The 112545-nt window shown below is 60.0% G+C and carries 118 protein-coding genes (2 of these 118 only partly in view); 70 read left to right on the plus strand and 48 right to left on the minus strand.

Annotation, left to right across the window (positions count from 1 at the left end; genetic code table 11):
- A protein-coding gene (locus tag RB216_RS07330) for an NAD(P)-dependent oxidoreductase (protein ID WP_068934912.1) crosses the window boundary here: on the minus strand, positions 1-471 show its 5' portion. It extends 144 nt beyond the left edge of the window; the window shows 471 of its 615 coding nt (coding positions 1-471); its start codon is at positions 469-471; its stop codon lies off the left edge, out of view.
- A 33-nt stretch (positions 472-504) separates the two neighbouring features.
- Positions 505-1371: an MBL fold metallo-hydrolase gene (locus RB216_RS07335; RefSeq protein WP_308908473.1), complete on the minus strand. Its 867-nt coding sequence runs from the start codon at positions 1369-1371 to the stop codon at positions 505-507.
- 104 nt (positions 1372-1475) lie between these two features.
- On the opposite strand from RB216_RS07335, the gene RB216_RS07340 reads away from it, so the two are divergent.
- Together RB216_RS07340 and RB216_RS07345 are read left to right on the plus strand one after the other, a co-directional pair.
- Positions 1476-2381 (plus strand): LysR family transcriptional regulator, encoded by a 906-nt coding sequence (locus tag RB216_RS07340; RefSeq protein ID WP_236318533.1) that lies wholly within the window; start codon positions 1476-1478, stop codon positions 2379-2381.
- Positions 2382-2479: 98 nt separating this feature from the next.
- Positions 2480-2656, plus strand: a complete 177-nt coding sequence (locus RB216_RS07345; protein ID WP_012722801.1) for a hypothetical protein — start codon at positions 2480-2482, stop codon at positions 2654-2656.
- Here RB216_RS07345 and RB216_RS07350 read toward each other — a convergent pair.
- Positions 2649-3527, minus strand: coding sequence for a helix-turn-helix domain-containing protein (locus RB216_RS07350; RefSeq protein ID WP_028619378.1), 879 nt, complete (start codon positions 3525-3527; stop codon positions 2649-2651). The two genes, RB216_RS07345 and RB216_RS07350, sit on opposite strands and share 8 nt — an antisense overlap.
- Before the next feature lie 189 nt (positions 3528-3716).
- Here RB216_RS07350 and pobA point away from each other — a divergent pair, with 189 nt between their 5' ends.
- Both pobA and RB216_RS07360 read left to right on the plus strand, forming a co-directional pair.
- Positions 3717-4901 (plus strand): 4-hydroxybenzoate 3-monooxygenase, encoded by a 1185-nt coding sequence (gene pobA, locus RB216_RS07355; RefSeq protein WP_308908876.1) that lies wholly within the window; start codon positions 3717-3719, stop codon positions 4899-4901.
- A 66-nt stretch (positions 4902-4967) separates the two neighbouring features.
- Positions 4968-6485 carry an MDR family MFS transporter gene (locus RB216_RS07360; RefSeq protein WP_050587938.1) on the plus strand — a complete coding sequence of 506 codons (1518 nt, stop codon included), beginning with the start codon at positions 4968-4970 and terminating at the stop codon, positions 6483-6485.
- A 115-nt stretch (positions 6486-6600) separates the two neighbouring features.
- Here RB216_RS07360 and RB216_RS07365 read toward each other — a convergent pair whose 3' ends face one another.
- The 3 genes from RB216_RS07365 to RB216_RS07375 are packed head-to-tail and all read right to left on the minus strand — an operon-like array spanning position 6601 to position 8622.
- Positions 6601-7440 (minus strand): cache domain-containing protein, encoded by an 840-nt coding sequence (locus tag RB216_RS07365; protein WP_236318534.1) that lies wholly within the window; start codon positions 7438-7440, stop codon positions 6601-6603.
- A gap of 54 nt (positions 7441-7494) precedes the next feature.
- Positions 7495-7965, minus strand: coding sequence for a cyanase (gene cynS, locus RB216_RS07370; RefSeq protein WP_028619382.1), 471 nt, complete (start codon positions 7963-7965; stop codon positions 7495-7497).
- A 27-nt stretch (positions 7966-7992) separates the two neighbouring features.
- Entirely contained in the window at positions 7993-8622 is a 630-nt protein-coding gene (locus tag RB216_RS07375) for a carbonic anhydrase (protein ID WP_028619383.1), read from the minus strand.
- Positions 8623-8733: 111 nt separating this feature from the next.
- On the opposite strand from RB216_RS07375, the gene cynR reads away from it, so the two are divergent.
- The gene (gene cynR, locus RB216_RS07380; RefSeq protein ID WP_308908474.1) at positions 8734-9600 is read left to right on the plus strand and encodes a transcriptional regulator CynR; all 867 of its coding nucleotides are present in this window, start codon (positions 8734-8736) and stop codon (positions 9598-9600) included.
- Here the strand turns inward: cynR and RB216_RS07385 are convergent.
- Positions 9575-10348: a transporter substrate-binding domain-containing protein gene (locus RB216_RS07385; protein ID WP_016975222.1), complete on the minus strand. Its 774-nt coding sequence runs from the start codon at positions 10346-10348 to the stop codon at positions 9575-9577. The two genes, cynR and RB216_RS07385, sit on opposite strands and share 26 nt — an antisense overlap.
- 344 nt (positions 10349-10692) lie before the next feature.
- On the opposite strand from RB216_RS07385, the gene RB216_RS07390 reads away from it, so the two are divergent.
- From RB216_RS07390 to RB216_RS07410, 5 genes are all read left to right on the plus strand, one after another.
- Entirely contained in the window at positions 10693-12063 is a 1371-nt protein-coding gene (locus RB216_RS07390; protein WP_308908475.1) for a glutamine synthetase family protein, read from the plus strand.
- Between the two features lie 100 nt (positions 12064-12163).
- The gene (locus RB216_RS07395) at positions 12164-12763 is read left to right on the plus strand and encodes a class I SAM-dependent methyltransferase (protein WP_028619387.1); all 600 of its coding nucleotides are present in this window, start codon (positions 12164-12166) and stop codon (positions 12761-12763) included.
- A 122-nt stretch (positions 12764-12885) separates the two neighbouring features.
- Positions 12886-14019 (plus strand): ribonuclease D, encoded by a 1134-nt coding sequence (rnd, locus tag RB216_RS07400; RefSeq protein ID WP_028619388.1) that lies wholly within the window; start codon positions 12886-12888, stop codon positions 14017-14019.
- On the plus strand, positions 14016-14309 hold the full coding sequence (locus RB216_RS07405) for a YcgL domain-containing protein (RefSeq protein ID WP_028619389.1): 294 nt from the start codon (positions 14016-14018) through the stop codon (positions 14307-14309). Before rnd ends, RB216_RS07405 begins: the two co-directional genes overlap by 4 nt.
- A 107-nt stretch (positions 14310-14416) precedes the next feature.
- Positions 14417-15349 (plus strand): D-2-hydroxyacid dehydrogenase, encoded by a 933-nt coding sequence (locus RB216_RS07410; RefSeq protein ID WP_068934905.1) that lies wholly within the window; start codon positions 14417-14419, stop codon positions 15347-15349.
- Positions 15350-15384: 35 nt separating this feature from the next.
- Here RB216_RS07410 and RB216_RS07415 read toward each other — a convergent pair whose 3' ends face one another.
- Positions 15385-15972, minus strand: a complete 588-nt coding sequence (locus tag RB216_RS07415) for a nitroreductase family protein (RefSeq protein WP_308908476.1) — start codon at positions 15970-15972, stop codon at positions 15385-15387.
- A 154-nt stretch (positions 15973-16126) separates the two neighbouring features.
- Here RB216_RS07415 and RB216_RS07420 point away from each other — a divergent pair, with 154 nt between their 5' ends.
- Entirely contained in the window at positions 16127-16576 is a 450-nt protein-coding gene (locus RB216_RS07420; protein ID WP_003172524.1) for a YcgN family cysteine cluster protein, read from the plus strand.
- Between the two features lie 12 nt (positions 16577-16588).
- On the plus strand, positions 16589-17809 hold the full coding sequence (locus RB216_RS07425) for a hypothetical protein (RefSeq protein ID WP_122686473.1): 1221 nt from the start codon (positions 16589-16591) through the stop codon (positions 17807-17809).
- A 106-nt stretch (positions 17810-17915) separates the two neighbouring features.
- Here the strand turns inward: RB216_RS07425 and RB216_RS07430 are convergent, their stop codons facing one another.
- The 3 genes from RB216_RS07430 to RB216_RS07440 all read right to left on the minus strand — a co-directional run bounded on the left by RB216_RS07430 (position 17916) and on the right by RB216_RS07440 (position 19337).
- Complete coding sequence (locus RB216_RS07430) at positions 17916-18266, minus strand: YgaP family membrane protein (protein ID WP_308908477.1); 351 nt, start codon at positions 18264-18266, stop codon at positions 17916-17918.
- A 68-nt stretch (positions 18267-18334) separates the two neighbouring features.
- Entirely contained in the window at positions 18335-18802 is a 468-nt protein-coding gene (locus tag RB216_RS07435; protein WP_003189607.1) for an RNA methyltransferase, read from the minus strand.
- Positions 18803-18962: 160 nt separating this feature from the next.
- A complete protein-coding gene (locus tag RB216_RS07440; RefSeq protein WP_003210675.1) occupies positions 18963-19337 on the minus strand; it encodes a YajD family HNH nuclease in 375 nt (124 codons plus the stop codon).
- Between the two features lie 98 nt (positions 19338-19435).
- Here RB216_RS07440 and RB216_RS07445 point away from each other — a divergent pair, with 98 nt between their 5' ends.
- On the plus strand, positions 19436-20356 hold the full coding sequence (locus RB216_RS07445; protein ID WP_308908478.1) for a ParB/Srx family N-terminal domain-containing protein: 921 nt from the start codon (positions 19436-19438) through the stop codon (positions 20354-20356).
- 4 nt (positions 20357-20360) lie between these two features.
- Here RB216_RS07445 and RB216_RS07450 read toward each other — a convergent pair whose 3' ends face one another.
- Positions 20361-21041 carry a spermidine synthase gene (locus tag RB216_RS07450; protein ID WP_028619395.1) on the minus strand — a complete coding sequence of 227 codons (681 nt, stop codon included), beginning with the start codon at positions 21039-21041 and terminating at the stop codon, positions 20361-20363.
- 78 nt (positions 21042-21119) lie between these two features.
- Here RB216_RS07450 and RB216_RS07455 point away from each other — a divergent pair, with 78 nt between their 5' ends.
- Positions 21120-21398, plus strand: a complete 279-nt coding sequence (locus RB216_RS07455) for a hypothetical protein (RefSeq protein WP_068934897.1) — start codon at positions 21120-21122, stop codon at positions 21396-21398.
- Here RB216_RS07455 and RB216_RS07460 read toward each other — a convergent pair.
- Together RB216_RS07460 and RB216_RS07465 are read right to left on the minus strand one after the other, a co-directional pair.
- A complete protein-coding gene (locus RB216_RS07460; protein WP_068934895.1) occupies positions 21395-21868 on the minus strand; it encodes a cyclic nucleotide-binding domain-containing protein in 474 nt (157 codons plus the stop codon). The two genes, RB216_RS07455 and RB216_RS07460, sit on opposite strands and share 4 nt — an antisense overlap.
- Positions 21869-21949: 81 nt before the next feature.
- The gene (locus RB216_RS07465) at positions 21950-23992 is read right to left on the minus strand and encodes a S9 family peptidase (RefSeq protein WP_305384150.1); all 2043 of its coding nucleotides are present in this window, start codon (positions 23990-23992) and stop codon (positions 21950-21952) included.
- 25 nt (positions 23993-24017) lie between these two features.
- Between RB216_RS07465 and RB216_RS07470 the strand changes: the two genes are divergently transcribed.
- Genes RB216_RS07470 through RB216_RS07480 form a run of 3 tightly spaced genes read left to right on the plus strand, consistent with a single transcriptional unit; the run spans position 24018 to position 25915 of the window.
- The gene (locus RB216_RS07470) at positions 24018-24554 is read left to right on the plus strand and encodes a hypothetical protein (protein WP_028619398.1); all 537 of its coding nucleotides are present in this window, start codon (positions 24018-24020) and stop codon (positions 24552-24554) included.
- A 30-nt stretch (positions 24555-24584) separates the two neighbouring features.
- Entirely contained in the window at positions 24585-25361 is a 777-nt protein-coding gene (locus tag RB216_RS07475; protein ID WP_016975237.1) for a class II glutamine amidotransferase, read from the plus strand.
- An 11-nt stretch (positions 25362-25372) separates the two neighbouring features.
- Positions 25373-25915 carry a DUF2937 family protein gene (locus tag RB216_RS07480; RefSeq protein ID WP_028619399.1) on the plus strand — a complete coding sequence of 181 codons (543 nt, stop codon included), beginning with the start codon at positions 25373-25375 and terminating at the stop codon, positions 25913-25915.
- 141 nt (positions 25916-26056) lie between these two features.
- On the opposite strand, the gene RB216_RS07485 is transcribed toward RB216_RS07480, so the two are convergent.
- A complete protein-coding gene (locus RB216_RS07485; RefSeq protein ID WP_068934891.1) occupies positions 26057-26977 on the minus strand; it encodes a LysR family transcriptional regulator in 921 nt (306 codons plus the stop codon).
- Positions 26978-27152: 175 nt separating this feature from the next.
- On the opposite strand from RB216_RS07485, the gene RB216_RS07490 reads away from it, so the two are divergent.
- The 3 genes from RB216_RS07490 to RB216_RS07500 are packed head-to-tail and all read left to right on the plus strand — an operon-like array spanning position 27153 to position 29499.
- Positions 27153-27893 carry a 5-oxoprolinase subunit PxpA gene (locus RB216_RS07490; RefSeq protein WP_068934889.1) on the plus strand — a complete coding sequence of 247 codons (741 nt, stop codon included), beginning with the start codon at positions 27153-27155 and terminating at the stop codon, positions 27891-27893.
- Positions 27890-28594 (plus strand): 5-oxoprolinase subunit B family protein, encoded by a 705-nt coding sequence (locus RB216_RS07495; RefSeq protein WP_122686481.1) that lies wholly within the window; start codon positions 27890-27892, stop codon positions 28592-28594. Before RB216_RS07490 ends, RB216_RS07495 begins: the two co-directional genes overlap by 4 nt.
- Complete coding sequence (locus tag RB216_RS07500) at positions 28591-29499, plus strand: 5-oxoprolinase subunit C family protein (protein WP_122686483.1); 909 nt, start codon at positions 28591-28593, stop codon at positions 29497-29499. The genes RB216_RS07495 and RB216_RS07500 overlap by 4 nt, the downstream gene beginning before the upstream one ends.
- 102 nt (positions 29500-29601) lie before the next feature.
- On the opposite strand, the gene RB216_RS07505 is transcribed toward RB216_RS07500, so the two are convergent.
- From RB216_RS07505 to RB216_RS07515, 3 genes are all read right to left on the minus strand, one after another.
- Complete coding sequence (locus RB216_RS07505) at positions 29602-30780, minus strand: vWA domain-containing protein (protein ID WP_016975243.1); 1179 nt, start codon at positions 30778-30780, stop codon at positions 29602-29604.
- Positions 30780-31625 (minus strand): AAA family ATPase, encoded by an 846-nt coding sequence (locus RB216_RS07510; protein WP_003210690.1) that lies wholly within the window; start codon positions 31623-31625, stop codon positions 30780-30782. The genes RB216_RS07505 and RB216_RS07510 overlap by 1 nt, the downstream gene beginning before the upstream one ends.
- A 99-nt stretch (positions 31626-31724) precedes the next feature.
- On the minus strand, positions 31725-32801 hold the full coding sequence (locus RB216_RS07515; RefSeq protein WP_122686485.1) for a DUF748 domain-containing protein: 1077 nt from the start codon (positions 32799-32801) through the stop codon (positions 31725-31727).
- Positions 32802-32928: 127 nt separating this feature from the next.
- Here RB216_RS07515 and cysK point away from each other — a divergent pair, with 127 nt between their 5' ends.
- Together cysK and RB216_RS07525 are read left to right on the plus strand one after the other, a co-directional pair.
- The gene (cysK, locus tag RB216_RS07520) at positions 32929-33903 is read left to right on the plus strand and encodes a cysteine synthase A (RefSeq protein ID WP_010212098.1); all 975 of its coding nucleotides are present in this window, start codon (positions 32929-32931) and stop codon (positions 33901-33903) included.
- A 109-nt stretch (positions 33904-34012) separates the two neighbouring features.
- A complete protein-coding gene (locus tag RB216_RS07525) occupies positions 34013-34951 on the plus strand; it encodes an aspartyl/asparaginyl beta-hydroxylase domain-containing protein (RefSeq protein ID WP_028619405.1) in 939 nt (312 codons plus the stop codon).
- 147 nt (positions 34952-35098) lie between these two features.
- On the opposite strand, the gene acnA is transcribed toward RB216_RS07525, so the two are convergent.
- The gene (gene acnA / locus RB216_RS07530) at positions 35099-37840 is read right to left on the minus strand and encodes an aconitate hydratase AcnA (RefSeq protein ID WP_308908479.1); all 2742 of its coding nucleotides are present in this window, start codon (positions 37838-37840) and stop codon (positions 35099-35101) included.
- 196 nt (positions 37841-38036) lie between these two features.
- On the opposite strand from acnA, the gene rlmM reads away from it, so the two are divergent.
- Both rlmM and tusA read left to right on the plus strand, forming a co-directional pair.
- Positions 38037-39113, plus strand: a complete 1077-nt coding sequence (gene rlmM, locus RB216_RS07535; protein ID WP_016975248.1) for a 23S rRNA (cytidine(2498)-2'-O)-methyltransferase RlmM — start codon at positions 38037-38039, stop codon at positions 39111-39113.
- Between the two features lie 27 nt (positions 39114-39140).
- A complete protein-coding gene (tusA, locus tag RB216_RS07540) occupies positions 39141-39392 on the plus strand; it encodes a sulfurtransferase TusA (RefSeq protein WP_236321204.1) in 252 nt (83 codons plus the stop codon).
- A 108-nt stretch (positions 39393-39500) separates the two neighbouring features.
- Here tusA and RB216_RS07545 read toward each other — a convergent pair whose 3' ends face one another.
- Complete coding sequence (locus tag RB216_RS07545) at positions 39501-40895, minus strand: MATE family efflux transporter (RefSeq protein WP_068934879.1); 1395 nt, start codon at positions 40893-40895, stop codon at positions 39501-39503.
- 140 nt (positions 40896-41035) lie between these two features.
- On the opposite strand from RB216_RS07545, the gene pdxB reads away from it, so the two are divergent.
- Entirely contained in the window at positions 41036-42178 is a 1143-nt protein-coding gene (gene pdxB, locus RB216_RS07550; RefSeq protein ID WP_236321208.1) for a 4-phosphoerythronate dehydrogenase PdxB, read from the plus strand.
- 53 nt (positions 42179-42231) lie between these two features.
- Here pdxB and RB216_RS07555 read toward each other — a convergent pair whose 3' ends face one another.
- Entirely contained in the window at positions 42232-42405 is a 174-nt protein-coding gene (locus tag RB216_RS07555; RefSeq protein WP_028619410.1) for a PA1571 family protein, read from the minus strand.
- A 248-nt stretch (positions 42406-42653) separates the two neighbouring features.
- On the opposite strand from RB216_RS07555, the gene RB216_RS07560 reads away from it, so the two are divergent.
- Complete coding sequence (locus tag RB216_RS07560) at positions 42654-44441, plus strand: ABC transporter transmembrane domain-containing protein (RefSeq protein WP_161634134.1); 1788 nt, start codon at positions 42654-42656, stop codon at positions 44439-44441.
- Between the two features lie 260 nt (positions 44442-44701).
- On the opposite strand, the gene RB216_RS07565 is transcribed toward RB216_RS07560, so the two are convergent.
- Complete coding sequence (locus RB216_RS07565; RefSeq protein WP_308908481.1) at positions 44702-46630, minus strand: transglycosylase SLT domain-containing protein; 1929 nt, start codon at positions 46628-46630, stop codon at positions 44702-44704.
- A gap of 213 nt (positions 46631-46843) precedes the next feature.
- On the opposite strand from RB216_RS07565, the gene RB216_RS07570 reads away from it, so the two are divergent.
- Entirely contained in the window at positions 46844-48763 is a 1920-nt protein-coding gene (locus RB216_RS07570) for an ATP-binding cassette domain-containing protein (protein ID WP_028619413.1), read from the plus strand.
- 159 nt (positions 48764-48922) lie between these two features.
- Here the strand turns inward: RB216_RS07570 and RB216_RS07575 are convergent, their stop codons facing one another.
- Complete coding sequence (locus tag RB216_RS07575; RefSeq protein WP_068934870.1) at positions 48923-49363, minus strand: universal stress protein; 441 nt, start codon at positions 49361-49363, stop codon at positions 48923-48925.
- A 105-nt stretch (positions 49364-49468) separates the two neighbouring features.
- Between RB216_RS07575 and RB216_RS07580 the strand changes: the two genes are divergently transcribed.
- From RB216_RS07580 to RB216_RS07610, 7 genes are all read left to right on the plus strand, one after another.
- Positions 49469-49906 carry a hypothetical protein gene (locus tag RB216_RS07580; RefSeq protein ID WP_028619415.1) on the plus strand — a complete coding sequence of 146 codons (438 nt, stop codon included), beginning with the start codon at positions 49469-49471 and terminating at the stop codon, positions 49904-49906.
- Positions 49907-50461: 555 nt separating this feature from the next.
- Entirely contained in the window at positions 50462-52609 is a 2148-nt protein-coding gene (gene fadB, locus RB216_RS07585) for a fatty acid oxidation complex subunit alpha FadB (protein WP_028619416.1), read from the plus strand.
- A gap of 29 nt (positions 52610-52638) precedes the next feature.
- On the plus strand, positions 52639-53814 hold the full coding sequence (fadA, locus tag RB216_RS07590) for an acetyl-CoA C-acyltransferase FadA (RefSeq protein ID WP_308908482.1): 1176 nt from the start codon (positions 52639-52641) through the stop codon (positions 53812-53814).
- A 98-nt stretch (positions 53815-53912) separates the two neighbouring features.
- A complete protein-coding gene (locus tag RB216_RS07595; RefSeq protein ID WP_028619417.1) occupies positions 53913-54149 on the plus strand; it encodes a DUF1653 domain-containing protein in 237 nt (78 codons plus the stop codon).
- Positions 54150-54263: 114 nt separating this feature from the next.
- Positions 54264-56885: a type I DNA topoisomerase gene (topA, locus tag RB216_RS07600; protein WP_236320156.1), complete on the plus strand. Its 2622-nt coding sequence runs from the start codon at positions 54264-54266 to the stop codon at positions 56883-56885.
- Positions 56886-57091: 206 nt separating this feature from the next.
- Positions 57092-57613 (plus strand): DUF6586 family protein, encoded by a 522-nt coding sequence (locus tag RB216_RS07605; protein ID WP_016975263.1) that lies wholly within the window; start codon positions 57092-57094, stop codon positions 57611-57613.
- Positions 57614-57791: 178 nt separating this feature from the next.
- Positions 57792-58025, plus strand: a complete 234-nt coding sequence (locus RB216_RS07610; RefSeq protein WP_016975264.1) for a hypothetical protein — start codon at positions 57792-57794, stop codon at positions 58023-58025.
- 318 nt (positions 58026-58343) lie between these two features.
- Here RB216_RS07610 and sulA read toward each other — a convergent pair whose 3' ends face one another.
- Complete coding sequence (sulA, locus tag RB216_RS07615) at positions 58344-58817, minus strand: SOS-induced cell division inhibitor SulA (RefSeq protein WP_028619419.1); 474 nt, start codon at positions 58815-58817, stop codon at positions 58344-58346.
- Between the two features lie 10 nt (positions 58818-58827).
- On the minus strand, positions 58828-59436 hold the full coding sequence (gene lexA / locus RB216_RS07620; protein ID WP_028619420.1) for a transcriptional repressor LexA: 609 nt from the start codon (positions 59434-59436) through the stop codon (positions 58828-58830).
- A 263-nt stretch (positions 59437-59699) separates the two neighbouring features.
- Between lexA and psrA the strand changes: the two genes are divergently transcribed.
- Positions 59700-60407: a transcriptional regulator PsrA gene (psrA, locus tag RB216_RS07625; protein WP_016975266.1), complete on the plus strand. Its 708-nt coding sequence runs from the start codon at positions 59700-59702 to the stop codon at positions 60405-60407.
- Between the two features lie 136 nt (positions 60408-60543).
- On the plus strand, positions 60544-61554 hold the full coding sequence (nagZ, locus tag RB216_RS07630; protein WP_028619421.1) for a beta-N-acetylhexosaminidase: 1011 nt from the start codon (positions 60544-60546) through the stop codon (positions 61552-61554).
- A 111-nt stretch (positions 61555-61665) separates the two neighbouring features.
- Here nagZ and RB216_RS07635 read toward each other — a convergent pair whose 3' ends face one another.
- Genes RB216_RS07635 through mfd form a run of 3 tightly spaced genes read right to left on the minus strand, consistent with a single transcriptional unit; the run spans position 61666 to position 68393 of the window.
- A complete protein-coding gene (locus RB216_RS07635; protein ID WP_028619422.1) occupies positions 61666-64356 on the minus strand; it encodes a DEAD/DEAH box helicase in 2691 nt (896 codons plus the stop codon).
- Between the two features lie 9 nt (positions 64357-64365).
- Entirely contained in the window at positions 64366-64932 is a 567-nt protein-coding gene (locus RB216_RS07640) for a CsiV family protein (RefSeq protein ID WP_068936135.1), read from the minus strand.
- Positions 64933-64943: 11 nt separating this feature from the next.
- Complete coding sequence (gene mfd, locus RB216_RS07645) at positions 64944-68393, minus strand: transcription-repair coupling factor (RefSeq protein ID WP_068936133.1); 3450 nt, start codon at positions 68391-68393, stop codon at positions 64944-64946.
- A gap of 340 nt (positions 68394-68733) precedes the next feature.
- On the opposite strand from mfd, the gene RB216_RS07650 reads away from it, so the two are divergent.
- Entirely contained in the window at positions 68734-70197 is a 1464-nt protein-coding gene (locus RB216_RS07650) for a glyceraldehyde-3-phosphate dehydrogenase (RefSeq protein WP_028619425.1), read from the plus strand.
- A 172-nt stretch (positions 70198-70369) separates the two neighbouring features.
- On the opposite strand, the gene RB216_RS07655 is transcribed toward RB216_RS07650, so the two are convergent.
- Positions 70370-70903 (minus strand): chalcone isomerase family protein, encoded by a 534-nt coding sequence (locus tag RB216_RS07655; protein ID WP_078047435.1) that lies wholly within the window; start codon positions 70901-70903, stop codon positions 70370-70372.
- 234 nt (positions 70904-71137) lie between these two features.
- Between RB216_RS07655 and sthA the strand changes: the two genes are divergently transcribed.
- A complete protein-coding gene (gene sthA, locus RB216_RS07660) occupies positions 71138-72532 on the plus strand; it encodes a Si-specific NAD(P)(+) transhydrogenase (protein WP_010212052.1) in 1395 nt (464 codons plus the stop codon).
- Positions 72533-72574: 42 nt separating this feature from the next.
- On the opposite strand, the gene RB216_RS07665 is transcribed toward sthA, so the two are convergent.
- Positions 72575-73297, minus strand: a complete 723-nt coding sequence (locus RB216_RS07665) for a glycerophosphodiester phosphodiesterase (RefSeq protein WP_016975274.1) — start codon at positions 73295-73297, stop codon at positions 72575-72577.
- A gap of 44 nt (positions 73298-73341) precedes the next feature.
- On the minus strand, positions 73342-73920 hold the full coding sequence (locus RB216_RS07670; protein ID WP_016975275.1) for a PilZ domain-containing protein: 579 nt from the start codon (positions 73918-73920) through the stop codon (positions 73342-73344).
- Positions 73921-74014: 94 nt separating this feature from the next.
- On the opposite strand from RB216_RS07670, the gene RB216_RS07675 reads away from it, so the two are divergent.
- The 3 genes from RB216_RS07675 to RB216_RS07685 are packed head-to-tail and all read left to right on the plus strand — an operon-like array spanning position 74015 to position 77261.
- Positions 74015-75265 carry a lipoprotein-releasing ABC transporter permease subunit gene (locus RB216_RS07675; protein WP_308908483.1) on the plus strand — a complete coding sequence of 417 codons (1251 nt, stop codon included), beginning with the start codon at positions 74015-74017 and terminating at the stop codon, positions 75263-75265.
- Positions 75266-75272: 7 nt separating this feature from the next.
- Positions 75273-75956: a lipoprotein-releasing ABC transporter ATP-binding protein LolD gene (gene lolD, locus RB216_RS07680; RefSeq protein WP_167351254.1), complete on the plus strand. Its 684-nt coding sequence runs from the start codon at positions 75273-75275 to the stop codon at positions 75954-75956.
- Positions 75957-76016: 60 nt separating this feature from the next.
- Positions 76017-77261: a lipoprotein-releasing ABC transporter permease subunit gene (locus tag RB216_RS07685; RefSeq protein ID WP_016975278.1), complete on the plus strand. Its 1245-nt coding sequence runs from the start codon at positions 76017-76019 to the stop codon at positions 77259-77261.
- A gap of 105 nt (positions 77262-77366) precedes the next feature.
- Here RB216_RS07685 and RB216_RS07690 read toward each other — a convergent pair whose 3' ends face one another.
- Entirely contained in the window at positions 77367-78713 is a 1347-nt protein-coding gene (locus RB216_RS07690; RefSeq protein WP_308908484.1) for a heavy metal sensor histidine kinase, read from the minus strand.
- Complete coding sequence (locus RB216_RS07695; RefSeq protein ID WP_028619430.1) at positions 78710-79390, minus strand: heavy metal response regulator transcription factor; 681 nt, start codon at positions 79388-79390, stop codon at positions 78710-78712. The genes RB216_RS07690 and RB216_RS07695 overlap by 4 nt, the downstream gene beginning before the upstream one ends.
- A gap of 155 nt (positions 79391-79545) precedes the next feature.
- On the opposite strand from RB216_RS07695, the gene copI reads away from it, so the two are divergent.
- Both copI and queF read left to right on the plus strand, forming a co-directional pair.
- Positions 79546-80058, plus strand: a complete 513-nt coding sequence (gene copI / locus RB216_RS07700) for a copper-resistant cuproprotein CopI (RefSeq protein WP_028619431.1) — start codon at positions 79546-79548, stop codon at positions 80056-80058.
- A gap of 69 nt (positions 80059-80127) precedes the next feature.
- Complete coding sequence (gene queF, locus RB216_RS07705) at positions 80128-80958, plus strand: NADPH-dependent 7-cyano-7-deazaguanine reductase QueF (protein WP_177060023.1); 831 nt, start codon at positions 80128-80130, stop codon at positions 80956-80958.
- Between the two features lie 136 nt (positions 80959-81094).
- Here queF and RB216_RS07710 read toward each other — a convergent pair whose 3' ends face one another.
- Complete coding sequence (locus tag RB216_RS07710) at positions 81095-81361, minus strand: DUF4404 family protein (protein ID WP_028619433.1); 267 nt, start codon at positions 81359-81361, stop codon at positions 81095-81097.
- 110 nt (positions 81362-81471) lie between these two features.
- Complete coding sequence (pcrP, locus tag RB216_RS07715) at positions 81472-82080, minus strand: HAD superfamily inactivated hydrolase PcrP (protein WP_028619434.1); 609 nt, start codon at positions 82078-82080, stop codon at positions 81472-81474.
- A 195-nt stretch (positions 82081-82275) separates the two neighbouring features.
- Between pcrP and RB216_RS07720 the strand changes: the two genes are divergently transcribed.
- A complete protein-coding gene (locus RB216_RS07720) occupies positions 82276-82965 on the plus strand; it encodes an MlaA family lipoprotein (protein ID WP_068936084.1) in 690 nt (229 codons plus the stop codon).
- Positions 82966-83025: 60 nt separating this feature from the next.
- Here RB216_RS07720 and RB216_RS07725 read toward each other — a convergent pair whose 3' ends face one another.
- Positions 83026-83322 carry a PilZ domain-containing protein gene (locus RB216_RS07725; RefSeq protein WP_308908485.1) on the minus strand — a complete coding sequence of 99 codons (297 nt, stop codon included), beginning with the start codon at positions 83320-83322 and terminating at the stop codon, positions 83026-83028.
- Positions 83323-83598: 276 nt separating this feature from the next.
- On the opposite strand from RB216_RS07725, the gene rssB reads away from it, so the two are divergent.
- Positions 83599-84780: a two-component system response regulator RssB gene (gene rssB / locus RB216_RS07730; protein ID WP_028619437.1), complete on the plus strand. Its 1182-nt coding sequence runs from the start codon at positions 83599-83601 to the stop codon at positions 84778-84780.
- Positions 84780-85262 carry an anti-sigma factor antagonist RssC gene (gene rssC / locus RB216_RS07735; protein WP_003172602.1) on the plus strand — a complete coding sequence of 161 codons (483 nt, stop codon included), beginning with the start codon at positions 84780-84782 and terminating at the stop codon, positions 85260-85262. The genes rssB and rssC overlap by 1 nt, the downstream gene beginning before the upstream one ends.
- Before the next feature lie 111 nt (positions 85263-85373).
- Here rssC and tal read toward each other — a convergent pair whose 3' ends face one another.
- Both tal and dusA read right to left on the minus strand, forming a co-directional pair.
- On the minus strand, positions 85374-86300 hold the full coding sequence (tal, locus tag RB216_RS07740; protein ID WP_016975287.1) for a transaldolase: 927 nt from the start codon (positions 86298-86300) through the stop codon (positions 85374-85376).
- 249 nt (positions 86301-86549) lie between these two features.
- Positions 86550-87569, minus strand: coding sequence for a tRNA dihydrouridine(20/20a) synthase DusA (gene dusA / locus RB216_RS07745; protein ID WP_308908486.1), 1020 nt, complete (start codon positions 87567-87569; stop codon positions 86550-86552).
- A 102-nt stretch (positions 87570-87671) separates the two neighbouring features.
- Here dusA and RB216_RS07750 point away from each other — a divergent pair, with 102 nt between their 5' ends.
- Complete coding sequence (locus RB216_RS07750; protein WP_308908487.1) at positions 87672-88814, plus strand: site-specific integrase; 1143 nt, start codon at positions 87672-87674, stop codon at positions 88812-88814.
- 41 nt (positions 88815-88855) lie between these two features.
- The gene (locus RB216_RS07755; protein ID WP_308908488.1) at positions 88856-89167 is read left to right on the plus strand and encodes a DUF3892 domain-containing protein; all 312 of its coding nucleotides are present in this window, start codon (positions 88856-88858) and stop codon (positions 89165-89167) included.
- A gap of 46 nt (positions 89168-89213) precedes the next feature.
- On the opposite strand, the gene RB216_RS07760 is transcribed toward RB216_RS07755, so the two are convergent.
- Both RB216_RS07760 and RB216_RS07765 read right to left on the minus strand, forming a co-directional pair.
- On the minus strand, positions 89214-89483 hold the full coding sequence (locus tag RB216_RS07760) for a pyocin activator PrtN family protein (RefSeq protein WP_308908489.1): 270 nt from the start codon (positions 89481-89483) through the stop codon (positions 89214-89216).
- Positions 89480-91222, minus strand: coding sequence for a DNA cytosine methyltransferase (locus tag RB216_RS07765; protein WP_308908490.1), 1743 nt, complete (start codon positions 91220-91222; stop codon positions 89480-89482). Before RB216_RS07765 ends, RB216_RS07760 begins: the two co-directional genes overlap by 4 nt.
- A 71-nt stretch (positions 91223-91293) precedes the next feature.
- On the opposite strand from RB216_RS07765, the gene RB216_RS07770 reads away from it, so the two are divergent.
- Positions 91294-91968 (plus strand): hypothetical protein, encoded by a 675-nt coding sequence (locus RB216_RS07770; RefSeq protein WP_308908491.1) that lies wholly within the window; start codon positions 91294-91296, stop codon positions 91966-91968.
- Between the two features lie 233 nt (positions 91969-92201).
- On the opposite strand, the gene RB216_RS07775 is transcribed toward RB216_RS07770, so the two are convergent.
- The 7 genes from RB216_RS07775 to RB216_RS07805 are packed head-to-tail and all read right to left on the minus strand — an operon-like array spanning position 92202 to position 94763.
- Positions 92202-92744, minus strand: coding sequence for a phosphohydrolase (locus RB216_RS07775; RefSeq protein ID WP_308908492.1), 543 nt, complete (start codon positions 92742-92744; stop codon positions 92202-92204).
- Positions 92741-92962, minus strand: a complete 222-nt coding sequence (locus RB216_RS07780; RefSeq protein WP_308908493.1) for a hypothetical protein — start codon at positions 92960-92962, stop codon at positions 92741-92743. The genes RB216_RS07775 and RB216_RS07780 overlap by 4 nt, the downstream gene beginning before the upstream one ends.
- Entirely contained in the window at positions 92959-93357 is a 399-nt protein-coding gene (locus RB216_RS07785; RefSeq protein WP_308908494.1) for a FliH/SctL family protein, read from the minus strand. The genes RB216_RS07780 and RB216_RS07785 overlap by 4 nt, the downstream gene beginning before the upstream one ends.
- A gap of 48 nt (positions 93358-93405) precedes the next feature.
- Positions 93406-93732: a pyocin activator PrtN family protein gene (locus RB216_RS07790; protein ID WP_308908495.1), complete on the minus strand. Its 327-nt coding sequence runs from the start codon at positions 93730-93732 to the stop codon at positions 93406-93408.
- Positions 93683-93862 carry a hypothetical protein gene (locus RB216_RS07795; RefSeq protein WP_308908496.1) on the minus strand — a complete coding sequence of 60 codons (180 nt, stop codon included), beginning with the start codon at positions 93860-93862 and terminating at the stop codon, positions 93683-93685. The genes RB216_RS07790 and RB216_RS07795 overlap by 50 nt, the downstream gene beginning before the upstream one ends.
- 25 nt (positions 93863-93887) lie before the next feature.
- Positions 93888-94172: a phage antirepressor KilAC domain-containing protein gene (locus RB216_RS07800; protein WP_308908497.1), complete on the minus strand. Its 285-nt coding sequence runs from the start codon at positions 94170-94172 to the stop codon at positions 93888-93890.
- A 9-nt stretch (positions 94173-94181) separates the two neighbouring features.
- Positions 94182-94763 carry a hypothetical protein gene (locus RB216_RS07805; RefSeq protein ID WP_308908498.1) on the minus strand — a complete coding sequence of 194 codons (582 nt, stop codon included), beginning with the start codon at positions 94761-94763 and terminating at the stop codon, positions 94182-94184.
- Positions 94764-95102: 339 nt separating this feature from the next.
- Here RB216_RS07805 and RB216_RS07810 point away from each other — a divergent pair, with 339 nt between their 5' ends.
- Positions 95103-96884 (plus strand): hypothetical protein, encoded by a 1782-nt coding sequence (locus tag RB216_RS07810; protein ID WP_308908499.1) that lies wholly within the window; start codon positions 95103-95105, stop codon positions 96882-96884.
- On the opposite strand, the gene RB216_RS07815 is transcribed toward RB216_RS07810, so the two are convergent.
- Entirely contained in the window at positions 96871-97596 is a 726-nt protein-coding gene (locus RB216_RS07815) for a LexA family protein (protein ID WP_308908500.1), read from the minus strand. The genes RB216_RS07810 and RB216_RS07815 overlap by 14 nt on opposite strands.
- Positions 97597-97674: 78 nt before the next feature.
- Here RB216_RS07815 and RB216_RS07820 point away from each other — a divergent pair, with 78 nt between their 5' ends.
- From RB216_RS07820 to RB216_RS07915, 20 genes are all read left to right on the plus strand, one after another.
- Positions 97675-97935: a hypothetical protein gene (locus tag RB216_RS07820; RefSeq protein WP_069673285.1), complete on the plus strand. Its 261-nt coding sequence runs from the start codon at positions 97675-97677 to the stop codon at positions 97933-97935.
- Between the two features lie 328 nt (positions 97936-98263).
- Complete coding sequence (locus RB216_RS07825; RefSeq protein WP_262131571.1) at positions 98264-98782, plus strand: phage regulatory CII family protein; 519 nt, start codon at positions 98264-98266, stop codon at positions 98780-98782.
- A complete protein-coding gene (locus RB216_RS07830) occupies positions 98775-99002 on the plus strand; it encodes a TraR/DksA C4-type zinc finger protein (RefSeq protein ID WP_308908501.1) in 228 nt (75 codons plus the stop codon). The genes RB216_RS07825 and RB216_RS07830 overlap by 8 nt, the downstream gene beginning before the upstream one ends.
- A complete protein-coding gene (locus RB216_RS07835; protein WP_308908502.1) occupies positions 98992-101208 on the plus strand; it encodes a VapE domain-containing protein in 2217 nt (738 codons plus the stop codon). The genes RB216_RS07830 and RB216_RS07835 overlap by 11 nt, the downstream gene beginning before the upstream one ends.
- Entirely contained in the window at positions 101201-101566 is a 366-nt protein-coding gene (locus RB216_RS07840; RefSeq protein WP_308908503.1) for a PA0613 family protein, read from the plus strand. The genes RB216_RS07835 and RB216_RS07840 overlap by 8 nt, the downstream gene beginning before the upstream one ends.
- 527 nt (positions 101567-102093) lie before the next feature.
- Positions 102094-102438, plus strand: coding sequence for a phage holin family protein (locus RB216_RS07845; protein ID WP_003172128.1), 345 nt, complete (start codon positions 102094-102096; stop codon positions 102436-102438).
- 199 nt (positions 102439-102637) lie between these two features.
- A complete protein-coding gene (locus RB216_RS07850) occupies positions 102638-103201 on the plus strand; it encodes a terminase small subunit (RefSeq protein WP_308908504.1) in 564 nt (187 codons plus the stop codon).
- Between the two features lie 5 nt (positions 103202-103206).
- The gene (locus RB216_RS07855; RefSeq protein ID WP_308908505.1) at positions 103207-105219 is read left to right on the plus strand and encodes a phage terminase large subunit family protein; all 2013 of its coding nucleotides are present in this window, start codon (positions 103207-103209) and stop codon (positions 105217-105219) included.
- A gap of 1 nt (position 105220) precedes the next feature.
- Positions 105221-105427 carry a phage head-tail joining protein gene (locus RB216_RS07860; RefSeq protein ID WP_308908506.1) on the plus strand — a complete coding sequence of 69 codons (207 nt, stop codon included), beginning with the start codon at positions 105221-105223 and terminating at the stop codon, positions 105425-105427.
- Positions 105427-106908, plus strand: coding sequence for a phage portal protein (locus tag RB216_RS07865; RefSeq protein WP_308908507.1), 1482 nt, complete (start codon positions 105427-105429; stop codon positions 106906-106908). Before RB216_RS07860 ends, RB216_RS07865 begins: the two co-directional genes overlap by 1 nt.
- A complete protein-coding gene (locus RB216_RS07870; protein ID WP_308908508.1) occupies positions 106905-108047 on the plus strand; it encodes a head maturation protease, ClpP-related in 1143 nt (380 codons plus the stop codon). The genes RB216_RS07865 and RB216_RS07870 overlap by 4 nt, the downstream gene beginning before the upstream one ends.
- Complete coding sequence (locus RB216_RS07875) at positions 108044-108382, plus strand: head decoration protein (protein ID WP_308908509.1); 339 nt, start codon at positions 108044-108046, stop codon at positions 108380-108382. The genes RB216_RS07870 and RB216_RS07875 overlap by 4 nt, the downstream gene beginning before the upstream one ends.
- Before the next feature lie 64 nt (positions 108383-108446).
- Positions 108447-109442, plus strand: coding sequence for a major capsid protein (locus tag RB216_RS07880; RefSeq protein ID WP_308908510.1), 996 nt, complete (start codon positions 108447-108449; stop codon positions 109440-109442).
- 2 nt (positions 109443-109444) lie between these two features.
- Positions 109445-109765, plus strand: coding sequence for a head-tail joining protein (locus tag RB216_RS07885; protein WP_308908511.1), 321 nt, complete (start codon positions 109445-109447; stop codon positions 109763-109765).
- Positions 109762-110418: a hypothetical protein gene (locus RB216_RS07890; RefSeq protein ID WP_069673273.1), complete on the plus strand. Its 657-nt coding sequence runs from the start codon at positions 109762-109764 to the stop codon at positions 110416-110418. Before RB216_RS07885 ends, RB216_RS07890 begins: the two co-directional genes overlap by 4 nt.
- Positions 110411-110929, plus strand: coding sequence for a hypothetical protein (locus tag RB216_RS07895; RefSeq protein WP_308908512.1), 519 nt, complete (start codon positions 110411-110413; stop codon positions 110927-110929). The genes RB216_RS07890 and RB216_RS07895 overlap by 8 nt, the downstream gene beginning before the upstream one ends.
- On the plus strand, positions 110926-111501 hold the full coding sequence (locus RB216_RS07900; RefSeq protein ID WP_308908513.1) for a phage baseplate assembly protein V: 576 nt from the start codon (positions 110926-110928) through the stop codon (positions 111499-111501). Before RB216_RS07895 ends, RB216_RS07900 begins: the two co-directional genes overlap by 4 nt.
- Positions 111502-111547: 46 nt before the next feature.
- On the plus strand, positions 111548-111739 hold the full coding sequence (locus tag RB216_RS07905) for a hypothetical protein (protein ID WP_044286799.1): 192 nt from the start codon (positions 111548-111550) through the stop codon (positions 111737-111739).
- Positions 111740-111744: 5 nt separating this feature from the next.
- Positions 111745-112071 carry a GPW/gp25 family protein gene (locus RB216_RS07910; protein ID WP_044286800.1) on the plus strand — a complete coding sequence of 109 codons (327 nt, stop codon included), beginning with the start codon at positions 111745-111747 and terminating at the stop codon, positions 112069-112071.
- A protein-coding gene (locus RB216_RS07915) for a baseplate assembly protein (protein ID WP_308908514.1) crosses the window boundary here: on the plus strand, positions 112068-112545 show its 5' portion. It continues 410 nt past the right edge of the window; the window shows 478 of its 888 coding nt (coding positions 1-478); its start codon is at positions 112068-112070; the stop codon falls past the right edge of the window. The genes RB216_RS07910 and RB216_RS07915 overlap by 4 nt, the downstream gene beginning before the upstream one ends.

Genomic DNA, 112545 nt, shown 5'->3' on the forward strand with positions numbered 1-112545 from the left:
GGTGCGCTCGGTTTCGACGAATTCGGCCGATGGCGACAGGAAGGTCCAATCCAGCTCTTTTTCCTGACGCAGCGTGTCGAGAAACGCAGCCCCTGCGCTGGCTTCGGCTTTGTATTCAGCCGGGAAACCTTCGCTGTCGATCACCCGACCGCCACCCGGCAGCAGCAGTGAACCGGCACCGCCCACCACCAGCAGGCGTTTCGCCCCGGCTTTCTTCACTGGCCCGATCACGGCGCTGGCGGGCAGGGTGGCGAAGTGCGCCGCGCTGATCACCACGTCGCTACCACTCACCGCCTGCTCCAGGGCGTTGGCATCCAGGGCGTCGACTTGTTTGACGGTGACGCCAGGGCGCACGGCCAGCTTGTCGGTATTGCGTGCGATGGCGGTGACGGTGTGACCACGACGCAGCGCTTCTTCCAGCAGTTGGCTACCGGCACGGCCAGTGGCACCAATGATTGCAATCTTGCTCATGACGTTCTCCAGTACGTTAGGGTTTGAAACGGTTCACCACTTCATTTCGCCCTTGGCGACTTTGGCGCTCAGTTCCAGCGAGCTTTCGTCGGCGAGGGTGGGGTAACGCTTTTTCATGGCCGCGATCAGGGCGGTGGAATCCTTGGCCTTGGCGGTCTCGGCGTCGAAGGCCTTGATGTAGTCGGCGGTAAAGGCCACGGATTTCAGGGATGGCGTGCCCAGGTAGTGGCCAGGCACCACGGTGCGCGGCTTCAGTTGTTCAATGCGTTGCAGGGTGGCGAGCCAATCCTTGTGGGACTGCGCGCTCTGGGTATCGGCCATCCATAGATGGATGTTTTCGGAGACGACTACGCCACCGACCACGGCCTTGATCGACGGGATCCACACAAAGCTGCGATCCGGCTGTGGGCCGTCCAGGCCGATCACCTCCAGTTGCTGGCCTTCCAGGCTCAAGCTGTGGCCTTCGAGGACCTGCGGCACGATAGTTTTGGCCGGCTTGTCAGCACCCATTTTCGGGCCCCAGAACTCAAGCTTGCTGGCGACGGTGGCCTTGATGTGGTCGACCACCGGTTGTGGCGCCAGCACCTTGGCGTCGGGGAAGGCGGTGGTGAGGGTGTCGAGGCCGAAGTAATAGTCCGGGTCGCCATGGCTGATGTAGATGGTGGTCAGGTGTTTGCCGCTGGCACGGATCTTCTGCACCAATTGTTCGGCCTGGCCTTTGCCGAATTGGGCGTCGACCAGGATCGCGTCCTTGGCGCCGCTGACCAGCACCGAGCTGACCGGGAAGATCGCGGCTTCGCCTGGGTTGTAGACATCCAGCTTGAGGTCGGCCGCGGCCGCATGGGCGGCGAAGGCCAGGGCGGCGGTGGCCAGGGTCAAGCGCTTGAAGGTTGAGAACATCGGGCAGCTCCAGCATCGGTAAAGGATGCACAGAGCTTAGTTGCACAAAACCAGACTAAAAATGCGATGCTGGGACATAGTTTGTTTCTGAAAGTGGACAGATCATGGATCGTCTTCAAGCAATGCGCGTGTTTGTCACGGTGGTGGACCTGGGCAGCCAGTCCGCTGCCGCCGATCATCTGGACCTGTCGCGCCCGGTGGTGTCGCGTTACCTGGCGGAGCTGGAAGACTGGGTGGGGGCGCGTTTGCTGCACCGCACCACGCGCAAGCTCAGCCTGACGGCGGCGGGCAGTGAAACCCTGCCACGCTGTCGGCAATTGCTGGAATTGTGTGGCGACATGCAAGCCGCCGTCAGCGAGCCCGATGACGCGCCTCGTGGTTTGCTGCGCCTGAGCGTCAGCACCTCGTTCGGCCAAGCGCAACTGGCCCAGGCCATTGCCGAGTACGTCAAGCGCTACCCGCTGGTGACGGTCGACCTGCAGATGCTTGATCGCACGGTGAACCTGGTGGATGAGCGCATCGACCTGGCTATCCGCACCAGCAGCGACCTGGACCCCAATCTCATTGCCAGACGCCTGACGGTGTGCCGCTCGGTGGTGTGTGCTTCGCCGGCTTATCTTTTGGAGCATCCGTCCCCTCGGACAGTCGAGGATCTGGCCGGGCACAATTGCCTCACCCATTCCTATTTCGGCAAAAGCCTGTGGCATTTCGAGGAGCGTGGGGAGCCTGTCTCGGTGCCGATCAACGGCAATATCACCTCCAACGAGGCCAGCACGTTGTTACGCGTAACGTTGGCCGGTGCAGGGGTGTCGATGTTGCCCACTTACCAGGCCGGCGATTACATCCGGCGCGGCGAACTGGTGCGCCTGCTGCCCGACGCCGAGCCGCGGCAGATGAACATCTACGCGGTGTACGCCTCGCGCAAGCACATGCCGTCGGCATTGCGCAGTCTGTTGGATTTCCTGGTGCTGCGGTTCCCGGAAGAGCCGTCGTGGGATGTCGGTCTCTAGGCCGGGATCAACCTGTTGAATGTCGTCCGATAATGGCAACTTGGCCGGGTTGACCTATGCTTTAGACAGCACCCTGTAGATCCGCAGAGGTCTGTGCCATGAGCATTAAAACCAGAAAGTACCTGATGATTTTCAGCCTGTGCGCCATTGCCAGCGCACTCTACGGGACTGCCGCCTACCGCGTGGAGCAAACCCGTATGCAGCCGACCTTTGCGATCAGCTGCCATCAGGATCAATGTGTTCCCCACACCGGTAGTTTCAGCGCGCTCAGGTAGCCGGTTGTTCGGCCTTCAACTGCTCGCGAAACGCCTTGGGTGAGAACCCGACCCGTCGGCGAAACAGTCGAGAGAAGTTGGTAGGGTCGGAAAAACCCAACACCTCCGACATCTCATTGATGGTCATGCTGGTGTAAGTCAGCAGGCGCTTGGCTTCCAGCAATTGGCGGTCATGCATGATCTGTAGCGCAGGTTGCCCACCCAACTCCCGACACGTCCCGTTCAGGTGTGAGACCGAGATACCCAGCTTGTGGGCAAGATCCTCGATCTTCGGGTGTTCGCGGTAATGCTGCTCGACCAACTGGGTAAAGCGCCGAAAGTATTCACGCCCCCGTGGCGCGCGAGGGTGACGGCGCTGGATGGCCTGGCGGCTGATCCACACCAGCAACACGCTGACCAACGCGTGCAGCATCATGTCCCGTGCCGGTTGTTCGTCGGCGTATTCTTCCTGCAAGCGCGCGAACTGGCTGTTCAGGTAATCACTGTCTTTGCCCGCCGGGTAACTGCCGAGTGTCTGCAAACCGTCCACCGTTGTACCCAGTTGGGTTTGCAGGTGGCTGACCAACGGCGCCGATAACGTCACCACGTAACCTTCAACGTCCTCGGGAAAGCGGAACCCATGCACGCACAAGGGTGGCAGTACTTGCAGGGTCGCTTCGTTCAGCGTGGTGCGCTGGCCTTCGATCTCCAACTGTGCCTGACCTTTGTGCACGTACAGCAACTGGCACAGATCCGCGTGCCGGTGGGGTTGGATTTCCCACTGGTATTCCCGACTGCGCCGGGAAATGGTTTCGCAGTGCAACAAATCGGGGGTGGGCCATTGCTGGTGTTCCCCGTAAAGCTTGAAGACCGGAATTGCGGTTTTGGTCATGGTTTCAACCCGATACTCGAAAGAGTGGTGCGGTAATCGCCCCGATTGGCAAAAAGCGCAGGCTTTGGCTCAGTTTTCACCTTCTTATGCCGCTCACTCAAGTGAAAAATGTCAGCAACAAGATCAATGACAACTCTTTCACCCGATCCGTTCGAGTGGAAATTGCGGACCATAAAAATAATGAAAACGCTGAAAACCCAAGTCGCTATTATCGGCGCCGGTCCTTCTGGACTGCTGCTTGGTCAACTGCTGCATCAGGCAGGGATCGAGACCCTTATCCTAGAGCGTCAGAGCGCCGATTACGTGCAGGGCCGCATCCGTGCCGGGGTGCTGGAACAAGGCATGGTCGACCTGCTGAGGCAGGCGGGTGTCAGTCAGCGAATGGACAGCGAAGGCCTGGTGCATGATGGTTTCGAGTTGGCGCTGAACGGTCAACTCACCCATATCGACCTCAGGGGCCTGACAGGCGGTCAATCGGTGATGATCTACGGACAGACCGAAGTCACCCGCGACCTGATGGCCGCCCGTGCCGCCGCCGGTGCCACCACCCTGTATGAAGCGCGCAATGTGCAGCCTCACGATCTCAAAAGTGATCGACCCTGGCTGACCTTTGAACATCAGGGCGAATCCTTTCGCCTGGAGTGCGATTACATCGCCGGTTGCGACGGTTATCACGGTATTGCACGCCAATCGATTCCGGCTGAATCGCTCAAGGTCTTCGAGCGGGTCTACCCCTTTGGTTGGCTGGGCATCCTCGCCGATACGCCGCCGGTACACGCTGAATTGGTGTACGCCAAGCACGCGCGCGGCTTTGCGCTGTGCAGCATGCGTTCGCCGACGCGCAGCCGTTACTACCTGCAGGTGCCGGTGGAGGAACCGATTGACGAATGGTCCGATGCACGCTTCTGGGACGAACTGAAAACCCGCCTGCCCAGCCACCTCGCCGATCAGTTGGTGACCGGCCCGTCGATTGAAAAAAGCATCGCACCGCTGCGCAGTTTTGTGGTGGAGCCCATGCAGTACGGGCGCCTGTTCCTGCTCGGCGATGCGGCGCATATCGTGCCGCCCACCGGCGCCAAGGGCTTGAACCTGGCGGCCAGTGATGTGAGCACCCTGTACCGGATCTTGCTCAAGGTTTACGGCGAAGGGCGGGTGGATCTGCTGGAGCGCTATTCCGCCATCTGCCTGCGGCGGGTGTGGAAGGCCGAGCGGTTTTCCTGGTGGATGACCTCGATGTTGCATCAGTTTCCCGAGGCCGACGGTTTCAGCCAGCGCATCGCCGAGAGTGAGCTTGAGTACTTCATCCACTCCGAGGCGGGGCGCAAGACCATCGCAGAAAATTACGTCGGACTTCCATACGAAGCTATCGAATAGCCTGCTATCGTATTGAGCATTCCCGTGGGCCGCCTTTTCCCGCGGGCCCTGCTCGAAGGTCCTGCCGTGACGCACCTCAATCAGCCTGTTCCGCCACTGCCCGCTGTGCGCAGCATTCTCGCCTCACTGATGATGGCGATCTTCCTGGGGGCGTTGGACCAGACCATTGTCGCCGTGTCCATGCCTGCGATCTCCGCCCAGTTCCATGACGTCAACCTGCTGGCCTGGGTCATCTCCGGCTACATGGTGGCGATGACCGTGGCGGTGCCGATCTACGGCAAGCTCGGTGACCTGTACGGGCGGCGGCCGATGATGCTGATCGGCATGGGCCTGTTCACCCTGGCCTCGCTGTTCTGCGGCATGGCGCAAAGCATGGAGCAACTGGTGCTGGCGCGGATCCTCCAGGGTATCGGCGCTGGCGGCATGATTTCGGTGAGCCAGGCGATCATCGGCGACATCATCCCGCCCCGTGAACGTGGCCGCTACCAGGGCTATTTCAGCAGCATGTACGCGGTGGCCAGCGTGGCCGGGCCGGTACTGGGCGGCTACATGACCGAGTACCTGTCGTGGCGCTGGGTGTTCCTGATCAACCTGCCCCTGGGCGCCGGCGCCTGGTATGTGGCTCATCGCACGCTAGTGGGTTTGCCGGTGCCGCAGCGCAAGCCGATCATCGATTACCTCGGCACTGTGCTGATGATCATCGGCCTGACGGCCTTGTTGCTGGGCATCACCGAAATTGGCCAGGGTCATCATTGGCGCGATGATCAGGTGCTGGGGCTGCTTGCCTGTGCGTTGGTGGCGTTGACGGTGTTTGTCTGGCACGAGCGCCGGGCGCGGGAGCCGTTGTTGCCGATGCATTTGTTTGCCAACCGCAGTGCGGTGTTGTGCTGGTGCACGATCTTTTTCACCAGCTTCCAGGCGATTTCCCTGACGGTGCTGATGCCGCTGCGTTATCAGACGGTGACCGGTTCCGGCGCGGACAGCGCGGCGCTGCACTTGCTGCCATTGGCCATGGGCTTGCCGATGGGGGCTTATTTTGCCGGGCGCATGACCTCGGTGACCGGGCGCTATAAGCCGATGATCCTCAGCGGCGCGCTATTGAGCCCCTTCGCCATTCTCGGCATGGCCCTGAGCGCGCCGCAGGCGGTGGGGCTGACGGCCTTGTTCATGCTGCTGTGCGGCATTGCGGCCGGCATGCAATTCCCGACGTCCCTGGTGGGCACGCAAAACTCGGTGGAGCAGCGCGATATCGGCGTCGCCACCAGCACCACCAACCTGTTCCGTTCCCTGGGCGGGGCGGTGGGGGTGGCGTGCATGTCGGCACTGTTGCTGGCGCTGTTGCAGGACTCCAGCTTCGCCCACCTGGCCAGCGGCGCGCTGGTGGCCGAAGGCAGTTCCGGCAACGTGCTGCTCGACGGCCTCAACGCCGCCCCTGGCCCGGCGCAGGATGCCCTGCGCGGGGAGTTGGCGGTGACGTTCCGGCATTTGTTGATGGTCAGTGCGGCGGTGTCACTGCTGGGGCTGGCGGCGGCGATTGCGATGCCCAATCGGGTGCTGCGTGGCCGTGAAGACAAAGCACGCTAACCCTGTAGGCGCTGGCTTGCCAGCGATGACGGTGGGTCAGTCAAGATATGGGTTACTGATACAACGCCATCGCCGGCAAGCCAGCTCCTACAGGGGGAATGCATTTCAATTTTGATCAGGGGCTGTAATAACCCACCGCCACCATGAAATGCCCAGCCTTGCGCACATACGCATGCTTGTTCTCGATCTTGTCGGTCACCGGGTTTTTCCAGCGGTATTTGTATTCGCCCTGGTCCTGCTCGGCCATCAACTTGAGGATCGGCTCACCCACCGGCTTGCCGTCCGGGTCCTTGATCTTGCTGAAATCGGTGTTGACCAGGCGCAGGTTGGTGCCGTGGGCTACATAGCGCTGGGTATCGAGGTCCACCACGAACACATAAAGGTCATCCTGCAGGAAACCACCCTGCAATGAGTTGATGGCCTTGAGTGTGCCGGTTTCATCCTTGAGCAAGGCGGTTGCCGCCTTGTTGCGCAGGGCCCGGGCCTGTTCCGGCGTGGCCCGTGGCAGGTAATAACCCACCGCGAGGATGCGTTCGCCCACACGCTGATAAAACACGTGCTTGTGTTCGACCTTGCCATCGTTCCAGTTCTGCCAGCGATAGTCGGCCTGCTGGATGCCCTGGCTTTCCGGCACCTTGAGCGCATCTTTGAAGGACTGGCGCAAATCCGGCCCGAGGACTTCGGACACGTCACGGCCGATCAAGGCGGAGGATGGACCACCGCTGGCCAGCAGCACGCCCTTCGTGTCGACCACAAACACATAGCGATCGTGGTCGACGAATTCGCCCTGTCGACTGAAGGCGGCAAACGCCTTGTCGCCGTTGCTCTGGTAGTAGACCAAGGCTTTTTCCAGCAGCGCCTTGGCCGCCTTGGCGTCTTCATCCTGAGTCGTTTCAGCGTGCACCTGGCTGAAACACAACAGCAGCAGCCAGGTGAGTTGGAACACTACCTTCATTACCCGTCCCTCGTTCTTGTTGATGTGACAAGAGCGTAGACGGTCACGGGCGACTCAGAAGGGTTTGGTCGGCAGGTACTTGCCGTCCAGGGTGATCACCGCGCGGGAGCCGCCGTCCGGGTCCTCGACCTTCTTGATGTCCAGCTTGAAGTTGATTGCACTGATGATGCCGTCGCCGAACTGCTCATGGACCAGCGCCTTGAGGGTGGTGCCATAGACTTGAAGCATTTCGTAGAAGCGGTACATCGTCGGGTCGGTCGGCACGCCGCCGGGGAAGCTGCCGCGCAGGGGCACGCTTTGCAGCAGGCGGCTGGCGTCCTGGTCCAGGCCGAGCTTGTCGCAGACCACGTCCGCAGCGTCCTTGGGCAGCGGATGCTGGCCGAGCAGGGCGGCGGTGACGAACGCCAAGCTGAGCCCGGTGCCGTCGGTGAGGTCTTGCCAGGACAGGTTCTTGCGTGCCTTGAGGTCGATTACGGTGTCGGCCAGGGCCAGGCGTGGGGTTTGTGAGAAGTTGGATTGCAACATGGTGTTGTCCTCTTGGTTGAAATGGGGTCAGGCAGCGTGGATCTGATTGAGCAGCGACACGAAACGCCCGCTGCGGCTGTCCAGGGCGTCGATGGCGCCGGTTTCGATGTCGTACACCCAGCCGTGCAACGTCAGTCGGCCTTGTTCCAGGGCCAGGGCGACGCAGGGGTGGGTCTTGAGATTGGCCAACTGGGCGATCACGTTTTCGCGCACCAAGTCGCTCAAGCGGGCGGCATCGGATGTGTGCTGGCGTGCGGCGTTAATCACCTTGGCCGACTCTGCATGGCGCAACCAATTGGCCACGGCGGGCAGGTGGTCCAGGCATTTGCAGGTGGAGATGGCAGTCATCGCCCCGCAGTCGGAATGGCCGCAGATCACAATGTCACTGACCCCCAGCACCGCCACCGCATATTCGACGGTGGCCGATACACCGCCCGGCTCCGGGCCGTAGGACGGCACGATGTTGCCGGCGTTGCGGATTACGAACAGGTCTCCCGGTTCTTGCTGGGTCAGTAGCTCGGGGACTACACGGCTGTCGGAACAGGACACAAACAGTGTGCCCGGGGTTTGCGTGGTCGCCAGGTGTTTGAACAGGTCGCTGCGTTGGGCGAAGGCTTCGGCCTGGAATTTGCGGAAGCCGTCGATGAGATGTTGCATGGGAGGTTCTCCTTGCGTCGCTGATGGGGCAAGGATGGAAGTTTTCAGCTATAGCGTCCAAGACCGGCTTATTATAGTTTCCATTGGTCATGCCTATAGTTGGGGGCTTCGATGCTGCTGCGCCATATCCGTTACCTGCTGGCGGTGGCTGAACACCGCAATTTCACCCGCGCCGCCGAGGCGCTGCATGTGTCGCAGCCGACCTTGTCGCAGCAGATCAAGCAGTTGGAGGACACCTTGGGTGCACCGCTGCTGGACCGCTCCGGGCGCAGCGTCAGCCTGACCGACGCCGGCGAGGCCTATGTGCGCTTTGCACGGCTGGCCTTGCAGGACTTGCAGGCTGGCACCCGCGCCATGCATGACGTGCAGGACTTGAGCCGGGGCAACCTGCGCCTGGCCATGACACCGACTTTTACCGCCTACCTGATCGGGCCGTTGCTGGCGCAGTTCAACCAGCGGTATCCGGGGATTACGGTGAGCATCGAGGAGCTGACCCAGGACCGCATGGAAGCCGCCTTGGCGGAAGACGCGCTGGACATCGGCATAGGTTTTACCGGCGAGCATCTGCCGGATATCGAGTGCGAAGGGCTGTTTGTTGAAGCGCTGAGTGTGGTGGTCGGCGCCAATCATCCGGGGGTGGACAGTCGGCAGTGGCTGGCGCAACCCCTAGTGTTGTTGAACACCGGCTTTGCGACCCGCCGCTACATCGACGATTACTGCCGTGCCCAGGGCATAAGCCCTTTGATTGCTATGGAGGCCAACTCCATCAGTGCAATCATTGAAATCGTGCGCACCACGGCACTGGCGACCATCCTGCCCAGTGCAATCGCCGAGGCCCAGCCAGGTTTGAACGCAGTGGCAATCAGCCCTGCATTGCCGCAACGCACCGCGGCACTGCTGAGCCGCAAGGGCGCCTATCGCAGTGCAGCGTGTCGCGCCTTCGTGTCGTTGATCAAGGCGCGGCCAGCCACTGGCTGACGATAGCGTCATAGGCTCCCGTGGCCTGGCTCAGGTGCAGCCATTGATCGACGTAGCTTTTCCAGGCCACATCATCACGGGGTAACAGGAAGGCTTTTTCGCTGTACTGCATCTGCCGCTCGGGGTTCACCGCACACAGCCCCGGCTTGAGCTTCTGCTGGTAACGCGCTTCGCTGGCGTCGGTGATCATCACATCGGCCTTGCCCGCCAGCAGTTCATCGAAGATGGTCACGTTGTCGTGCAGGCGGATCTGCGCCTGGCCCAAGTGGGCGCGGGCGAATACTTCGTTGGTGCCGCCGGCCGGTTCGATGACGCGTACCTGGGGCTGGTTGATCTGTTCAACGGTCTGGTAGCGCTGCACATCGGCACAGCGCACCAACGGGATTTTGCCGTCGACGCCCAGGGATTGGCTGAAGAAGGCTTTTTTCTGGCGCTCCAGCGACACCGAAATCCCGCCCACGGCAATGTCACAGCGCTGGGCCAGGAAGTCCGGCATCAGGGTTTTCCAGGTGGTGGGCACCCATTGGATCTTTGCGTTGAGGCTCTTGGCCAGGGACTCGGCCATGGCGATGTCGATGCCTTCATAGCTGCCGTCGGCGCGCAGCGAGGTGTAGGGCTTGTAGTCGCCGGTGGTGCATACGGTCAGCGTGCCGCGCTGGAGCACTTGGTCGAGGCGCGAAGGCGCGGTGTCGGCCAGGGCGCTGGTGGCCAGACTTGCCAGTACACAGAGGGCGAAAGGAGCTTTCATGCGGTCGAGTCCTTGGGGCATGGGCGTGGGCGCTCATTATTTCCAGCACCGGGCCAGGTAGCAAGGCGCGGCGAATGTTTAGCCAAGTCGCAACCAAACTCCGTCAACCCTGAATTTAATCACCTGTGCAGGCGTGTGACGCTGGCGGTTACCTCTAGCACTGTGATCCCCGCATGGACGGCTCCTCCGACACCCACCCCGCGATACTGCCGTCCGATCTCGCGTTCTGGGCACTGTTTCACTGCCGACACGCACGCCCACCAGATAGCGCATTCCTACGTTGATCCATCCCCTGGATGGCGTGCACCTGCGCGCCTGCCTGACCCACACGTATGAGAATGCCCATGAGTGTCTTTGCCTGCCTGCACGAAGCCCAGTCCTTCCTCGAACAAAACCCGGACATCGAGATGTTCGAGCTGTTTATCCTCGACAACAACGGCGTGCCACGCGGCAAGTTGCTGCACCGCGATGAGTTGCTGGCGGTGTATGAAAGCGGCCGGCCGTTGCCCAGTACCATTCTTGGCCTGACCATCAATGGCGACGACGTGGAAAACTCCGGGCTGGTGTGGGAGGTGGGTGATATTGATTGCCGCGCCTATCCGATCAGCGGCAGTTTGCAGCGCATGCCGTGGCGCCTGATTCCGACGGCAGCCGTGCAAGTCAGCATGCACCCCACCGAAGGCCTGCCCGCGACCGTCGCCGATCCCCGGCATTTGCTGGCCAAGGTGATCGATGGACTCAAGGCCGACGGTTATTACCCAGTGATGGCGGCGGAACTGGAGTTCTACCTGCTCGACCAGAAACCCGACAGCAACGGCCGCCCGCAACCGGCGCGGGATGTGGACGGCGGGCGCCCGCGCTCGACTCAGATCTACGGCCTGCGCGAGCTGGAGCAGATCGAACCCTTCCTTGCTGACCTTTACAGCGCCTGCAAACTGCAAGGCATCCCGGCGCGCACGGCAATCTCCGAATACGCCCCAGGCCAGGTGGAAATCACCTTGGAGCATCGCGCCGACGCCCTGCAAGCGATGGACGAAGCGGTGCGTTACAAACGCTTGGTCAAAGGTGTGGCGCATAAGCACGGGATGACGGCTTGCTTCATGGCCAAGCCGTTCGACGACCTGGCCGGCACTGGCATGCACATGCACGTGAGCCTGGCGGATGCCGAGGGCAATAACCTGTTCGCCAGCGAAGCCACCGACGGCACGCCGCTGTTGCGCCAGGCGGTGGGCGGCATGCTCAGCACCTTGCTCGATTCCTTGCTGATGTTCTGCCCCAATGCCAATTCCTACCGCCGCTTTCAGACCAACAGCTACGCGCCTCTGGCCGCCACTTGGGGCGTGGACAACCGCACCGTCAGCCTGCGCGTGCCGGGCGGGCCAGCGAGTTCTCGACATATCGAGCATCGAATCTGCGGTGCCGACGCCAACCCCTACCTGGCCGCCGCCGCGATTCTGGCCGGCATCCATCGCGGCATCCGTGAGCAGCGTGACCCCGGCGCCCCGGTAGAAGGCAATGGCTACGCCCAGGCCAAGGAGTTGCTGCCTACCGACTGGTTGACCACGCTACGTGCCCTGGAAGGTTCGAGCTGGGCGCGGGACGCGTTCGGCAGTGAGTTCCTCGACGTGTACCTGGCGGTCAAGCGCGCCGAATATCGCCAGTTCATGGGCGAAGTGGGCGAGCAGGATTGGCGCTGGTATCTGCATCAGGCGTGAACAGGCTTCGGTGGTGAACGTTTCGACCTTTTTTTGACATTGCACTGGTTAAGCTGCGAATCAAGGTCGTTCACTGCCGTTCCACCCACATGAGCCCGCGATGTCGCCACAACCACCATCCTCCATCGAGATTGAATACGCCGAGCGCTGTGACCGTGAGCACGCCAGGGTCTGCGGCGATACACGGCCGCCAGGGCTGCGGCAGCGACTGGCGTCGTGGCGCGACGAGCGGATGGTGCGCCAGGCGCTGAAAGTCGCCGGTGAACCTGGGTTGGTGTTGGACCTGGCCTGTGGCTCGGGGCGTTTCTGGCCTGTGCTGGCCGAACACGTCAACCGGGTGATCCTGGCGTCGGACAACTCCCAGGACATGCTCGACCATGCCCGCACCCATCACCCGGCGTCCTTGCTCAAACGCGTCAAGACCTTCCAGGGCTCGGCGTTCTCCATCAGCTTGTCGGCGAATGCGGTGGATTGCATTTTCTGCCTGGAATTGTTTCGCCATGTGCCCAGCAGTGAAGGGCGCTTGGCCCTACTGCGCGAGTTCCACCGGGTCAGCCGCGACACGGTGATTGTCTCGGTCAACTCCCGTACCTGCGTCGATGATGAGTTCCGCCAGGCGGGCTTCAAGGTCCTGCATCATCAAGAATTCATGCCCGGCTCAAGCCTGTGGCGGGTCTACGTGCTGCGTAAGAGAGGATAAGTCCCGCCTGTCGGACTATTCTTCAACTCCTGTCTGAGTTTTCATGGTTGCCTGTGCACTGCGGATGCTCGCTAGCCCCTTTCGCGATATATACTGCGCGCCATTCTTCAAGGGAGAGCCGTGTGGCCATCGATATTCACTGGATCTGCGACAACGATAGCCTCGGCCAGCATTGCGCCGAATGGCAGCAGTTGCCATTCGTCGCCCTCGACACCGAATTCATGCGGGTCGACACCTTTTATCCCATTGCCGGGCTGATCCAGATTGGTGATGGCGTGCGCGCTTACCTGATCGATCCCCTGACCATCGACAACTGGCAACCCTTGGCCGCCTTGCTGGAAAACCCGGCAGTGATCAAGGTGGTGCATGCCTGCAGCGAAGACCTGGAAGTGTTGCTGCGCTTGACCGGCAGCCTGCCAGTCCCGCTGTTCGACACCCAGTTGGCCGCCGCTTACCTGAACCTCGGTTTCTCCATGGGCTATTCGCGCCTGGTGCAAGCCGTGCTGGATATCGAGCTGCCCAAGGGCGAGACCCGTTCGGACTGGCTGCAGCGGCCCTTGTCCGAGACGCAAGTCAGCTACGCCGCCGAAGACGCGGTGCACCTGGCCGAGGTTTACACCCGCCTGCGTCCGCAGCTGTCGGACGACAAGTACGCCTGGGTGCTGGAGGACGGCGCGGAGTTGGTCGCCAACCTGCGCCGCGAAGTCGACCCCTACGAGGTGTACCGCGACGCCAAGCTGGCCTGGAAGCTGTCCCGCGCCCAACTCGCCGTACTGCGTGAACTGTGCGCCTGGCGCGAGCAGCAGGCCCGCGCCCGTGACCTGCCGCGCAACCGCATCATTCGCGAACACTCGTTATGGCCCCTGGCCAAATCCCAGCCGGATAACCTCGCCGCCCTGGGCAAGATCGAAGACATGCACCCGCGCACCGTGCGTCAGGACGGCCAGTTCCTGCTGGACCTGATCAAGCGTGCCGGCAGCGTGCCGATGGACCAATGGCCGCCTGCCGTTGCCGAACCGTTGCCGGTGGATGCCGCCGCGCTGATCAAGCAACTGCGCGCCCTTGGCCAGGCGCAAGCCGAACGCCTGGAGATGGCGCCGGAACTGATGCTGCGCAAGAAAACCCTCGAAGCCCTGGTCAAAAGTGGCTACCCCGATGGGCCTTATAAATTGCCAGACTCGCTGCGTGGCTGGCGCCGCGAGTTGATGGGCCAGGCGCTGCTCGACAGCCTGGCTACCGCCGGAGAACAGCCTTGAAACGTATTTGCTCCATTTACCGCAGCACCAAACGCGCCGGCATGTACCTTTACGTACTCAAAAGTGATGAGCTGAAACGTGTGCCCGAAGGTTTGCTCGCGGTGTTCGGCCAGCCGCTGCTCGCGTTCAACCTGGTGCTGACGCCTGAACGCAAACTGCAACAGGAAGACATCGTGCAGGTGCTGGAAAACCTCGACAAACAGGGTTACCACCTGCAAATGCCGCCGCCCGAGGACGAGTACATCGAGCACTTGCCCGAAGAACTGCTGCGCCGCAACGACCCGATGTGATCGACCGGTGCTCTATCCTGGGCACTTGCTTCAATGGAATCGTATAAGTGGGCGGTGGCCGTAAGGATGCGGGCAGCCGTCCGTACTGTTTTTGAAAGGTTTTATGCATGCGTGTTCTGATTGCTGAACAGGATCACCCGCTCTACGCCCAATTGCTGGGCGAAGCGGCACCGGACCTTGAAGTGCTGACCAGCGGCGACTCGGCAGAACTGTCGCGCCTGGCCGCCGATTGCCCGGTCTGGCTGGGCCAGCCGGACCTGCTGGCGACGCTGCTGCGCCAAGGCCATCACCCGCAATGGCTGCAATCGACCTGGGCCGGCATTACCCCGTTGCTGGCTGAAGGCTTGCCCCGAGACTATCGCCTGACCCGTGCGGTGGGCATTTATGGCCAGGTCATGGCCGAATTTGTCCTCACCTATATGCTCGGCCACGAACGTGAGGTATTGGCACGTCTGGTCAGCCAGGTCGAGCGCAAATGGGACAATCGCATGGGCCAGAGCCTGGCGGGGCGCAAGGTGCTGATCGTCGGCACCGGCGATATCGGCCAGAGCGTTGCCGAGTTCCTGGTGCCGTTCGGCGTGAAGCTGTACGGCATCGCCAGCACCGCTCGAGAGCAGGCGCCGTTTGTCGAAGTGGCCGGGCTTGACGCCCTGGGCCGTCTGGTGGGCGAGGTCGACTACGTGATCAACCTGCTGCCCAACACGCCGAGCACCCATGACCTGTACGACGCTGCGCTGTTCAAGCAATTCAAGCCGACCGGGTTGTTTATCAACGTCGGGCGCGGAGTGGCGGTGGTGGATGCGGACTTGGTCGAGGCCCTGAAAGAAGGGCACCTGGCCGGTGCGGTGATTGACGTGTGCCGCCAGGAACCGCTGCCGCAACGTCATCCGTTCTGGACCGCGTGGGGCCTGTTGCTGACCGGGCACAGTTCGGCACCGACGTCACCAGCATTGATGGTGGAGTTGTTCGTGCAAAATGTGCGGGCGTATCAGGCCAAGCAAGCATTGCGTGGAACCGTGGATTTCGAGCGCGGTTACTGATAGCAGAGGAGCCGGCATGCCGGCTCCTCTTGGCATTACAGGCTGAAGTCACCTTCCGATACCAACTCGCTCAACGGCCGGCGTGGGCTCGGCGTTTCGCGACCTTCAGGCAGGTACTCCGGCAAGCTCGACTTGTCCCCCAATTTGCCAATCGCGACGGCGGCATGCAGTGCATAACCTTCCGGGATTTTCAGCTCTTTGCGGGTCAGGTCCTGATCGAAACCGGCCATGCCGTGGGTGTGCCAGCCGCTGAGGCTGGCTTGCAGCGCCAGGTGGCCCCAGGCCGAGCCGGTGTCAAAAGTGTGCCACAGGGCGGGGGTTTCTTCGTTGGCGCCGGGGGCGGTGAAGTCGGTTTTCGAAGCGATGATCACCAGGGCCGACGCGTGTTGCGCCCAGCCACGGTTGAATTCATTCAGCAAGCCCAGGAAACGCTCCCAGTCCGGCGTGTCGCGGCGCGCGTAGAGAAAGCGCCAAGGCTGCGAGTTGTAGGCGGACGGCGCCCAGCGCGCGGCTTCGAAGAAACTCAGCAGGGTCTCCTTGGAGATGCTCTCGCCGGTGAAGGCGCGGGGCGACCAGCGGTCGGTGAACTGGGTGTGGATCGGATAGTCGGCAACACGTGTCATGGAGCAGTTCCTGATCGTCAATTCGGCGCTCAAAGCTACTGCGCGGCCACTAGACTGACAAGTGTTGTAACACCGCCAGTCGTAAGCGCTTGGCCCCAGGGGCCTTGGGCACTAGACTGGCGGCCTTTTCACCTACCGATACTGATGTAGAGCCATGGCCGCCAAAGTCGAACCTTTCTGGATACGCAAAACCCTTGAGCACCTCGACCAGGAGGAGTGGGAGTCGTTGTGCGACGGCTGTGGCCTGTGCTGCCTGCAAAAGCTAGAGGACGAAGACGACAACAGCGTCTATTACACGCGGATCGCCTGCAAACTGCTCGACCTGAAAACCTGCCAGTGCACCGACTACCCGAACCGTCGCGCGTCAGTGCCGGATTGTATCCAGCTCACGCCGGGCCAGGCCGACCAGTTCAAATGGTTGCCGCCCACCTGCGGCTATCGCCTGGTCAGCGAACGCAAGGACCTGCCGCTGTGGCACCACTTGGTCTGCGGCGACCGCGATGCCGTGCACCACGAACGCATTTCCCAGTCCGGGCGCATGCTCAGCGAAGGCAGCGTGCCCGAAGACGACTGGGAGGATTACCTGATTTTCCGCGCGGGCTGACAAGGAGTGGGTATGAGGGGGGCAATCAAGCTGGCGGCATCGTTGGTGTTGCTGACGCTGAGCACATCGGCGTGGTGCGCGAAGAAAGTCGACCTGGATTATCACGTCAAACTGTTGCCCCAGAGTGATCAGGCTGAGGTGCGGGTGAGTCTGTCCCAGGGCTCGGCGGTGCGCAGCCTGAATTTCGACCTTGGTGCCGATGGTGACTACAGCGACTTCAAGGCCGACGGCCAGTGGAGCGTCACCGAGCATCGCGGTCTGTGGCAACCCAGCGCCAACAAAGCCAGCCTGACCTACCGCGTACGCCTCACCCATGCACGCAAGGCCGGTATCTATGAAGCGCGGATGACGCCGAGCTGGGCGTTGTTTCGCGGCGAAGACCTGGTGCCGACGGCGAAACTGGACCAGCAAGACGGCGTCGAGTTGGTCTCACGCCTGGTGTTCGAACTGCCAGCCGGCTGGAAAAGCGTTGAAACCGCTTGGCCGCGCATCGGCAAGCACAAATTCCGCATCGATAACGTCTCCCGCCTGTTCGACCGGCCCACCGGCTGGATGCTCGCTGGCAACCTCGGCAGCCGCCGTGTGCGCCTGGGCGAGACGGAAGTCACCGTGGCTTCGCCCAAGGGCCAGGCCATGCGCCGCATGGATGTGCTGACATTGCTGACCTTCGTCTGGCCCCAAGTGGAAGCGGCCTTCCCGCGCCATCCGGCCAAGCTGCTGGTGGTGGGCGCCAGCGACCCGATGCGCCGTGGCGCGTTCTCGGCGCGGGATTCGGTCTACCTCAACAGCCGCACGCCGCTGGTCAGCGAAAACGGCGGCAGTCCGTTGATACGTGAAGTGGTGCAGGCGATCGGGCGCTTCAATGATCACGACACCAGTGACTGGATCAGTGAAGGCCTGGCCGAGTACTACGGCATCGAACTGGTACGTCGGGCCGGTGGTATCACCGACGAGCGGTATCAGGCAATACAGGCGCGGTTGGCCAAGGAGGGCAAGGACGTGACCAGCCTGCGTGGCGAACACGTCAGCGGTGCGACGGTGTCACGGGCGGTGGTGGTGTTGCAGGAACTGGACCGCGAGATCCGCGTGAAGACTCACAACAAACGGTCATTGGATGACCTCGCGCAGGCGGTGATGCGTGCCAACAGCATCACCACCGCGGAGTTTGTGAAGCTGGCTGAGCGCATCATCGGCGAGTCGTCGGTGGTGCTGGACAACAAGCTGCTGCGTTGAACCCTTGCTGAACCTCCGCAATTCCTTGTAGGAGCCCGGCTTGCCCGATAGGGCCCTAAAGGGACGCCATCGCCGGCAAGCCGGGCTCCTACAGGTCGGGGTGGTGTCAGCCGGTGGTTTTGGTGGCCTTCTCGGCCGCCACTTCAGCCTTGGTCTTCAGATTCTTCAGCTCGGCCCCGGCGCGTTCGATCTTAGTGCGCACCGCGTTCATGTCCTGGCGGCCCTGCTCCAGCTTGTCCTTGAGCGAGCTGTGCCCGGTAAAACCACGGGCCAGCGCCACACCGCCGATGGCCACCTGGATCAAACCGAAAATCCCGCCACGGCGCAGGCCTTTGCCGACCATCATCACGCCTCCGGCCACCGAGCCAATGCGCTCCCAGCCATGCACGTTCTGTGTGGGCGGGGTCTCGAAAGGCGTATGTTCGATGATAGGTCGCAAGGTTTTGCTGTCGCTCATGATCTGTCTCCAACGAGGGCTAGTGATAAATAGCTGACTGCTCGCAGACGCCGGATGTTCCCTAAATCTCAGTACTTGGGACCCGAGCGGGTGTTGTTGCCCTTGGCCAGGCGGTCGTAGAGCACGACGTTGACGGTGGCGGCAAGGTTCATGCAGCCGGTGGTCGGTATGTAGACCACGTCTTCGCACCAGTCGCGGATCTCTTTGTCGAGGGAGCCGTCTTCCGGGCCGAAGATGTACAGCGCGCGGTCGGGGTGGGTGTATTCCGGCAGGGGGCGAGCGCCTTCCACCAGCTCCACGGCAACGGGGATGCAGCCCAGGGGCAGGATTTTTTTCAGGTCATCGATACCGATCAGCGGAATGTCGTGGTGGACTTTCTTGGTGTCGGTGATGAAGTCCCGCGCGCGCTCGTAACGCACGCCGGTGTAGAACACCGAGGCCACGCCGTAGCAGCCGGCGGCACGCATGACCGAGCCGACGTTTTCGGGGGATTTGGGGTTGTACAGACCGATGCAGCTGTAGCGTTTATTGCCCACGGGGAAGGGTGCCTTGGAGGAAAACGGCGATTATACGGCCTTGGGGGGCAGAGTTGCTTGGGCGATCGCAATCGCCGGCAAGCCGGCTCCTACAGGGAATGCATTCCCTCTGTAGGAGCTGGCTTGCCAGCGATGAGGCCAGAACAGGCAAAGAAGATCTTCAGTCGTCTTTCTTCATAAGGCCAGCCAACGCCGCAAACGGGTTATGCGTGGCCTTGGCAATCGTCGGGCTGCTGGTAGAACCCTCGCCGAAGTACTGCTGGTCGGTATACCGCGAGTGTTCGTTGTCGTGGCAATACAGGCACAACAATTCCCAGTTCGAACCGTCCTGGGGATTGTCATCATGATTGTGGTTTCGATGGTGTACGGTCAGCTCACTCAGGCGTTTGCCGGCGAACTCACGGGCGCAGCGGCCGCATACGTGGGGGTACATTTTCAAGGCTTTATCGCGGTAGCCCATTTCCCGGTCGCGCTGGGCATCGGCAAGGATGCGGTCCAGCTTGGCGGTGTGGGAGGGCGGGTTGGTCGAGCTCATCATGGCTCCTGGCTATTTTGGGGTTCACGGATAGGGTTGATTCTAGCCGCTCGCGTTGCAAATAACCGCTTCACTTTATCGATAGGGATCTGAAACTCATGCGTCTGCACTCATGGACTATTGCACTGTTGTTGTGTGGGCTCACGGCCCAAGCCCAGGCATTCTCTACACCACAACCCGGCCAGGTGATCGAGGTGGCCCTCGACCAATTGCACCCGACCCAGGCGGTGGTGGGTTTTGACCAGATTTACTACAGCCTCGGCGTGTTCGCTGATAAACCCGCCAAGGTCTTCGATGAATACTGCGAAACCAATGGCCAGGGCGAGGCCGACAAAGTGCCCAAGAGCGCGGACCTGCACAAGCCGGCGAGCTTCACCTGCAAAGACCCGGTGGGCACCCATCCCGACGACATGAAAACCGTGGTCGTCGGCCCCGGCGGCCAGTTGTACCTGACCGACGGTCATCACAGTTTCACCACCTTGTGGGAAGTGCCCGGCGGAGGGCCTCGCCTGAACATGTGGGTCAAGGTCACCGATGACTTCAGCAACAGCCCGACCATGGCCAACTTCTGGCAGCGCATGGAGGCTGCGCGCAAGGTCTGGCTCAAGGACAATCAAGGCCAGACCCTGCCGCCCGAGCAACTGCCGGCGCACCTGGGCTTCAAGAACCTGCAGGACGACACTTTCCGAAGCCTGGTGTATTTCACCCGCAAGGCTGCATATGGCAAGCCTGAGGCCGGGGAGATCGCGCCGGAGTTCCTGGAGTTCTACTGGGGCAACTGGCTGCGCACTCAAATTGATCTGGGCAAGTACAACCTGAACAAGAAGGGTGGCTACAAGGACGCCATTGAGGCCGTGGCCAAGCGCATGGTCAGCCTGGCGCCGGGCTCACAGGTCGGCGATAGCGGTTTCACCGCCCATCAACTGGGCGGCATGACTAAACTCGACCGAAATGAGCTGGAAAAGACCTTCGACAAAAAAGTCCCGTATGTGATCGATTACCGCAATTCCCTGCGCTAACCGATCACACCTTCTGCGCAATCCAGATGGTGTGTCGGGTGCCCTTGTTGCCATGGGCAAACACCTGCACTTCCTCGGCCTTGAAACCGGCCTTGCGCAGTTTGTCGCTGAACAGCTTGTCCGCGCTGGCCGACCACACGGCCAGCACGCCTTTGGGGCGCAGGGCCTTGGCGCAGGCGGCCAGGCCGCCGGCGGAGTAGAGCCAGCTGTTGGCCTTTTGCGTGAGGCCTTCGGGGCCGTTGTCCACGTCCAGCATGATCGCGTCAAAGCCCTGGGGCTCGGCCTGCAGCACCTTGGCCACGTCTTCCAGGCGGATCACCGTGCGCGGGTCCAGCAGCGGGCGACCGGATTTTTCGCCCAGCGGTCCACGGTTCCACTCCACAACGCCAGGCACCAGTTCTGCCACGACCACTTCGGCAGTCTTGCCCAGGTGCTTGAGGGCTGACGCCAGGGTAAACCCCATGCCCAAGCCACCGATCAACACCCGTGAATCCGCACGCCCGGCGACTTTGCGGCAAGGGATCTCCGCCAAGGCATCTTCGGAACCGTGCATGCGCGTGTTCATCAACTGGCCGCCGTCACCGCCCTGGATCTTGATGACGAAATCTTCACCGTATTCGAACAGGCACAAGGCACCGCCGTTGTCTGGGATCGGGGTGGTGTCCAGCAGAACGAAACGTTTCATGGAAATCTCATTGGGAAGGGCATTCTTGCGCGGTTGGGAGTAGCCTTACGACATTCCGGTCAGGCCATGGAGCCATCGATGAAGTGCAGCATTCTAACGGTCATTGTGTTGAGCGCGCTCGCCTCTGGTGCGGCGCAGGCTCAGGAGTTGCAAACCGTACCGGTCGCGCCCGCCCCAACGCCAGGCGCGCCGGGCACCCCGACGCCGACGTTGTACCCGCAAGTCACCCCACCGGTCGTGCCCAAGACCAACGGTTCGCCGCCCTTGGTGCCGATCGTGCTGCCAACGCCGCCCAAGGACCAGACGGTGCCGGGCCTGCTGCAAAATGACAGCAAGCCGAAGACGCCTGGCGGTTAAAACTGTTGCGAGAGTAATTGCCCATCGGCCATGCGCAAGCGCTTGGACAGGGCGATGGCAATCGCGCGGATGATCTTGGCGGCGACCCTGGGCGCTTCGTTGAGCATTTTTTCCAGGGAGTCCTTGCCCAGATTCAGCAGCACGCAGTCACTGGCCGCCATGCAACTGGCCGAGCGTCGCTCGCCGTCGAGGACCGCCATTTCGCCAAAGGCTCGACCGCTGCGCAGGGTGGCGATGGTCAGGCGCTGGCCTTCGTGGTTGGTTTTTTGCACCGCCACCTGGCCGCTGTGGATGATGCACATGAACGTGCCAGCATCGCCTTCGAGGAAAATCACCTCATCGCGGGCAATGCTGCTGATATTGAAATAGCCGGCGGCGACGTGAAAGTCTTCCGGCAACAGCGGGTTGAACAGGCCGCAATCCATGAGCATGTCGCGGATTTCGGTATTCATTAATGTGGGTAGTGCCATGGCTGCAATCTTGGTCCATCAATCAGTAGGCGGTCCTGTGTTCAGACAGAACCGCCCTACTAAGTTCCTTAAATGAGTTTCTTAAACCAGCCCCAGCGCCCTGAACACAAAGCCATATTCGAGTGCTACGTCACGTAATCCCTGATAACGACCGCTCATGCCACCGTGGCCGGCGCCCAGCTCGGTCTTGAGCAACAGCAGGTTGTCGTCGGTCTTGGTGTCGCGCAGCTTGGCCACCCACTTGGCGGCTTCCCAATATTGCACGCGGCTGTCGTTGTAGCCGGCGATCACCAGCAGGTGCGGGTAGGCCTGGGCGCGAACGTTTTCATACGGCGCATAGGCCTTGATGCGCTCGTAGACGTCCGGTGCTTGCGGGTTGCCCCACTCGTCGTACTCGGTGATGGTCAGCGGCAGTTCAGGGTCGAGCATGGTGTTGAGCACATCGACAAACGGCACTTCGGCAATCGCCGCCTGGAACAGCTCCGGACGCTGGTTGAGCACTGCGCCGATCAACAGGCCGCCGGCACTGCCGCCGCTGATGGCCAGTTGTTTGGAGGTGGTCAGGCCCTCGGTGATCAGGTGTTCGGCGCAGGCGATAAAGTCGCTGAAGGTGTTCTGCTTGTGTTCCTGCTTGCCGTTGCGATACCACGCCTCACCCAACTCACCGCCGCCGCGCACATGGGCGATGGCAAACGCCACGCCTCGGTCCAGCAGGCTCAGGCGTGCATGGGAGAACCACGGGTCCAGGCTCGAACCATAGGCGCCGTAGCCGTACAGGTAGAGGGGCGTTGGTTGACCCAACTGGTCGCGCTTGACCACCAGGCTGATCGGCACCTGGGTGCCATCCGCCGAGGTGGCCCACAGGCGCTGGCTCACGTAATCGTCGGCATTGAACACGCCGAGTACCGGGGTTTCCTTGAGCACCTGTTGCGCGCCACTGGCCAGTTCCAGCTGACGGACCTGGGCCGGGCGGTTCAGGGCTTCGTAACGCAGGCGGATCTTGTCGCTGACAAACTCCAGGCTGTTCTGTACGTAGAGGCTGTAGGCGGCGTCAGGCAATTCCACGCGATAGGCCGGCAAGCCCTGCGGGTGCACTTCGATCACCGGCAGGCCACCGATGCGCAGGCTCAAGGTCATGGCATGGGTGTTCAGGCTCACGCCATCGAGCATCACCTCATCGCTGTGGGGGATCAGGTTCTGCCATTCAGCTTGTGTCGGCACGTCGCCAATGTCGGTTGCCACGAACAGGGCGTAATTGATGCCATCGCGGTTGCTGCGGATAAACCAGGTCCACGCCCCATTCAACTGGCCGTGGTCGACATCGTATTCATGGTTTTCTACACGTGGCGCCAGGCAGGTGAAGTCCAGGTGTGGCTGATCGGCGTCCAGGGCCCAGACTTCGCTGGTGGTCTTGCTACCGAGGGACAGCAGCAACTGGCGCTCGGAGCTGGAACGGTAGCAATGCAGGAAGAAACGTCCGTCGGGTTCATGGAACACTTCCTGCGCCGCCGTGCCGTCCAGGCGATAGCGATACAGCTTGTGCGGGCGGTGGGTGTCGTCCAGTTCGCCAAAGAACAGGGTCAGGCTATCGTTGGCCCAGGTCATGCTGCCGTCGCAGTCTTCAAACGCCAGTTCGCTGACTTTGCCGGTGGCCAATTCCTTCACGTACAGGGTGTAGATCTCTTCACCGCTGGTGTCGAGGCTGTAGGCCAGGCGTTGGTGGTCGGGGCTGATGCTGAACGCGCCGAGGGAGAAGAAACCGCCATTGGCCAGCACGTTCGGGTCCAGCAACAACTCTTCGCTGCTGTCGTCCACCTGATTGCTGTCGTCGGCCGGGCGGCGGCAGCGGTAGTGGCGGGCGTATTCGTCACCGGCGGTGGTGCGGGTGTAATACAGATACGGGCCCCACGGTGACGGCAGCGACAGGTCGGTTTCGAGAATGCGGCCCTTGATCTCCTCGAACAGGGTTTCGCGCAATGCTGCCTGATCGGCGAGCTGGGTTTCCTGCCAGGCGTTTTCGGCCTTGAGGTAATCGAGCACCTCAGTGCTGTCGCGCTCTTGCAGCCAGGCGTACGGATCTGGACCTTGGGCCTTGCGGGCAATCGGAGCGGTCGATGTAGGCATGGGATTATTCTCTATCGGGCGGACGGTGGCAGGCTTTGCAGCCGCGACACGCAAAAGCCGTTATCATAGCCGCCTGTTTGCCAACCTTGCCATGGACACCATGACCGAGAACGACTATCTGACCGCTTGGGGCCTTTACGCCTTCGCCGCTTTGGGCTGCCTGTTGGTGTGGTGGCGCATGACCCGCTGGATCTGGCGCTGGCTGCGCGAGCCGCTGCAATTGCTGATGGCGGTGCTGCTGTTCAGTCCGACCATCGTCGACCCGGTCAAGACCCAGTTCGCGCCGGCCGTGGCCATTACCGCCCTGGACCTGGTGCTCAAGGTCGGCAATAACGCCTGGCGGGCCATTTCCGATCTGTTCATGTACACCATGATCGCCTTTGGCGTGTACCTGGTGTTTGTGCTGATCCGTTGGCCCATCGAGCGCGCCGCCAAGGCCCGCCGTGAGCGCAAGGCCGCCGCGGATGCTGCGCTGGCTGCCGAGCCGGATCAAGATGAAGACGACGTGCCTTTTCGCCGTCCTGCACCCGTGAGCGGTATGCGCGTCGAACCGCGCCTTTAACGTTGTCCGCCCTGCTGCGAGAGCCCTGGCATGTGTGAATTATTGGGCATGAGTGCCAACGTCCCCACCGATATCGTGTTCAGTTTCACCGGGCTGATGCAGCGCGGTGGGCGCACCGGTCCCCACCGTGACGGTTGGGGCATCGCGTTCTATGAAGGCCGTGGCCTGCGCCTGTTCCAGGACCCAGCCGCCAGCAGCGAATCGGAAGTCGCGCTGCTGGTGCAGCGTTACCCGATCAAGAGCGAGGTAGTGATTGGGCATATCCGCCAGGCCAACGTCGGCAAGGTCAGTTTGGCCAACACCCACCCGTTCGTGCGCGAACTGTGGGGCCGCAACTGGTGCTTTGCGCACAATGGCCAGTTGGCCGATTTCAACCCACGCGCCACCTTCTACCGCCCGGTGGGCGATACCGACAGCGAAGCGGCCTTCTGCGATCTGCTCAACCGCGTGCGCGAAGCCTTCCCGGAACCGGTGGACATCGAAAAAGTCCTGCCGGACCTGATCGCCGCCTGCTCCGAATACCGCAGCAAAGGCGTGTTCAACTGCCTGCTCAGCGACGGCGACTGGCTGTTTTGCTATTGCTCGACCAAGCTCGCGCAGATTACCCGTCGCGCTCCGTTTGGCCCCGCACGCTTGAAAGATGTCGATGTGATCGTCGATTTTCAGGCCGAAACCACGCCCAACGACGTGGTGACTGTGATCGCCACCGAGCCTTTGACCGACAACGAAAACTGGACCCGCTACGAACCGGGCCAATGGAGCCTGTGGCGACGTGGTGAATGCGTCAGCCAGGGCATCACCGAGTAAGGATATCGACCATGTTGCTCAGTTATCTGCGGTTGGTGCTGTTTGCCATTGGCCTGTTGGTCGGCGTGCAAGTGCCGGGGTTCATCAGCGACTACGCCAAGCGCGTCGAAGCCCATTTGATCGAGGCCCAGACCGGCCTCAGCGGGTTTGAAACCACCGCGCGGCAGTTCTTCAACGGCGACTTGAAGGCATTGGTGGCGCATTACCGCGCCAGTGACGACCCGGTGTTCCAGAGCGACGCCAACAGCCTGGGCGCCATGCTTGATCGGCAGTTAGCCTTGGACAAACAATTTCAGGCCATGCAAGGCCCGTGGTACATCCGCGCCCTGCAAGTGGCGGTGGCGGCGGACCCGGATATCCGCCAGGAAACCTGGAACGGCTACAGCTATCAGATCCTGCTGACGCCTGAGGCCATGGGCTGGGGGCTGGGCGGGGCGATGCTGTTGTCGTTCGGCCTGGAGTGCCTGTTCCGTTTGATCGACTGGGTGGTGTTGGGCGGCAAGCGCCTGCGCCAGAGCCGGCCGATCGAAGAGCGTGACCTGAAAGGTTTGTAAGCCATACACAGTTCCAAATGTGGGAGCGGGCTTGTGTGGGAGCGGGCTTGCTCGCGAAGACGGTGTATCAGTCAAAGATGTATTCACTGACCCACCGCATTCGCGAGCAAGTCGAATCGTCGCACCGCCGCTCCCACAGATTTAAGCGAGTTTCGCCAGCACCATCCGCTCTTCACCGACCTCTTCGGCATACCGCGCCACCACCTTCTGGCACAACCCGACAATCTCCTCCACCAGTTCCACCCCCACGCGCCACGACACCACCACCTGCAAGTTCGGCAGCTTCTGCGCCATAGGCAACATCACCAATTCGCCGCGCGCCAGTTCTTCGCTGACCAGCACCGGCGGCAGCGCGCCAATGCCGAAGCCATCGCGCAACAAGCGAGTAATCGCCGACACCGAGTTCACACAGTTCATCCGTGGCGCGGCCACGCCGTTGGCTTGCATCAGGCTGATCACGTCCTGGTGCGGATGGGAGTTTTTCGAGTAGGTGATGATGCGCTCCTGGGCCAGTTCGGCCAGGGAGGCGTAGTCACGGTTGTAGATCGACTGGCTGGCGACGATCCAGGCCATGGGGTGGCTGCACAGCTCCAGGCTGCGCACGGTTTCGAGGCGCAGCAGGTCGGTTTGAAGGATCAGGTCGAGGAAGCCTTTTTGCAGCTGATCGCTGAGGTTTAGCGCGGTATCGGCGACCAATTCGATTTCTACCAGCGGGAAGTGGTCCATCAGTTCCGCCACCAACGGGCTCAGCCAGGTGTGGATCACCGTGTCCATCGCGCCGATGCGGATGCGCCCGACTTTGCTGCTGGTAGTCTCCAGGGATTGCTTCAAACCCTGCATGGTCACCATCATTTGCTCGGCGTAATCGAGCACCTTCAAGCCTTCCGGGGTCAGGCTCACGCCGCGTGAGTCGCGCAGAAACAATTTCACCCCCAGTTCACTTTCCAGCACCGCGATGCGGCTGGAGATCGACGCCTGGGTGGTGAACAACTTCTCGGCGGTCAGGCGGAAACTCTTGAGCTTGGCCACCCAGACGAAGGTTTCGAGGAACTTCAAATTCATGGGATCAACTTTTTCTTATGCATGGATCGGTTTTTATTAGTTGGACGCCGCACCGGGCCAGCGCCAAAAATCGAGCTATTCCACGATAAGCGTCGTAGGGGGGGCAGGACAAGTTGCGAGTTCTGTGTAAAAAATCCCACACTACAAAAAAATAAAGCCTACAGGAGCGACCAGCGTGAGCCGCCTTCTTCTGAATTGCGACATTGGCGAAAGCTTCGGCAACTGGACCCTGGGTCTGGACGCCGAGGTCATGCCGTTCATCGATTGCGCCAATGTGGCCTGCGGCTTCCATGCCGGTGACCCGAGCATCATGCGCAAGACCGTCAGCCTGGCACTCAAGCATGGCGTGCAAGTCGGTGCGCACCCGGCGTATCAGGACCTGCAGGGTTTTGGCCGTCGTTCCATGATCTACACGCCCCAGGAAATCCAGGACCTGTTGCACTATCAGATCGGCGCCCTCGACGGCATCTGCCGGGCGCAAGGTGGGCGGGTCAGCTATGTGAAGCCCCACGGCGCGATGTACAACGACATGATGGCCAATCCGGCGCAATTGCGCGCGGTGATCCAGGCCGTGGCGGCCTACGGCGAACTGCCGCTGATGTTGCTCGCCACCCGCGACAACAGCGCAGCGCAGGCGTTAGGCGACGAGTATGGCGTCACCCTGTGGTTTGAAGCCTTTGCCGACCGCGCCTATGACAACAAGGGCCACCTGGTTTCGCGCCAGTTGCCCGGTGCCGTGCACCACGATTCCGACACCATCCTGCAGCAAGCCCTGACCATCTCCCGAGGTGAAGCCCTGACCGCCAGCGACGGCAGCTCGTTGGTCCTGCAGGCCAATACGCTGTGCGTACACGGTGACAACGCCAGCTCGATCGCCGCCGTGCAGCGTATCCGCGAGGCATTGAAGCCAGCATGAAGCCTCGGATTGAAGTGGTAGCCATCGACTGCCTGATGGTGCGTCTGTTTGATGCAATCGCCGAAGCCAACATGCCGTGGATGCTCGCCGCCACTCAGCGCTTGCGCAGCGGTTTCGGCGCGGCCTTGGTGGACCTGGTGCCGTCCTACACCACCTTGATGGTGCATTACGACCTCGGCGCATTGAACCCAGCCCAGGCACGGGAATTGATCGACCTGGCTCTGACCGACCTGCAACCGCAGACCCAGGGCAGCGGCCAGTGCCATGTGCTGCCGGTGTGGTATGACCTGAGCGTCGGTCCTGAGCTGACCCTGCTCAGCCAGCGTAGCGGCCTGGCCATCGACGATGTGATCCGCCGCCACAGCGCCCACGAATACCAAGTGTTCGCCCTCGGCTTCGCCCCCGGTTTTGCCTTTATGGGCCTGGTGGATGAAATCCTCGCTGCGCCACGCCTCAGCACCCCGCGCAAACGCGTGGCGGCGGGCAGTGTCGGCATCGCCGAACGGCAAACCGCCGCCTATCCGGTGGTCTCGCCGGGCGGCTGGAACCTGATAGGCCGCACGCCGGCCAAACTCTTCGATCGTGAGCGAGACGGCTACAGCCTGATGCAACCGGGCGACACGGTGCGTTTTGAAGCGGTTGATCACGCCGAATTCATCAAACTGGGTGGCGATGACACGCCGTTGGAGGCGCAGGCATGAGCCGCTTGATCATCGAGGCCAGCACACCGCTGTGCCTGTTGCAGGACGCCGGCCGTTTTGGCGTGCGCCACCTGGGCGTGACCCAGGGCGGCGCGCTGGATTGGGTGTCGATGTCCTGGGCCAACTGGCTGCTGGGCAATGCGCTGGACGCGCCGGCGGTGGAAATCACCCTCGGCGGCTTTACCGTGCAGGCCGAGGATTACTGCCTGCTGGCCCTTGCCGGTGCGGATTTGGGCGCTTACATCGACGAACGCGCCATCAGCCCTGGCCGCAGTTTTATCCTGCAAAAGGGCCAGCGTTTGCGTTTCACCCAGCCATTCAATGGCGCGCGGGCCTACCTGGCGGCGCCGGGTGGGTTTGATGCGCCGGATGTGCTGGGCAGTTGCGCCACCGTTGTACGTGAAGAACTGGGCGGCGTGGACGGTTTCGGTAAGTCACTGGCCGAAGGCGCGTGCTTGGTCTATTCCGGTACAGGTGGCGCAATGAAGGTGCTGAGCGCACCGGATTTGCAATCCGGTAAACCGTTGGACGTGATCGTCGGCGCCCAGATCGGCCAGTTCAGCGGGCAAAGCCTGTTCGATGCGTTCAACACCGAATGGACCCTGGACAGCCGCGCCGACCGCATGGGCATGCGCCTGCTGGGCACGCCGTTGCAATATCAGGGGCCGTCGTTGATCTCCGAGGGGATTCCGCTGGGGGCGATCCAGGTGCCGCCGGATGGGCAGCCTATTGTGTTGCTCAATGACCGGCAGACGATTGGCGGTTACCCGCGCCTGGGCGCGCTGACGCCATTGGCGCTGGCGCGGCTGGCGCAGTGCTTGCCGGGGGAGAAGGTGAGGTTGGCGCCGGTGGTGCAGGAGACGGCGCACCGGCAGCATGTCGACTTCTTGCAGCGTTTTCGCTAACCCCTGTAGGGGCCCGGCTTGCCGGCGATGGCGTCCGCCCGTCTTGCATAAGGCTCAAGGGTGCCATCGCCGGCAAGCCGGGCTCCTACAGGTCGTGCGGGGTTACTTGGAGAGGAAGCGCATCCCTTCCTCAAGCCCGCGCAAGGTCAGCGGATACATCTGATCCTCCACCAACTCCCGCACAATTCCCGTCGACGCGGTATACCCCCAGGTGTCCTTCGGATACGGGTTAATCCAGATCAACTTCTTGTACTTGGCCATGAAGCGCTGCATCCACACATAGCCCGGCTCCTCATTCCAATGCTCGACACTGCCGCCGGCCTGGGTGATTTCATACGGCGCCATCGACGCATCGCCGATAAAGATCACTTTGTAATCGGCACCGTATTTGTGCAGCAAGTCTTGGGTCGAGGTGCGTTCCGACGTGCGGCGCTGGTTGTTTTTCCACACCGATTCGTACACGAAGTTATGGAAGTAGAAGTACTCCAAATGCTTGAACTCGGTCTTGCACGCCGAGAACAGCTCTTCGCAGATCTTCACGTGGGCATCCATCGAGCCGCCGATATCGAACAGCAATAGCAGCTTGATGGTGTTACGCCGCTCCGGGCGCATCTGGATATTCAGCAACCCGGCGTCACGTGCGGTGTGGTCGATGGTGCCGTCAATATCCAGCTCTTCGGCTGCACCCTGGCGCGCAAATTTGCGCAGGCGGCGCAGGGCGATCTTGATGTTGCGCGTGCCCAGTTCAACCTGATCGTCGAGGTTCTTGTACTCGCGTTGGTCCCACACCTTAACGGCCTTGCCCTGGCGCTTGCCGGCATCGCCGACGCGAATGCCTTCCGGGTTATAGCCGCCGGAGCCAAACGGGCTGGTGCCGCCTGTGCCGATCCACTTGTTGCCGCCGGCGTGACGTTCCTTCTGTTCTTCCAGGCGCTTCTTGAATTCCTCGATGAGTTTGTCGAGGCCACCAAGCGACTGGATCTGCGCGCGTTCCTCATCGGTCAGCGAACGTTCGAATTCCTTGCGCAGCCAGTCTTCGGGGATCAACGCCTGCAGGTGGTCGTCGAGTTTTTCCAGGCCATTGAAGTAAGCGCCGAAGGCCCGGTCGAACTTGTCGAAATGCCGCTCGTCCTTGACCAGGATCGCCCGCGCCAAGTAATAGAACTCGTCCATATCGGCGAAGGTCACGCGCATTTTCAGCGCGTTGATCAGGTCGAGCAGCTCGCGCACCGACACCGGCACCTTGGCGGCACGCATCTCGTTGAACAGGTTGAGCAGCATCAGCGATTACCGCGACGGCTCATGAACGCCAGACGCTCCAGCAACTGCACGTCTTGCTCGTTCTTCACCAACGCACCGGCCAGCGGCGGAATAGCCTTGGTCGGGTCGCGCTCGCGCAGCACGGCTTCGCCGATATTGTCAGCCATCAACAGCTTGAGCCAGTCCACCAGTTCGGAGGTGGAGGGCTTTTTCTTCAGTCCCGGTACTTTGCGCACATCGAAGAACACGTCCAGCGCTTCGCTGACCAGGTCTTTCTTGATGTCGGGGTAGTGCACATCGACGATCTTTTGCAGGGTGGTGCGGTCAGGGAAGGCGATGTAGTGGAAGAAGCAGCGACGCAGGAACGCGTCCGGCAGCTCCTTTTCGTTGTTGGAGGTAATGATGATGATCGGGCGTTTCTTGGCCTTGATGGTCTCGTCGATTTCGTAGACGTAGAACTCCATCTTGTCGAGTTCTTGCAGCAGGTCGTTGGGGAACTCGATGTCGGCCTTGTCGATTTCATCGATCAACAGGATCACCCGCTCCTCAGACTCGAAGGCTTCCCAGAGCTTGCCCTTTTTCAGGTAATTGCGCACGTCATGCACCTTGTCCACGCCCAGCTGCGAGTCGCGCAGACGGCTGACCGCGTCGTACTCGTACAGGCCCTGGTGGGCCTTGGTGGTCGACTTGATATGCCAGGTGATCAGCTTGGCACCGAAGGACTCGGCCAATTGCTCGGCGAGCATGGTCTTGCCGGTGCCGGGCTCGCCCTTGACCAGCAGCGGCCGCTCCAGGGTGATGGCGGCGTTGACGGCCAGTTTCAGGTCATCGGTAGCCACATAGGCCTGGGTGCCTTCGAACTTCATCGGTGTTTCCTCGCATTCATCAATGCCCGGACTATACCGCGCAGCCCCGGCGACTGTGAACGCAGGCGGCGTATTCAGTCTCTGAATGACCAGTCACGATCAATCCGCCGAGGGCTTGGGTTGTTCATAGCGCGCATTGAACGCCTGGATGAAGCCGTTGCGCAAAATCGCCAAAAACGCAGAAAACGCGCTGACATTTTGCTGGTGCACGCTGCCACTGAGTTCAACACGGGTGGCGAACTGGTTTTTCGCCTGATTTTTCAGCACGGTTTCACTGGCGCCGACCACGGCCTCCCAGATCGAGCGGAAGATGTTCTTATCCTTGTTCTCCACGTCCTGTTGCCAGTCGAACACTTCTACATCGCGCATCAGCGGCTTGATATAGCCGGTCAACTGGCCTTTTTCCGCCTGGGCTTCGATCACCACGTCGCCGGTGCCAGCCTTGAAATCGAATTTGCCGTAGGCCGAGGCGAAGTCATTCATGCGCTTGAGCTGCAGGTCCTTGGCGCGGAAACGGAATTCGAAGTTCTCGAAATTGCTCAGCGGGTCGAAGGTGGCGGTGGCTTCCAGCGGCGCCTGGCCCTGAAGGAGCGCCTTGCCCTCGAAGCGGGCGTCGCGCTTGCCTTTGACGTCGACCACGTTGGTCAGGTTATAGAAGCTGGCGTTGACCTCGGTGGCATTGATGTTGACCGGTGGCTTGGAGTTGAAGTTGTGGAAGGCGATCTTGCCGTCCTCGATGCGCACCTCGTCGAGGGTGATGGGGGCCAGCTTGCTCAATTGCTCGCGCCAGTCGGTGCCCTTACCGGTCTGGGACGCCTGCTTGTTGGCGCCGCCGTCGACGAAGTTCACTTCGGGGTTGATAAAGCGCACCTTGGCGACTACCGCATGGTCGTACCACAGCGAGTGCCAGCTCACCGCCAGGTCGATCAACGGCGCCTTGACGAACGGTACAGGCACTTTGCCATCTACCTTGATGATCTCCAGGCCGTTGATCCTGTAGGCGCCGCGCCACAGGGCCAGGTCCACATCGGTAACCTGGCCGCGGTAGTCGCCCATATCAGCGAGCTTCTCATTCAAATAGTTGCGCACCAGGTAGGGCAGGGCGATGCTCAGGGCAACCAGCACCACCAGCAATCCGGCAACGGTCCATAGTGGCCAGCTGTAGCGACGTTTCATGGGGAGGGTCCTCTGTCCGTATAGGGGATGGACTGTTGTTAAGCGTGCAACGTTCCTCCGACTGGACGCTTCGCGGCACGAGGCATACCCTTGTGGCCTTCCTGAACACCGCCCAATAGGACCCGTCATGAGCCGCATCTTTGCAGACAACGCGCACTCCATCGGTAACACGCCCCTGGTTCAGATCAACCGGATCGCACCGCGTGGCGTGACCATCCTGGCCAAGATCGAAGGGCGTAACCCAGGCTACTCGGTGAAATGCCGCATTGGCGCAAACATGATCTGGGACGCTGAAAGCACCGGCAAACTCAAGCCGGGCATGACCATTGTCGAACCCACCTCCGGCAACACCGGCATCGGCCTGGCATTCGTCGCCGCCGCCCGCGGGTACAAATTGCTGCTGACCATGCCGGCCTCCATGAGCATCGAGCGCCGCAAGGTGCTCAAGGCACTCGGCGCTGAGCTGGTGTTGACCGAGCCGGCCAAGGGCATGAAGGGCGCGATCGAGAAAGCCGGCGAAATCGTTGCCAGCGACCCCGCCACCTATTTCATGCCGGCTCAGTTCGAAAACCCGGCCAACCCGGCGATCCACGAGAAAACCACCGGTCCGGAAATCTGGAATGACACCGATGGCGCCGTGGACGTGCTGGTGGCGGGGGTGGGCACTGGCGGCACCATCACCGGTGTGTCGCGCTATATCAAGAACATCGCGGGCAAACCGATCCTGTCGGTGGCGGTCGAGCCGATTGTGTCGCCAGTGATCACGCAGGCGCTGGCCGGTGAAGAGATCAAGCCCAGTCCGCACAAGATCCAGGGCATCGGCGCCGGGTTTGTGCCGAAGAACCTTGACCTGTCGATGGTTGACCGTGTGGAGCTGGTGACCGACGACGAATCCAAGGCCATGGCCCTGCGCCTGATGCAGGAAGAGGGGATTCTGTGCGGTATCTCCTGCGGCGCCGCGATGGCCGTGGCGGTACGCTTGGCCGAGAAACCGGAGATGCAGGGCAAGACCATCGTGGTGATCCTGCCGGACTCCGGTGAGCGCTACCTGTCGAGCATGCTGTTCAGCGATTTGTTTACCGAGCAAGAAAACCAGGCTTGATTTGAGTCAGCGCCGATAACCCGGGCCTTCTGCATAATGGCCCAACTGTTTATCATGGCCGGCTGCTACGTCTGCTGTTGGCCAGGCGCTTATTTCCAGGAGTTGCTGCATGACCTTTTCTTTGGCCGCCAAGCTGTCGGTGCTGGCGTTGTTTATCGGCAGCACGTTGTATGTGCACCTGCGCGGCAAGGCGCGTTTGCCGCTATTGCGCCAGTTCGTCAACCATTCGGCGCTGTTCGCCCCGTATAACGCCTTGATGTACCTGTTCTCGGCCGTGCCGTCCAAGCCGTACCTGGATCGCAGCAAGTTCCCGGAACTGGATGTGCTCAAGGACAACTGGGAAGTGATCCGCGAAGAGGCCATGCACCTGTTCGACGAGGGATACATCCGCGCGGCCGAAAAGAACAACGACGCCGGCTTCGGCTCGTTCTTCAAGAAGGGCTGGAAGCGTTTCTACCTCAAGTGGTACGACAAACCCCTGCCGTCGGCCGAGGCGCTGTGCCCGAAAACCGTAGCGCTGGTGAGCAGCATTCCCAACGTCAAGGGCGCGATGTTCGCGCTGTTGCCGGGCGGCAGCCACCTCAACCCGCACCGCGACCCGTTTGCCGGTTCCCTGCGTTATCACCTGGGCCTGTCGACGCCGAACTCCGACGACTGCCGCATCTTTGTCGACGGCCAGGTCTACGCCTGGCGTGACGGTGAAGACGTGATGTTCGACGAAACCTACGTGCACTGGGTCAAGAACGAAACCGAGCAGACCCGTGTGATCCTGTTCTGCGACATCGAGCGGCCACTGAGCAACCGTGTGATGACCCGCGTCAACCGTTGGGTCAGCAAGCAATTGGGGCGCGCCACTGCGCCGCAGAACCTGGATGACGAGCGCGTGGGCGGGATCAACCAGGCGTATGCCTGGAGCAAGACCTTCAGTGACAAGTTCAGCGGCGTGGTCAAGCAGTGGAAGCGCAAGCATCCGAAGGCTTACCGGATTGCGCGGCCGGTGCTGGCGGTGGTGGTGCTGGTGCTGCTGTGGAAGTGGTTGTTCGGCTGATCCACGCCGTATAAAAAAGGCGCCGCATCGAAAGATGCAGCGCCTTTTTTAATGCCTGGAGTGCGATCACCGCCCTTGTAGGAGCCCGGCTTGCCGGCGATGGCGTCCTTGAAAGCGCTATCGCCGGCAAGCCGGGCTTCTACAGGGTTATGAGGCGATCAGTTGACGCAGTACGTAATGCAGAATCCCGCCCGACTTGAAGTATTCCACCTCATTGAGCGTATCGATCCGGCACAACACCTCCACCTTCTCGCTACTGCCATCCTCCCGCGTGATCACCAGCGTCAGGTTCATGCGTGGCACGATCTCCACGTCGTTCAGACCGAGAATGTCGATCTTCTCCTTGCCGGTGAGCTTGAGCGACTTGCGGTTCTGATCCAGCTTGAACTGCAGCGGCAGCACGCCCATGCCCACCAGGTTGGAGCGGTGGATCCGCTCGAAACTCTCGGCGATCACCGCCTTGACGCCCAGCAGGTTGGTGCCCTTGGCTGCCCAGTCGCGGCTGGAGCCGGTGCCATATTCCTGGCCGGCCACCACCACCAGCGGTGTGCCCGACGCCTGGTATTTCATCGACGCATCGTAGATCGGCATTTTCTCGCCAGTAGGGATGTACAGCGTATTGCCGCCTTCTTCGCCGCCGAGCATTTCATTGCGGATACGGATATTGGCAAAGGTGCCACGCATCATCACTTCATGGTTGCCCCGGCGTGAGCCGTAGGAGTTGAAGTCGCGCGGTTCCACGCCTTGTTCACGCAGGTAGCGACCGGCGGGGCTGTCGGTCTTGATATTGCCGGCCGGGGAGATGTGGTCGGTGGTCACCGAGTCGCCCAGCAGCGCCAGCACGTTGGCGCCTTTGACGTCCTTGATGACCGGCAGTTGGCCTGCAATATCGTCGAAGAATGGCGGGTGCTGAATGTAGGTCGAGTCTTTCTGCCACACGTAGGTGGCGGCCTGTGGCACTTCAATGGCTTGCCACTGCTCGTCACCGGCGAATACCTCGGCGTATTCCTTGTGGAACATGCCGGTGCTGACCTGGGCCACGGCATCCGCGATTTCCTTGCTGCTCGGCCAGATGTCCTTGAGGTACACCGGCTTGCCATCCTGATCGTTACCCAGCGGTTCACTGCTGATATCGATGCGCACGGTACCCGCCAAGGCATACGCCACCACCAGCGGCGGTGAAGCCAGCCAGTTGGTTTTCACCAGTGGGTGCACGCGGCCTTCGAAGTTGCGGTTACCCGACAGCACAGACGCCACTGCAAGGTCGGCCCTCTGGATGGCTTTTTCGATCGGCTCGGGCAGCGGGCCGGAGTTGCCGATGCAGGTGGTGCAGCCGTAACCCACCAAATCAAAGCCGAGCTTGTCCAGATACTGGGTGAGGCCCGCCGCTTTGTAGTAGTCGGTAACCACTTTGGAGCCTGGCGCCAGAGAGGTTTTAACCCACGGCTTGCGTGTCAGGCCTTTTTCCACGGCCTTTTTCGCCACCAGCCCGGCCGCCATCATCACGCTGGGGTTGGAGGTGTTGGTGCAGGACGTGATCGCGGCGATCACCACCGCGCCGTTTTTCAGGCGATAGGTCTGGCCGTCGTATTCATAGTCGGTTTCGCCCACCAGGTCGGCATTGCCCACGGCAACCCCGCCACCGCCTTCGCTTTCCAGGCGGCCCTCTTCTTTGTTGGTGGGTTTGAATTGCAGGTCGAGGAAGTCGCTGAAGGCTTGGCCGACATTCGGTAGCGCCACACGGTCCTGCGGGCGTTTCGGCCCGGCCAGGCTGGCTTCCACGCTACCCATGTCCAGGGCCAGGCTGTCGGTGAACACCGGCTCCTGGCCCGCGTTGCGCCACAAGCCCTGGGCTTTGGTGTAAGCCTCGACCAGCTTCACGGTTTCTGTGGGACGGCCGGAGAGGCGCAGGTAGTCCAGTGTCACCTCATCCACCGGGAAAAAGCCGCAGGTGGCGCCGTATTCCGGCGCCATGTTGGCGATGGTGGCGCGGTCGGCCAACGGCAGGTCGGCCAAGCCGTCGCCGTAGAACTCGACGAATTTACCCACCACGCCTTTCTTGCGCAGCATCTGGGTCACGGTCAGCACCAAGTCAGTGGCGGTGATGCCTTCCTTCAATTTGCCGGTGAGCTTGAAGCCGATCACTTCCGGGATCAGCATCGACACCGGTTGGCCGAGCATCGCCGCTTCCGCTTCGATCCCGCCCACGCCCCAGCCGAGTACGCCCAGGCCGTTGATCATGGTGGTGTGGGAGTCAGTGCCGACCAAGGTGTCGGGGAAGGCGTAAGTGCGACCGTCTTCGTCCTTGGTCCACACGGTGCGGCCGAGGTATTCGAGGTTGACCTGATGGCAGATGCCGGTGCCCGGTGGCACCACACTGAAGTTGTCAAAGGCGCTCTGGCCCCAGCGCAGGAAGGCGTAGCGTTCGCCGTTGCGCTGCATTTCGATGTCGACGTTCTGCTCAAAGGCGTCGGCGTTGCCGAACTTGTCGACCATCACCGAGTGGTCAATTACCAGGTCCACGGGCGATAGCGGGTTGATGCGCTGCGGATCGCCCCCGGCCTTGGCCACGGCGGCGCGCATGGCGGCCAGGTCGACCACGGCGGGGACGCCGGTAAAGTCTTGCATCAACACGCGGGCGGGGCGGTACTGGATCTCACGGTCGGACTGGCGTTCCTTGAGCCAGGCGGCAATGGCCTTGAGGTCGGCGCCGGTGACGGTCTTGTTGTCTTCCCAGCGCAGCAGGTTTTCCAGCAGCACCTTCAGTGACATCGGTAGCTTGTCCAGGTCACCCAGGCTCTTGGCGGCTTCGGGCAGGCTGAAGTAGTGGTAGGTTTTACTGTCTATTTCAAGGGTCTTAAGGGTTCTCAGGCTATCAAGCGATGACATGACACGACTCCTTATGGTCCGCACGGCTACGGACCTGACGGGACGAACAGAGCTATCAACTTAGCCCTGTTTTCATTAGCAGGCTAATAACTGGACTCTATCGTTAAGTCCAAGGTTCCGAACTCCGTTATCATGCGCGGGTTTTCATGACAGGCATTGCGACAGCGCAACGTCAGTTGATTCACTTGGAGAGTTGATGAACACCCTTTTTATGCACTGCCGCCCGGGTTTTGAAGGCGAAGTCTGTTCCGAGATCGCGGACCTCGCCGCGCGCCTGAACGTTTCCGGCTACGCGAAGGCCAAGACCGGCAGCGCCTGCGCCGAGTTTGTCTGCACCGAAGAAGACGGCGCCCAGCGCCTGATGCACGGCCAGCGCTTTGCCGAGCTGATCTTTCCTCGGCAGTGGGCGCGCGGGGTGTTCATCGACTTGCCGGAAACGGACCGCATCAGCGTGATCCTCGCCCACCTGCGCGAATTCCCGGTGTGCGGCAGCCTGTGGCTGGAGATGGTCGACACCAACGACGGCAAGGAACTGTCCAACTTCTGCAAGAAATTCGAAGTGCACCTGCGCAAAGCCCTGCTGAACGCCGGCAAACTGGTGGACGACCCGAGCAAGCCGCGCCTGCTGCTGACCTTCAAGAGTGGCCGCGAAGTGTTCATGGGCCTGGCCGAGTCGAACAACTCGGCAATGTGGCCGATGGGTATTCCGCGTTTGAAATTTCCCCGCGAAGCGCCCAGCCGTTCGACCCTCAAGCTGGAAGAGGCCTGGCACCACTTCATCCCCCGCGACCAGTGGGACGAGCGCCTGCACGGCGACATGACGGGCGTCGACCTTGGCGCAGCGCCCGGCGGCTGGACCTGGCAACTGGTCAACCGTGGCATGCTGGTGACCGCCATCGATAACGGCCCGATGGCCGAAAGCCTGATGGACACTGGCTTGGTGCAGCACTTGATGGCCGACGGTTTCACCTTCGTGCCCAAGCAGCCGGTGGACTGGATGGTCTGCGACATCGTCGAAAAACCGGCGCGTAACGCCGCGCTGCTGGAAACCTGGATCGGCGAGGGGCATTGCCGCGAGGCGGTGGTGAACCTGAAGCTGCCGATGAAACAGCGCTACGCCGAAGTGAAGCGCCTGCTGGAACGCATCGAAGACGGTTTCAAAGCGCGCGGCATCCGCGTGGAGATCGGCTGCAAGCAGCTGTACCACGACCGAGAGGAAGTGACCTGCCACCTGCGTCGGTTGGTGGATGTGAAGAAAACCAAGGCCCGGTAGACTGGCGGCCAGTTCCAGGAGTAGATCATGAGCGATATTTTCGACACCGCCGTCGACGGCACCCTAGATGCAACAGGCCTGAATTGCCCAGAGCCCGTGATGATGCTGCACCAGCACATCCGTGACCTGCCGCCAGGCGGCTTGCTCAAGGTGATCGCGACCGACCCGTCCACGCGCCGCGATATTCCCAAGTTCTGCGTGTTCCTTGACCACGAACTGGTGGGTCAGCAGGAGCAGGCCGGCACGTACCTGTACTGGATCCGCAAAAAAGCCGACTGATCACTCGATGTACTGTAGGCGCGAGCTTGCTCGCGAAAATCCTCAAGGATAATGCAGCGCACCTGGGTTAACGCGGCGCTCTCGGGTTTTTCGCGAGCAAGCTCGCTCCTACAGGTGTGCCTTGTCGGCGCGAATGCGCCGGCGTGCACTGCGCGCCAGGCGTACCAGCAACATCCCCGCCGCACAGCTCAGTCCCACGATCAGCCCTTGCCACAAGCCGCTTGGGCCGCTCGGCTCGCCGAGCCAATTCGTCAGCCCCAGGGCGTAACCCACCGGCAGGCCAACGCCCCAATAGGCGAACAAGGTCAGTACCATCGTCACTCGGGTGTCCTGGTAACCACGCAGTGCGCCAGCCGCCGTGACCTGGATCGAGTCGGAAAACTGGAACAGTGCCGAGAACACGATCAGCGTCGAAGCCAAGTGAATGACCACCGGGTCCGGCGTATAGATCGCCGCAATCTGCTCGCGAAACAGCAACATCAGGCTGCAGGACAGGCAGGCGTAGGCCAGCGCCGTGCCCATGCCCACCCCTGCGGCGAAGCGTGCTTCACGCGGTTCCCCACGTCCCAGCGCCTGGCCCACGCGTACCGTTACGGCCATGCTCAGGGAGTAGGGGATCATGAACACCAGGGAGCTGACGTTCAGCGCGATCTGATGACCGGACACCACCGTGGCTCCCAAGCTGCCCAGCAGTAGGGCAATCACCGCAAAAATGCTCGACTCGGCAAAGATCGCCACGCCAATCGGCAGGCCAATGCCCAGCACGCGCTTGATCACCGCCCATTGTGGCCAGTCGAAACGCTTGAACAGTTCGCTGCTCTGGTAGGCCGGCCCCCAGCGGGTCCAGCCGGCCAGGCCAAGCATCATCACCCACATCGAAATGGCCGTCGCCCAACCGCAACCTACGCCGCCCATGGCCGGCAGGCCGAGGTGACCGTAGATGAAGATGTAGTTCAGCGGGATATTCAGCGCCAGGCCGCACAGGCCCATGACCATGCTTGGCAGCGTACGGCCCAGGCCGTCACTGAAGCAGCGCAGCACGTAATAGAACGCAATGGCCGGCATACCGGCGGCGATGCCATGCAAGTAACCCATGGTGGGCGCGATCAGGTCCGGCTCAACCTTCATTGCATGCAGGATCGGCTCGGCGCAGAGCAGTAGCAGTGAGCCGATGATGCCGACCACCAAGGCCAGCCACAGTGACTGACGCACCAGTGGTCCGATCTCGCTGTACTGGCCCGCACCGAAGCGTTGGGCAACTTTCGGCGTGGTGGCCAGCAGCGTACCGCTCATCAGCAGGTAGACCGGAATCCAGATCGAGTTGCCCAGGCCCACCGCCGCCAAGTCTTGGGGACTGACGCGGCCGGCCATCACCGCATCGACAAAACTCATCGCAGTAGTGGCCAGTTGGCCGACCATGATCGGCAGGGCGAGCGTCAGCAGGCCGCCGACTTCCCGGCTGATGCGGGCGGGGCGGCTGAGGGTGGCAGAGGCAGTGTTCACGTACAGGTGTCCAATCAAGGGATGCGCAAGGACCGCGGATTCTACGCTTTGACGCATTGGTCAGGAAAAATCCTGTGTTAGGGATTTGTAAGCGCGGGTCGTGATCCCTGTACACTGCGGGTCCGCGAAAGGAGCCTGCCATGTTGATTGTTGCCGACGAAAATATTCCGCTGCTCGATGCATTCTTCCAGGGATTTGGCGAGATCCGCCGGGTGCCCGGCCGTTCCATCGACCGCGCCACAGTCGAGCAGGCTGACGTGTTGCTGGTGCGCTCGGTGACCAACGTTAACCGTGCGCTGCTGGAGGGGACGAACGTGCGTTTCGTCGGCACTTGCACCATCGGCACCGATCACCTGGACCTCGACTACTTCAAGCAGGCCGGCGTCCAGTGGTCCAGCGCCCCCGGCTGCAATGCCCGTGGCGTGGTGGATTATGTGCTGGGCAGCCTGATGACCCTGGCTGAAATCGAAGGTGCCGACCTCACTCAGCGCACCTATGGCGTGGTTGGAGCCGGCGAAGTGGGCGGGCGGCTGGTCAAGGTACTCAAGGGCCTGGGCTGGAACGTGCTGGTGTGTGACCCGCCACGGCAGATTGCCGAAGACGGCGATTACGTCAGCCTGGAGCAGATCATCGAGCAATGCGATGTGATCAGCCTGCACACGCCGTTGACCAAGTCCGGCAATGGCTCCACCTGGCACCTGTTCGACCGCGAGCGGCTCAACCAGCTCAAGCCCGGCACTTGGCTGATCAACGCCAGCCGTGGCCCGGTGGTGGACAACGCCGCCCTGCGCGAGGTGTTGCTGGCGCGCGAAGACCTGCAAGCGGTGCTGGATGTGTGGGAGGGCGAACCTGAAGTGGACGTGGACCTTGCCGACCTGTGCGTGCTGGCCACGCCGCATATCGCTGGTTACAGCCTGGATGGCAAACAGCGCGGCACGGCGCAGATCTATCAGGCGTTCTGCGTGCACCTGGGGCAGGAACCGAGTATTCAGTTGAGTGATTTGCTGCCGCCGCCGTGGTTGGCCGAGGTGCAGTTGAACGCGTCCACCGACCCGGCCTGGGCGCTGGCGACCCTGTGCCGCAGCGTGTACGACCCGCGCCGGGATGATGCGGACTTCCGGCGGAGCCTGGTAGGAACGGTGGAAGAACAGCGCAGGGCGTTTGACCTGCTGCGCAAGAACTACCCGGAGCGCCGTGAGATTGATGGCTTGAAGGTGCGCATCAACGGTGAATCGGCGGTGCTATCGAACATCGTCGGCGCATTGGGCGCTGTGAGCGTTTAGACCGCAGTAAAAAACCCGGCCACCTGGGCCGGGTTTGCAAGAGCGTCGGCGCTTCAGCCTTGCTGGGCAGGCTTGACCAGTTTTTCGTCCAGTTCGCGGCAGGCTTGCTGGATCATCTCTTCGGTAATCTGCACTTCGCGGCCTTTGGCGTCGATGTACGAGCAAGGCAACTGCTGCGGTTGGCGGATCACTTCAATCTTGGCATCGCTGCTGTTCTGCAAGGTCATGGCCTGTCTCCTCATCAGGTTGTTTACCTAGTTTGCTTCTTTACTCTAAGCCGCCCGAGTGACCACGCTGTTACAACTCCCTGCAAGATCACCGGTTCGAATACCCAGTCCACCAGAAACCGCCTCGGATTTCCAGCCAGGGGTTAGACCGATAGCCTCTAGGGATAGGTATCGGCGGGCATAATTAACCTGACTCATTGTTATTTGCCCAAGTTCCCCCAATGTTGAGGACAGGTTCCTCACTGGTGATGCCCTCCATGTTCTCAGTCCGTCAACGCCGCGCGATCCGCCTGGCCAGCCGCTTCATCGCGCCCTACCGCTGGCACGCGCTCGGCGCCCTGTTGGCGCTGATCGTCACGGCCGGTATCACCTTGTCCATGGGGCAGGGCATTCGCCTGCTGGTGGACCAGGGGTTCATGACTCAATCCCCACACTTGCTCAACCAGTCCATCGGCCTGTTCATGATCCTCGTACTGGGCCTGGCAGTGGGCACGTTTGCACGGTTCTACTTGGTGTCGTGGATCGGCGAGCGGGTGGTGGCGGACATCCGTCGGCAAGTGTTCAACCATCTGATCTACCTGCATCCGGGCTTCTATGAAAATAATCGCAGCTCGGAAATCCAGTCACGTTTGACCACTGATACCACCTTGCTGCAATCGGTGATCGGCTCGTCGTTGTCGCTGTTCCTGCGCAACGCGCTGATGGTCATAGGGGGCATCGTGTTGCTGTTTGTGACCAACCCCAAGCTCACCAGCATCGTGGTGGTGGCATTGCCGCTGGTGTTGGCGCCGATCCTCATCTTCGGCCGCCGGGTGCGCAGTTTATCGCGGCAAAGCCAGGACCGTATCGCCGATGTGGGCAGCTATGTGTCCGAGACCCTCGGCCAGATCAAGACCGTGCAGGCCTACAACCATCAGGTGCAGGACGAGCAGCGTTTCGCCGTGACCGTGGAAGACGCCTTCACCACCGCGCGCAAACGCATCACCCAGCGCGCCTGGTTGATTACCCTGGTGATCATGCTGGTGCTCGGCGCCGTGGGTGTGATGCTGTGGGTGGGCGGCATGGATGTGATCAGCGGGCGCATATCCGGCGGCGAGCTGGCGGCGTTCGTGTTCTACAGCCTGATTGTCGGCAGTGCGGTCGGCACCCTGAGCGAAGTGCTCGGTGAGTTGCAACGCGCCGCCGGGGCCGCCGAGCGGATCGGCGAGTTGTTGCAGTCGAGCAACGAAATCCAGGCGCCCGCCGCCGGGACGGTGCAACTGCCTGAGCGGGTCAGCGGCCGCATGGAACTGCAAAACCTGCGGTTTTCCTACCCTTCACGGCCCGATAGCTATGCTGTCGACGGCCTGAACCTGACCATCAATCCCGGTGAAACCCTGGCGTTGGTGGGCCCATCCGGCGCGGGCAAATCGACGATTTTCGACCTGTTGCTGCGCTTCTACGATCCCCAGCAAGGCTGCATCCTGCTCGAAGGCCATCCGCTGACCGAACTCGACCCTATGGACCTGCGCCGCCACTTCGCCCTAGTGTCCCAGAGTCCGGCGCTGTTCTTCGGCAGCGTCGAAGACAACATCCGCTACGGCAACCCGACCGCCACTCGGGAACAGGTCGAAGCCGCCGCCCGCATTGCCCACGCCCATGACTTCATCCTGCAAATGCCCGACGGCTACCAGACTCACTTGGGCGACGGCGGCATGGGCCTCTCCGGCGGCCAACGCCAACGCCTGGCCATCGCCCGCGCGCTGCTGGTGGACGCGCCGATCCTGCTGCTCGACGAAGCTACCAGCGCCCTCGATGCCCAGAGTGAACACCTGATCCAGCAAGCGCTGCCGCAGTTGATGCAAGGGCGCACTACCCTGGTGATCGCCCATCGGCTGGCCACGGTGAAGAACGCTGATCGCATTGCGGTGATGGACCAGGGTAAGTTGGTGGCGATCGGGACGCATCAACAGTTGATTGCGAGCAATGCGTTGTATGCGCGATTGGCGGCGTTGCAGTTCAGTGATGGGGTGGAGGTCGCGAACAGCGAGGTCTAGGCAAGTTACCAAGCATTGTTGAGGGTTGCTGAGGGGGCTTCTGTGGTGAGCGGGCTTGCCCCGCGCTGGAGTGCGAAGCACTCCCAATTCAGTCGTCACGGTGTAGGTGTAGCCGAAAAATTGTGATATCCGGTTTTGGGGCTGCTACGCAGCCCAGCGCGGGACAAGCCCGCTCACCACAGAAAGCTAGCTGACCACCGCAGGCCCGCTTGCTATAGGGTTTTCAATCCCCTGGAGCAGGGGGACCTTCGGGCTAGGCCTTACTGATCATCAAAATACCGCTCATGCCAATCCACCAGCGGCTGGGGTGAATTGAGTTTCTGCCCGTAGATCACCGAATAAGACAGCACGTTCTGCACATACTGGCGGGTTTCGTCGAACGGGATGCTTTCAACCCACACATCGAAACTCAGGTGGTCTGCGCCGCGCAGCCACTGGCGTACACGGCCGGGGCCGGCGTTGTAGGCGGCGGAGGCGAGTACGCGGTTGCCGTTGAACTGGCTGTGCACCTGGCTCAGGTAGGCGGCGCCGAGCTGGATGTTCTTGTCCGGGTCCAGCACCTGGGCCGGGGAGGCCAGGGGGATGCTGAACTTGCGCGCGGTTTCCTTGGCGGTGCCGGGCATCAGTTGCATCAGGCCGCTGGCACCGACGCCGGAGCGGGCGTCGTCCATGAAGGCGCTTTCCTGGCGAGTGATGGCGAACACCCAGCTGGAATGCAGGCCGCGCACCTTGGCTTCACGCACCAAGGTGTCGCGGTGCGCCATTGGGAAGCGGATGTCCAGGTCGTCCCAGTATTGCGCCTGGCTGATGGTGCGGATCGCCGGGAAGTACCACTTCATGTCGTAGGCCAATCGGGCCTGGGCGACCATCTCGTCACGGTTGAAGTGACGGCTGACGTGGTACCACTCGCGACGGCCATCCACTACCTGGCCACGGGCATAGAATTCCAGCGCACGGCGCACGCCAGGGGTGTTGCGCACCTTGTTGACCAGTGCCTGGCTCATCAGCAGCGGCTTGTTCTTCAGCTGGTACGGGGCTTTGGAACGATCTGCCGCAAGGAAACCGTAGAAGTCACGCTCTTGCGCCAGGTTTTTGTATAGGACCAGCGCTTGCGGGTTCTTAGGTTCTGCCAGTTCCAAGCTGCGGGCCTGCCAGTAGCGCCAGCGGTTGGTGGTCGCCAAGTCCTGTGGGAGTTTGCGGGTCAACTGGTACGCATCTTCCCAGCGCGCCAGGCGCAGCAGCAAGCGCAGGCGCCATTCGGAGACGGTGTTGTCACGCAGTTCAGGGTCGTACTTGGTCATCACCTCTAGGGCGCGCGGCTCATAGCGCTTGGCCAGGGTGAGGCCGATTTCGCGGGCGATCGACACTTTTTCGTCACGCGAGAAGTGCATGCTGCTGGCGTAGCCGTCGAGCAGGGCCATGGCCTTGTCCGGATCCTGGCGTGCCAGGCGACGCAAGCCGAGGCCCACGGCGTCAGACATGGCCTCAGTGGCCGGCAGGAAGCGTGACGGGTCGCTGAGCATGTCGGGCTTCTGCGCCACGTCCACCATCAAGCGACCTTGGGCGCCGAGGGTGGGCAGGGTTTTCACCAGGCTGTTGGCCAGGGCGTAGTTGCGCGCTTCGGCGGCGAGCTTGGCGCGGTCCCAGATCTTCTGTTCGGTGAGTTGGCCGCCTGCCGCCCACTGGCCGAAGGTGACATCGCAGGCCGCCGGTTGGGACTTGCCAGTCATCCAGAGTTTTTCGGCGGTCTTATAGCCTTCCGCCTTCAAGTTGTGGGTGAGCTGGTACTGGCCATGCAGGCAGTCCAGCTCAACGAAATTAAGCTTGGCGTCGTAGTACTTTTCAAAGGTCTGCCAGTCACCACGCTCGGCCAGCCAGCGCAACCAGCGCAGTTTCATCCAGTTGGCCTGGGGCAGGTCGCCGTTTTTGGCGAGGAACTGCTCGATTTCCTGGTTGCTCGCGGTTTTCAGGCGTGCCGTCAGTTCGTCATAGGCCAGGTACGGTGTCAGCGGGTAATCGGCCAGGGCTTGGCTGTATTGCATGTACGGGCCGGTGTCGCCTTTGGCCAGGGCGCGTTTGGCTTCATCGTAATATTGACGTTGGGTGGTGAGGTCCACGGCCTGGGCGGATTGAACGGCGGTGGCGGAAAGAAGCAGACAAGATAAAAAGTTGAAAAGGCGACTGCGCATGAGACGTCCGTGCAGAGAAATCACGACTAGCATCGGCACCGCCGACACTGATTGCCCCTAGCTTAGCCTTTTGCCCGACGCAGACGAAAGCTTTGCCGGGCGGTTCGTTCAAGTTCGTAGCAAATGTCCTACAGAACGTGTCGGCAGCGAAAATGCCAGCCGCATCCCACCCCTAACTCAGGTAGAATGCGCGCCCAGTTTTTGGAGAAGCGTATGACCCTGCTCAAATTCAGCGATGTGTCCCTTGCTTTCGGCGCTATGCCGTTGTTGGACAAGGTGTCCTGGCAGATCGCCCGTGGTGAGCGGGTGTGCATCATCGGCCGCAACGGCACCGGCAAATCCAGCATGATGAAGCTGGTCAAAGGCGATCAGAAGCCTGATGACGGCTCTGTATGGCGCGCGCCGGGCCTCAAGATCGGCGAATTGCCGCAAGAATTGCCCGTGGCCGACGGACGGACTGTGTTCGACGTGGTTGCCGAAGGCCTCGACGGCGTCGGCGCACTGCTCGCCGAATATCATCACCTGGCGCAAAATTGCGTCACCGAAGACGACCTGAACAAACTGATGCACGTTCAGCAAGACCTCGAAGCCCGCGATGGCTGGCGCTTGCAGCAACTGGTCGACAGCACCTTGAGCCGCCTGCAACTGCCGGCCGACAAGACCCTCGCCGAGTTGTCCGGTGGCTGGCGTCGTCGCGTGCTGCTGGCCCAGGCCCTGGTGTCCGAGCCGGATCTGCTACTGCTCGACGAACCCACCAACCACTTGGACATCGGCGCGATTGCCTGGCTGGAAGAGGCCCTCAAGGAATTCCAGGGCGCCGTGCTGTTCATCACGCACGACCGTTCCTTCCTGCAAAACCTGGCGACCCGCATCCTTGAACTGGATCGTGGCGGCTTGATCGACTGGAACGGCGACTACGCCAGCTTCCTGGTGCACAAGGAAGCTGCGCTGGCCGCCGAAGAAACCGCCAACGCGCTGTTCGACAAGAAGCTGGCCCAGGAAGAAGTCTGGATCCGCCAGGGCATCAAGGCCCGCCGCACCCGTAACGAAGGCCGCGTACGCGCACTGAAAGCCCTGCGTGTCGAGCGCAGCGAACGCCGCGAGCGCACCGGCAAGGCGAATATCCAGCTGGACACCGCCGACAAGTCGGGCAAGCAAGTAATGGTGCTGGAGAACGTCAGCTTCCATCACCCGGACGGCCCGTTCCTGATCAAGGACTTCTCCATGGTCCTGCAGCGCGGCGACCGTATCGGCCTGCTGGGCGCCAACGGCACCGGCAAGACCACCTTGCTCAAGCTGATGCTCAGCGGCCTGCAGCCGACCAGCGGCACCGTGGAAGAGGGCACGCGCATCGACGTGGCTTACTTCGACCAGCTGCGCCACCAGTTGGACCTGGAAAAGACCGTGATCGACAACGTCGCCGAAGGCCGCGACTTTATCGACATCGATGGCCAGAGCCGCCACGTGCTCAGCTACCTGGGCGATTTCCTGTTCAGCCCGCAGCGTGCGCGTACGCCGGTGAAAGCCTTGTCCGGTGGCGAGCGTGCGCGCCTGCTGCTGGCCAAGCTGTTCAGCAAGCCGGCCAACCTGCTGGTGCTCGATGAACCGACCAACGACCTTGACGTAGAAACGCTCGAACTGCTGGAAGAAGTGCTGCTGACCTTCAACGGTACCGTGCTGATGGTGAGTCACGACCGGGCATTCCTCGACAACGTGGTCACCAGCACCCTGGTCTTCGAAGGTGAAGGCAAGGTGCGTGAATACGTCGGTGGTTACCAGGACTGGCTGCGCCAGGGCGGCTCGCCGCGCCTGCTGGGCGTGACCGAGAGCAAATCCGGCAAGGCCGACTTGAACTCGGCCGTGGTGGCTCCGGTGGCGGCTGCTGCGCCGGTTGCAGAGGCGGCGCCAGTGGGCAAGAAGAAGCTCAGCTATAAGCTGCAGCGTGAACTGGAAGCCTTGCCGGGTGATATCGAGGCCAAGGAACAGCAGATTAAGACGGTAGAAGCGGACATGGCTGACGCGGGTTTCTACCTGCGTCCGGCGGCGGAAACCGCCAAGGTGATTGCCTCCCTGGAGAAACTGAACCAGGAGCTGGAAGTGCTGGTTGAGCGTTGGGCTGAGCTGGATGCCTGAGTGATTCCAGTGCATTAAAAAACCCGGTGTTCATCTGATGAACACCGGGTTTTTTATAGGAACCTGTAGGAGCCGGCTTGCCGGCGATTGCATTCTGTCAGGCCATACATCTGGCGGCTGACAGTCCGCTATCGCTGGCAAGCCAGCTCCTACAAGGGGTTATGCGTTTTTGACCAGCTTCACGGCCAGCACATCGCACGGCGCACCGTGCAGCACATCATTGGCTGTAGAACCCAGCAACAACGCCAAGCCGTGACGACCATGGCTACCCACCACGATCAAGTCGCAAGACTTTTCCTTGGCCAGGTGGTGGATTTCCTGGCGCGGTTGGCCGTACGTCAGGAGGCAGTCTTCCCTTTTCAGGTGCGGGTATTTGAGAATCAAACGGTCCAGGCGCTCCTTGGCCTGGTCAAATTGTTGTTGCTGCAACTGGGAAAGGTCCATGGGCACGTCGCCACCAAAGGCCATGGCCATGGGCTCGACGATATGCACCAGCGACAGTCTGGCGCCATTGGCCAATGCAGATTCCTGCGCGCGCTTGATCACCGGATCGCACTCTTCGGTCAGATCGACAGCGACCAGAATATGTTGGTAGGGCATGAGGCGTTCCTCCAAGGGACTGCAATATGTTCAGTATGGCTGCTTTCAAGCGGATGGGGTTGCGTCAGGTCAAATCCGCTCATCTAGAAATTCGGGAGTACACATATGACGGTCTGGATAGTGGTGTCAATCCTTGTGGTGGTTCTGAGCCCCCTGGCATGGCTGCGCCCGTCGCGCCATCAGAGCGGGCGCATGGCCCTGCGCATGGAGGCGCGCCGCATCGGCCTGGCCATGCAGTTGTCGCCCCAGGAATGGCCGCACTGGCTCAAGCAGGAGCCACCGAGCCCGTGCGCGCAATACTGCCGGCCACGGCGTGGCAGCACACCGGCCATTTGGAGTTACTGGCAGCTGGAGCCCGGAGTCTGGGTGAATCAGTGGCGTGAAGTGTGTGTTGATGAAAAGTTGTTGCCGCATTTTGCGACGTTGCCGGACAACGTCTACAAGGTCGAAGCCGACAAGCAGATGATCGCCCTGTATTGGGGCGAGAAGGGCGAGGCGAGCGTGTTGAAGGCTATCGATACGCTGCTCAAGGCCTTGGCCTGACACCGACCCTGGCGGCCTGCGACAACCCCCTGTAGGAAGCCCGGCTCCTACAAAGGGCGTGCAAATCATGAAAAACGGCAGGCAATAAAAAGCCCGACATCATCATCGGGCTGGAGTTGGCCAGGCAGGCCGGTAATTCTGTGTTCCCTGCGTCGGAAGTTCATCCAGGCGCGGTAAGGTTGTCGCTAGCCTAGCGGCATATCCCGTTCTGTACAGCCTTTTCCCTCATTTTTTCCATTATTGATTTCGTGAATATTTGAATATTGACGAGTCGCGGGCTTATGGTCGGGGTTCTGAAATGACTGGAAAGTCGCGTTTTTCCTAGCCTTTCGAGCGATTGACAATTGCCCGGAATTGGATGAAGGTGGCGTACCCAAATCAAACGGGCGTATGAATTGAGCGTTTGTCTGTCAGACCGCTCATACAGAATCCCGACTATCGCATTGGCGGGTGTGCCTGGCGGATTGGCATGAGCATTGACGCAACTGTCAGTGTCCAGCCAGAGGCCAGCGTCCAATGTGTACTGTTCAGCTTCCATATCGTGGAGATCAGTTGATGATTTACGAAGGTAAAGCCATCACGGTTAAGGCTCTTGAAAGTGGCATCGTCGAACTGAAATTCGACCTCAAGGGTGAGTCCGTCAACAAGTTCAACCGTCTAACCCTGAATGAATTGCGTCAGGCCGTAGACACCATCAAAGCAGATGCTTCGGTCAAGGGCGTGATCGTTTCCAGCGGCAAGGACGTGTTCATCGTCGGCGCTGACATCACCGAATTCGTCGACAACTTCAAGCTGCCCGATGCCGAGCTGGTGGCTGGCAACCTCGAAGCCAACAAGATTTTCAGCGATTTTGAAGACCTCAACGTACCGACCGTCGCCGCGATCAACGGCATCGCGTTGGGCGGTGGCCTGGAAATGTGCCTGGCGGCAGACTTCCGCGTCATGTCGGCCACGGCCAAGATCGGCCTGCCTGAAGTCAAACTGGGCATCTACCCAGGTTTTGGCGGTACCGTGCGCCTGCCGCGCCTGATCGGTGCCGACAACGCCATCGAGTGGATTGCCGCCGGTAAGGAAAACCGTGCTGAAGACGCGCTGAAAGTCGGTGCTGTCGACGCTGTGGTTGCCCCGGACAAACTGGCCGAAGCCGCATTGAACCTGATCAAGGGCGCCATCAGCGGCGAATTTGACTACAAGGCCAAGCGTCAGCCGAAGCTGGAAAAACTCAAGCTCAACGCCATCGAACAAATGATGTCGTTCGAAACCGCCAAAGGTTTCGTGGCTGGCCAGGCCGGCCCGAACTACCCGGCACCGGTTGAAGCGATCAAGACCATCCAGAAAGCCGCGAACTTCGGTCGCGACAAAGCTCTGGAAGTGGAAGCGGCTGGCTTCGTCAAACTGGCGAAAACCTCCGCAGCCCAGAGCCTGATCGGCCTGTTCCTGAACGATCAGGAACTGAAGAAAAAGGCCAAGGCCTACGACGAAATCGCCAAGGACGTGAAACAGGCTGCCGTACTCGGCGCCGGTATCATGGGCGGCGGTATCGCCTATCAGTCGGCGTCCAAAGGCACGCCGATCCTGATGAAAGACATCAACGAGCACGGTATCGAGCAAGGCCTGGCAGAAGCCGCCAAGCTGCTGGTCGGTCGTGTGGACAAAGGTCGCATGACCGCTGCGAAAATGGCTGAAGTGCTTAACGGCATTCGTCCTACGCTGTCCTACGGCGATTTCGGCCACGTCGACCTGGTGGTCGAAGCCGTTGTCGAGAACCCGAAGGTCAAGCAAGCCGTTCTGGCCGAAGTGGAAGCTCAGGTTAAAGACGACACCATCCTGGCGTCCAACACCTCGACCATTTCCATCTCGCTGCTGGCCAAGGCCTTGAAGCGTCCGGAGAACTTCGTCGGCATGCACTTCTTCAACCCGGTGCACATGATGCCGCTGGTGGAAGTCATCCGTGGCGAGAAGTCCAGCGAGCTGGCCGTTGCCACCACCGTTGCCTACGCCAAGAAAATGGGCAAGAACCCGATCGTGGTCAACGACTGCCCGGGCTTCCTGGTCAACCGCGTGCTGTTCCCGTACTTCGGCGGTTTCGCCAAGTTGGTCAGCGCCGGCGTGGACTTCGTGCGCATCGACAAAGTCATGGAGAAATTCGGCTGGCCAATGGGCCCCGCGTACCTGATGGACGTGGTCGGCATCGACACCGGCCACCACGGTCGCGATGTGATGGCTGAAGGCTTCCCGGACCGCATGAAAGACGACCGCCGTTCGGCGATCGACGCGCTGTACGAGGCCAAGCGCCTGGGCCAGAAGAACGGCAAGGGTTTCTACGCCTACGAGGCGGACAAGAAGGGCAAGCAGAAGAAAGTGGCCGACCCGTCGGTGCACGAAGTGCTGGCTCCGGTCATCTACGAACAGCGTGAGGTGTCGGACGAAGACATCATCAACTGGATGATGATCGCCCTGTGCCTGGAAACCGTACGTTGCCTGGAAGACGGCATCGTCGAAACCGCCGCCGAAGCCGATATGGGCCTGGTGTACGGTATTGGTTTCCCTCCATTCCGTGGTGGTGCGCTGCGTTACATCGATTCGATCGGTGTGGCCGAGTTCGTTGCCCTGGCTGATCAATACGCTGATTTGGGCCCGCTGTACCACCCGACCGCGAAGCTGCGTGAAATGGCCAAGAACGGCCAGCGCTTCTTCGGTTAAGTGCCCAGACGACTAGAGCGAGAATATTTATGAGCTTGAATCCAAGAGACGTCGTGATCGTCGACTTCGGTCGTACGCCGATGGGCCGCTCCAAGGGCGGCATGCACCGCAACACCCGTGCCGAAGACATGTCGGCACACCTGATCAGCAAACTGCTGGAACGCAACGTCAAGGTCGACCCAAACGAAGTCGAGGACGTGATCTGGGGCTGCGTCAACCAGACCCTGGAGCAGGGCTGGAACATCGCGCGCATGGCGTCGCTGATGACCCAGATCCCGCACACCGCGGCCGGCCAGACCGTCAGCCGCCTGTGCGGTTCGTCGATGAGCGCGCTGCACACCGCCGCCCAGGCCATCATGACCGGCAACGGTGATGTGTTTGTGGTCGGTGGCGTGGAGCACATGGGCCACGTCAGCATGATGCACGGCGTTGATCCTAACCCGCACATGTCGCTGTACGCGGCAAAAGCCTCGGGCATGATGGGCCTGACTGCGGAAATGCTCGGCAAAATGCACGGCATTACCCGCGAAGCCCAGGACGCGTTCGGCCTGCGTTCCCACCAACTCGCCCACAAGGCGACTGTGGAAGGCAAGTTCAAGGATGAAATCATCCCGATGAACGGTTATGACGAGAACGGTTTCCTGAAACTGTTCGACTACGACGAAACCATTCGTCCGGATACCACCCTGGAAAGCCTGGCCGCGCTGAAGCCAGCGTTCAATCCAAAGGGCGGCACCGTGACAGCCGGTACTTCGTCGCAAATCACCGACGGTGCTTCGTGCATGATCGTGATGTCGGCGCAACGTGCCCAGGACCTGGGCATCCAACCGCTGGCCGTGATCCGTTCGATGGCTGTGGCAGGTGTGGACCCGGCAATCATGGGCTATGGTCCTGTACCGGCCACACAAAAAGCCTTGAAGCGCGCAGCCCTGACCATCAACGACATCGACTTCTTCGAGCTCAACGAAGCTTTCGCCGCACAGGCCCTGCCCGTACTGAAAGATTTGAAAGTACTCGACAAGATGAATGAGAAGGTTAACCTGCACGGCGGCGCGATTGCCCTGGGCCACCCATTCGGTTGCTCCGGTGCGCGTATCTCCGGCACTTTGCTTAACGTGATGAAGCAAAATGGCGGCAACCTAGGGGTTGCAACCATGTGCATTGGTCTCGGCCAAGGCATTTCCACCGTCTTCGAACGCGTCTAAGCGTTGGGTTGACGGAAGCCGGGGCCCAGTGCCCCGGTTTTTGTTTTTGGGTGGTTTTGTATTTTTTTTTTTAACAAATTTTGTAAGAGTGCCAGAGCATGAAAGTCGAACCAGGGCTCTACCAGCATTATAAAGGTCCGCAGTACCGTGTTTTCAGTGTGGCACGCCACTCCGAGACCGAAGAAGAAGTAGTGTTCTACCAAGCACTGTATGGCGATTACGGCTTTTGGGTACGCCCCTTGAGCATGTTTGTGGAGACCGTCGAGGTTGACGGCGAGCAGGTCCCGCGCTTTGCTTTGGTCCAGGCCGAACCCAGTCTTTTTTCAGGGCAATAACGGCAGGTCGCGCAGAATGCTGCGCTTGACCTCACCTTGTTGCCACTATATATAGCGTTGCCGCGACAGGCGCCAACTGCCTTTCACTTCTCGAATTCAGGAATTTTCCGATCCATGGGCAAATCGCTGGTCATTGTGGAATCCCCGGCTAAGGCCAAGACCATCAACAAGTACTTGGGCAACGAGTACGTGGTGAAGTCGAGTATCGGCCATATCCGAGACCTGCCCACCAGCGGTTCGGCTAGCGCCAGCAAGGAGCCTGCCGCCAAGCGCGGCAAGGCGGCTGCGGGCGAAGGTCCGGTGCTCACCCCTAAAGAGAAAGCGCGCAAGCAGCTGGTCTCGCGCATGGGTGTGGACCCGGATCATGGCTGGAAGGCCAAGTACGAAATCCTTCCAGGCAAGGAAAAGGTCATCGAAGAGCTGCGCCGGCTCGCCAAGGATGCTGACACCATCTATCTCGCGACGGACTTGGACCGCGAAGGGGAAGCCATTGCCTGGCACCTGCGGGAAGCCATCGGCGGTGATGACAGCCGCTACAAGCGTGTGGTGTTCAACGAAATCACCAAGAAAGCCATCCAGGAAGCCTTCTCCAAGCCGGGCGAACTGGACATCGACCGCGTCAACGCCCAGCAGGCCCGTCGCTTCCTCGACCGCGTCGTGGGTTATATGGTTTCGCCGCTGCTGTGGGCCAAGATCGCCCGTGGTCTGTCGGCCGGTCGTGTGCAATCGGTTGCGGTGAAGCTGGTGGTGGAGCGTGAGCGCGAGATTCGTGCGTTCATCCCCGAAGAGTACTGGGAAGTCCACGCCGACCTCGGCACTGCCAAGGGCGCCAACGTGCGCTTTGAAGTGGCCCGCGAGAACGGCGAGGCCTTCAAGCCGCTGAACGAAGCCCAGGCCATGGCCGCGCTGGAAAAGCTCAAGTCTTCCAGCTACAGCATCGTCAAGCGTGAAGACAAACCGACCAGCAGCAAGCCATCGGCACCGTTCATCACATCCACCCTGCAACAGGCCGCGAGTAACCGCCTGGGCTTCGGTGTGAAGAAAACCATGATGATGGCCCAGCGCTTGTACGAAGCCGGCTACATCACTTACATGCGTACCGACTCCACCAACCTGTCGGTGGACGCGGTCGCGATGGCGCGTACCTATATTGAAGAAGAGTTCGGCAAGAAGTACCTGCCGGAGAAGCCGAACGTCTACAGCAGCAAGGAAGGCGCACAAGAGGCTCACGAAGCGATCCGTCCTTCCGACGCCAACACCACGCCTGCCAAGCTGAGCGGCATGGAGCGCGACGCTGAGCGCCTTTACGAGCTGATCTGGCGCCAGTTCCTGGCTTGCCAGATGCTGCCAGCGCAATACCTGTCCACCACTGTCACCGTGGCGGCCTCCGATTTTGAGCTGCGTGCCAAGGGCCGTATCCTCAAGTTCGACGGTTACACCCGTGTGATGCCGCAAATCGCCAAGCCTGGCGATGACGACGTGCTGCCGGACATGGCCCAGGGCGACACCCTCAAGCTGATCCAGCTCGACCCGTCCCAGCACTTCACCAAGCCGCCGGCGCGTTATTCGGAAGCCAGCCTGGTAAAAGAGATGGAAAAACGCGGTATCGGTCGTCCGTCGACCTATGCAGCGATCATCTCCACCATTCAAGACCGTGGCTACGTTGCGCTGCACAACCGTCGTTTCTACTCGGAAAAGATGGGCGACATCGTGACCGAGCGCCTGTCCGAGAGCTTCTCCAACCTGATGGACTACGGCTTCACTGCCGGCATGGAAGAGAATCTCGATGACGTGGCCCAGGGCGAACGCGACTGGAAAAACGTGTTGGACGAGTTCTACGGCGACTTCAAGAAAAAACTCGAAGTAGCCGAAAGCCCTGAAAATGGCATGCGCGCCAACCAGCCGGTGATGACCGACATCCCGTGCCAGACCTGCGGTCGGCCGATGCAGATTCGTACGGCGTCCACTGGCGTGTTCCTCGGTTGCTCGGGCTACAGCCTGCCGCCGAAAGAGCGCTGCAAGGCCACTGTCAACCTGGTGCCGGGTGATGAAATCGCCGCCGACGACGAGGGTGAGTCCGAGTCTCTGGTACTGCGTGGCAAGCACCGTTGCCCGATCTGCAGCACGGCGATGGACGCCTACCTGCTGGACGAGAAGCACAAGCTGCACATTTGCGGTAACAACCCGGATTGCAACGGCTACGAGATTGAAGAAGGTACCTATCGCATCAAGGGCTACGAAGGTCCGAGCCTGGAATGCGACAAGTGCGGCAGCGAGATGCAGCTCAAGACCGGCCGCTTCGGCAAGTTCTTCGGTTGCACCAACCCGACCTGCAAGAACACCCGCAAACTGCTGAAAAGCGGTGACGCGGCGCCGCCGAAGATGGACCCGGTGAAGATGCCGGAGCTCAAGTGCGAGAAGGTCAACGACACCTACATCCTGCGTGACGGCGCTTCGGGGTTGTTCCTGGCGGCCAGCCAGTTCCCGAAGAACCGCGAGACCCGCGCGCCGTTGGTGCTGGAGATCGTGCCGCACAAGGATGAGATCGATCCTAAGTACCACTTCTTGTGTGAAGCGCCGAAGAAGGACCCGGATGGTCGTCCGGCCGTGATCCGCTACAGCCGCAAGACCAAGGAGCAGTACGTGCAGACCGAAGTTGACGGCAAGCCTACCGGCTGGAAAGCGTTCTACGACGGCGGCAAGTGGAAGGTCGAGGATAAGCGCCAGGGCGCTTGATCGGCTAATCTGCCAATGACAAAGGCCGCCTTCACAGGCGGCCTTTTGTTGCTGTAGAAGCGAGGGGGGCGCCTAGCCCTTGCTCGCGAAAATCGTTAACGATAACGCGGGAAGCCAGGTACATAATGGCGTCCTTAGGTTTTTCGCGAGCAAGCTCGCTCCTACACAGCCAGCATTGCGCCTCTTTCGTTGTGGAGATTGCCGTCATGGCCAACGAACTCTATACCCGTACCAATCAGAAAATTTACTTCGCGGGTCTATCCCTGGAAGCCCTTGGCCGCGCCGAGGAAGGGAAAGAGATGAATGCCATCGCGCTGGTCCAGGCGGGGCGTGAAGCTGCGTTGTTTCACCTGTACGGCGCCTTGCTGGGTTTGTGTCATGAAATCGCTGGGTTTTACCGCCTGCCCCAGGCGGGTTCACCCCGTGCAGAAATGATCATGAATCGTGAAGTGCTGGATGCGATGGCCATTCCTGAGCTGGCAGAACTGGTTGAAATGGCTCAAAGCCCGGACAGTTGGGTGGCGCGTTTGCTCAAAGCGCATGCGGATATGTTCCAGCCACCGCGTATTCCGCATGTGCCCAAGGGCGATGTGACGCAGCCGCTGATCGTGGCGGTTGCGGTGGAAGAGGAAGAACCCAAGCCGTTGAGCCGTGAAGAGCTGGAGGGCTGGCGTCAGGAACTGAAAAAGATGGCGCTGCGCTTTCGCGAAGGCCTGAACGAATGCTGATCTCCGCGTAGGAGCCGGCTTGCCGGCGATGCAGGTATCTCGGAGTGTGAGGCGCAACGCGTTGTAGCCATCGAAGCCGGCGACCATTCATCAAGCTGTCAACAAACCTGTTCAGATCCTCTGCGGGGCTGGGTGGATGACTGATATAATCCCGGCCTTTCGTGGAGAACAGACTTTTATGCCAACGTCCTTTCTGGAAATTGTTGAGTTGCCTGACGGCCGAATCGAGCTGCGCCGGGCTGAGGACGAGGGTTCTCTGGTTATCTTGGATTTTTCCGAAGACGCCAAGCAGTTCCTGCAAGGCCAGCACGTGGAAGTGGCTAAAGCCATGTTGAGCGTGGGCGTGCAGATGGCCGGTCGCCTGGCTGAAGGCGAGCCGGAGAAAGACGAAGGGCCGCGGGTTCTTCACTAAGCCCTGTGGTTAGGGGTTCTGTGGTGTTAGGCAGGCTTCTGGAGTGAGCTAGCTTGCTTGTGGCGAGTGGGCTTGTTGTGGTCAGTGAGATTATTGTGGTGAGTGGGCTTGTTGTGGTGAGCGGGCTTGCCCCGCGCTGGGCTGCGCAGCAGCCCTAAATAGATTGACGCAGTACATCAGGTATTCCACGGTGCTTGGTTTTGGGGCCGCTTCGCAGCCCAGCGCGGGGCAAGCCCGCTCACCACAGAAGCCCGCATGTCACAGAAGTCCGCTCACCATAGAAGCCCGTATGTCACAGGACTTCGGCCGATCAGGCACTCAGCCCAATCGAATATTCAAACTCTGCGCATCACCCGTACGAGCGGCGCTGATCAGCTGCTGCTTGGCGCTGACACTCAGTGGATTCAACCAGCTCACCACCGTATGGCTGCGGCCCAGGCGAAGTGCTTCGCAGGTCAACTGTTGGGCACTTTGCGCGCCGCGTGGCTGCAGCAACAGAATGCGCTCGCGGTTGAGGCCGGCATCCCGCAGCCAGGCCTGGGTCAGGCTGGCGGGTGGGGCGATCAGCGTCAGCCAGCGGGCATCCTGTTCCTCGCTCAGATCACGCAGGATCGGCGCCAGAAGGCTCAGGCAACTCCCCGCTGCACCGCGCAACGACAATTCACTGAACGCCTCAGGTTCGGCGCCCCAGGGCGCCTCGACCGTTTCCTTGAGGATAGGCGCAAGGGGTTGGGCCATGAAGGCCTCGAACAGCGACAGTTGAGTGTGTTGTGGGGTGTGGACGAGTTGCATGATGCCTCCTCTAGCGGCGAATGACGCCGACGCTCAAGCCTTCGATCACCAGGTCCTGATCTTTCAGGTTCACTTCAATCGGGGCGAACTCAGGGTTCTCGGCCAGGAGCCAGACCTTGCTGCCTTCGCGCTTGAAGCGTTTGACGGTGACTTCATCGCCGATACGGGCGACAACGATTTGGCCATTACGGGCTTCGCGGGTGGTGTGGACGGCCAGCAGGTCGCCATCGAAGATGCCCACGTCCTTCATGCTCATGCCATGGACGCGCAACAGGTAGTCGGCGCGAGGATGGAAGAAGGTCGGGTTGATGTTGCAGGATTCCTCGACGTGCTGCTGCGCCAGGATCGGCGCACCGGCGGCGACGCGGCCGATGATCGGCAGGGTCGATTCGTCGACCTTGGCTTCGAAGCCAGGGATGCGAATACCGCGCGAGGCACCGGGGGTCATCTCGATCGCGCCTTTGCGAGCGAGGGCCTTGAGGTGTTCTTCAGCGGCGTTGGGGGACTTGAACCCCAGTTCCAGCGCAATTTCCGCTCGTGTCGGCGGGTAGCCGTTGTCATCGAGGCAGCGCTTGATAAAAGCCAGAATCTCAGCTTGGCGTGGCGTCAGTTTTAGCATGTTGATCGCTCTGTCTTTTTATACAGTGACTGGGATTATATACAGTGAACTGCGCTTGGCAATCATCCTTTTCTGCCCCTCCGCTGGACGGTCATCGGGCAGGCTTCCCACAAGCCAGAGATAGCGCTGCCTACAGATCGGTATGGATGTGATTAAATAGCGATGAAATGTATGACTGCCCGGCCGGAAAGCAAACCCGCAGGCTTGACAAGACACACCCTGAAACGTATGTTTCAAACAAGTGTTTGTCAGGCGGAGTAGCCATGGCCCAGTCGGAAACCGTTGAACGCATTCTCGATGCTGCCGAGCAATTGTTCGCGGAAAAAGGATTTGCTGAAACCTCATTGCGGCTGATCACCAGCAAGGCTGGCGTCAACCTCGCTGCTGTGAACTACCATTTCGGCTCGAAAAAAGCCCTGATCCAAGCCGTGTTCTCGCGCTTCCTGGGGCCGTTCTGCGCCAGTCTTGACCGTGAGCTGGAGCGTCGCCAAGCCAAGGCTGACCATAAGCCGACCCTGGAAGAGTTGTTGGAAATCCTCGTCGAGCAAGCCCTGGTCGTTCAGCCCCGCAGCGGCAACGATTTGTCGATTTTCATGCGCTTGTTAGGCTTGGCGTTCAGCCAGAGCCAGGGTCACCTGCGCCGTTACCTGGAAGACATGTACGGCAAGGTTTTTCGTCGCTATATGTTGCTGGTTAACGAGGCTGCCCCGCGTATTCCGCCGATCGAGCTGTTCTGGCGCGTGCACTTCATGCTCGGTGCTGCCGCGTTCAGCATGTCCGGGATCAAGGCGTTGCGGGCCATCGCCGAGACCGATTTCGGTGTGAATACCTCAATCGAACAGGTCATGCGCCTGATGGTGCCGTTCCTGGCTGCCGGCATGCGTGCCGAAACCGGTGTGACCGACGCCGCCATGGCCGCTGCTCAATTGCGCCCACGCAGCAAGTCCGCGCCAATACCCGCCAAGGTTTGACCGCACCGGGTGGGCGCGACCGCTTGCATCCGCTAAGCTAGCGACCCATGCCGAATTCAGCTATTTACTCGCAACCCGTTGTGCTCACTGTGCCTGGTGAGGGCAACGGGTTGTGTGCGTTATTTAAGGAAGGTTTATGACTGCTGCCCTGCAAGGTTCTTTGATGGTCGACGTGGCCGGCACCTGGCTGACGGCCGAGGACCGCCATCTGCTGCGCCAGCCTGAAGTGGGTGGCCTGATCATTTTCGCGCGTAATATCGAGCATCCGCGCCAAGTGCGGGAATTGAGTGCAGCGATTCGCGCAGTGCGCCCGGACCTGCTGCTGGCCGTCGACCAGGAGGGCGGCCGCGTACAGCGCCTGCGCCAGGGTTTCGTGCGTTTGCCGGCCATGCGTGCCTTGGCGGATAACCCCAACGCCGAATACCTGGCCGAGCAGTGTGGCTGGATCATGGCGACTGAAGTGTTGGCCGTTGGCCTGGACCTGAGCTTCGCCCCGGTGCTGGACCTGGACTACCAGCGCAGCGCGGTGGTCGGCACCCGATCCTTCGAAGGCGACCCCGAGCGCGCCGCCGTGCTGGCTGGTGCATTCATCCGCGGCATGAACAGCGCCGGCATGGCCGCCACCGGCAAGCACTTTCCCGGTCACGGTTGGGCTGAGGCCGATTCCCACGTCGCCATTCCCAATGATGAACGCAGCCTGGAACAGATTCGCGCCAATGACCTGGTGCCTTTCGCACGCCTGAGCAAGCAACTCGCGGCCGTGATGCCCGCGCACGTGATCTACCCGCACGTCGACGCCCAGCCAGCTGGGTTCTCGCGCCGCTGGCTGCAGGACATCCTGCGCGGTGAGTTGCAGTTCGATGGGGTGATTTTCAGCGATGATCTGTCGATGGCGGGTGCCCATGTGGTCGGTGATGCGGCCAGCCGGATTGAAGCGGCGCTGACGGCGGGTTGCGACATGGGGCTGGTGTGCAACGATCGTGCGGCGGCTGAGTTGGCGTTGACTGCCGCTCAGCGGATGAAGGTCACGCCATCGCCACGCATTGCGCGGATGCGTGGGCAGGCAATTGCTTCGACGGAATACAAGCAGGATCCGCGTTGGCTGGCGGCGCTGACGGCGTTGCGGGATGCTCAACTGATTGGCTGAACACCGCGGCGCGGCCTTCGCGAGCGAGCCCGCTCCCACATTCGACCGAGTTCCAGCTTTGGAATGCAGTCAAGTGTGGGAGCGGGCTTGCTCGCGAAGGCAATCTAACATTCAGCGCTTTTCCTGTTTGTTGGGCAACGGCGCAAACAACGCCTCAATATCCTCATTGCCCAACTGCCAATCCCCCGTCGTACGCCCATCCAGCACGCCCGCTGCCAGGTCGGATTTTTCCTTCTGCAGGTGCTGGATTTTCTCTTCCACCGTGCCTCGGGCAATCATCTTGTAGACGAACACCGGCTTCTCTTGCCCGATGCGATAGGCACGGTCGGTGGCCTGGTTCTCCGTGGCCGGGTTCCACCAAGGATCATAGTGGATCACCGTATCGGCCTCGGTCAGGTTCAGGCCAACACCGCCGGCCTTCAAGCTGATCAGAAAAATCTGCAGCTTGCCGCTCTGGAAGTCCTTCACCGGCGTGCGCCGATCCCGGGTCTGGCCGGTGAGCAGTGCGTAGGCCACGCCGCGTTTTTTCAGCTCGATTTCGATCAGGCTCAACATCGAGGTGAACTGGGAAAACAGCAGGATCCGTCGACCCTCCTCAAACAGCTCCTCAAGCATTTCCATCAAGCTATCGAGTTTGCCTGAGCTGCTGCCACGGGCGGGCAGGGTCGCGTCGTTGACCAGCCGCAAATCGCAACACACTTGGCGTAACTTCAGCAGTGCCTCAAGGATGATGATCTGGCTGCGCGCTACGCCTTTGCGGGTGATCTCGTCGCGGACTTTCTTGTCCATGGCCAGGCGCATGGTTTCGTACACGTCGCGCTGGGCCTCATTGAGGTCGACCCAGTGGATAATCTCGGTCTTGGGTGGCAACTCCGTCGCCACCTGTTCCTTGGTGCGGCGCAGCAGGAAAGGTTTTATCCGACCGTTGAGGTGTTGCAACCGCACATCACTGGCTCGCTTTTCGATGGGCACGCGGTAATCGCGGTTGAAGCTTTTTACATCACCGAGCCAGCCAGGCAGCAGGAAGTGAAACAACGACCACAACTCGCCCAGGTGGTTTTCCAGCGGCGTGCCACTCAGGCACAGGCGTTGGCGTGCGTTCAGCTCGCGTGCCGCCTGGGCCGCCTTGCTGGACGGGTTCTTGATGTATTGGGCTTCGTCGAGGATCAGTACATGCAAGGGCAGGGCGGCGAGTTGTTCGATGTCCTTGGGCAGCAGCGCATAGGTGGTCAGCAGCAGGTCATAGTCCGGCAGGTTGGCGAAATGTTTCTTACGCCCTGCGCCATACAGCGCCAGCACCTTGAGTTGCGGTGTGAAATGCGCCGCCTCATCCAGCCAGTTGGGAATCAGGCTGGTGGGCATCACCACCATGCAAGGCCGATCCAGGCGACCGGCGATTTTCTCAGTCAGAATATGCGCCAGGGTCTGTAGGGTTTTGCCTAGGCCCATGTCATCTGCAAGTATGCCGCCGACATCCAGCTGACGCAGCGACTGCATCCAGCTCAAGCCTTCCAACTGGTAAGGGCGCAAGGTCGCGTTCAGCCCTTCAGGCGCTACACAAGTGAAGTCCTTGATATCCCGCAGGCGCTGGGCAAAGTTGCGGATCTTCTCGCCACCTTCCCACTGCAGCGGCAGGTCTTCCAGCGGGTTAAGCCGGATTGCATCGGCCTTGGCCAAGCGTAACGTGGTGGTGCCGGCTTCCTGTAGGTAAAACTCACCGAGGGTCGCCAGCACCGGTTTCAATCGGCCGTAGGGCAGCGCCACTTGTATCGGGCCGTGACCATTTGGCAGGCCTGGGATGTTCACCAGAATCAGCTCATCATCACGGCGCCGCGCCAGCTTCTCCGGGTTGAGGATCTCGGTGTGGGAACGCATCAGGTTCAGCAGGATCGGCAACAGGCTCAGTCGCTCGCCGTTGACGATGATCCCCAACTCCAGATCGAACCAATCACGCTCCGGACCTTCGTCAACCGTGGCGTACCAGTCATCGACGGCGCTGAGGTCGAAGCCGAAATCATCATCGATCAGCAGCTCCCAACCCTCGGCTCGCAGTGTTGGCGTGGCATTGAGGGTGAAGGTCAGCCAGGCACTGTCATTGACCATCTCAAACAGCTCGCCGGCGCTTTCCGGCAGTGCCTTGCTCTGGCGCGTGGCGATCTTGAAGCCCAGCAGGCGCAGTTGTTCGCGATACGGTTGCTCAAGCTCCGGATGCCGCTTGATGCGCAGGCTCTGGGTGTCCTGGCGCACAATGATATCGGCGTTTTTCTGCCCGCTGACATAGTTGCCTAGGTAGTTGAACGATAACGCCGCGCGGTGCTGGATGTAGCGCTGCATCTTGCCGTTGCGCGGTTCAAAGGCGCTGAATTCGACACTGGCCATCCACAGGCGCGGCACCGGCACCACGTCTTCCATCACCACTTGCGGCAGCACCGCCCGGTTTTCCAGCACGGCCTGGAGTTTTTCCAGCAGCTCGGCATCCTGTGCGGCGGCGGGGTAGGCCAGGGTTTCCTGGACCTTGAGCAATACCGCGGCGATGTGTTTGCAGTTGGTGTGCACCGGGCAGGTACAGCGGCTGTCCACCAGGATCAAGGTGCCCTTGGCCGATTCACGCAACGAGATGGTCTGCCGATACACGTTGCCGCCGGAGCCTTCGCAACTGGCGACGATAGTGCTGTCGCCGCATTCGACGATGCGCACCCGGTTTTCCAGCGCATAACGTCGCCCGCGCTCAAGGCTCTGCTCTTTAAAGCGATTGGCCCAGGAAGGGGCCAGGGGTTTGGTCAGCGACGACGTGAGGGACATGGCGCTGGATCAGTCCTGAATGTCGGGCGGTGGCGCGCTGGGGGGCTTGGCGGTCAGCGAGGTGATCTTGATCAGCAGCGCGAGGTGGCCACCGTCCAGGTAGTTGAGCTGGTTGTTCTTGGTGCGCACGTCGGTCTGGCTCAGTTGCTCGCTGGCGATCACGCTGCCGTTGGCGTCGAACTGGTTGATCCAGAAGTTCGCATCAATGTCGGTAAAACGGCCCAGTTGCAGGCTCAACACGCCCTCGATCGGAAACTGGCCGAATTGTTCCTGGCCGTCGGTGATCGCGACCTTGACCGGCTGCTCGCCCAGGTTCTGTTCCCACGCCTTATGCAGCAGCACCGTGTAGGTGGAGTCGGCACGCAGCTTGTCGACAATGTTGGACAGGCGCGGCGGGCTCAGTCTGTCGCCCAGGCGCACTGCCCCGAAATCCCAGTTTTCCGGGGCGGCGCGGCTGTTGATCACCGGTTCGGCGTTCTGGCGCACCAGGATCATTTCCACCTGGTACGGGCTGTCGGCGAACGCCGCAGGTGCCACGACCACCAACAACAGGCTCAACATGCGGAACAGGCGCATTGGGGCGTCCTTCAAGCAGATTTCGGGATGAGGCGCTCGAACAACGCCTCCAAGGTATTAAAGCGTTCTTCGGCACGTTCCATCGGCACCATGAACTTGAACAGCGTAGCCCCTTCGAACTTGTAGCGGTTGGGCTGGCCCTGGATCAGCTTGATCAATACCAGCGGGTCCACCGGCGTTTGCGCTTCGAATTCGATGCGCCCGCCTTGCGGCCCGGCGTCGACCTTCTTGATGCCGAGCTGCTCGGCCTGCAATTTCAGCAGGGTCAGGCGCACCAGGTTCTTGGTGGGTTCCGGCAACAGGCCGAAGCGGTCGATCATCTCCACCTGCAGGTCCTTGAGGCCTTCTTCGTCGGTGGCCGAGGCGATGCGCTTGTACAGGATCAGCCGCGCATGCACATCCGGCAGGTAGTCTTCAGGAATCAACGCCGGCAAGCGCAGGTTGATCTCCGGACCGCCGCCCAGCGGTTGATCGAGGTTCGGTTGCTCGCCCTTGCGGATGGCTTTCACCGCGCGCTCAAGCATCTCCATATACAGCGTGAACCCGACCGCCTGGATCTGCCCGCTCTGGCCGTCGCCCAGCAGCTCGCCGGCACCACGGATTTCCAGGTCATTGGTGGCGAGCACAAAGCCCGCGCCCAGGTCCTGGGTGTTGGCGATGGCTTCCAGGCGCTTTTCTGCGTCGGAGGTGATCTGCTGGCGAGGCGGCGTCAGCAGATACGCGTACGCCTGGTGGTGACTGCGCCCGACGCGACCGCGCAGTTGGTGCAACTGAGCCAGGCCGAACTTGTCGGCGCGCTCGATGATGATGGTGTTGGCGCTCGGCACGTCGATACCGGTCTCGATGATGGTCGAGGCGATCAGCACGTTGAAGCGCTTGTGGTAGAAGTCGCTCATGACCTGTTCGAGTTCGCGCTCGCGCATTTGCCCGTGGCCGATGGCGATACGTGCCTCCGGCACCAGCTCGGCGAGGTCGGCGGCGCATTTCTCGATGGTCTTCACGTCGTTGTGCAGGTAGTACACCTGCCCGCCGCGCAGCAATTCGCGCAGCAGTGCTTCCTTGACCGTGCTTTTGTTCTGCTCCATCACAAACGTGCGCACCGACAAACGACGTGCCGGCGGCGTGGCGATGATCGACAGGTCACGCATGCCCGACACCGCCATGTTCAGCGTGCGCGGAATCGGTGTGGCGGTGAGGGTGAGGATATCGACTTCACTGCGCAGGGCCTTGAGCTGTTCCTTCTGACGCACACCAAAGCGGTGTTCTTCGTCGATGATCACCAAGCCCAGGTTCTTGATCTTCACATCGTCCGACAGCAGCTTGTGGGTGCCGATAACGATGTCGATCTTGCCTTCGGCCAAATCGGCGATGGCGGCATTCACTTCCTTGGCGGACTTGAAGCGGCTCATCACTTCTACAGTCACCGGCCAATCGGCAAAGCGGTCGCGGAAGCTGTTGTAGTGCTGCTGGGCGAGCAGGGTGGTCGGCACCAGGATCGCGACTTGCTTGCCGCCGTGCACCGCAATAAAGGCGGCGCGCATGGCCACTTCGGTCTTGCCGAAGCCCACATCGCCGCAGACCAGGCGGTCCATCGGCTTGGGCGCGAGCATGTCGGCGCGCACCGCTTCAATGGTGGTTTGCTGGTCCGGGGTTTCTTCGAAGGCGAAGCCGGCGCTGAAGGTGGCGTAGTCGGCTTTCGGGTCGGCGAACGCGTAGCCTTCGCGTGCGGCGCGACGTGCATAGATGTCGAGCAGTTCGGCGGCGACGTCGCGCACCTGCTCGGCGGCTTTGCGCTTGGCTTTCTGCCAGGTCTCGGAACCCAGGCGGTGCAACGGCGCCAGGGCGTCGTCGCTGCCGGTGTAGCGCGCGATCAGGTGCAGGCTGGCCACTGGCACATAGAGCTTGGCGCCCTCGGCGTATTCCATGGTGAGGAATTCGGCGGCCTGGTTGTCGATCTCCAGGGTCTGCAAGCCCAGGTAGCGGCCGACGCCGTGGTCGATGTGCACCACCGGCGCGCCTTCACGCAGTTCGGTGAGGTTTTTGATCACGGCATCGTTGTTGGCGTCGGCGCGTTTTTCGCGACGACGACGCTGCATCACGCGCTGACCGAACAACGGGCTTTCGGCGATCAGTGCCAGGGCCGGATCATCCAGCAACAGGCCTTCGTCGAGCGGTGCGATGGTGATCGCCAGACGCTCTTTGCTTTTGACAAAGTCTGGCCAGCTGTCGACGGTTTTCGGGCGCAGTTTCAGGCGTTCGAGCAGTTCCAGCAGTACTTCGCGGCGGCCAGCGGATTCGGCGGTAAACAGCACGCGGCCGGGAAAGTCGCCGAGGAAGTTGGACAGCGCTTCCAGCGGTTGAGTGGCTTTGGCCTGGATTGCCAAGTCTGGCAGCGTCCCCGCCGGGAAGCGTTCGCGGCCGACACCGGTGTCGACATCCTGCTGGCTGGCGACCACGCGCGGCCAGCTTTTCAGGCGCGCAAAGCAGTCTTCCACCGGCAGGAACAGTTCGGCGGGCGGCAATAAAGGACGAGACGGGTCGACGCGACGCTCTTCATAGCGGTTGCGCACGTCGTTCCAGAAGTTTTCCGCCGCCTGTTCGATGCCTGGCAGTGAGAACACCTGGGTGTCCTGGGGCAGGTAATCGAAGAGGGTGGAGGTTTCGTCGAAGAACAGCGGCAGGTAGTACTCGATGCCGGCCGGTGTAATCCCGCTGCTCAGATCCTGAAAGATCGGGCAGCGGCGGAAGTCCACGTCGAAGCGTTCACGGAAGCGCGCCTTGAAGCGGGTCACCGCGTCTTTTTGCAGCGGGAATTCCCGCGCAGGCAGCAGCTTGACCGAGTCGACTTTGTCGATGGAGCGTTGGTTTTCCGGATCGAAGGTACGCAGGGTCTCGATTTCGTCATCGAACAGGTCGATGCGATACGGCAATTTGCTGCCCATTGGGAACAGGTCGATCAGCGCACCGCGCACCGCGAACTCACCGTGTTCGTACACCGTGTCGACGCAGCGGTAGCCACTGGCTTCCAGGCGCGTGCGCATCTGCTCCACATCGAGCTTCTGGCCGATATCCAGCACCAGGCTGCTGCCCAACAGGAACTTGGTCGGCGCCAGGCGATGCAAGGCCGTGGTGATCGGCACCACCAGCACGCCGTGGGCCAGTTCCGGCAAGCGGTACAGGCTGGCGATGCGCTGGGAGATGATGTCCTGGTGCGGCGAGAACAGGTCGTAGGGCAGGGTTTCCCAGTCTGGGAAATGCAGCACCGGCAAATCGGGGGCGAAGAAGCTCAGCTCCTGCTCCAACCGTTCGGCGCTTTGGCTGTCGGCGGTGAGCAGCAGGGTAAAGCGCTTGGCTGCGCTGGCAGCCTCGGCGATGGCCAGGCTCAGGGCGGCACCGGGCAGGTTGCCCCAGTGCTGTTTGCCTGCCGCAGCAGGGAGTAGCGGTAGACGCAGGACGGGCACGGAAGGTTGAGCTCCAAGCGTTGCGACAAAGTCGGTAATTGTAACGGTGCGGGGCGCCGTCTGTCAGTTGCTGACTGAGCCTATTACGGTTTGTAGGAAATGTAGTGGCTAAGACAAACAATGGCGGGTTTTGACTCATTATGTAGTGCCAAAATGTACGCGTTTTTCGGAGGGTTACGGACAAGTCGTTCCGCGTGCGCCATTGATGGCCTTCTGGAACCCGCGTATTTACTGGGCTGTAGCGGGGTGTCAATTTTCCGCAAGTGGTTTTTGTTGTCCGGGGCGCATTGCTCCGAGGACGGTCGGGCGGCATAATGTAGCCCCTTTTTTCTGCCCCTACATGTGGAAGGTTCCCGTGACTCAGAAGCCCGACCAGTGTCTTGGTGAATGGATCGACCGTGAAGCACTCGCTGAAGCGATGATTCCGCTTATCGGTCAGCTGTACCGCAATAACAATGTGGTGAGCTCGATCTATGGCCGCAGCCTGATCAACCAGTCTGTCATCGCGATTCTCAAAGCCCACCGCTTTGCGCGTCACCGTTCCGCCGACGACAGCGAACTCTCCGTCCACGAAACATTCCCACTGCTTAAAGCCATGAGCGAGCTCAAGCTCGGCGCGGCTTCGGTAGACCTGGGCAAGCTGGCCTACAAATTCCGCAAGGAAGGCGCCGGCCGTACCGCCGAGCAGTTCGTGCGTGAAGAAATGGCCGATGTGGTTGGCCAGCAAAACGCCGCTGCCCGCAAAGGCACCGACGTGGTGCTGTACGGCTTCGGTCGTATCGGCCGCCTGCTGGCACGCATCCTGATCGAAAAAACCGGTGGCGGCGACGGCCTGCGCCTGCGTGCCATCGTGGTGCGCAAAGGCGCCGAGAACGACCTCACCAAGCGCGCCAGCCTGCTGCGTCGCGATTCGGTACACGGTCCGTTCAATGGCACCATCGTCATCGACGAAGAAAACAACACCATCACCGCCAACGGTAACCTGATCCAGGTGATCTACGCGAAGAACCCGTCCGAGGTGGATTACACCCAGTACGGCATCAAGGACGCCCTGCTGGTGGACAATACCGGCGTATGGCGTGACGCCGAGGGCCTGGGCCAGCACCTGGCCTGCCCGGGCGTTGACCGCGTTGTCCTGACCGCGCCTGGCAAAGGCAAGTTGAAGAACATCGTTCACGGCATCAACCACGGCGAAATCACCGCTGACGACAAGATCGTGTCCGCCGCTTCCTGCACCACCAACGCCATCGTGCCGGTGCTGAAGGCTGTGAACGACAAGTTCGGCATCGTCAATGGCCACGTCGAAACCGTTCACTCGTACACCAACGACCAGAACCTGATCGACAACTTCCACAAGGGCGATCGCCGTGGCCGTAGCGCTGCGTTGAACATGGTGATCACCGAGACCGGTGCTGCCACCGCTGCTGCCAAGGCCCTGCCTGAGCTGGCCGGCAAGCTGACCGGTAACGCGATCCGTGTTCCGACGCCAAACGTGTCGATGGCCATCCTCAACCTGAACCTTGAGAAAGCCGCCACCCGTGAAGAGATGAACGAGTACCTGCGCTACATGGCGCTGCACTCCGATCTGCACAAGCAAATCGACTTCGTCAATTCTCAGGAAGTGGTTTCCACCGACTTCGTTGGCTCGCGCCACGCTGGTGTGGTGGACGCCGAAGCGACCATTACCCAGGACAACCGCGTTGTCCTGTACGTCTGGTACGACAACGAGTTCGGCTACAGCTGCCAGGTGGTTCGCGTGATGGAAGACATGGCCGGGGTCAACCCGCCTGCGTTTCCGCGCTAAGTATCAGCTGTAAATGAAAAAGCCCCGACTGGTTCGGGGCTTTTTTATGGTTGTGAGGGCCTCTTCGCGAGCAAGCCCGCTCCCACATTCGACCGGGTGTCTTCAGGGCGCGCGTGGTTAAATGTGGGAGCGGGCTTGCTCGCGAAGGTGGTCGTTCAGCCAGCGCAAATCTTCAATTGAGCAACTGGGTACGCAAGCGTTCGGACAGCCCATTGGGCGCCAGCCAGAGGCTCAGGTACGTCCTGGCAAGCTCATCGTCGCGACTGCTGAACACCACCTGCCCATTGATCTCCAAATTCAAACCACGTCCCGGATGAAAATCCAGGGCATACCGATCGCCGCTGCGGATATCGCGAAAACTGGCGTGCAGTTTGTCTATCTCGGGCTTCAACCGGGCGCTGGCCTGCTGGCGCTGCAGCGTGGCAGTGGCGGCTTTGATCACATCATTGCGGTCGATGTCACGGAAGTAGTACAGCGTCAGGCGCAGCGCTTTTTGTTGCGCCCAAGCCTGCTTGGCGCTCAGGTCGGACGGGGCATACAGCGCAGCCGCGTAGACATCTGCCCAGAGGTAGGTGAGCACCGCCTGGTTTTTCAGGGTCAGTTGCTGTGACTGCGCCGGGAAATCGGCTTGTTTCAGACGATCCGCCTCATTGGCGTGCACCGTGATCGACAGCATCAGCAATAAACAGAAAGCGACATGTCGCATAATGGCCAGTCCTGCAAAGGGGCTTGCTGGCAGTGTAATTGCAATTTCCTGATGGTGTAGTAAAGGCAAGACTGGCCTACGACGCGACCAAGGGTTAATGTTCGCGGCGTTGAGCCTTATATAGACTGTGCCCCGGTTCACACACTTGAGCCGAATTGTCCTTCATGACCGCTGGCCGCGGCATGATTTAGCCCGGCGTCCAACCGTACGCCTGGCCTGTTCTGAGGAGTACGCATGGCTGTCTACAACTACGACGTGGTGGTACTGGGTTCCGGCCCGGCTGGAGAAGGTGCGGCGATGAACGCCGCGAAAGCAGGGCGCAAGGTGGCGATGGTCGATAGCCGTCGCCAGGTCGGCGGTAACTGCACCCACCTGGGCACCATCCCGTCCAAGGCCTTGCGTCACTCGGTGCGCCAGATCATGCAGTTCAACACCAACCCGATGTTCCGGGCCATTGGTGAGCCGCGCTGGTTCTCGTTCCCGGACGTGCTCAAGAGCGCCGAGAAAGTCATCTCCAAGCAAGTCGCCTCGCGTACCGGCTACTACGCCCGTAACCGCGTCGACCTGTTCTTCGGCACCGGCAGCTTCGCCGACGAGCAAACCATCGAAGTGGTCTGCCCCAATGGCGTGGTCGAGAAGCTGGTGGCCAAGCACATCATCATCGCCACCGGTTCACGCCCGTATCGCCCCGCGGATATCGATTTCCACCACCCGCGTATCTACGATAGCGACACCATCCTGAGCCTGGGCCACACCCCGCGCAAACTGATCATCTACGGCGCTGGTGTGATCGGCTGTGAATACGCTTCGATCTTCAGCGGCCTGGGTGTACTGGTGGAACTGGTGGACAACCGCGACCAGTTGCTGAGCTTCCTCGACTCGGAAATCTCCCAGGCGTTGAGCTACCACTTCAGCAACAACAACATCACCGTGCGCCACAACGAAGAGTACGAGCGCGTCGAAGGCCTGGACAATGGGGTGATCCTGCACCTCAAGTCCGGCAAGAAGATCAAGGCCGATGCGTTGCTGTGGTGCAACGGCCGTACCGGCAACACCGACAAGCTGGGCATGGAAAACATCGGGGTAAAGGTCAACAGCCGTGGCCAGATCGAGGTGGACGAGAACTACCGCACCTGCGTGACCAACATCTACGGTGCCGGTGACGTGATCGGCTGGCCGAGCCTGGCCAGTGCCGCGCATGATCAGGGCCGTTCGGCCGCTGGCAGCATCGTCGACAATGGCAGCTGGCGCTACGTGAACGACGTGCCGACCGGGATCTACACGATTCCCGAGATCAGCTCGATCGGCAAGAACGAACACGAACTGACCAAGGCCAAGGTGCCTTACGAAGTGGGCAAGGCATTCTTCAAGAGCATGGCGCGTGCGCAGATCGCCGGTGAGCCGCAAGGCATGCTGAAGATCCTGTTCCACCGTGAAACCCTGGAAGTCCTCGGCGTGCATTGCTTCGGCTATCAGGCCTCGGAGATCGTGCACATCGGCCAGGCGATCATGAACCAACCGGGTGAACTCAATACCCTGAAGTATTTCGTCAACACCACGTTCAACTACCCGACCATGGCAGAAGCCTATCGGGTAGCGGCCTACGACGGCCTCAACCGGCTTTTTTGAGCGGCTCCGGCCGGTGGCCTGAGCCGGCCGGGGAGACCGATTTCAGTAATTCCCGAGGGTGGCAGTGGCCAAACCGGGAAAGTCTGTAATCAGGCTATCTACGCCGAAGTCGGCGAGCCTGCGCATCAGCGCAGGTTCGTTGACGGTCCACACGGACACGTGCAAGCCCTGGCGCTGGGCTTTTTCCAGTCGCTCAGGGGTGCACAGCGTCCAGTTCAACGCCAGAATCTCACACCCGTAGTTTTGCGCGACCTTCAGCGGATCGAGCCAGGCGTATTCCGCCACCAGTCCGCGTGACAGGTCGGGAGTGAGTTCAACGGCGGCCTTCAGTACTTCCCGCGAACTTGAGGTCACGGTGACCTTGTCCATCAGCCCGAAACGCACGGCCATTTCACGAATCGCCAGCACGGTGGTGGCGGCGCGGGTGCGCGAGGCGCTTTTGACTTCCAGTTGCCAGTGATCGAAGTCGCACTTTTCGAACAGTTCTTCCAGACGCGGAATCGGGCACGGCTTGACCCAGCCCGGACCGCCTTTGCGTGCGTCCATCTTCACCAGGTCGGCCGCGGAATACTCGACGACTTTGCCGCGCCGGTCGGCGGTGCGCTTGAGGGTCGGGTCGTGGATGACCATCAACTCGCCGTCCATGGACAGGTGCAAATCCAGTTCGCAGCGGCGTACACCGTGCTTGAGGCACTCCTGGAAGCTGGTCAGGGTGTTTTCCGGTGCTTCGCCTTTGGCACCGCGGTGGCCGTAGATCAGGGTCACAGTTGCTCCTTCGCGCCAGGATAGCTGGCGTAGTGAATACGAATTCAGATGTCGTCGTTTTGTTCCCGTGCCAGGCGCCGTTCCTGGGCCTGTTTCTGCAGGATGTAGCGCGCCAGCAGTTGGCGTTGGGCGTCAGTCATGGCTTCGAATTCCGTGCCGACATCAAAGCCTGCGCCCTTGGGGTCGCAATGGGTGACCCGCGCGCGCAGCAGCAGGCCGAGCGCCTGGGGCATCAGCACCAGCTTGACCGCCAGGTGTGCGCCGGCCGGCAGGGGCGTGGGGTGTTGGAAGTCGATGCCACCTTCGGAAATGATCACCGGCTGCGGTGCGCCGACCTCATCCAGAAGGCCGCGCGCCATGATCTGGCTGAGCAGGTCCAGGCGTTTGTTCTGCACGCGCAGGAAGGCGGCGAGGGTGCGATCCTTCTCGCTGAGCTGGCGCAGCAGGTGCTGGGCTTCGAATTCACTCAGGTGCAATTCACTGAGTAAATTGAACAGCGGAGAATCATCCAGCAACACTTCCTTGCTCGCTGCCTCGGGGGCAGACAGGCTTTTGATTTGAAGTGCGATCATGTCGTCGATACGGTAGTATTCGCGGCGTTCTTCTTCATCTAATGTCGACATGGCGAACCCCAGCTAGCGGTAATGGTCAGAGTGTAAAGCTGCTTACCAGACCCCGCCACCGGGACGTCTTCTTTTCCTCCGAACAAGCCCCGACATGTTCAGACCTCTCTTCGTATTTATTGGCACGCGTTATACCCGTGCAAAGCGTCGCAATCATTTTGTGTCGTTCATTTCCCTGACCTCGATGATCGGGCTCGCCTTGGGCGTGGTCGTGATGATCGTCGTGTTGTCGGTGATGAACGGCTTCGATCATGAGATGCGCACCCGCGTGCTGGGCATGGTGCCCCACGCGACCATCGAGGGCGATGCGCCCATCAGTGACTGGCAAAGCCTGGCCGACAAGGTCAAGCAGAATCCCAAAGTGCTGGCCGTCGCGCCATTCACTCAGATGCAGGGGTTGCTGACCAATGACGGCAAGGTGCAGAAGATCCTGCTCAATGCCATCGACCCGGCCCAGGAACGTAACGTCTCGATCATCGACAAGTTCATGCTGCAGGGCAAACTTGACGACCTGGCGCCTGGCAGCTTTGGCATCGTCATCGGCGACAAGGCCGCTGCCAAGCTCGGCGTGGGCCTCGGCGACAAGCTGACCTTCGTCGCGCCGGAAGTCACCGTAACCCCGGCGGGCATGTTCCCGCGCATGAAGCGCTTTACCGTGGTTGGCACTTTCCACGTCGGCGCCGGCGAGATCGACGGCTACCTCGGCCTGACCAACCTCACCGACCTGGCGCGCCTGCATCGCTGGCAGCCAGACCAGGTGCAGGGCCTGCGCCTCAAGTTCAACGACCTGTTCGACGCGCCGCGCGGCGCCTGGGAAATCGCCCAGCACTTGGGTGAATCCCAGTACTACGCCCGCGACTGGACCCGTACCCACGGCAACCTCTACCAGGCCATCCGCATGGAAAAAGCCATGATCGGCCTGCTGTTGCTGCTGATCGTCGCCGTGGCTGCCTTCAACATCATCTCCACGCTGGTGATGGTGGTGAATGACAAGAAGGGCGATATCGCCATCCTGCGCACCCTCGGCGCCACGCCGGGGCAGATCATGGCGATCTTCATGGTGCAAGGCACCGTGATCGGTGTGGTTGGCACCTTGATCGGTACGGCGGTGGGCATTCTTGCCGCGCTGAACGTCAGTGCCGCCATCGCCGGCCTCGAAACGCTGATCGGCCACAAGTTTCTCAACGCTGACGTCTACTTCATCGACTATTTGCCGTCCCAGGTTCAGGCCCAAGACGTGTTGATGGTAGGCGGCGCTGCGTTGGTCCTGAGTTTCCTTGCCACCCTGTATCCAGCCTGGCGCGCGGCACGTACCCAGCCAGCACAGGCCTTACGTTATGAGTGAATCGGGCATGAGTGAAAAAGCAATCCTGAGCTGCCGCGACCTGGGCAAATCCTACGAGGAAGGCCCGGAGTCGGTGGTGGTGCTGTCCAACCTGCAACTTGAGCTGCACCCGGGCGAGCGCGTGGCGATCGTCGGCAGCTCCGGTTCCGGCAAAAGTACCTTGCTGAATCTGCTTGGCGGCCTTGATACGCCGTCCCAGGGCAGCGTGTGGCTGGCCGGTGAAGAGCTGTCGGCCCTCGGTGAAAAGGCTCGCGGTCAACTGCGTAACCGTTCGCTGGGTTTTGTATACCAGTTCCACCACCTGTTGCCGGAGTTCACCGCCCTGGAAAACGTGTGCATGCCGCTGCTGATCGGCAAGACCGCGATCCCGCAAGCCCGCCAGCGCGCTAAAGCACTGCTGGAGCGCGTCGGCCTCGGCCATCGCCTGGAGCATAAACCAGCTGAATTGTCCGGCGGCGAGCGCCAGCGTGTGGCCATCGCCCGCGCTTTGGTGAACAACCCGGGGCTGGTGATGCTCGACGAGCCCACCGGCAACCTCGACTCCCACACCGCCCAGGGCATCAAGGACTTGATGCTGGAACTGAGCACCCAGATGCGCACTGCGTTCCTCGTCGTGACCCATGACATGAGCATGGCCCGCCAGATGGACCGTGTGCTGCACCTGCAGGAAGGTCATCTGGTCGCCATCTGACCCGTTTCAAGCCCGGTGTTTCAACGCCGGGCTTTTTCATTTTTTCAACGGTGCCCGCGAATGTTCAGACCGTTATCGATTTTCATCGGCACGCGCTATACCCGCGCCAAGCGCCGCAACCGTTTTGTCTCGTTTATCTCGATGACCTCGATGATCGGCCTCGCCTTGGGCGTGTTGGCGATGATCGTGGTGTTGTCGGTGATGAACGGCTTCCAGCGCGAAATGAGCTCGCGCATCCTTGGCATGGTGCCTCACGCCACTATCGTCGGCGTGAACCCGATTGACGATTGGCAGCCGGTGGCTGCTGCCGCGATGAAGAATCCGGAAGTGACTGCCGCCGTACCTTTCACGCAGATGGACGGCATGTTCTCCTACAAAGGCGCGATGCAGCCGATTGAGATCAGCGGCATCGACCCGGCGCAGGAAGGCAAGGTGTCGATCGTGGCCCAGCACATCGTGCGCGGCAGTCTGGAAGACTTGAAGCCTGGCGAGTTTGGCGTGGTCATCGGCGACATCACCGCGCGCCGCTTTCGTCTGAATGTGGGCGATAAAGTGACCCTGATCGTGCCGGAAATCAGCACTGCACCGGGCGGTATCACCCCGCGCATGCAACGCTTGAACGTGGTGGGCATCTTCAAGGTCGGCGCCGAGCTGGATGGCTCCATGGCGATGATCCACATGGCCGACGCCGCAGAGATCCAGCATTGGCAGCCGAACCAGGTGCAAAGCGTGCGCCTGGCGGTGAAAGACCTGTACGCGGCCCCCAAGGTCTCGTCGGACATCGCCGCCAGCCTGGGCACTGCCTACAAGCCTGACGACTGGACCCACACCCAGGGCAGCCTGTTCAGCGCGATGAAGATGGAAAAGACCATGATCGGCCTGTTGTTGCTGATGATCGTCGCCGTGGCCGCGTTCAACATCATCGCGACCTTGATCATGGTGGTGAACGACAAGGGCGCGGACATCGCTATTTTGCGCACCATCGGCGCGACGCCCCGGCAGATCATGGCGATCTTCATGGTGCAGGGCACGGTGATCGGTATCGTCGGCACCTTGATCGGCGGCGTATTGGGCGTGATTGCCGCGCTGAACGTGAGTGAGCTGGTGGGCTGGGTCGAGCGGGTCACCGGGCAGCATATCTTCAGTTCGGACGTGTACTTCGTCAGCAACCTGCCTTCGGAGCTGCAGGGTGGGGATGTGCTGCTGATCTGCACGGCCGGGTTTGTGTTGAGCTTTCTGGCGACGCTGTATCCGGCGTATCGGGCGGCGAAGATTGAGCCGGCACATGCCCTGAGATATTCGTAAACTTCAACACCGCTTTCGCGAGCAAGCCCGCTCCCACATTTGAATGTATTCACAAATCAAAATGTGGGAGCGGGCTTGCTCGCGAAGAGGCCGGCCCGGCTTGCATCAATCTCCGGTAGGCAACTCAATGACAAATCTTGTCCACCCCGCCTCAGATTCACCATAAATCCTCCCCCCATGCGCCCGCACAATCGACTGGGTAATCGCCAGTCCCAATCCCGCATGCTCACTGCTGCCTTCATGGCGCGCCGGGTCCGCCCGGTAGAACCGGTCAAACAACCTCGGCAGCAACTCCGCTGCAATACCATCCCCGGTGTTCTCCACTGAAAGCCTCACCCCATCCTCTATCCGCACACGCACTTCGCCACCCGGCGGAGTAAACCGCAACGCGTTATCCAGCAAGTTTGACAAGGCCCGGCGCAACATCCCGCGATCACCCACCGTAATGGCCGCGCCCTCGCGAACCAGGCTGACCTGCCCGTCTTCCGCCAGCAGTGCAAAAAACTCCAGTAGCGCGTCCACTTCATCCGCCAGCACCAAGGTTTCGCGCTTGGGCATCAGCAGGCCGTGATCCGCCTTGGCCAGGTACAACATGTCATTGACCAGTTGTGCCATCCATTGCAGCTCTTCCAGGTTGCTGTGCAATGCCTCGCGGTAATCCTCCAACGGCCGCGGCTGGGTAAGGATGACCTGGGTCTGGGTCAGCAGGTTTGACAGGGGCGTGCGTAGTTCATGGGCGATGTCGGCGGAAAACGCCGAAAGGCGCTGGAAGGCGTCGTCCAGTCGTCCGAGCATGGCGTTGAAGGCCTGGGCCAGGTCGGCCAGTTCCGTGGGCATTTCCTGTTGAGGCAAACGTTGGGTCAAGGAGTGGGCCGACACGCTCGCGGCCACTTCGCCCATGCGCCGCAGTGGCCGCAACCCGCTGCGGGCGGCCCAGGCGCCGAGCAGGGCGGTCGCCAGGGCTGACAGGCCCACGGTGAGCCAGATCAGGTGCTGCATGCGCTGCAAAAAGTGCTGATGGTGAGTAATGTCGAGCATCAAGCTCAGTTGCGGTGAGTCGGGTTGGCCTGCCCTCAACGGCGCGTTGTAGACCCGGTAGTCGGTGTCGGCGTTTTGCAAGCTGTGCAGGCCGGGCGCGTCGGGCAAGGTCACGCTTGGCGCATCGTCCAGCCAGCGTTGGCCGGCGGCGGTGATGCGCAGGGTGAGGTCGGGCTGGCGACTGAGTTCGGTGCGCAATTGCGCTTCACGCCGGGCGAAGGCCTCCGGCGAGTCGACGCCCTGTAAGGTGCTGCGCAGCGCCACCAGCTTGCTGTCGAGTTGTTGCTGGTCCAGCTCAATGAAGTGCGCCTCGCTCGCGCGATTGAACAGCACACCGGCGATCAGCGACACCACCGCGGTGCAGGCGGCAAACAGCAGCGCCAGGCGGCTGGCCAGCGACAGGCGTTTGATCAATTGACGCGCTCCTCCAGCACATAACCCATGCCGCGTACGGTGTGGATCAGCTTGTTGGGGAAGTTGTCGTCGACTTTCAGACGCAGGCGGCGGATCGCCACTTCAATGATGTTGGTGTCGCTGTCGAAGTTCATGTCCCACACCTGGGAGGCGATCAGCGATTTGGGCAGCACTTCGCCTTGGCGGCGCAGCAGCAGTTCCAGCAGGGAGAACTCCTTGGCGGTCAGGTCGATGCGCTGGCCGTCCCGCTCGACACGGCGACGGATCAGGTCTAGGCGCAGATCGGCCAGTTGCAACGCGGTTTCCTGCGGTGTGCTGCTGCCACGGCGCAGTAGGGTGCGCACGCGGGCTAATAATTCGGAAAACGCGAAGGGCTTGACCAGATAATCGTCGGCGCCCAGCTCCAGGCCATGCACGCGGTCTTCCACGGCGTCGCGGGCGGTGAGGAACAGCACCGGAATGTCCATGCCGGCACTGCGCACGGCCTGGAGGATCTGCCAACCGTCGCGGCCCGGCAGCATCACGTCGAGGATCAATAGGTCGTAGTCGCCGGTCAAAGCGAGGTGCTGGCCGCTGGTGCCGTCGGCCACCAGTTCGGTGGTAAAGCCCGCCTCGGCCAGGCCCTGGCGCAGGTAGTGGCCGGTTTTGGGTTGGTCTTCGACGATCAGCAGTTTCATGGGCGGCTCTTGGCAACGGTGGACGACGGCTTTATACCTTGAGTGCCAGGGCGGGGGAGCAACCTGACAAAGTTGTAATCTAGCAGTCAGCTAGCTGGCAGCGGCGCAATCTTAGAGTGCTGCCCAAGCTGTTCCTATATTTCTGGAGAAGACCGATGGCGTTGCGTACACCCCTGTTGTTGGCGGGTTGCCTGTTGGCGTTGAGTTTTGATGCGATGGCCGATGCTGCCCACACCTATGCCTTCGGCGAGGCGGCGCCGGCGAGCAAAGCCACGCGTACCGTGGAAGTGACGTTGCAGGATATTTCCTTTTCGCCCAAGTCCCTGGACGTAAAGGCCGGTGAGACGGTGCGCTTTGTGCTGGTGAACAAGGGCCAATTGCTCCATGAGTTCAACTTGGGCGACGCGGCGATGCATGCCGAACACCAGAAGGAAATGCTGCAGATGCAGGCCAGCGGCATGCTCACTGCCACCGGTATGGGCAAGATGGACCACGCTGCCATGGGCCACGGTGCGATGAAACACGATGATCCCAATAGCGTATTGGTTGAGCCGGGCAAAACCGCCGAGCTGACCTGGACGTTCACTAAGGCCACGGGCCTGGAGTTTGCCTGCAACCTTCCGGGGCATTACCAGGCGGGCATGGTCGGCAAGCTCAACGTCGATTGATCCGCTGGCGTTTAGGCACGGGGGCAAAGGCTGGTAGACTGGCGCGGTTTATTTAGCCAGGTTTCCGCCATGCATCCCGCAGCCGAACATTCGCCGCTGGGCAAGTCCAGTGAATACATCTCCACCTACACACCGTCGTTGCTGTTCCCGATCCCACGTGCCGCCAAATGGGCCGAGCTGGGCCTGAGCGCCGAGACCCTGCCTTACAAGGGCGTGGATTTCTGGAACTGCTTCGAATTGTCCTGGCTGCTGCCGTCCGGCAAGCCGGTGGTGGCCATCGGCGAATTCAGCATCCCGGCCGACTCGCCGAACATCATCGAGTCCAAGTCGTTCAAGCTGTACCTCAATTCGCTAAACCAGACCGCGTTTGCCGATACGGCAAGCCTGGAAGCGACCTTGCGCACCGACCTCAGCGCCGCTGCCGGTGCGCCTGTGAGCGTGCGTATCCGCACGTTGGCTGAAATCGAAGCTGAAGGCGTAATGGCGCTGCCCGGTGTGTGCATCGATGAGCTGGATATCAGTGTCAGCAACTACGAGCACCCGCGCCCGGAACTGCTGCGTTGCGATAACTCACGCGTTGTCGAGGAGAGCGTGCACAGCCACCTGCTCAAATCCAACTGCCCGGTGACCAGCCAGCCGGACTGGGGCAGTGTGGTGGTGCAATACCGTGGCCACGCGCTGGATCACGCCAGCCTGCTGGAGTACATCGTGAGCTTTCGCCAGCACTCTGACTTCCATGAACAGTGCGTGGAACGCATCTTCCTGGACTTGCAGCGCTTGCTGAAGCCGGAGACGTTGACGGTGTATGCGCGGTATGTGCGGCGGGGTGGGTTGGATATCAACCCGTATCGCAGCACTGAGGATGTGGCATTCCAGAATGTGCGGCTGGCTCGCCAGTAGCTATCACGCAAATCAAATGTGGGAGCTGGCTTGCCTGCGATGACGGTGTATCAGTCACCTGATGGATGACTTAATGATCGCTATCGCAGGCAAGCCAGCTCCCACATTTTGCTTCTGTGCTGGGCGGGGGACTGTATTAGATCCCCATGCTGCCCAGCGTGTTCATGATATTGCGCAATGTCCCGGAAATAACCGGGTGCTCAGCATCGAACTCGATGGCCGCTTGATTGACATCGTCGGAAATACTGGGTGTTTGAGTGGCCGGCTCAAGTTCGAGTTGTAATTCAAACTTGGCAATCAAGGCTTCCAGCGCTTTACGTTTTTCTTCCGACAGCGGCGGTTCCTGTTCCAACTGCCCGCGCAGGATTTCGACCTGTTCTTCCAGTTTTTTGCGATCAGGCATGACGTGTTTCCTTTTATCGATAGGCACTGGCATAGACCGCGGCACGCCGAGAAAGGTCTACGGGCTGACCTGTAGATTAATCCACTGGCGTCGACTGTGCATGATCCGTGTCAGGGCTTCTCGCCTTTGAGCTGGCGCAGGCTGATGTCGGCCAGGCAGGTGCCGAGTTCGCCCAGGTGATCGATCACCGAGTGCACGCCCAGCCCGTACAGCGCGAGGGTGGCCTTGCCGCGCTTGAGCTCGCGCTCCTGTTCGCTCAGCGCCTGCCATTGTTCGGGCGCCATGCCGCACAGCGAGCCGCAGGAGGCCAGCCCGATGGTCCACAAACCGGCATTGAGCCCGGACTGCAGCAGGCGCGGTTCCCCGCTGACCAAGACGCAGCCTTCCAGGCGTTCGATGTTGAGTTCCATCAAGGCTTGCCAGCAGGCGTGGGGCGCGGGCCAGCGAATCGAGGAGGGTGATGTGGCCTTGACCCACGCAGGCAGGGTGGCGGCCAGCGGGGTGGTGACGGCGGGGGGGAGTTCATCCAGCCAGGCGCAAGGGACGCCTTGGTCTTGGAGGCTGCGCAGGATTTTCAGCGCGCCCGGTGTGGCTTGGGAGTCCGGTGAGGGTGAGTCGGTGCGGGCTCGGGAACCGAAGTCCACCAGGCAACCACTCAGGCCAAACAGAACGGCAGTCAACGCAGGAGCGCTGGCGATGGCTATCTCGGCGTGAGGCATGTCGACATCCCTGAAATAGCGCCAACGCTATCGGGTCAGGATGACAAGTCGATGACAGGATTGTTAATTGTAGGAATTTTGTCCATTTTTGGTCGGACGTTTGCTAGTTGCTGCCTAATTGGCGACTTCCGTCATATACTGACGGCCTTATTCAGGGCATAGCGCCCATGACAGACCATTCAAGGAGCAAAAGCTATGCGCTGGAGCCACTACTTCGCTCAGCTGTCGGTGTGTGCCACTGTCCTACTGGCGCCTTTCGCCGCACAGGCTGCATCGGAAGACGATCCATGGGAAAGCGTCAACCGCCCGATCTTCACCTTCAACGACACCGTTGATACCTATGCCCTCAAGCCACTGGCCCAGGGTTATCAGTTCGTGACCCCGCAATTCGTTCAGGATGGCGTTCACAACTTCTTCCGTAACATCGGTGATGTGGGCAACCTGGCCAACAATGTGCTGCAGCTCAAGCCCGAAAAGGCTGGTGTAGACACGGCCCGTTTGCTGGTCAACACCACGTTCGGCGTGCTTGGCTTTATCGATGTCGGCACCAAAATGGGGCTGCAGCGCAGCGATGAAGACTTCGGCCAGACCCTCGGCTACTGGGGCGTAGGCAGCGGTCCGTACGTAATGCTGCCTTTGCTGGGCCCGAGCACTTTGCGTGATGCGCCGTCCAAGTACGTGGACAGCTACACCCAACCGTACCGCTACATGAACGACATCGGCTGGCGCAACAGCACCTTCGGCCTGAATATCGTTGACACCCGTGCCAGCCTGCTCGACAGCGAGAAGCTGATCACCGGTGACAAGTACACCTTCATTCGTAACGCTTACCTGCAGAACCGCGAGTTCAAGGTCAAGGACGGCAAGGTCGTCGACGACTTTTAAGCTGTGACGTTTTGAAATGAAAAAGGCGACCCTTGCGGTCGCCTTTTTCGTGCGCGGTTTTCAGCGCATTTTCAGGATCTTGAGGCCTAGGTGCTGGTCGTCACCGCTGGTTTTGGTCCATACCACCTCTGTGTCCGCCTCCAGGCCCTTGAGCGCCGCGTGCTCCGAATCGATGCGCACCGTCAACCGGTCGCCTACGTTGAATTGGCGCGGCGCCTGCACTTGCATGCCGGAGCTGGAAAGGTCCACGCAAACCCCGGCAATCTCTTGCCCGGCATGGATCAGCGACACATCGGCATCCACACGCATGCGGATGAAATCGCGTTTTTCGGCGTAGCCGCGCTCGTGTTCGCTCATGGGCTCCATCCTTACTTTGTGTTGTGGTCGTGCCTGTTCTTATAACTCCCGGTGATTTGCGGTGTAAAGACGCCCGGCGACCATCGGCATGAGCTTGAAACCCCTGACGGATGGGAGTACCGTCTGCGCCTTAGAAGGGCACCTCTGCTTTACCGTTGTGCATGGGAAAAATCCCTATGCTTTGTAGGACAGAGAGGCTAGAAAGCGAATCCAGTAAGTGAGCCCGGCCATTGTCGCGCCACCTACGCCAACCTAATTCTGGCGCCGTTTGCCCACATGCAAAAAACCAGTGCCACGCTGCTGATAATCGATGACGACGAAGTAGTGCGTGCGAGCCTCGCGGCCTATTTGGAAGACAGTGGCTTCAGCGTCCTGCAGGCCAGCAATGGCCAACAGGGTCTCCAGGTATTCGAGCGCGACCAGCCCGACCTTGTGATCTGCGACCTGCGCATGCCCCAGATGGGCGGCCTGGAGCTGATTCGCCAGGTGACTGAACTCGCCCCGCAGACGCCGGTGATTGTCGTGTCGGGTGCCGGGGTGATGAACGATGCCGTCGAAGCGCTGCGCCTGGGTGCTGCCGACTATCTGATCAAACCCCTGGAAGACCTGGCGGTGCTGGAGCACTCGGTGCGCCGTGCCCTGGATCGTGCACGCTTGCTGGTGGAAAACCAGCGCTACCGTGAAAAGCTCGAAACCGCCAACCGCGAACTCGAAGCCAGCCTCAACCTGCTCCAGGAAGACCAGAACGCCGGTCGCCAGGTGCAGATGAACATGCTGCCGGTCAGCCCCTGGACCATCGACGACTTCCAGTTTGCCCACCAGATCATCCCGTCGCTGTACTTGTCGGGTGATTTTGTCGACTATTTCCGCGTGGATGAGCGACGTGTGGCGTTCTACCTGGCCGACGTCTCCGGCCACGGCGCTTCCTCTGCTTTTGTTACCGTGTTGTTGAAGTTCATGACCACACGGCTGCTGTTCGAATCCAAGCGCAATGGCACCTTGCCGGAGTTTACCCCCTCCGAGGTGCTGGGCCACATCAACCGGGGCCTGATCAGCTGCAAGCTGGGCAAGCACGTGACGATGGTCGGCGGCGTGATTGATGAAGAAACCGGTCTTTTGACCTACAGCATCGGCGGTCACCTGCCGATGCCGGTTTTATACACTCCAGAGAGTGTGCGTTACCTGGAAGGCCGTGGTCTGCCGGTGGGCTTGTTCAATGAAGCCACCTACGAAGACCATATCCTGGAGCTGCCGCCGACGTTCAGCCTCACGCTGATGTCAGACGGCATCCTGGACCTGCTTCCAGAGCCTACACTCAAAGAGAAAGAAGCCGCCTTGCCCCAAAAGGTCAAGTCGGCGGGCGGCAGCCTGGATGGCCTGCGGCAGGTTTTTGGATTGGCCACGCTAGGGGAGATGCCGGATGATATCGCCCTATTGGTGTTGAGCAGGAATCTTTGATGAGTACCGGAAGAATCCAATTCGCCGAGCAAGACGGGACCTTCGTCCTGAAATTTGTCGGTGAAGTGCGCCTGACCTTGTGTTCGGCGCTGGATGCGACGATTGAGCGGATCTTCACAGCGCTGAACTTCTCGGCGATCGTGATCGATCTGACCGAAACCCGCAGCATCGATAGCACCACCCTTGGCTTGCTGGCCAAGTTGTCCATTCTGTCTCGGCAGAAGGTTGGCCTGTTGCCGACTGTGGTCACCACCCACGAAGACATCACCCGTCTGTTGCAGTCCATGGGCTTCGACCAGGTGTTCAACATCGTTGATCGCCCGATTCCGTGCCCGGAATGCCTGACCGACCTGCCTTCGCAAGACCAGTCCGAAGAAGTCGTTCGGGTCAAGGTGCTGGAAGCGCACAAGATCCTGATGGGCCTCAACGAGTCCAACCGCGAAGCCTTCCACGACCTCGTCAACGCCCTCGAACGCCACTGACGAACCACTCCCCCTATGTAGAAGCTGGCTTGCCAGCGACGGCGTCAGTCCAGGCAGCATAAAAAAGGGCGGAACCCTCACAGGTTCCGCCCTTTTTGCAGTCGCTGCCTTTTACAGCTTGGCTGTCAGCAACGCCTCCAGCTTCTCTTGGTCGCGAGCAAACTGACGAATCCCTTCCGCCAGCTTCTCAGTCGCCATCGCGTCCTCGTTGGACTCCCAGCGGAACTGCGCTTCAGTCAGGTGCACGCGGGCTTCACCGGCATGGCCTGGCGACAGCTTGCGCTCCAGCTTGCCTTCATCCGCTGCCAGCTTCTCCAGCAGGTCCGGGCTGATGGTCAGGCGATCACAGCCAGCCAGCTCTTCGATCTGGCTCAGGTTACGGAAGCTCGCCCCCATCACCACGGTCTTGTAGCCATTGGCCTTGTAGTAGTTGTAGATGCGCGTCACCGACTGCACGCCCGGATCTTCAGCACCGGTGTAGTCGTTGCCGTTGGCCTTCTTGTACCAATCGTAGATACGGCCCACGAACGGCGAGATCAGGAACACGCCAGCTTCTGCACAGGCCACAGCCTGGGCGAAGGAGAACAGCAAGGTCAGGTTGGTCTGGATACCTTCTTTTTCCAGCTTCTCGGCAGCGCGGATACCTTCCCAGGTGGAAGCGATCTTGATCAGCACGCGATCACGGCCAACGCCGGCTTTGTCGTACAGCTCGATCAGGCGGTGTGCGCGCTTGAGAATAGCGGCTTCGTCGAACGAAAGGCGGGCATCTACCTCGGTGGAGATACGGCCTGGCACCACTTTGAGAATCTCTTGACCCACCGCCACCGCAAAACGGTCGCTGGCCAGACCCACGTCACCGTTGCAGTCTTGCACGGCCTCATCCAGCAGCTTGGCATAGCCCGGAATCGACGCAGCCTTGAGCAGCAGGGAAGGGTTGGTGGTGGCGTCTTGTGGCTTGAGCTTGGCGAGGGTGGAAAAATCGCCGGTATCGGCAACGACAGTGGTGAATTGCTTGAGTTGTTCCAGCTTGGAAGTCATGGGCGTGCTCTGTCCTGTGGGTCTGATGACATTACCCGAGCGCTGGCAGGCGCTCAAGGGCGCAAATGCGTTCGATCGTTTGCGAGGGCAACAACCTGAAAACAGCCGTTTGAAAGACCGGCCGTACTGCTCAATAGGAGGGCAAAACGGCTGGCAGGTTCAACTCAACTGCTACTGGCGACTCTATCTACTGTAGGAGCTCGCTTGCCAGCGATGACGGCAGCCCGACCCCCCTATATCAACTGACCCTCATCGGCCCTCCAGCAAAGCCCCCGCCTGATCCAGCAATGCCAACGGATCACTCGCCTTATGAATATCCACCGACAACAACTGCCTGAACTTGCGCGCCCCCGGAAAACCGGTACCCAACCCCAGAATATGTCGAGTGATATGGTGCATCGAACCGCCGGTCGCCAAATGCTCAGCAATGTATGGCCGCAACTGCACCAACGCCTCCGCCCGACTGATCACCGGCGCTTCACTGCCAAACAACTGCTGATCCACCTCCGCCAGCAAATACGGATTGTGATAAGCCTCCCGCCCCAGCATCACCCCATCAAACGTCTGCAAATGCTCGTGGCACTGCTCCAGCGTCTTGATCCCGCCGTTGAGAATAAACTCCAGCTCAGGGAAATCCCGCTTCAACTGCGCCGCGACCTCATAACGCAACGGCGGAATGTCGCGGTTCTCCTTCGGCGACAACCCCTCCAGAATCGCAATCCGCGCGTGTACGGTGAAACTGGTGCAGCCTGCGTCCTTCACCGTCCCGACGAAATCACACAACTCGGCGTAGCTGTCCCGGCCATTGATGCCGATACGGTGCTTTACCGTTACCGGAATCGATACCGCGTCACGCATGGCCTTCACACAATCGGCAACCAGGGCTGGGTGCGCCATCAGGATTGCGCCGATCATGTTGTTTTGTACGCGGTCGCTTGGGCAGCCGACGTTCAAGTTTACTTCGTCGTAACCGGCGGTTTCGGCCATGCGGGCGCAAGCCGCCAAATCAGTCGGAACACTACCGCCTAACTGAAGGGCCAGCGGGTGCTCGGCTTCGTTGTGACGCAGGAAACGGTCATGGTCGCCGTGGAGGATCGCGCCGGTGGTGACCATCTCGGTGTAGAGCAGGGCGTGTTTGGAGAGCAGGCGCAGGAAGAACCGGCAGTGGCGGTCGGTCCAATCCATCATCGGTGCCACGCTGAATCGGCGAGACGGCTCTAAGTGTGAAGGGCTAGTGTTTACTGGAGATACGGATTTTTCGGAATTCATTAATACTGATCTTTTATACAGCGGTTTTTACCCATTTTCCCTTGTTTTCTAAAGTCGGTTGCTACATTGTAGCGATCGTATTCGGCAATGTAGCAACTGGAAATGGGCACGATCACAGCACGTAAGCGCAAGGACAACTCGACAGCCTACACGGCGCAGATACGGATCAATCGGGATGGCAAGACAGTTTATCAGGAAAGCCAAACCTTCGACCGTAAGCAGGTCGCCCAGGCCTGGATCAAGCGACGGGAGACCGAGCTGGCCCAGCCAGGTGCTATTGAGCGGGCGAATCGGAAAGGGGTGACGATCAAGAAGATGATCGAGCAGTACCTGGATGAGTACGCGAAGATCCGGCCCTTGGGGAAGACCAAGAGCGCGACGTTGAGCGCGATCAAGGAAACCTGGTTGGGTGAGTTGGATGATGCGGCGCTGAACAGCCAGAAGCTGGTGGAGTACGCGCAGTGGCGGATGAGTGAGGAAGGAGGCGGGGTGCAGGCGCAGACGGTTGGTAACGATCTGTCGCACCTGGGGGCTGTGTTGTCTGTGGCACGGCCTGCATGGGGGTATGAAGTCGATTCTCATGCCATGACTGATGCTCGCAAAGTCTTGCGCAAGCTTGGAATGGTCAGCAAGAGCAAGGAGCGTAATCGCCGGCCCACGCTCGATGAACTGGACAAGCTCCTTACTCACTTTTTCGAGATGCAGAAGCGCCGGCCGGACTCTATTCACATGCCGAAGATGATCGCCTTTGCGCTTTTCTCGACGCGTCGGCAGGAGGAGATCACTCGGATTCGATGGGAGGATCTCGACTGTACTCGGCAGGCTGTGCTGGTGCGGGACATGAAAAACCCTGGGCAAAAGATCGGTAATGATGTGTGGTGTCATCTGCCGGATGAGGCTTGGGCGATCCTATGCACCATGCAGAAGGTAGAGCGAGAGATCTTTCCTTACAACGCCAAGTCGGTTTCGGCTTCTTTTACGCGGGCTTGCCCACTGCTCGGGATTGAGGATCTGCATTTCCATGACCTCCGGCATGAAGGTGTGAGCCGGTTGTTTGAGATGGACTGGGACATACCGAGGGTGTCGAACGTTTCGGGGCACCGAGATTGGAACTCATTGAGGCGTTATACGCACTTGCGAGGACGCGGAGACAAATTCCTTTTGTGGAAATGGTTAGCGCAGGTACTGGAGGGTAGCGCCGAAGAGGCTACCAAGAAACATGTTGATTTCGAAAGGCCATCATAGGCATATTGTGAGCTCGGATATTAGAGCCAAAGGGAGTAAAAATGCCTGAATACTGGGTAGTCAAGGTTCACTATGATGATGAACATTCAAGGATAGAGTCATTATTAATTCGGCGGCATGACGTAGCAGAAGAAAAATTGGTAGGGCCATTTATGGAGACTAGCCGCGAGTTCGTGGCAGACCTGATTAAGGCTGATGCTGCTGTTTTCATAACTACATCGCGAAATACCGCTGATACTAAATGGGTGAAAGGTGAGGTTCTACACGTTGTAGGAAAAGACTTTATCTCTACTAATCGTAACGATAAGACTAAAGACAATTTGGGTGAATTGCCGGAGTTCAAACCCCGGTAGTTACACCTGTAAACCCCCGACAAATCGGGGGTTGCTCCTGAGTTCCCTAGGCCGCTCTGCCCATAAGTTGATTTTGCTCCTTGCTGGCTTTTTCTCTCTGGCGATCAATGTAGAGAGCGAGGTCCTGTAAGTGAATGCCAAGGGCGGCTTTCTGGCTGTCCGCTCCAAGACGAACGACGGGTATGTCAATTTCTCCGTCTAGGCGCTTCCGTTTAAATTTCTCTACGGTTAAATGCATGTAGTCAGCACAAACTCGATCCAGTGGGATTACCGCTTTTCCGTCGTATTGGGCCATCAATAAAAATAGAGTGTTCATGCTGCAGCCTCCAGTGCATCATTGCTCTGGTCCGTGTTTGCTTTTACTAAGGCCATCATCGGCCAAGGTGAAACAGAGTTTCCGACCATCATCACTTGGGCCTTGTTGCTGAACTTCCGGCCGTCGTGCCCTCTATCGATGACGTAGTTATCGGGGAAGCCCTGCGCACGGTAAAGCTCGCGAGGGGTGAGCATGCGCATTCCGATGTCCACGATCACATACGGCGTGCCCTTGATCGTCACCGTGACAAGTGCAAGGCGGTCCCGAGTGGTGATGGTCGCGGCTGGGTTGCGCAGGTCGTAGGTGTTGTCGCTGCCGTAATAGCCCATCAGGAAGGCGGCGACACGCATAGCGCCGGCCTCGACCTCTGGAGCGAGCTTGTACTCAACCAACGCGTGATGTTCGGCGCCGGCCGTAATGGTCGGCACCAGTTCGTCCATGCCCCGGCCAACGCAATTCCTGCGAAGTGTCGATAGGTGGGCGGTAACGACTTGCTGCTGACTGCCTGTGGTGTTAATGGCTGTCAGGGGCTTTACAGGGTGATGCCCAGATGTCTCGTTGTATCCGCCGTTGTGCTGTGCAACATAGGCTACGGCCAGCGCGAAGTGTCCACCCTTAACGCCGCTGCAAATGGTTCGCAGGGGATCATCACCTGGCATGTTGCGTTGGCTGCTGCCATTGGCATGTTCGGTGATGAAGGGCGCGATCTGTGGGGTGACAAGTGCAAAGCCCTGAGCGCCTGTGATGGTCTTTGCCGGGTCGTCCATATATTGGCAGCGCGCCAGGTCCTTGCCTGTGTGGTTCACACTGACGATGAACGGGTTCTTGTGCTCGATGACGTAGCGCTTGGCGCCTTTGCGCAGGCGCTCCATCGTGTTGGTCACCAGTGGTCGCTTGACGCCTGCAGCACGGCCTTCTTCCTTGGTAAGGAAAATGCTCGGGCATGGGATCGACCAGTCGATGCAACTTGCGGCGGTGCGGTACGCAGACTGCCCCTTGCCCGGGTTCTTGAAGTGCGTCGGTTCAGGCCAACGTATTGGCTGTCCGTCTCGACGAGCAATAAGGAACAAACGCTCGCGGGTGGTTGCTGCGCCAAAGTCACATGCCTTGAGTTTGCCGTACATCAGGTCGTAACCCATGGACCGCAGGATGCTTTCAAAGCGGCGCCAGGTTTGTCCTTTTCGCTTAGGATCGGGTATTAGGTACTGGTCTTGTATTGGCACCCGCTCGCCGGCAGCGGCGACGGTCATGTCGCGGCGGACCACACGGCCAGTCTTGCTGCAGCGTTTCGCAATTAGTGGCCCCCAATGGAGGATCTGTACGACGTTTTCCATGGTGATCATTCGGGGGCAGGCTTGACCACCCCATTTCAGGATGACCCACGATTGAGAGCGGCTGGTGGTGCTGCGTGCCTGGCCGCCGGCAGCGAGGCTGTGGTGGGTGCATTCAGGGCTGGCATGCAGGTGAGCAACTGGACGACCGCGAGTCGCCAAACGCGGGCACACATCGTAGACGTCGGTGATGTAGTGCTCGGCGCTCGGGTGGTTGCGCTTATGCATGCTGATGGCGTCAGGGTTGTGATTGATGGCGATGTCAACCGGCATGCGAGTGCCCATCTCCTGACCCATGGTCGCGCCACCGCCGCCGGCAAAGAGGTCGACACGGATCTCGCCAGCGAAGTCGAGGCCGAATTGGGTTTTGACGGCTGAGGTTATTGGTCGTTGGGTTCGGGAGGTCATACTGCACCCCCGTGGACGACTCGCTTAGAAGCAATCAAACTCTGCAAGCATAAGGTTGGTATGAGAGATTTATGTTTCCTAGCGAAGTAAGTTTTAAGACTAAGAACCTCTACAAAATTGCAGTATCCCCTCCAGGAGCCTTTGTCGTGGGCGTCGCTGTGACTTCGATTGCGCGGGCCTGGCCATCGGAAGGTGCTGCTGCATGGGTTCAGGCTATCGGTTCTATTGCAGCCATTGTCGGGGCATTTATGGTCGCCCAGCGTACGCACCAGATGGAACGGAAATCCAAAAGCGAGGATTCCATTAGGGTTGAGGTGGAGGCTCTTTGTTTTGCCGAAAACGCGGCTTATGAGGCTTATTCCGCAGTGCATCAGATCGCAGAATATGCCCTTCCCCGGCCGAGCTTTATCAGCTTGTCTAGATTGGAGGAGGTGCGTCATACGTTGAGATGTCTTTTGAATAAACCTCTTCCGGCAGAGGCATTTAGTTCCGTTTTCGTGGTTCAAGAGCAAGTTTCCGAAGCTCTTAGTGCTGCCGTTAGGGTGACGGAGAATTACGGCGATTCGAGCTATGAGATTTACAAGGACTCTGATGAGCTTAAGCGCCGTCGGGACAATCTTATGGACGCGCGGAGAGTTATTGCAGGGCTCTACTGGAACAAAGCGCGCATAGCTGGAATTCCGTTTTCTCGTCGCCCTGAAGACGAAACGGCAGCTAATGACGTCCAGGGAAAGAGTCAGGAGTAAGCGTCTATACCCAATGACAGGCTGCGCGAGCGGGCATTCCTGAGCGTTTAGCGTTGCATCAGCAAGCGCTGCCTCGCGCAGCTTGTCGTGGGGTATTAGTACCTCAGCAGTGGCGCTGGAAGGAGCAATAATGCCTGCTGCTGCGCAGCAGAGACTGTTTGTTTCCAGCGGTTCGACGCCGCCTGCAGTGCGGAGCAAAGCGGGCAGGACGCCGGTGTTGTCCTGTTGGTTCTTCATGCCGCTTTCCTCCGGTGTTCGATAGCGAGTTGGTCCATCAGCCGCTGGTGGTAGGTGAGCCGGGCTTCGGCGGCAGGCCATGGGCGGATGGTTTCAACCATGGGTTCGATGCCGACCAAGCAATCCCAGATAGCCGGATCGGTTGGCATGAGGTCGCGACGTTCGGTAGCAAGTGCAATCAAGTCGGCCCTGTAGATGCACGCGGGGAGTTCTGGGGCGATGTCGAACCGTTCGCACACTCGCCACCAGATACAATCCTCGAAGTGCTGGTAGGCGCTAATCCACTGCTTGAGTGGCCGCGTCATGTCACCCACGTACGCCTCGGCGGCGTCGTGAAGTAAAGCCGCGAGTTTGTGCTCTTCCGGCACCAGCTCGGAGACAATGCAACTGTGCTGGGCCACGCTGTAGAACTCGCGGGTGTGACCGTTGAATCGGCACAGGTGGGCCAGTGCGTGCGAGATGTCGCGTGGGTCGATCATGCCGGCGTCAGGCTCGAACAAGTCGAAGCGCTTGCCGGTGGAGGTGAGCATCTGGTTCATGCGGCTTCCCTCACCAGGTCGGCCAGCAGCAAGGCGTTGTCAGTTGCCTTGTGCAATTGGCGCAGAGCGTCATAACCGATCAGGTCTTTCAACCGACGGTCGAGCTCTTTGCTGTAGCGGGCCAGTGCGCGCAGTTCCTTGGTAGCCTTGGCGTGTTGCTGCTGAAGCGTGCCGGCTGCCTGAGGCGTCAGACGGCGCGTCGGGATAGCCTGTCTCATGCAGCATCCTCCTGAAAGAAGAAATCCAACCCAGCAGCTATGCTCAGGGCTTTGTCGCGCAAGGCAAGGGCCTGTGATGCCTGGCTTTCGGATTTAACAGCGCGGAAGGTATCAGCGGCGAGCTTGAGCTTCTCTGCTATGGCGAGAAGGTCGTGGCGGTCTTGTGGTTCCCGGTGCAAGATGTGTTCAAGGCGCTGGCAACGAGTCGACATCTTTTCGATAGAGGTTGCATACGCGGCTGATGCATCGTCCTGGCCCATGGTGAAACCGTCAGAATGGCCGTCTTCGTAACCTTCATTTTTACCGTCAGTGAGGCCACCCCGGTAGCCGATCCAGTAGAGGATCGCGGCGGCGATAATGATGCTGATCAGTGCGCAGATTTGAATTGCAGTCATGTGGTGTGCTCCTGGTGGTTGCGTGGCTGGTGGTGGCAGCCGTTGGGATTACTGGTCTTGATCGGGCAAATCGTTTTGTGGTCGAGGCATGTCTTCGTCTGCTCGGTAAGCCTGGATATCGATCAATGCTGCGACGTGTTTGATGTGGGCGTACCGCAACGCCTTCACACTGTTATCCAGAGTGGTCACCGGCAACTGAATCCGGCCGCTATTGATCGCCTCGGTAAAGGTCTTTTCGTTGAGGTTCTTGAAGTAGTGCACGCGCAGCTTTTCCAGGGGGATAAGTACGTCGCCGAAGAGTTGATGCAGCATCTCGACGGTCGCGCTATCCGGTGCGGGTTGCAGTCGTAGCGGTGTTTGACTGGCGTTGCTCATGGGCGGCGACCTCCTTGCGTTTGAGTCGTGAAGGGTGGTTCCAGGCATTCAGGCAGTGGCGTTTGGTCAGCTCACGCAGATGCTCAGGCACTTCGAGGAGCGCAGCGTTGCGCTCCTCACGTGTGTGCATGGCGACAATCTGGCGGGCGTACTCCCTAGGCCACGTCACGGTTGTCTGCCGGGATGGCTGGCAGTTCGAGGCCCAACTGTTCGGCGAGCCAGCGGATGCCGGCTTGGCGGACCTTGGTCGACTGGCTGTACTGCATGCCGGCGGTTTCGTGGTACCAGTTGCCGTCCTTGACTCGCAGGTACTCGCGGTCCCGCACCGGGAAAGCCGGTAGGTTGCGGTCGTTGAGCAGGCCCTTTCCACGCATGAGTGCGATCAGTTTGGGGCGAGTTAGACCGAAGTACTTGGCGGTTTTTTCCAGGCTACGTTCCATTTCGGCCTCCTAAGCAGCATGCGCGGCGGGTGTCGCCACGGCGGCTAGGTGGGTGATGGATTCGGCCACCATGGAATAGATCTCCACGTCACTGCCGTACACCGTGAAGCACTTGGTGCGCGGCTTTCTGATGCCGATGCTCATGATGGTGGTGATGCCGGCGCGGGTTTTGCTGCGGTGGATTGCCAAGTTGATCGGTTGCTCGAAGCCCATATCGAGACTGAGAGCGCCGCCGGTTTGCACCAGGTCGAATACCTGCCGCTTGTGTTCGGTCTCGAACGCGCCGTAGCGGCGGTCTGCGTGTGGCAAAGAGGATGGATCGGTTGGGTTGGTTGGCCCGTTAACGATCTCCTCAATGAAGTCCGCAAGCTTGAGGTGCATCTTCTTGGTATTGGTCAGGGTCAGCGTGTGGCGCTCGCTGCCCAGTTCAACGGTGAAGTGCGTGTCGACTTTGCGGCGCTCGACGTTCAGGCGGAAGGCCAGGGCCTCACGCTGTGTTTCTGTGCGCAGCAGGTGGTTGAAGGTTTGGGTTAGGCTGACTTGGGTCTTGAGCAGGGTCAGTGTACGGTTGTCGAGTTTGTACTTTTTCATGCCGCCTGCCCTCCGCCGTTTGGATCGTAGGGGGCGGGTGTGTAGCGCTGTTGCCGCTTGGGTTTGGACGCTATGAAGGCGCAGCCGCAGTCTTGTGCCAGGCGGCGAATTTCGAAAATGCGGGAAGGGTTGGCTGCGGCCGGGTGGACGTGCAGGGTGGCTGTGGTGTGCATGGTAATGCCTCGCTCTGTGGTGGAAGAGTTTGGCGAATATCAACCAGTGGTTGATTTTTGTCAACTGTTGCGATTACCGTGATTTGGTTGACTGATGTCGGATTGACATCTCAGTGTAGATTCTATATTGAATAGGTCAGACCGCAATAACATTGGAAAATTTGTCATGGATGTAGTCGGGGAAGAGTTGGAAAGCGACTCACTTTTAATTGAAAGACCTGCAATTTGCCTTTTTGATATACAGGCTGATGTTTCAAGTCTTTTAATAGAAAAACATTACAATGTTGAGTTGGCAACTCTCGGTAGTCCTATAAGGGTTGCAAATAAAACTAGAGGTGAAGCTAAAAATGTAACTCTGAATTATGACTATCCTGAGAATTTGCACGAATTTGATGTGGTCGTGTTGGATTTATGCGGCGAAAAAGAAGTGATTTCATATCGCCCTCATTCCGTTGGTAATGCTACAGGAGGCGAAGCTTACGCTATCCACACAAGCTACCCTGAAAGTGTTTTTGATCCTCGCCCTGGTGCAATGAGTATTGTAGGGAAAGAGATTGATGCGTTATTAAAAAAAATATCGTTGGTTATAATTTTTGCTGACTCAATCGAATCTGCTCACTACAGGACTGTAAAGATTAGCCGTAAGGGTACCGAGTGGGATGATAGTTTTTCAGGTTCTACTCAGGATTTATATGATGCGTTTCCGAAGTCTCAAGGAAAAGTTGGTCGGCGATTGCACGCTTCCGAACCTGAATCTGTATTATTTTCTCTGATAAAGAAGTACTTTGGAGATAGTCAGTATGGGGTTGTATTTGAGCATCCTCAGAGGTGGAATAGTGGTCTGTATAGGGATGAAGATGATGAGCGATTTGTACCTCTTGCCTTAAATGATAAGGGAGAGATTGTATCTTATCTTCAAAGCGTTGAAGAAGGTGTGGTGTTTCTTTTTCCGCCATTGGAAAATACTAGTGGGTTTCTTCTAGAATTGTTTGAATCTTTTTTGCCCGAGCACTTTCCGCAAGTGTTCCCGTCCAGTGGTCAGTTTGCGTGGTTAGATAGCGGCGCTTTTCCTGTTCCCGGAGAGGTGGAGCTTCTAGGCAATCGGCAAAAAATAGAAAGTGATTATAAGGAGCGGGTTGAAAAAAATGAGCAGGCAATTATTAATTTAAAGAGTGAGTATGGCTTTTTAAGAAGTCTTATTTTCGAAACTGGTGACAATCTGGTTGAAGCTGTTGCACATTATTTCAGGTGGCTCGGTTTTGACTCAGTCGTGAATCAGGACGAGCATTCATCAGATGTTCTAGAGGAAGATTTGCAGGTTGATTGTGGAGATAAGTTGCTTGTAATTGAAATTAAGGGCATCGGCGGAACCTCTACTGACAAGGCTTGCTCGCAAATCACTAAAATCAAAAATAGAAGGATGAAGCAGCGTAACAGTTTTGAGGTTTATGGGCTTTATATTGTTAATCACGAGAGGTATATAAGCCCTGATAGAAGAAAAAATCCGCCTTTTACCGATCATCAGTTACAAGATGCATTGCTAGATGAGAGGGGGCTGCTTACAACGTATCAATTGTATTTGGCTTTCTTTTTAATACGAGATGGGATTCTAAATAAAGACGATGTCCGGGAGCAGCTATTTGCTTATGGGTTAATCACGTTGGTGCCTAAGGATCTGATTTGCCTAGGCTTGCCATCCGAGCACTTGATGAAAGGGGCGGTTATCGTTGTGGATTTACAAATTCAGACGGTAAAAGTTGGTGACGTTATTGTTGCCAGAAAAAATTCGCATTACACAAAGCACGTTGTTCAATCGTTGCAGGTTGATGGAGTAGATGTTGAAGAAGCGAATGGGGGAGTCACTGGAATAAAGGTCTCTACCAATGTGCCCGCTAAATCTGAGATATTTATTCGTTTAGGGAGTGGTAAAGATCCTATTCTGGAATAAACGATCCTACAACTTTTCCGCAGATATGAGTCTCTTCCGTGATATCAATGATTGGATATTGCGGATTGATAGGTCTTAAAAATTGTCTTCCAGCATCTTCTACTAATATCTTGAACGTAGCTTCATTCGTACGTGGGACGCGAGCAATTACCCTGTCACCAGTTTTAGTCTCGGCTTCGGGATCTACGAATATAATGCAACCAGTAGGGTAGCTGCGGCCTGGTCCCGGATTCGTCATAGAGTCCCCGAGTACTTTTAACGCATATCCACTCCCGCTGATAGGGACAGGACACGATAGCCATGATTCGCCATCATGTTGCTCAAAATTGGCTTCGCACCAAGCTCCTGCTTGTACCCAAGATATCAGCGGCACCTTTCCAAATCTGTGAGTTACCTGTCGAACGTTGCTCTCATTTTCCTCTGGAAGTCGGCGTACATTGCTAACTCCAATTTGTTCCTTTGGAAGTACACCATACTCAAGCCATTCGCGGCGCACCTTAAGCCACGAGCACAAGGCAACCATACTATCCGCCTCCGCAATAGCATCTCCATTCAGCCACTTGCTAATCGCCTGAGGACTTTTGTACACGCCAACGCTCTTCAGCTGCTTGTGAATATCCACCCCGCGTCCCCGGGTGCGTACACCGGCATCGTCGAGTGCTTCGTGAAGGCGCGCCGTGAAAGCTGCGCGTAGCTCGTTCTTATCAACCATGAGTTGATACTCTCACAGGGGTTGCGCAATAGTCAGTTGATGTTAATATCAACCGCGAGTTGATAAATGGAGGTTGCCATGTTGGACCCCGCAGATTTTCCGAATGCCATAGCGTTCGCATTTGAAGCAGTAGGCGGCATTGGTGCCGCCGCCAAGGTGTGTGAAAGGAGCTACCAGGCGCTCAATAAATGGCGCTTGGCTGCCAGTCTTCCCCGCACCGATTACACCGGTGAAACCCACTACGCAAAACTCTTAGCGACCGCTGCAGAGCAGAAGGGCAACGCGTTTGACGCTGCCTGGCTACTCAATGCATCAGCCCCGCAGAAAGCTGCGGCGTAGATAGAAAAAAGGCGACCCAATGGCCGCCCAGTTCCTCCCGGCACACACCACCACAGTGCTGTCGGGTCGCGACGAAGGTAGGAGGGCACACCACATGCAAACCACCTCCCTTTATCGCGCTGCCAAGACACGGAGGTCTTGGGTTGCTGCCTTTTCCACCACAGATTAGGCAGCTGTTGCGCCAGAGGTGATCAACGGATTGTTCGCCTCGGCACGGTGCCGGTTTCGATCCCTAGATCTAGCCGGCGTTTGGGCCCTTTCAAGCCACGCGGCAAATGTAACACCACTGCATGTCGCGGGGCACTGGCAACTTAGTAGGATTAATGCCATGAGCCGAGTAGCTTTAAGCTGTGTTGAACGAGCGCAAAGGGAAGTATTGACGCTCGAATTAGCCCTGTACCACGCCGCACGGGACTATCCCGGCGGTGCCGCTGCAATCGCCGCCACCACCGGTCGAAATGCCACCACGCTGCAGCACAAGTTGTCTCCCACCCATCCCTCGCACACCGTCAACATCCAGGAGTTCGGCGAGATCCTCGAACTGACTAAGGATCGGCGTATTCTCGACGCGGTGCATGGTCTTGTCGGTGACACGATCTGGCAGGAGCTGGCCGAGGCGTATACCAACGATATGCCTGAAACCCTCACCACGGGGATCGCGCAGTTCTTCCGGCAGGTTGCGGATTTGTCTGAGACCTGGGCCAAGCACATTGGCGATGGCAAGGTCGATGACGGCGAGTTGGCTGAGATACGTCAGTTGGTGTTTCGCGGCATCCAGGGATTGTTGGGGATGTACAACCGCGCTCGTTACGTCAACCAGACGACTCGCGGGGTGGACCGTGGCTGATATCGCTGATTTTGCAAATGACCTGGTGCAGGAGAGGATTGATCAAGCCGTGGCTGCACGCCTGGCGCTGATGTCCAGCCAACCACAGCATTCCCTGATGTTCTGCGACCATTGCGACGAGGCAATCCCTGAGGCGCGCCGTTTGGCACAACCAGGTTGCACGCTCTGTGTTGGCTGCAAGGCAGCTGATGATCTGAGGGCTTCTCGTTATGCTCGATGACGTAATCAACCAATTCGAGCACTACGGTCTTGAGCCAGCGCAACCTCTGGTGTTCGGAAAACTCACCCGTTGCAAAACCGCCCAGGACAAAGGCAAGGAAAAGAACGGCTGGTACGTCATCCACGAACACCGCACCGAAAAGAACGAGACGCTGATCTTCGGCAGCTTTGGTGACTGGCGGTCCGGCGACACCCAGAAGATCAAGGTCAAGGCCGGTCGTATGAGCCCAGAAGAGCGCGACGTCATGCGCGCTCGTCAGGAGGATGCCAAGCGCAAGGCCGCCGAGATCGCGGCCAACGCTTCACGTCGAGCGGCCAATCGCGCTGCCGGACTGTTCAAGCGCATGCCAGAAAAGGGCAAGAGCGCCTACTTGGATCGAAAGCAGATCGTCGGCTTCAAGGTTCGCTATGCGCCACGTACCGGCGCTTTTTTGGTACCCATGTGCAACGTGCGCGATCAGATCGTTGGCCTGCAGGTGATCTTCCCCGCGAAGCAAGAAGACACCGGGCGTGACAAAGCCTACTGGCCCTACGGTATGTCGAAGGAAGGCGCCTTCCACCTGATCGGCCCACACCCTGAACCCGGCGAGCCAGTGCTGGTGTGTGAGGGCTACGCCACGGGCGCAAGTCTGCACATGGCAACTTCGCTCACCGTCGCAATCGCCTTCGACGCAGGTAACCTGCTGCCGGTCTCCAAGGCCATGCGCGAGCGTTTCCCCGGCTGCCCACTGATCATCTGTCGCGATGATGACTGGAGGACCAAACGCCCCAACGGCGATCCCTGGAACCCTGGCGAAGAGAAGGCCAACAACGCTGCGCTGGTGGTCGGCGGTCAGGTGGTTGCACCGGTGTTCTCCGGTGAGCGCGAGATCAAATGGACCGACTTCAACGATCTGCACGTCGCCGAAGGTTTAGAGGCAGTCCGCCGCCAGGTGCTGGCGGTGGTCAAGCCTCCTGCAGCGGGTGGTTGGAAAGACCAACTCGCCCGCACCGAGAACGGCTCCCTGATCGCGCACATGCAAAACGTCGAGCTGATCCTGGGCAACGACGAGCGCTGGGCCGGTGTCATTGGTTACAGCGTGTTCAGCTCCAAGATTGTGAAGCTGCGGTCTGCGCCTTTCGGCGGCGGTGCTGGTGACTGGGCCGACATCGACGACATGCGGGTGATGAAGTGGCTCGCGCAGCAGTACAACCTGCGGGTCAAAGCCTCCCATGTGATCGAGGCGGTCAGCGTGGTTGCTCACGACCATGCCTTTCACCCGGTGCGCGAGTACCTGGAGAAGCTGGAGTGGGACCGCGTGCCTCGCATCGAAACCTGGTTGACCGATGTGTTGGGCGTTCAGGCCAGCGAGTATTCGGCGAAGGTCGGAAAGCGCTGGCTGATCTCTGCGGTCGCTCGGGTCATGCGCCCAGGCTGCAAGGCTGACTCGGTGATGATCCTCGAAGGCGGGCAGGGCGCTGGTAAGTCCACGGCCATGGGCGTCCTCGGCGGCGAGTGGTTCATGGATACGCCTTTTGCCCTCGGCGACAAGGACAGCTTCCAGGCGATTCGCGGCAAGTGGATCGTCGAGCTGGGGGAGCTGGACAGCTTCAACAAAGCCGAAAGCACCAAGGCCAAGCAGTTCTTCTCCGCATCCACCGATACCTACCGCGAAAGCTATGGCCGCAGAACGAATGACGTGCCGCGCCAATGTGTTTTCGTGGGCACCACCAACCAAGAGGAGTACCTCAAGGACGCCACGGGCAACCGCCGCTATTGGCCGGTGTTCTGCAACAAGGTCGATCTGGAGCAACTGCGCGAGGTCCGCGATCAGCTATGGGCTGAGGCGCTCTTCTATTTCGAAGCCGGCGATATCTGGTGGGTGACCAAGGACGAATCTTGGATGTTCGCAGAGGCTCAGGACGAACGCTTCGTGGTGGACGAATGGGAAGGCCCAATCCTCGCTTGGATGGAGGAGTCGCAGATCGGTGAGACCGCCACCGGCAACGAGATCCTGACCCAGGCGCTGAAGCTCGACTTCGGTCACTGGGGCAAACCCGAGCAGATGCGAGTCGGGGCGATCATGCACAGGCTGGGTTGGCGTAAGCGACGCATGCCGGCATTGGCAAAAAGCGGCGTACGGCCCTGGGCCTATGAAAAGCCTGCGGGTTGGGGGCGTGCGTCTGCGCTGCAGCAGTCGGTGATCGAGGAGCCTTGCTTTGATTAAGCGAATCGACGAGATGCTCAAGCTCTGGGCACAGGATCTGCACTCGCCGGTGCCAGAAAACGTGGGCGGGCCGAGCGGTGGCAACATGATCGCCATGCTGATGGAGTGCAAGGGCGAGCTGATACGCGGCACACGCGGCAGTCGGGTGTTGCTGGATGAGTCTGCGGACATTGAGCTGATCGTCAACAAGCACTTGCCGCCGCAGCTGTCGGTCGTCGTGCGTGAGCACTACTGCAACCACGAAAGCTTCCTGTCGCAGAAGTACACCCACTGCGGATGCGGTCGGGATACCTACTACCAGCGCCTGCACGAAGCCCACCTGCACATCGCCGGCATGCTGATGGGTAAGACTGCATGACCCCTGGCGTCACTCCGCGTGCCTTTGTCCTACTGTCTCGCCTTGTCCGACTCGCATTTAGCGCAGTTGGACAGGCGCAGGCCGCGCCGTTGTTGACCTGTCCTACCGTCCAACCTTCAACCGCCCCACGCACACATGAGCATAGCGGGTACGTAATCGCGCCCGTGGCGCGCATGCGTGCTTTTAGCTTTCTCTCTATACACAAGAGAAAAGGAATAAAGGTAGGACAGTAGGGCAGAGCCCCGTATTCAGGCGCCTGTAGCTGTCCTGCTCCAATCCAGAATAGTGGGACAGGTCAGACGGGGCACCAAAAGCGATAGCCGATTGAATGCGTTGTCCCTACGTTTCACCTGCGTCATACCTGTATTGCACCCGTATTGCGCCATGGCATTAAAACCCGCTTGCTGCCACCGGAATCGACCTGTAAAAAGTACCCATCTTCGATAGGTGCGACCGCAAGCAGCGGGACACACCACCACACTGAACCCGGCCATTGCGCCGGGTTTTTGCGTTTATGGGGTAGGGCGATGACAAACGAGCAGCAAGCGCTTATTGAGATGCCGATCTGGATGGTGATCCTGCTATCCCTGATCGGCGGTATTTCCGGCGAGGCATGGCGGGCCGACAAAGCGGGGGTAAGCGGCTGGTCATTGGTTCGCCGCTTGCTGCTTCGATCCGGGGCCTGCGTGGTCTGCGGGCTCTCCACCATGATGTTGTTGCACGCATCGGGCATGTCAGTCCTTGCGGCGGGGAGCATCGGCTGCCTCACTGCGATGGCCGGCGCCGATGTAGCCATCGGCCTTTACGAACGCTGGGCTGCCAAGCGCCTGGGCGTATGCGATGTGCCGCCCTCGGGCAGTGGTCAGGCGTGATCCGCTGGAGGCCAAGTAATACGTGGCCTGTAGCGTTTCGCACCAAAATGAAGCGCCGAAAACTCGCCGGGGACCCTGGGGGCATTTGAGGGACACGGGGCATGAAACCCGCGGCTTTTCGTTAGTGGCTGGGTTCCAAAGTTAGTTGACCTCAGTTGACTGGTTGACCAGTTGACCGGGCTTGGAAATAGGAGGGTTTATGGCTTTTTTGACTCGTAAGGAATACGGCACGCTGAAAGGCTGGTCCAAGCAGCACATCAGCAAACTGATACTGAATAATCGCTTGGTGTTGGATGAGGCCGGGTTGATCGATGTTGATGCCAGCGAGCAGTTCCTGGCGCTGACACGCGACCCGAGCAAGGCTGGGGTGAGCGCTCGCCATAAGCTAGACAAGCAGTCTCCAGCCCAGACTCCTGCGGTATCTGTACATCAACCGGCTTACAGCGGACAGGCGCCAATTCCCGATTATCAACGGTCTCGCGCACGTCGTGAACATGCTCAGGCTGAGCAAATTGAAACTCAGGTCCGTAAGGAAAACGGTTCCCTAGTAGAGGCTGAGGTGGTCGATAAGGCGGCCTTTGAGGCCGGACGTATGCTGCGCGATCTTCTACTTGGCCTTCCGCCTCAAATCGCTTCGGAATTGGTTGCACTTACTGATCCTTGGGAAATCGAAAAACACCTAACGGCGGCGATCAGAAGAACCCTTGAAGACGCTGAGCGCATGTCAATCAGCGATCTTTCCCGAGCACTAACCAAGAGCTAAGCCTGATGCATTTTCCATACGCTGACGGTGAAGAGGTTTACCGCACGGCGTATTTACGCGGCTTGCATCCTGACCCTGACCTTTGGGTTGATGAGTGGGCCGATGAATACATGCGAATTCCGCGCAGTGTGGGCGCCGCTGAGCCAGGCCAATATCGAACATCCCGCACTCCCTATGCCCGTGAGCCTATGCGTTGTTTGTCCCCGGCACACCCTTGCAAGCGTGTAGTCACCATGGTGGCTTCGCAGTTGATGAAAACGCAGATCGCTTTGAACTGGATCGGAGCGTTAATTCACATGTCGCCTTCGAACATTTTGACATTGCTGCCAACGCTAAAACTGGCTTCTCGGGTTTCATCTCGGATTAGTAAAACGATAGATGCAACACCGGTTCTGCGCGAAAGAGTGGCTGCGCCGCGCTCGCGTGATGCTAAGAACACACAGGACACGAAAGAGTTCGAGGGGGGGACGCTTTACGCAGTAACAGCAGGTTCAGCGGCCAACTTAGCCGAGTTGGCAGCGCGCTTTATTTACGGTGATGAGATCGATCGCTGGGAGGTCGATGTGGGTAACGAGGGCGACCCGGTAAAGTTGGCAGAGATCCGGGGCAGCACATTTGGCAGAAAGGCCAAGTTTTACTTCTCCAGCTCACCAACCCTCAAGGGCGCCTCCCGTATTGCCGACCTTTTTGCTATGAGCGATCAGCGTTATTACTACGTTCCGTGCCCACACTGCCAGCACATGCAAGTGCTGGAGTGGGAAAACCTGAAGTACACCGAGGACTACAGCCAAATCCAATATCTTTGCAGCGGGCCAGAATGCGGCGCGCTTATTGATGAACACCATAAGGGTGAAATGCTAGCTCGCGGGGAGTGGCGTTCCCACGCTGAAGGTGACGGTGAAACTGTCGGTTTTCATCTCAATGCTCTGTATGCCCCACTGGGTTGGACTAGTTGGTTGTCGATGGCAAAAGACTATGACGAAGCTGTGGTGAAGCAGGCTAGTGGTGATCTTGAAGCTATGCAGGTGTTTTTCAACACGCGCCTGGCGAAGGTCTGGGACAGTACGCAAGAACAGACAAAGGCCAGCGTGCTGCAGGCTCGTGCGTTGCAGGAAGACTACGTACTGGGCTCTGTACCTAACGGTGCACTAATGTTGACGGCCTCCGTGGATGTTCAAGCCAACCGACTTGAGTTCATGGTAATGGGCTGGGGTGTTGGCATGGAGCGTTGGGTCATCGACCATCAGGTGATTATGGGCAATCCATCGGACGAGCAGACCTGGTCCGCGTTGGATGAAAAGCTGAAGGCACGGTACTGGCATCCCTGCGGTGTAGGTCTGACGATTCTGGCAACTGCCGTCGATACGGGTGGTCACCACACCAATGACGTTTACCAGTTTTGCCGCGTGCGCCGTTGGCGCAATGTCTTTGCAATCAAGGGTGCCAGCAAGCCCGGCAAACCGCCGATTGCCCAGCGTCCCTCAATGGTCGACGTAACCTGGCGAGGCCAGACCGAACGTAATGGTGCCGAACTTTGGTTTGTTGGCACCGACACCGCGAAGGATTGGATCTACAACCGATATCCTTTTGAGTCCGGTCCGGGGGCATTGCACTTTGCCAAAGATTTGCCTGACGATTTTTTCGCGCAATGCGTGGCCGAGCGCAGAATAACCCGCTATGTCAAAAACAAGCCGGTCACTGAATGGATCAAAGGTAAATCGGAGCGTAATGAAGCTTTAGACCTGATGGTGTACTGCTTGGCGATGGCGCATTACCTCGGTCTAGATCGATATAAGGAAAAGGACTGGGAACGGGTCGCTCAGGCACTAGCGCAATCTGAGCTGTTTGCGGAGAAACCCGCTTCGAACGGCCCGGATAAAGCTCGGCACGTTGAAGGCCCTGCGCCTGTTCCAACATCACAACCTACGCAACAACCCGTCGCCTCGGCCGTCGAACCGCGACCCGCTGCACCCCCACAACGCCGCAGCTCCACCAGCGGTTACCTGAAGAGACGCTGATATGTCGTTTACCCCGAAGCACCTCGAAGCCATCGAGCGCGCCATCGCACGCGGTGAAAAGACCGTGCGCTACAGCGACCGCACGGTGGAATACCGCTCTATCGACGAACTGCTCAAGGCCCGCGACGAGATCCGCACATCGCTGACCAGCGCCGCCGGGCCACGCTCTCGCGTGATTCGGCTCACCCACGGAGGCAAGGGACTCTAATGGCCCGACATTATCCGACGTTGACCCGTAACGGATTCTTGCTGCCGTCGAACATCAAGGCCAGTTACGAAGGCGCCGGGGAGGGCCGGCGCTCGGCCAGTTGGGAAGCCAGCGACAACGGCATCAACAGCATCAATACTCCAGCCCTGCGCAATCTGCGGGCCCGCTCGCGGGCGGCGGTACGCAATGACCCGTACGCGTTCAACGTCATCGACAAGCGCGTCAGTAACCTGATCGGCACTGGCATCACGCCCAGGCCGACCACGGACGACGCGGCACTGCGCAAACTCAAGCAGCAGCTGTGGGATGACTGGGTGGATGAGGCCGACGCCGACGAGCTGACCGACTTCTACGGCATGCAGGCCCTGGTGGCGCGCACTGTCGAAACAGCCGGCGAGTGCTTTGTGCGGCTGCGGCCGCGCAGCCCGAGCGAAGGTTTGGCGGTGCCGCTGCAGTTGCAGGCGCTGGGCCCGGAGTTTGTCCCCCACGACAAGTTCGAGACCGCCAAAAACGGCAACGTGATCCGCGCCGGGATCGAGTTCAACCCGGCGGGCAAGCGTGTGGCGTATTGGATGTATCTGTCGCACCCACGGGATTCGTCGTCGTTGAACGCGGGGTACAACCAACTGGTGCGGGTGCCGGCTGCGCAGGTGCTACATATCTTTGAACCGATGGAGCCCGGTCAGTTGCGCGGCGTGCCGCGTTTGGCCCCGGTGTTGAAGCGCCTGCGCAGCCTGGATAACTACGATGATGCGGTGCTGTTCCGTCAGGAAGTGGCGAACCTGTTTGCCGGTTTCATCAAGCGGCCATCACCGGAGATGGGACAACAGCCGCGTGACCCTGTCACAGGGCAACTCCTGACGACCGACCGCGACGGCTTCACGCCGATGGTCGCCCTTGAGCCCGGCACCATGCAGGAGCTGGGGCCAGGTGAAGAGGTGGAGTTCTCCAAACCACCGGACGCCGGCAACAACTACCCGGACTTTATGCGTCAGCAGCTGATGGCTGCGGCGGCAGGGTCGGGCACGCCGTACGAGATCCTCACCGGCGACATGCGGGAGGTCAACGACCGGGCGCTGCGAGTGGTGCTCAACGAATTCCGGCGCCGCCTGGAGCAGCTGCAATTCGGCGTGTATGTGCATCAGCTGTGTCGCCCGGTCCGAGCTGCCTGGATGGACATGGCGGTGCTGTCTGGCGCCCTGGTGCTGCCGGACTACGCGCAACGTCGGCGTGAATACCTGCGCACGCGTTGGGTACCGCAAGGGTGGGCCTACATCCAACCGGTGCAGGACGTGCAGGCGCGGCGGATGGAAGTACAGGCGGGCTTTGCCTCACGCAGCGAGATGGTGCTGCGTACCGGCTACGACGCGGAAACGGTCGATACGGAAAACGCTGCTGATCTCGTCAGGGCCACGGGCCTTGGCCTCAACTACACGACGCTTGAAGCCATCGAGACGTTTGATGACAAGGAACAACCATGAGCAAAAAGACGAAGCCCCGCGTTTATGACAAGGCGGGCAAGCAGGTCAAGGTCGCCGATAAAAGCTGGTACACGTTTCAGGCCACCGGCGAAGCCGAACAGCGCAACATCGAGATCTTCGTTTACGGCGAGATCGGCGCCTGGGGCGTCACAGCCAATCAGTTCGTACAGGATCTGCGCGCCATGGATGACGGCGTCTCCCCGGTGATTGTCGCGTTCAACAGCATTGGCGGTGACCTGTTCGACGGCCTGGCGATCCACAACGCGCTGTCGCGTTTGGGCGAGCGCTGCACCGGGCGCATTGATGCCCTGGCAGCCAGCGCGGCCAGTGTCGCGGTGTGCGGCGCTCGCCGGGTGGTGATCGCGGCCAACGCCATGTTCATGATCCACAACCCTTACACCTTTACCGGTGGCGATGCCGAAGACTTCCGACGTGTTGCCGATGTACTGGACCAGACTCTAGAAGCGATCATCGCGGCTTACAAAGCCAAATCGCCGGACATCGACGAGGTCGAGTTGCGGCGCATGGTCAACGCCGAGACCTGGCTCACCGCCAATGAAGCGGTGGCGTTGGGTCTGGCTGATGAAGTGGGTGACGGCCTCAAGGTCAGCGCCTGCCTTGGCCAGGGCAGCGTGCTGCAGCGTTTCCAGCATGTCCCGCCTGAGTTGCTCGCTCAGCTGGATGAAGAGCCAGATGTCGAACCGACAGAGCCAGTTAATCAGCCTGATCCGGCTCCTGTGCTGGACGCCGCCGGATTGGCACTACTGGTCACCAAGAGTTGCGCGGCGGCGGGCATCAGCAACCTGGTAGAGCCGCTTCTCGCTACCACCAAGCTGGAAAGCGAAGCGGTAGTCACGGCGTCGCTGACCAGGGCGAAAGCGCTTCACGGCCTTTGTGTTGCAGCACGCTTGCCTGAACTGACCGGCGAGTTTATTACGGCGGGCCTGGATGAAGCTGCGGTCAGGGCGCGCCTGTTCGACAAGCTGGTGAGCAGTGGCGGCGGCTTTGAAATCAACAACAGTCTGCCGCTGGACAATGACCCTGAACCCACGGTCAAGGCCAAGCAGGTCGACACCCAAGCAATCTGGAGCAGTCGTCAGGCAGCTCAGAACGGAACCTCGAAAGGAGCAAGAGCATGAAAACCGAATCGATGCACGCGGGCGAGTTTCTGCTGTCCGAAGGCGCTGGCAATATTTCCCGCGAAGCGATCAACGTCGCGGCGGGTGCAGCGCTAGAGCCGGGCCAGATCCTGGGCCTGATCACCGCCACCAGCGAATTTGCGCCGTATCAGCCAACCGCTGAGGACGGCACCGAAAACGCCATCGCGATCCTCTATGGCCCGTTGGGCGAGTCCGATGTTTCTCGTCGCGGTCGCGCTGTCGTGCGCTTGGCGGAGGTCAGCGAGGCCCACCTGACTGGTCTCGACCCTGCCGCCGAAAAGGCCCTGGCCGCCCATTTCCTGATCGTCCGCTAAGACGTTCACCCCCACCTATCCATCCCGCCGCGAGCGGGATTTTTCGTTTCTGGAGAGTACACCCATGGCCGATATCGCCATTTTTGAAGACGATGCGTTCAGCGTCTCCTCGCTGACCGCTGCAATCAATGACCAGGAATACTTGCCTGGCCGCATCAGCAGCTTGGGCCTGTTTCGCGAAGAGGGCATCAGCACCCTGACCGTGCAGATCGAGAAGGACGGCGACACCCTGGCGCTGGTACCAGCCGGTGAGCGTGGTACATCGGGTCTGGTGGTTGGCGGGACCAAGCGTACGTTGATCCCGTTCAACACCGTGCACCTGCCGGAACGCTTTACCATCAAGGCGGATGAGATCCAGGGCATTCGCGCCTTTGGCACCCGCAGCGAATTGCAGGCCGTCCAGGACGTGGTCAACAAGCGCCTGGCGAAGGCCCGTCGCCAGTTGGATGCCACCCACGAATTCCAACGCATGGGCGCGTTGAACGGCCAAGTGCTGGATGCCGACGGTAAGACAGTGTTGTTGGATCTCTACAAAACGTTCGGCGTAACCCGTAAAAAGATGTCCATGGGGCTTAGCAACCCGGATACCGAACTTCGTGTCCGTGCTGGCGAAGCGCTCGATATGCAAGAGGAGGCTTTGGGTAGTGTCACCAGCAGCGGCGCACGCGCGCTTTGCGGGAAAAACTTCTGGAATAAGCTGATCGTTCACAAGTCTCTCAAAGAAACGTACCTCAACACTCAGCAAGCTGCCGAGCTGCGCGGTGATGGGCGTGAAAGCTTTGAGTTCGGTGGGATCGTCTGGGAGCGTTATCGCGGCAAGATCGCGGGTGTTTCGTTTATCCACGACGACAAAGCGTTGCTGATTCCTGAAGGCGTTCCGGACCTGTATATCTCGTCCTTCGCACCGGCTGACTATATGGAAACGGTCAACACCCAAGGCATCCCGTACTACAGCAAGATCGAGCCGCTGCCCTTCAACAAGGGCGTAGCAGGTGAAGCCCAGTCCAACCCGCTGCATATGTGCACGCGGCCCCTGGCGCAGATCCTGCTGGAAATGTGACCGTGGCCTTCCGCGATCTGATAGACGACATCGACGATGTGGTGTTCGAAACCCTGGGCGATTCAGCTCAGATCGAAGGCCGCGCCGAGCCGGTCTTGGGCATGTTCTCTGCACCGTGGAAGCAGCCTGCGTTCGGCAAGGTCCACTCCGCCATACGCGAGCCTCGCTTTGAGATCCGCGTGAAGGATTCGGAAGGTCTCAGCAAAGGCCTTCGGGTCACGGTCGACGTGCCGGCATTAGATGGTGGTGGCGAATACGACCTGCTGCAGCTGGAGCCCGACGGTAATGGACTGGTGGCCTTGATCTTGAGGAAACGTGCATGAGCGTCGGCAGCTACGTACATAAGACGCGGGACAGCGGGATGCTCAATATCCAGCCGTCAGCGGTGCATTCCCAGGCGTTACGCGAGTTCGGGCAGTTAGTGCCCAAGGCTGCTGCAGCGGCCCAGCGTCGAGCAATCAATAAGACGCTGGGCAGGCTGCGCACTCACATCGCCCGAGCAGTTGGTAAGCAGGAGCGGATCGCCATCGGCGCCGTCCGGCAACGCCTTCGGGCGTACCCGGTCAGCGGCGGGGCGATGCGCGGCAAGTTGTGGTTCGGGGTCAACGCAATCGAGGCCAGTCGGATCGGGAAGGCTCGGCAAACCCGTGCCGGTGTGTCAGTGGCAGGGCGACGTTACCAAGGCGCGTTCTTCAAGCAGGTGTATGGGGGCAGCCCTGATATCTGGATTCGCACGTCGAGCAAGCATTTCAACGCCACGGACTACCCCGGCAGTACACAGGGGCGGCGCAGCTCTGGCTTCATCGCGGAAAGCGATAACCGCTTTCCGCTGGCGAAAGCCAAGGTGTCGCTTGACCAAGTGCGACCGCACTTCGATAGCTGGGTCAAACGCGCCGATGAAATCCTGCTGGAGATCCTCAAGCAAGAACTCAACTTTGAACTGCAGAAGTACCTCAAGGGGGTCGCCCGTGTCTGATCAGCCTTTCAGCCTGGCCCATTTGTATGAAGCCGTTGAGCAGCACCTGCAGGAATATCTACCGGGGATTCAGGGCGTGTCGTTCTGGCCGGATCTGTCGGCGGAGACCACCCTCCCTACGCCCGTAGTGCTGCTGGAAATGGCCGAGATGGAGCCGGCGCAGGACACCGGCACCGGTGAAACCTCGCTGACCTGCAAGTTCGAGGCGCGAATCGTCGTCGACTCGATCAGCACGGATCCGCAACGTCAGGCTGTGCAACTGGCGTCTCAATTGGCGGTGCTTCTGCGCGGGCAAAGCTGGGGCTTGGAGGTCGACTGCGCCGTGTTCGTGCGCTCTACCCAGGACTGGACCAAGCCCGAACTGGACGGCTACTTCGTCTGGCTGGTGGAGTGGGATCAGACCATTTACCTGGGCGTCGAGGAGTGGCCGTGGCCGGATGAACCGCCGGGTTCTCTGGTCATCGATCTGGGGCCGGGTGTTGGGCAGATCAAGCCGGAGGAACTGCAATGAGTTACGCCACGGCTCAGCATGATCGGATGATCGCTTCCACGGTGATGCCCTGCGTTGTAGTGGCGGTAGATTTGCCTGCCGCCATGGTGCGCGTGCAGTCGGGTGACTGGACCAGCGCGTGGGTGCGTTGGCATAGCCAGGCGGCTGGCAAGGCGCGCCACTGGCGGGTGCCGAGCCTGGGCGAGCAGGGCGCGTTGATCAGTCCCAGCGGCGAGCCGGCTATGGGCACGTTCCTCCCCGGTCTGTACGGCAATGCCGGGGCGCAACCGGACAACCGTGACCATGTCGAGGTTTGGCGGTTCGACGATGGCGGCTCCCTGGTCTACGACTGGGAGGCCCACAGCTACACCATCGACCTGCCGGCCGGCACCGTCACGGTTAAGGTAGGTGGCTCGGTGCTTGAGATGACACCGGACAGCACGCGACTGGTATCGGGCGCGATCAATCTGGTGGGCACCATCACCATCGACGGTACAACCCAGATTAACGGCAAGTTGAATACGACCGGCGACATCAACAGTGCTGGCAAGGTCATCGACGTCGGCGGCAACACGCCGAACCATAAACACTGATCCCGACCCGCCTAGTGCGGGTTTTTCGTTTTAGGAGCATCCATTGATGAGCAGGAACAAACCCGACAGCCAGGACGAGATTGGGCCCGGCCGCGTGTTTCGCGACACGCTCTTTACCTCCCGCACATTGGTGCTGCCCGATGGCAGCACTATGGCCGTGAGCAAGGCCCGCGTGACGGCCACCACCGACGAGCAGCTCGCTTTCCTTATGACCCACCCGGAAATGGTGCAGGAGTAACCCTGATGATCGGAATGGATCGCCGCACCGGTCAACCGCTGTCCGGGCTCGACCATCTCCGGCAGTCCATCGGGGACATTCTCTCCACGCCGGTCGGCAGTCGGAGGATGCGACCTGAATACGGCAGCCAGATCCGGCGCTTTGTCGACCTGCCGGTTAACGCAGGTTGGAAGAGCGCCGTACAGGCCGAAGCGGCTCGCTCGCTGGAGCGATGGGAGCCGCGGCTAAAGCTCGAACAGGTGCAGGTCGTCGCCATTGTCGGCGGGCGCATCGACTTCAAATTAACCGGTGAATACCAGGGCGAACGCCTGCTGCTGGAGGTGTCGGCATGAGCACAGTAGATTTATCGGCACTGCCGGCGCCGCAGGTGCTGGAGGCCTTGGACTACGAAGCGTTGTACGAAGAAGGGCTTGCTGCCTTTCGAGGGCACATGGGCGACAACTGGTCGGCAGCGCTGGAGAGCGACCCGGTGGTCAAGCTAGTGGAGCTGGGGGCGTACGGCAAGATGCAGAACCGGGCACGGGTTAACGATGCGGCCAAGGCGCTGATGTTGGCGTACGCCGAGAAGGACGATCTGGACCAGCTTGCAGCCAACGTCAAACTCCAGCGCCTAGTGATTCAACCGGCCAACCTGCAGGCGGTGCCTCCAGTGGAGGAGGTCAGGGAATCGGACGATGCCCTGCGTGAGCGTATCCAACTGGTGTATGAAGGGCTGACCACCGCCGGCCCGCGCAACAGCTACATCTTCCATGCGCGCAACGCCTCGGCGCTGGTGGCCGATGCCACGGCAGAAAGCCCATCACCGG

Source organism: Pseudomonas canadensis (genome assembly GCF_030980095.1).
GTDB lineage: Bacteria > Pseudomonadota > Gammaproteobacteria > Pseudomonadales > Pseudomonadaceae > Aquipseudomonas > Aquipseudomonas canadensis.

Coding starts and splice junctions, on each gene's coding strand:
- RB216_RS07335 (WP_308908473.1), bottom strand. CDS start 1,371: ATGTTCTCAACCTTCAAGCGCTTGACCCTGGCCACCGCCGCCCTGGCC.
- RB216_RS07340 (WP_236318533.1), top strand. CDS start 1,476: ATGGATCGTCTTCAAGCAATGCGCGTGTTTGTCACGGTGGTGGACCTG.
- RB216_RS07345 (WP_012722801.1), top strand. CDS start 2,480: ATGAGCATTAAAACCAGAAAGTACCTGATGATTTTCAGCCTGTGCGCC.
- RB216_RS07350 (WP_028619378.1), bottom strand. CDS start 3,527: ATGACCAAAACCGCAATTCCGGTCTTCAAGCTTTACGGGGAACACCAG.
- RB216_RS07365 (WP_236318534.1), bottom strand. CDS start 7,440: ATGAAGGTAGTGTTCCAACTCACCTGGCTGCTGCTGTTGTGTTTCAGC.
- cynS (WP_028619382.1), bottom strand. CDS start 7,965: ATGTTGCAATCCAACTTCTCACAAACCCCACGCCTGGCCCTGGCCGAC.
- RB216_RS07375 (WP_028619383.1), bottom strand. CDS start 8,622: ATGCAACATCTCATCGACGGCTTCCGCAAATTCCAGGCCGAAGCCTTC.
- cynR (WP_308908474.1), top strand. CDS start 8,734: ATGCTGCTGCGCCATATCCGTTACCTGCTGGCGGTGGCTGAACACCGC.
- RB216_RS07385 (WP_016975222.1), bottom strand. CDS start 10,348: ATGAAAGCTCCTTTCGCCCTCTGTGTACTGGCAAGTCTGGCCACCAGC.
- RB216_RS07390 (WP_308908475.1), top strand. CDS start 10,693: ATGAGTGTCTTTGCCTGCCTGCACGAAGCCCAGTCCTTCCTCGAACAA.
- RB216_RS07395 (WP_028619387.1), top strand. CDS start 12,164: ATGTCGCCACAACCACCATCCTCCATCGAGATTGAATACGCCGAGCGC.
- RB216_RS07410 (WP_068934905.1), top strand. CDS start 14,417: ATGCGTGTTCTGATTGCTGAACAGGATCACCCGCTCTACGCCCAATTG.
- RB216_RS07415 (WP_308908476.1), bottom strand. CDS start 15,972: ATGACACGTGTTGCCGACTATCCGATCCACACCCAGTTCACCGACCGC.
- RB216_RS07420 (WP_003172524.1), top strand. CDS start 16,127: ATGGCCGCCAAAGTCGAACCTTTCTGGATACGCAAAACCCTTGAGCAC.
- RB216_RS07425 (WP_122686473.1), top strand. CDS start 16,589: ATGAGGGGGGCAATCAAGCTGGCGGCATCGTTGGTGTTGCTGACGCTG.
- RB216_RS07430 (WP_308908477.1), bottom strand. CDS start 18,266: ATGAGCGACAGCAAAACCTTGCGACCTATCATCGAACATACGCCTTTC.
- RB216_RS07440 (WP_003210675.1), bottom strand. CDS start 19,337: ATGAGCTCGACCAACCCGCCCTCCCACACCGCCAAGCTGGACCGCATC.
- RB216_RS07445 (WP_308908478.1), top strand. CDS start 19,436: ATGCGTCTGCACTCATGGACTATTGCACTGTTGTTGTGTGGGCTCACG.
- RB216_RS07450 (WP_028619395.1), bottom strand. CDS start 21,041: ATGAAACGTTTCGTTCTGCTGGACACCACCCCGATCCCAGACAACGGC.
- RB216_RS07455 (WP_068934897.1), top strand. CDS start 21,120: ATGAAGTGCAGCATTCTAACGGTCATTGTGTTGAGCGCGCTCGCCTCT.
- RB216_RS07460 (WP_068934895.1), bottom strand. CDS start 21,868: ATGGCACTACCCACATTAATGAATACCGAAATCCGCGACATGCTCATG.
- RB216_RS07465 (WP_305384150.1), bottom strand. CDS start 23,992: ATGCCTACATCGACCGCTCCGATTGCCCGCAAGGCCCAAGGTCCAGAT.
- RB216_RS07475 (WP_016975237.1), top strand. CDS start 24,585: ATGTGTGAATTATTGGGCATGAGTGCCAACGTCCCCACCGATATCGTG.
- RB216_RS07480 (WP_028619399.1), top strand. CDS start 25,373: ATGTTGCTCAGTTATCTGCGGTTGGTGCTGTTTGCCATTGGCCTGTTG.
- RB216_RS07485 (WP_068934891.1), bottom strand. CDS start 26,977: ATGAATTTGAAGTTCCTCGAAACCTTCGTCTGGGTGGCCAAGCTCAAG.
- RB216_RS07495 (WP_122686481.1), top strand. CDS start 27,890: ATGAAGCCTCGGATTGAAGTGGTAGCCATCGACTGCCTGATGGTGCGT.
- RB216_RS07500 (WP_122686483.1), top strand. CDS start 28,591: ATGAGCCGCTTGATCATCGAGGCCAGCACACCGCTGTGCCTGTTGCAG.
- RB216_RS07505 (WP_016975243.1), bottom strand. CDS start 30,780: ATGCTGCTCAACCTGTTCAACGAGATGCGTGCCGCCAAGGTGCCGGTG.
- RB216_RS07510 (WP_003210690.1), bottom strand. CDS start 31,625: ATGAAGTTCGAAGGCACCCAGGCCTATGTGGCTACCGATGACCTGAAA.
- RB216_RS07515 (WP_122686485.1), bottom strand. CDS start 32,801: ATGAAACGTCGCTACAGCTGGCCACTATGGACCGTTGCCGGATTGCTG.
- cysK (WP_010212098.1), top strand. CDS start 32,929: ATGAGCCGCATCTTTGCAGACAACGCGCACTCCATCGGTAACACGCCC.
- RB216_RS07525 (WP_028619405.1), top strand. CDS start 34,013: ATGACCTTTTCTTTGGCCGCCAAGCTGTCGGTGCTGGCGTTGTTTATC.
- acnA (WP_308908479.1), bottom strand. CDS start 37,840: ATGTCATCGCTTGATAGCCTGAGAACCCTTAAGACCCTTGAAATAGAC.
- rlmM (WP_016975248.1), top strand. CDS start 38,037: ATGAACACCCTTTTTATGCACTGCCGCCCGGGTTTTGAAGGCGAAGTC.
- tusA (WP_236321204.1), top strand. CDS start 39,141: ATGAGCGATATTTTCGACACCGCCGTCGACGGCACCCTAGATGCAACA.
- pdxB (WP_236321208.1), top strand. CDS start 41,036: ATGTTGATTGTTGCCGACGAAAATATTCCGCTGCTCGATGCATTCTTC.
- RB216_RS07555 (WP_028619410.1), bottom strand. CDS start 42,405: ATGACCTTGCAGAACAGCAGCGATGCCAAGATTGAAGTGATCCGCCAA.
- RB216_RS07560 (WP_161634134.1), top strand. CDS start 42,654: ATGCCCTCCATGTTCTCAGTCCGTCAACGCCGCGCGATCCGCCTGGCC.
- RB216_RS07565 (WP_308908481.1), bottom strand. CDS start 46,630: ATGCGCAGTCGCCTTTTCAACTTTTTATCTTGTCTGCTTCTTTCCGCC.
- RB216_RS07570 (WP_028619413.1), top strand. CDS start 46,844: ATGACCCTGCTCAAATTCAGCGATGTGTCCCTTGCTTTCGGCGCTATG.
- RB216_RS07575 (WP_068934870.1), bottom strand. CDS start 49,363: ATGCCCTACCAACATATTCTGGTCGCTGTCGATCTGACCGAAGAGTGC.
- RB216_RS07580 (WP_028619415.1), top strand. CDS start 49,469: ATGACGGTCTGGATAGTGGTGTCAATCCTTGTGGTGGTTCTGAGCCCC.
- fadB (WP_028619416.1), top strand. CDS start 50,462: ATGATTTACGAAGGTAAAGCCATCACGGTTAAGGCTCTTGAAAGTGGC.
- fadA (WP_308908482.1), top strand. CDS start 52,639: ATGAGCTTGAATCCAAGAGACGTCGTGATCGTCGACTTCGGTCGTACG.
- RB216_RS07595 (WP_028619417.1), top strand. CDS start 53,913: ATGAAAGTCGAACCAGGGCTCTACCAGCATTATAAAGGTCCGCAGTAC.
- topA (WP_236320156.1), top strand. CDS start 54,264: ATGGGCAAATCGCTGGTCATTGTGGAATCCCCGGCTAAGGCCAAGACC.
- RB216_RS07605 (WP_016975263.1), top strand. CDS start 57,092: ATGGCCAACGAACTCTATACCCGTACCAATCAGAAAATTTACTTCGCG.
- RB216_RS07610 (WP_016975264.1), top strand. CDS start 57,792: ATGCCAACGTCCTTTCTGGAAATTGTTGAGTTGCCTGACGGCCGAATC.
- sulA (WP_028619419.1), bottom strand. CDS start 58,817: ATGCAACTCGTCCACACCCCACAACACACTCAACTGTCGCTGTTCGAG.
- lexA (WP_028619420.1), bottom strand. CDS start 59,436: ATGCTAAAACTGACGCCACGCCAAGCTGAGATTCTGGCTTTTATCAAG.
- psrA (WP_016975266.1), top strand. CDS start 59,700: ATGGCCCAGTCGGAAACCGTTGAACGCATTCTCGATGCTGCCGAGCAA.
- nagZ (WP_028619421.1), top strand. CDS start 60,544: ATGACTGCTGCCCTGCAAGGTTCTTTGATGGTCGACGTGGCCGGCACC.
- RB216_RS07635 (WP_028619422.1), bottom strand. CDS start 64,356: ATGTCCCTCACGTCGTCGCTGACCAAACCCCTGGCCCCTTCCTGGGCC.
- RB216_RS07640 (WP_068936135.1), bottom strand. CDS start 64,932: ATGCGCCTGTTCCGCATGTTGAGCCTGTTGTTGGTGGTCGTGGCACCT.
- RB216_RS07650 (WP_028619425.1), top strand. CDS start 68,734: ATGTGGAAGGTTCCCGTGACTCAGAAGCCCGACCAGTGTCTTGGTGAA.
- RB216_RS07655 (WP_078047435.1), bottom strand. CDS start 70,903: ATGCGACATGTCGCTTTCTGTTTATTGCTGATGCTGTCGATCACGGTG.
- sthA (WP_010212052.1), top strand. CDS start 71,138: ATGGCTGTCTACAACTACGACGTGGTGGTACTGGGTTCCGGCCCGGCT.
- RB216_RS07670 (WP_016975275.1), bottom strand. CDS start 73,920: ATGTCGACATTAGATGAAGAAGAACGCCGCGAATACTACCGTATCGAC.
- RB216_RS07675 (WP_308908483.1), top strand. CDS start 74,015: ATGTTCAGACCTCTCTTCGTATTTATTGGCACGCGTTATACCCGTGCA.
- lolD (WP_167351254.1), top strand. CDS start 75,273: ATGAGTGAAAAAGCAATCCTGAGCTGCCGCGACCTGGGCAAATCCTAC.
- RB216_RS07685 (WP_016975278.1), top strand. CDS start 76,017: ATGTTCAGACCGTTATCGATTTTCATCGGCACGCGCTATACCCGCGCC.
- RB216_RS07695 (WP_028619430.1), bottom strand. CDS start 79,390: ATGAAACTGCTGATCGTCGAAGACCAACCCAAAACCGGCCACTACCTG.
- copI (WP_028619431.1), top strand. CDS start 79,546: ATGGCGTTGCGTACACCCCTGTTGTTGGCGGGTTGCCTGTTGGCGTTG.
- queF (WP_177060023.1), top strand. CDS start 80,128: ATGCATCCCGCAGCCGAACATTCGCCGCTGGGCAAGTCCAGTGAATAC.
- RB216_RS07710 (WP_028619433.1), bottom strand. CDS start 81,361: ATGCCTGATCGCAAAAAACTGGAAGAACAGGTCGAAATCCTGCGCGGG.
- pcrP (WP_028619434.1), bottom strand. CDS start 82,080: ATGCCTCACGCCGAGATAGCCATCGCCAGCGCTCCTGCGTTGACTGCC.
- RB216_RS07720 (WP_068936084.1), top strand. CDS start 82,276: ATGCGCTGGAGCCACTACTTCGCTCAGCTGTCGGTGTGTGCCACTGTC.
- RB216_RS07725 (WP_308908485.1), bottom strand. CDS start 83,322: ATGAGCGAACACGAGCGCGGCTACGCCGAAAAACGCGATTTCATCCGC.
- rssB (WP_028619437.1), top strand. CDS start 83,599: ATGCAAAAAACCAGTGCCACGCTGCTGATAATCGATGACGACGAAGTA.
- rssC (WP_003172602.1), top strand. CDS start 84,780: ATGAGTACCGGAAGAATCCAATTCGCCGAGCAAGACGGGACCTTCGTC.
- tal (WP_016975287.1), bottom strand. CDS start 86,300: ATGACTTCCAAGCTGGAACAACTCAAGCAATTCACCACTGTCGTTGCC.
- dusA (WP_308908486.1), bottom strand. CDS start 87,569: ATGAATTCCGAAAAATCCGTATCTCCAGTAAACACTAGCCCTTCACAC.
- RB216_RS07750 (WP_308908487.1), top strand. CDS start 87,672: ATGGGCACGATCACAGCACGTAAGCGCAAGGACAACTCGACAGCCTAC.
- RB216_RS07755 (WP_308908488.1), top strand. CDS start 88,856: ATGCCTGAATACTGGGTAGTCAAGGTTCACTATGATGATGAACATTCA.
- RB216_RS07760 (WP_308908489.1), bottom strand. CDS start 89,483: ATGAACACTCTATTTTTATTGATGGCCCAATACGACGGAAAAGCGGTA.
- RB216_RS07765 (WP_308908490.1), bottom strand. CDS start 91,222: ATGACCTCCCGAACCCAACGACCAATAACCTCAGCCGTCAAAACCCAA.
- RB216_RS07770 (WP_308908491.1), top strand. CDS start 91,294: ATGTTTCCTAGCGAAGTAAGTTTTAAGACTAAGAACCTCTACAAAATT.
- RB216_RS07775 (WP_308908492.1), bottom strand. CDS start 92,744: ATGAACCAGATGCTCACCTCCACCGGCAAGCGCTTCGACTTGTTCGAG.
- RB216_RS07780 (WP_308908493.1), bottom strand. CDS start 92,962: ATGAGACAGGCTATCCCGACGCGCCGTCTGACGCCTCAGGCAGCCGGC.
- RB216_RS07785 (WP_308908494.1), bottom strand. CDS start 93,357: ATGACTGCAATTCAAATCTGCGCACTGATCAGCATCATTATCGCCGCC.
- RB216_RS07790 (WP_308908495.1), bottom strand. CDS start 93,732: ATGAGCAACGCCAGTCAAACACCGCTACGACTGCAACCCGCACCGGAT.
- RB216_RS07795 (WP_308908496.1), bottom strand. CDS start 93,862: ATGCACACACGTGAGGAGCGCAACGCTGCGCTCCTCGAAGTGCCTGAG.
- RB216_RS07800 (WP_308908497.1), bottom strand. CDS start 94,172: ATGGAACGTAGCCTGGAAAAAACCGCCAAGTACTTCGGTCTAACTCGC.
- RB216_RS07805 (WP_308908498.1), bottom strand. CDS start 94,763: ATGAAAAAGTACAAACTCGACAACCGTACACTGACCCTGCTCAAGACC.
- RB216_RS07810 (WP_308908499.1), top strand. CDS start 95,103: ATGGATGTAGTCGGGGAAGAGTTGGAAAGCGACTCACTTTTAATTGAA.
- RB216_RS07815 (WP_308908500.1), bottom strand. CDS start 97,596: ATGGTTGATAAGAACGAGCTACGCGCAGCTTTCACGGCGCGCCTTCAC.
- RB216_RS07820 (WP_069673285.1), top strand. CDS start 97,675: ATGTTGGACCCCGCAGATTTTCCGAATGCCATAGCGTTCGCATTTGAA.
- RB216_RS07825 (WP_262131571.1), top strand. CDS start 98,264: ATGAGCCGAGTAGCTTTAAGCTGTGTTGAACGAGCGCAAAGGGAAGTA.
- RB216_RS07835 (WP_308908502.1), top strand. CDS start 98,992: ATGCTCGATGACGTAATCAACCAATTCGAGCACTACGGTCTTGAGCCA.
- RB216_RS07845 (WP_003172128.1), top strand. CDS start 102,094: ATGACAAACGAGCAGCAAGCGCTTATTGAGATGCCGATCTGGATGGTG.
- RB216_RS07850 (WP_308908504.1), top strand. CDS start 102,638: ATGGCTTTTTTGACTCGTAAGGAATACGGCACGCTGAAAGGCTGGTCC.
- RB216_RS07855 (WP_308908505.1), top strand. CDS start 103,207: ATGCATTTTCCATACGCTGACGGTGAAGAGGTTTACCGCACGGCGTAT.
- RB216_RS07860 (WP_308908506.1), top strand. CDS start 105,221: ATGTCGTTTACCCCGAAGCACCTCGAAGCCATCGAGCGCGCCATCGCA.
- RB216_RS07865 (WP_308908507.1), top strand. CDS start 105,427: ATGGCCCGACATTATCCGACGTTGACCCGTAACGGATTCTTGCTGCCG.
- RB216_RS07870 (WP_308908508.1), top strand. CDS start 106,905: ATGAGCAAAAAGACGAAGCCCCGCGTTTATGACAAGGCGGGCAAGCAG.
- RB216_RS07875 (WP_308908509.1), top strand. CDS start 108,044: ATGAAAACCGAATCGATGCACGCGGGCGAGTTTCTGCTGTCCGAAGGC.
- RB216_RS07880 (WP_308908510.1), top strand. CDS start 108,447: ATGGCCGATATCGCCATTTTTGAAGACGATGCGTTCAGCGTCTCCTCG.
- RB216_RS07890 (WP_069673273.1), top strand. CDS start 109,762: ATGAGCGTCGGCAGCTACGTACATAAGACGCGGGACAGCGGGATGCTC.
- RB216_RS07900 (WP_308908513.1), top strand. CDS start 110,926: ATGAGTTACGCCACGGCTCAGCATGATCGGATGATCGCTTCCACGGTG.
- RB216_RS07905 (WP_044286799.1), top strand. CDS start 111,548: ATGAGCAGGAACAAACCCGACAGCCAGGACGAGATTGGGCCCGGCCGC.
- RB216_RS07910 (WP_044286800.1), top strand. CDS start 111,745: ATGATCGGAATGGATCGCCGCACCGGTCAACCGCTGTCCGGGCTCGAC.